The organism is Pricia mediterranea, assembly GCF_032248455.1.
GTDB classification, from domain to species: Bacteria; Bacteroidota; Bacteroidia; order Flavobacteriales; family Flavobacteriaceae; genus Pricia; species Pricia mediterranea.
In genome coordinates this window covers 3,207,984-3,323,326 of record NZ_JAVTTP010000001.1, presented here as the reverse complement: position 1 = coordinate 3,323,326, position 115,343 = coordinate 3,207,984, and the positions used below count along the sequence as shown (strand labels likewise).

Below are 115,343 nucleotides of genomic sequence, written 5' to 3'. Positions count from 1 at the left end.
CGGAAAACACCAAGGTATCGTTCAGTCGGACAGGAATGGTAAAATAGCCGTTGCTATCGGTAATCGTGGCCCTTTGAGAGGTGATATTGAGCACATGGGTGGCGGCCACGTCTCCATCGTCGCTATAGACCCGGCCATCGAGCTTGTCGGAAAATACCTCCTGCCCCTGCGCCGAAGCCATGAAGAACAGAAAACAGATTACAAAAGCGGCAAGAAGTGATACAGGGGATTTCAGTTCGGCAACCTTATCCCCAAAGCAATGGTCCGTACCCTCCATCATACCCTGAATTTCTCAACTTATAAACAGCGCCCCCGACAAACTACCGGACCCATAAATTCACAGCACGTAAACCACCCGCTCATAAACCTATAAACTCATTCCTCCATCTGTTCCCGGTAGGCCTTGCTCTCGTCCACCAAAAAGTCCAAAAGCTGGAATTCGTTATCCTTTAACAAGAGGGAATAATCGGGGTGGGTCTCATCCACGTAATAGAGAAAGTCGTCGATCTTATCCTGCGGCAATTTCAGGTCCACCACGAAGAATTCGTCCTCATACACCTGCCGTAGTACCTCGCTCATTTTAAGTCGGGGACGTCGTTCCGTATCATCCTTCTTGCCGGCTTTGGCCAAGGCCTTGAAAATATTGACGAAGTTGATCCCGTCTTTCATGCCCTTGACCATTTGTCCCTGGGCGATATTTTCTACCTCCGTCGAACGGTCGATCTCGTATTCCACCTCCCCAAAACGTTCATTCTGCACATCGAGGAATTTTTCCCGATTCTCGGGACTGACGACCACCTCGTCGAGCTCCGTCACCTTTTCGTTCACCTCGACCACCAAGCGTTCATTGGCCAGAATGGCGTCGGTAATCTCCACGACTTCCAACTGATAATTGACTGCGGAGAAGGCCAGCTGGTCTCCCACCTTGACCCGAATCGCAAACTCCCCGTTATCGTTCGAGATGACCGCATTTTCGGTATCGATATTGATTACGTTCTGATTGGGTACCGGTACGTTGCGGTAGAGCACGGCACCACGCAATATCTCGCGCCCATCGTCTTGTGCAAATACGGTGGCAACGGCAAAAAGAAGAAAGATAAGGGTAGGGATACGCTTCATCAGGTTGTTTTAAAAGAAAATCATTGAGCTTTTGGATGTCCGTGACAAGGTACCTTAACCCCGTGGAAATACAAAATTGTTAAAAATCGAGCAGATAAAGAAAATACAAGTTTAGGTTTAAAAAAAACGACGACGGATAAACTTTTGTTAATTTGCGGAGGGTCTCATGTAGGGGCGTGTCCGCGTCGACCCCTGCATACTGTCCATTCACCTTGGCAATAGTGCATTTCATCCTGTTAATTAGGTAATAGGGCGAATACTTTTATTTTTGTTGTACTTCTATTTATGTGCCGTATGAGAACACGAACTACATATTGCGGGCTTTTTATCGCCCTACTTATCGGAAATTTTGCCTTGGCCCAGGTAAAGATCGGCGATAACCCCGAGACCATCGATCCGGCTTCGGTGCTGGAGCTCGAAAGTTCGGAACGGGTGCTGGTCATCACGCGGGTGGACTCGGTACAGATGGCCAATATAGTTCCCAACCGCGGGGCCCTGGTCTATAATACCTCGGCGGACTGTATTTTTTACTACGATGGCTCGGCCTGGATCAACCTCTGCGGGGGCGGCGGTACAGGAACGGTGCCCGAGAACAGCATCGGCACCCAACAGATCATCAATGGAAGCATCAATGGGGTGGATATACAAAACGGATCCATCGGAAGGGGCAAGCTCCAGAACAACTCAGTGGACCGGACCAAGTTAGCCCAAAACTCCGTAGGTCCTTTCGCCATCGACAACGACAGCATCGATCTGGCGGATTTCAACAACAACCTTCTCGACCTGTCCGATTTCAACAACACCACCGGCTTTATCCGCAATTCGGATATCGGGGAACTGCGGTTGGCGGTGGAGGCGAATACCACGGCAAATACACAAGATGAAGATTCGAGTCCGACTAACGAAATCCAGACCTTGGGCCTGTCGGGTACCACCATCCAGATCGATCGGGGAAACACGATCGATCTGTCGCCTATTTTAAGTGATGGGGGCACCGATGACCAAACTCTGGACCTTACGGGAAGTGTTCTCGAAATTGAGGATGGTAATTCAGTGAATTTTGGCCCATTGCTTGAAAGTTCCGCGGGTGACCCTACCTCGATTGCATCAACCACTACAGTTACCGTGTCAGGCACCGGAAGCTCCGATGATCCCTACGAACTCACTGCGGTAGGTGGAGGCGGGGGTGGTAACGGAGATCCGACCACCATTGCCTCGACAACCACGGTAACTGTATCCGGTACCGGAACGTCGGACGACCCCTATCAACTTACGGCGGTAGGCGGTAGCGGCGAGGGAGATCCGACCTTGATAGCCTCGACAGCAAGCATTACCGTAACAGGAACAGGAAGTGCAACTGATCCTTATGAGCTAACTGCGGTGGGTGGTGATGGAGAAGATAACCAAACTGCTGCCGAAGTGCCATTCGCTCCTTATTTGACATTAAATAGTAACGATGTACAAGCAGCTGTTCAAGAGCTAAAGGATGAATTGGATAATCTGGGACCTACCGGAGGGGGAAGCAACCAAAATCTGAACCAGGTTTTGACACAAGGCAATAATGGGGGCACGGCATTGATTAAAAATATAGGAAATCCTGTGGAAGACCAGGATGCAGCTACCAAATCCTATGTGGATGGTGCAATCGCTTCCGGCGGAGCAGATCTCAATAACGGTAACATTTTGGTTGGAGATACCTCCAACGCTGCCCAACCGGTAACCATGAGTGGTGATGCGACAATTAACAATTTAGGAGAATTAACAATTGTAGAGGATGCAATAACTCTAGAAAAACTTAACCAAATGGGCGCGACCGATGGCCAGGTTCTCAAATGGAACGGCAGCGCGTGGGCCCCCGCGGCCGATGCCGGGGGGACGACCTACACGGGCGGCGCGGGGATCACACTGGACGGCTCCGTCTTCAACGCGGACGACCTGGCCGGGGAGGTGACGGGCCCCACATCGGCCACGGTCATCGCCGCGAACGCCGTGACCTCCGCCAAGATAGATAACGCGACCATCCTTGCAGAGGACCTTGCCGATATGGGTGCCGAGAACGAGCAGGTCCTCAAGTGGAACGGCAGCGCGTGGGCCCCCGCGGCCGATGCCGGGGGGACGACCTACACGGGCGGCGCGGGGATCACACTGGACGGCTCCGTCTTCAACGCGGACGACCTGGCCGGGGAGGTGACGGGCCCCACATCGGCCACGGTCATCGCCGCGAACGCCGTGACCTCCGCCAAGATAGATAACGCGACCATCCTTGCAGAGGACCTTGCCGATATGGGTGCCGAGAACGAGCAGGTCCTCAAGTGGAACGGAAGCGCGTGGGCCCCCGCGGCCGATGCCGGGGGGACGACCTACACGGGCGGCGCGGGGATCACACTGGACGGCTCCGTCTTCAACGCGGACGACCTGGCCGGGGAGGTGACGGGCCCCACATCGGCCACGGTCATCGCCGCGAACGCCGTGACCTCCGCCAAGATAGATAACGCGACCATCCTTGCAGAGGACCTTGCCGATATGGGTGCCGAGAACGAGCAGGTCCTCAAATGGAACGGCAGCGCGTGGGCCCCCGCGGCCGATGCCGGGGGGACGACCTACACGGGCGGCGCGGGGATCACACTGGACGGCTCCGTCTTCAACGCTGACGACCTGGCCGGGGAGGTGACGGGCCCCACATCGGCCACGGTCATCGCCGCGAACGCCGTGACCTCCGCCAAGATAGATAACGCGACCATCCTTGCAGAGGACCTTGCCGATATGGGTGCCGAGAACGAGCAGGTCCTCAAGTGGAACGGAAGCGCGTGGGCCCCCGCGGCCGATGCCGGGGGGACGACCTACACGGGCGGCGCGGGGATCACACTGGACGGCTCCGTCTTCAACGCGGACGACCTGGCCGGGGAGGTGACGGGCCCCACATCGGCCACGGTCATCGCCGCGAACGCCGTGACCTCCGCCAAGATAGATAACGCGACCATCCTTGCAGAGGACCTTGCCGATATGGGTGCCGAGAACGAGCAGGTCCTCAAGTGGAACGGAAGCGCGTGGGCCCCCGCGGCCGATGCCGGGGGGACGACCTACACGGGCGGCGCGGGGATCACACTGGACGGCTCCGTCTTCAACGCGGACGACCTGGCCGGGGAGGTGACGGGCCCCACATCGGCCACGGTCATCGCCGCGAACGCCGTGACCTCCGCCAAGATAGATAACGCGACCATCCTTGCAGAGGACCTTGCCGATATGGGTGCCGAGAACGAGCAGGTCCTCAAATGGAACGGCAGCGCGTGGGCCCCCGCGGCCGATGCCGGCGGAACAACAACCTTAACCTCGAGTGATGGATCGATTAACATCAGTAATACAGGTACCAATTATAATTTGTCAGTAACTGAAATATCAGGTGGACCGGACGGAATAATTGCTGAAAATTCAATAACTCAAGGGGATATCGATACTGATGCAGTAGGTTCAGGGGAATTAATTAACGACTCTGTAGGCGAATCGGAATTAAAAGACGATGCAGTGACAATCGATAAAATCGCAGATGCAAGCATTCTAGATATTCATATTGTCGGAGGAATAAGCGGAGCCAAAATCACCCCGAATTTTGGTGGACAAGACATAAACACAATTGGTGATATTAATGGCGGAAGTATATCAGCTGATGGTGATATTACCGCCACGGGCAGTCTAAGTGTCACGGGAAATGTTGAGGCTGGAAGTGTGAGTGTTGGCGGTAGTCCAACCCATCCCGACTACGTCTTCCAGAAGTACTTTTTAGGCAACTCCGAAATCAAGACGGACTACGCCTTCAAATCCCTAAAAGACATCGAAGCCTTCGTTAGAAAACACCACCACCTCCCTGGCGTCAAATCCGCCACGGAGGTCAAGGAAGACGGGTTTTGGAACCTGAGCGAATCGAACCTGCAAAATCTCGAAAAAATCGAGGAACTCTTCCTCCATACTATCGAACAGGAGAAGAAAATCGAACAGTTACAATCCGAAAAAGAAACATTGTCGGAGGAAGTCCAAATGCTACGTAGGGATTTGGACGAGATTAAAACTTTGTTAGAAAAAATGGAGTAACTGGAATGATGGCGCACCATACTGCAAGCAAGTAGGTCTCGACTGCTGCCTGTCTCGAGCGAAGTCGAGAGGCTCGACCGGACAATCGCTGTCTCCAGCGTAGTAGAGAGGCTCGACCAGACAGTTAATAGTAATCAATGAAAGAAAAAATTATCATCCTATTCCTTCTTTTCGGCGCGGGCCTCCGGGCCCAGACCGCCCTGCAGAATACCGGCAACCTACGGATTCATGAAAACGGGCAGATGGGCTTCCATACCGACTTGGTCAACGACGGGCTTTTTGATGAAAACATGGGACTGGTCGGATTCTACGGAAATTCGGAGATTACGGTTTCCGGAGCGCTTAATCCATCCTTTTTTGATGCGGAATTCGTGACCCAGAAAGGGGTTACTTTAAACAATACGGTGAACATCCTCAACAATGCCAACTTCGTGACGGGCGATGTTTCCTCCCCAAAATCCAATCCCAATATCAGCCTAAACTTCCCCAAGAATGGGTTTCATTCCGGGGCTAGTGATATCAGTAAGGTGAACGGCTATGCCAGCGTATCCGACAAGCAGAGTTTTACGTTTCCCGTGGGCGATGACACCTATTTTCGTCCCTTAATATTAAAATCCCAAAACGTCAATCCCGTTGCCCGCTGCGCCTATTTCTTCGAAAACCCGAATACCCCCAGCACCTTCGACACCTCGTTCAGCACCAGCGCCCGGCCCGTCGATGTCAGCAGTGTCAGCACCCTCGAATTCTGGGTGTTGGAGGGGTCGGAACCTTCTACTGTGGAGCTCAGCTGGAACGAACGCAGCGCTATCGGCAGCCTGACCGAAGACATTTCCGAAGTTGTATTGGTCGGTTGGAGCAAAGCAAGCAATACATGGGAACACCTCGGTGGCCCCGCTTCTGTGGGAGACCTTTTCCAAGGGGTCGCGGTTTCCGACAGTTTTGTTCCCAATGATTATGCGGCGATCACCTTTGCAGCATCCGCAGAACCACGGGATTACTTGGAGCTTGACGATTACCTTGTCACCCCGAACGGCGACAACGTCAACGATTTTTTGGAAATCCCCCAACTGGACCAGTCCCCCAACAACCACATGAAGATCTACGATCGCAACGGCTCCAAGGTATTCGACCAAGTCAACTACACCAATGAATTCAACGGGTTTTCAAATGTCGATAATTTCGTCATCGCCCGAGACGAAGGCCTCCCCTCCGGGGTCTATTTCTACATCGTCTCCATGGAAGATGTCGGACTTACCTTTCAAGGATTTCTATATTTAGCCAATGACTAGATCCTAATAGCCATCGGTTACAGGTCCGTTAAAATCTTCGTAATTTTGATTCAAATTTAATAGTTGTGAAAACTGTGAGCGTCAATTTGAATGGGCCAAACATACGAACAGCAACTCCCTACCCGTTAATACAATAGACAAACCTGACGATTAAAAATGCTTCTACCATGCAAAGACGATCCTTCCTGCAGAAAACCGGCCTTACCGGGCTGGCCTTGACCGCCCTGCCGCAGCTGGCTATTTCCCAAGCCTACGACTACTCCATCTTGGAATTGATGGGCAAGGCCGATATCGAACTGTTCGGCGACGGGTTTCAGTTGAAAAAAGCGGCCCACGATGCATTCGTCGCCATGAAAAAGGCGGCCTACAGCGACGGAATCGACCTAAAGCCGGTATCGAGCTACCGCAGTTTCGAACGGCAGCGCTCCATATTTGAACGTAAATTCCTTCGCTATACCGACGACCAGGGCATGGAGCCCCTGGCGGCTATAGACAAGATCGTCGAATACTCCACCGTCCCCGGTACGAGCCGGCACCATTGGGGTACCGATATCGATATCGTCGATGGCTACCGCAAGGTCGAAGGCGATGTGTTGGTCCCCTCTAAATTTGCCGAGGGCGAACCCTATGCGGATTTCAAAAAATGGATGGATGAAAACTCCAAGTCCTACGATTTCCATCTGGTCTATACCGACACCCCCGGACGCCGCGGTTTTAAATACGAACCCTGGCACTATACCTACGCCCCCATCTCCATCCCCATGCTGGAGGAATTCCGCAGAAAGAATATTATGCTGCTTCTAGAAAATGAGGAGTTTATCGGGAGCGACCACTTCACCGAAGGTTTTTTGAGAAACTACATCCAAGATAATATTCTGGACATCAACACCGACTTACTATAAATGTCGTGTGCAGCGTTCATCTTTCACTTTTCTCCATTCCAACCCTGCCTTGTGTAGGAAAATGCGTGCTGCACCTAGTGTAATATCAAACAACAAATACAGTCGAGAAAAATTCGTTCTTCAAAATTATTATTTCTCTTTGCCAGACCCGTTGGAATTCTAGGGCTTTTGTATCTTAACTGCCTTTAAACACAAGATGCCATGCGCAGGGGGAACTGGAAAATTCGGATATTGATCGGCCTGGCCATCGTGGCCTTCGCCTACGTACAACGCTGTAGCAACAAAGAGGAAAATCCCTATACCGGACGCTCCCAGACCATCACTATGGATGCCGACCAAGAAATCGCTATCGGCCTTCAAAGTACCCCGGAAATCGCCCAGCAGTACGGGGGCCTTTACCCCGATGAAGAACTACAGGGCTACATCGACAAGATCGGCAACAAACTGGTACAGAACAGTATCGCCAGGGAAACCCCCTATCAATACGACTTCCACCTACTCGCCGACGAGCAGACCGTCAATGCTTTCGCGCTACCGGGCGGTCCGGTCTTCATCACCTACGCCCTGTTCAAGGAGCTGAACGAGGCGCAATTGGCCGGGGTGCTGGGCCATGAAATCGGACATGTCATCGGCAGACACTCCGCCGAACGTATTGCGGACAGCGAGTTTTGGCAGACCGTTTCCACGGGAGCGTCGGTCGGGGCCGATATGGGCGGGGTCGTGGCCGGAATCGGTCAAAATACCCTTTTAAAAAACGGACGCGGTGACGAACTTGAAAGCGACGACCTCGGGGTGCTCTTTATGATGCAATCCGGCTACGACCCCGAAGAAATGATCAAGGTCATGGAAATTCTGGACGCCGCCTCCGGCGGTGGGGACCGGGTACCGGAATTTCAGAGTACCCACCCCGACCCCGGCAACCGCATCGAGCGGATTCGGGAGTCCATAGAGAAATACCGAATCGGGGAAGGGGTGCTAAAAGTGGAACGTTAAAGCGTAATTATATTCGTCGACCGGCCCCGTCGAAGCGCAATGCTTTTTGTACATTTGCACCGACCCCGATCAAATCTTATGTAGCTTCTCCTTATCCTATAGCTATGTCCAAAAAGACAACTATATGGAAACGCTTACCCATTTTCGACATCTTTACAACGCCGCATTCGAGGATTGCAAACCCCAATTTATCGTGGTACTCCTAAAAGTGTACTCGGTATTCTGCGCCCTGATGCTTCTTATGGCGGTCTATGCGTTTATGCATCGCGCCTTGAACGGATTTGAATTCTAAAAAACCCGATCGGCAGCCTGTAGCTACACAATCGGGTTCCTTTTCCACTGAATAAATAGTCGTGCCTCAGATTTCAGCTGCCCAGTGCGGTATCTAAAATGACAAGGGCATCGACGGCGTTGGAAAGTTCGGCATATTTCTTAACCGAAAAACCGTTGTTACTCCTGATGTTGAGATCGGCACCTTTCTCGATCAGCAGTTCGAGAATATCTACCTTGTTGTACCGTGCGGCGAACATGGCAGGGGTCATGCCCAATGACTTGCGGTTGACGTCCTCGCCAAGCTCGATCATGCGCTTAACGGTTACATAGTCTCCTTCTACAATGGCCATACAGAACGAACTGATATCGACATTTGCGATTTCGGTACCGATCGGTTGGTGACCCTCTTTTGAAATTTCCTTGGCACTAAGGCCGGTCACGGCGACCATACAGGCCGCAGCAACGGTTAACATCGTTTTTCTCATGATGAATGATTTAGATTGATGAATACTTGATTTTAATTAGGAATCCTTACGAAATCCTATATAAAATAGACGAAAGCATCCCAAAAATGTTTCACCGTTGTGCGGCTTATAACATTATTTTAACATTTCAAAGGGCAGCAGCCCCCAAAAACTGCCTGAAATACTGGTTATACTAATAGAATCGCTTTATTTTTGGCAATCGATAAACACATGAAAATGAACAAAAAAGTAATACTCATGATTTTGGACGGTTGGGGCAAATCCCCCGATCCCAAAATTTCCGCTATAGCCAACGCCGACACGCCATTTGTCGATTCGCTCTACAAAAAATATCCCAACGCCAATCTGTTGACCGACGGCATGAACGTGGGGCTTCCGGAAGGCCAAATGGGCAATAGTGAAGTTGGCCACATGAACCTCGGTGCGGGACGGATCGTCTATCAGGATCTGGCAAAGATCAATTTGGCCGTCGAGGAAAATACGCTCAAGGATGAAAAGGTCTTAAGGGATGCCTTTGAATACGCCAAAAAAAACAACAAAAACGTACATTTTTTGGGCCTGTTAAGTGACGGCGGCGTTCACAGCCACATCTCGCACGTCAAGGGCCTGATCAAAGCGGGGAACGATTACGGGGTTCAAAATATGTTCGTACATGCCTTTACCGACGGCCGTGACGTAGATCCAAAAAGTGGGAAGGGCTTCTTGGTGGACCTGAACGTCTTCGCTTCGGACAAAAATACCAAACTCGCTACGGTAACCGGACGCTATTACGCAATGGATCGTGATCAACGCTGGGAACGTGTAAAAATGGCCTATGATGCCCTGGTCAATGGCGAAGGTGAAAAAACCTCCAACATTGCGGATGCCGTACAGAAAAGTTACGACGCGGACGTAACCGACGAATTTATCAGACCGATCGTGATGACGGACGCCGAGGGGAAGCCCGTCGCCCAGATCAAGGACGACGATGTTGTGATTTTCTTTAATTTCCGTACGGACCGCGGAAGACAACTGACCCAAGTGCTGACCCAAATGAACATGCACGAAAAGAACATGCATAAACTCGACCTATACTATGTCACCATGACGAACTACGACGAGGCCTTTGAAGGCATTCACGTAGTGTATGACAAAGAAAACATCAAGGAAACCTTGGGTGAGGTGCTCGAAAAAGCCGGAAAAAAACAGATCCGTATTGCCGAGACCGAAAAGTATCCGCATGTTACTTTCTTCTTTAACGGTGGAAGGGAAGTGCCCTTTGAGGGCGAGGAGCGCTTGCTCTGCCCCTCACCGAAAGTGGCGACCTATGACCTGCAACCTGAGATGAGCGCCTATGAAATTAGGGATGCGATTATCCCAGAACTTCAAAAGGGCGAGGTGGATTTCGTATGCCTCAATTTTGCAAACCCCGATATGGTCGGGCACACCGGCGTTATGGAGGCGGCCATCAAAGCCTGTGAAACGGTCGATGCCTGTGCCAAGGCCGTTATCACGGCGGGCAAGGAAAACGGATATTCGACCATAGTGATCGCCGACCACGGCAATTGTGATACCATGGTCAATCCCGATGGGAGTCCGAATACGGCCCACACCACCAATCCCGTACCCCTGATCTTGGTCGATGACGATATCAAGGAAATCAAGGATGGGGTGTTAGGCGATATCGCACCGACCATCCTCAAGATGATGGGTATCGAAAAACCCGAGCTCATGGACCGGGAGGCATTGGTTTAATCCATCGTAGGCCCTAACTATTTTACACCTGAAAACGTATCTGCATGCATAAATTAATGGCTTTTCTCTTCCTGTTCAGTACCTGTTCCGACAGCACCCAAGAACAGGAAGAAATGCTGCTTGGGGAGATTGATCTGTCCGATCTACATGAAGCGCCGTACGCCCGATGGTTCGCAAATGAAAACGAACCATATACCTTAAAAGATAAAAAGGTGGAAGAGCTCGAAGCCCTGCTTTCCGGTGTGAGCATCAAACTGTTCATGGGAACGTGGTGCGCCGACAGCCAACGGGAGGTCCCCCGATTCCATCAAATTATGGAAGCAACGGACTATCCCGTCGAGAGCATCGAGTTAGTGGCCCTGGACCGGGAAAAAACGGCCCCGACCACGCCTGAAAGAGACTTCGACATTCTCCGGGTTCCCACATTTATTTTTTATAGGGACGGGCAAGAGCTCGGTCGTATCGTCGAATACCCGATCCAATCCCTAGAGGATGATATGGTCCGGATACTTTCGGGGGAGCCCTACGAACACGCCTATCATAATTGAGACAACGAACTCGTCTTAAATTGATTTTTTACCTGCGGGATGTAAACTCAAGACGAGCCCAATTCCTATCTTTGTAGCCTATGATCAAAATAAAAACACCTGAAGAAATAGAAGTGATGCGCGAGAGTGCCCTGGTCGTCTCCAAGACCTTGGGCATGCTGGCATCGGAAATCAAACCCGGAGTAAACGCGCTATATTTGGATAAGCTTGCGGAAGAGTTCATTCGCGAACAGGGTGCGGAACCGGGATTCTTGGGCATGTACGATTTCCCGAACACCCTGAACATGAGTCCCAATGCCCAAGTGGTACACGGTATTCCCAACAAGGAACCGCTCAAGGAAGGCGATATTCTCTCGGTGGACTGCGGTGCCCTAAAAAACGGATATTACGGCGATCACGCCTATACTTTTGCTATCGGGGCAATCGACCCCGAAACCGAAAAACTGCTGCGGGTCACCAAAGAATCACTCTATATCGGTATCCGTGAATTCAAAGTGGGCAAACGCGTCGGCGATGTGGCCTACGCCATTCAAAACTATTGTGAAAGCCACGGGTACGGCGTGGTGCGCGAACTAGTGGGCCACGGCCTGGGGAAAGAGCTACACGAATCGCCCGAAATGCCGAATTATGGCCGCCGTGGCCGGGGCAAAAAGTTCAAGGAAGGCATGGTCGTGGCCATAGAACCCATGATCAACCGCGGTACCCGACGCATCAAGCAGCTGAAGGACGGATGGACCATCCTTACCGCCGACGGGCAGCCCAGTGCCCACTTCGAGCACAATGTAGCCATCGTCGATGGCAAACCGGAACTGCTTTCCACGTTCCAGTACATTTATGAGGCCTTGGGTATCAACAGTGACGAGGAGGATGAATTCCGACAATCGAAGTTGGTTATTTGAACGTATCCCATGAAACGGATCTTCAAATTCTTCCTGAATGTCTTTCCCAGACCCATACTGATACAACTTAGCTATCTGGCCCGTCCCCTACTGGCCCTTTGGATGCGCGGGAATCGCTACGAAGATCCTATCGACGGCAAGCGCTTCAAGGCTTTTTTTCCCTATGGCTACGAGCATCCCCGTGAAAACGTGCTCTCCCCCTCTACCCTATCGCTCGAACGGCATCGGTTGCTGTGGCTGTATCTCGACCGGGAGACCGATTTCTTTGACGCCCCCCTAAAGGTACTGCATTTCGCCCCCGAGCAGGCCTTTTATAAACGTTTCCGCAAGCTCGAGAACTTAGATTATACCACTACCGATCTCCATTCTCCTCTAGCGGATATCAAGGCCGATATCTGCGACCTGCCATTCGAGGACAATAGCTTTGACGTTCTCTTGTGCAACCATGTTCTCGAACATATTCCCGATGACACCCAGGCCATGTCCGAAATGTACCGGGTGCTCAAAAAAGGGGGATGGGGTATCTTTCAGGTTCCCCAAGACCTAAAACGGGATAACACCTTTGAAGACGATTCCATTACCGACAAAAAAGAACGCGCCGGGATTTTCGGACAGTACGATCACGTACGCATTTACGGAAGGGACTATTTTGACAAGCTCAGAAGCATCGGTTTCACCGTGGAAGAAGTGGACTATACCACGTCATTGTCGGCCTCGGAAGTGGACCGGTACCGTCTTGCCCTAGGGGAAATCATTCCTCTCGTACGAAAGTAAACAACCGCGTGGCAAGCCCACCTTTCGCAAGTAAACGACTTTGACATATCGAGGCAAGTCCCAACGCATTCAAATCTCGACTATCGGGCAAATGGGTTATTCCACAATCATCGTCTTGAATCCTTCGGTCATGAATTCCTGGGTATCTCCGTTCTTATCTACATAGATGATATAGGCTTCCAGTTCGGGGAGATCCGCCAATAATGCGATGGTCTTGTCCAGATCCATAGCCATAAAGGCGGTGGCATAGGCGTCGGCCTTGGCACAGGTATCTGCGATAGTAGTAGCTCCTAAAATATTGGCATTTTTGGTAAATCCCGTTTTTGGGTCGATAGTATGAACATACGTATTTCCCGTAACCGAATCGGTCCGGAATTTTCTGTAGTTTCCGGATGACGCCAAAGCCCTATCCTTGAGATGGACCAAAATCTTAAGTTCCCGGGTCTCGCCCATCTGGGGATCGTCAATTCCTACGACCCAAGGCTTTTCCTTTATCGTATTCGTGCCCTTCGCGACGAGCTCGCCCCCGACTTCCAACAAATAGTTTTGAATCTTATGCGCGTCCATAAGCTGTGCCAATCGATCGACGGCATAGCCTTTGGCAATCGCATTGAAATCAAAATGGATATCGGGATTCGCCTTTGTTATGGTATTTCTTTCGGTCCGGTTCACCTTATCGAAACCCACGAATTGCAGCAAGCTATCGACTCGGGTACTGTCAAGGTCCATTTGAGGCCCGGGACCGAACCCCCAGGCATCGACCAATGTGCCTACTGTCGGATCGAAGTAGCCGTCCGTTTTCCGATGGATCTCCTTGGAGAGCTCAAACACATCGCGAAACAAGGCATCGATCGTCACGGTAGTGTCGCCACGATTAATTTTGGAGATATCGGAGTCCGGAATATAGGTAGATAGAGATCGGTTGACCGCCTCAAATACCGAATCTATTTCTTGCTTTAGATTCAAAGGTTCATCGGAGAGGTAGATCAAACTGTAGGAAGTACCCAAAGCACTGCCCACATTTTGGTTCTTATGGGTTTTCGAACCTTCCGAACATGAAAAAAGTAGTACGGCAAGGAGGGCTAAATACGTGTATTTCATTTTCAAGGATTAGACTTCGATCAAGCCGTCGTAGTCCACGATATAATCTTCGTTCAGGTACACCGGCAGTTTTTGGTCCTGGGCATTCGAAAGGCCGACGCCCGCATAGTATGATTTGGCCTCGAAATTCTCCGCGTGGTCTTTAATTTTCTGCATGAGCTCCGCGTCATACGTCTTGGGATCATCGGGGTAGGACACCTGCCGTACCACGATAAAATGCAGTTGCTTGTCTTTCAGGCATACAAACTGCGGATTCTTCTTCGGTTTACTGTTCACCCCCATAAATTCGTAACCTTCGGCTTCCAGTTGTTTTCCGACAATGTTCATCGCCAAGTTGTGCAGTTCCTGCTCCGTAAGGGCTTTACCCATGGTCACCCATATTTTTTTATCAAAAAAAAACCGATGTGGGAACATCGGTTTTAGTTATAGTTTCAAATTATTTATCCTCCGAAATCATCGAATCGGATATGCTCATCGGGAATACCGTAATCCTCTCCCATTTTTTGCACCGCTTTGTTCATCAAGGGAGGACCACAGAAGTAAAGCTCGATGTCCTCTGGCGCGTCGTGCTTGCTCAAGTAATTGTCGATAACGCAGTTGTGGATAAATCCGACAAAACCGTCTCCCGGTGCATCGATATCCTCCTTGACCTTCCAATCATCTTCCTCCGCAGGTTCCGACAGGGCCATATAAAACTTAAAGTTCGGAAAATCTTTCTCCAACTGCTTGAAGTGATCGATATAGAACAGTTCCCGCTTCGAACGGCCCCCGTACCAGTACGAGACCTTTCGATTCGTCTTTAAGGTCTTGAACAGGTGGTAGAGATGCGACCGCATGGGCGCCATTCCCGCACCACCTCCGACATAGAGCATTTCAGAATCGGATTCGTTGATAAAGAACTCGCCAAAAGGCCCCGATATGGTCACATCGTCACCTTCTTTCAAGGAAAATATATAGGATGAGGCAATTCCGGGATTCACGTCCATCCAGCCATTCTTGGAGCGGTCCCAGGGCGGGGTCGCAATCCGTACGTTCAACATGATCTCCTTACCTTCTGCAGGATAGGATGCCATGGAATAGGCACGCTCTTCCAACTCGGGATTCTTCATGACCAAGGGCCATAGATTGAACTTGTCCCACTCTTCCTGGAATTTGTCCGGTTTTTCATGCTCTTCGGGGTGGGCGGTAATATCGATATCCTCATATTTGATTTCACAGGGCGGAATTTCGATCTGGATATAGCCCCCGGCCTTATAGCCCATATCTTCTTGGATCTCGACCACGAATTCCTTGATAAAAGAGGCTACATTGTAGTTACGCACCACTTTGGCGGGCCATTTTTTGATTCCGAATACCTCTTCGGGTATCGTAATATCCATGTCCTGTTTCACCTTCACCTGGCAGGCCAACCGGGCCCCTTCGGCAAGTTCCCTCTTGGAAAAGTGCGGGGTCTCCGTGGGCAGGGCTTCACCACCTCCTGAAAGCACGTGGCATTCGCACTGAATACAGGTTCCCCCACCACCACAGGCAGAGGGCAAAAAGACCTTTTTGTTTCCCAGGGTGGTCAACAGGGAACTTCCGGATTCCACTTCCATCTTTTTTTCCCCGTTGATGGTCAAGGTAACGGGGCCGGAAGGCGAAAGCTTTTCTTTGGTGAACAGTAACAAAGCGACCAACAACATGGTCAGTATCAGAAAGGCGACTACGGTGATCAGTATGGTGCCGCCCGTGCTAGTAGCTAGAATCATCTCTTATCGGTTTATTGCTTCTGTATAGGAGATTTCCTTGTCCTTTTTGGAAAGCTCGTTTTCTATTTCCTTCTTCTCGGAATCGGCCCCGGTTACGGCCGTACGTTCCACTGTTTGTTCCGTGTTGGTCCCCTCACTTTTTACAGGTACCTCGACCGTAGTCTCTTCTGCAGGTGGAACTTCGTCACCCCCGGTCAACATTCCTCCGAAACTCTGGAAACCAATACCCATCAGTCCCGTTATAATAAAGGTGATGCCCAGACCGCGCAAAGGGGGCGGGACATTGGAATAGCGTATCTTTTCCCGAATTGCGGCGATGGTCAGAATGGCCAGGAACCAGCCGATGCCCGAACTAATCCCATAATTGACGGCGAGACCGAAGGTCTGTATGTCGCGGGACTGCATAAAGAGCGAGCCTCCTAAAATAGCACAGTTCACGGCAATCAAGGGCAGGAATATCCCCAAGGAGTTGTAGAGTGCCGGAGAAAATTTCTCCACTACGATCTCTACCAGCTGTACCATGGTCGCGATGGTGGCGATAAACAGGATAAAGGATAAAAATCCAAGGTTGTAGTCCGCATATTCCGGCCCCAACCAGGCCAACGCCCCGTCGCGCAATAGGTACTGATCCAACAGCCAGTTCAAGGGTACGGTGACGCCCAATACGAAAATGACGGCCGCTCCCAGACCCACCGCTGTAGCCACCTTTTTGGAGACCGCGAGATAGGAACACATCCCCAAGAACACGGCGAACACCATGTTGTCGATAAAGATGGACCTAAAGAATAATTCGATATGCTCTAACATAATAACTTTTTAGATACTGAACTTGTTTTGTCTTTGATACTATCAACCCTCTTCTACCAATGCCGGGTTCTGTGTACGTTGTACCCAAATAATGATGCCTACCACAATCAGGGCCGCCGGCGGAATAATCATAAAACCATTGTTCTCATAACCCGTGGCGTATAATCCCGTCTTGGCGATCGGATCCCCTAAAACCGGATAACCAAAGAGGGTACCCGACCCCAAAAGTTCCCGTATAAACCCCACGATAACAAGAATGACCCCATACCCCAAGGCATTTCCGATGCCATCGAGAAAAGACCTCCACAACCCGTTGCCTAAGGCGAATGCCTCAAATCGGCCCATAATAATACAATTGGTAATGATAAGGCCTACGAACACCGACAATGTCTTGCTCAATTCATAGGCGAAGGCCTTGAGCACCTGATCGACGACGATGACCAAGGTGGCCACTACGATCAGCTGTACGATAATCTTGATTTTTGCGGGAATGATGTTCCGCATCAACGAAATGACCACGTTGCCCACCCCCATCACGAAAATAACGGCTATCGCCATGACCACCGAAGCCTTGAGCTCGGCGGTGATCGCAAGGGCGGAGCAAATGCCCAACACCTGAATGGTAATGGGGTTGTTGTCCGTCAACGGATCGATGATGAGATTAGCATCTTTTTTTGTCAACAGTGCCATAATTACATTTTTTGTTAGGTCTAGTTTGTTCGACTAGTTTTCTCTTATTCCGTCCAAATAATCCTTGTAAAGGTCGACGCTTTGTTTGATCATAGCCGAAACGCCGTCGCCCGTAATCGTGGCTCCGGCCAGGGCATCGACCTTATTGTCGTCTTTACGTTCGTTCAAGGGATCGTTGTTGCCCTTGGCAACACTGATACCGGCATAGCGGGTATCCTGCATGATGGTCTCGCCGGTAAAATCATCCATAAAATAGCGTTGGTTGATGTTGGCGCCCAGCCCGGGAGTTTCCCCCTTGTGGTCGAAGAATACGCCTTGAACCACCATGTTCTTGTCCAGTGCGATAAAGCCCCAGATGGCATCCCAAAGGCCTTTGCCGTACATAGGGATGATATAGAGTTGTTCACCGTCCTTTTCACCGACAAACAAAGGCAGTCGAGGGGTCTCGCCCTTCGAAATTCGCGCCAGTTGCCGCTTCATGTCGATAAGATAAGCCTCGTTATCCTCTAAAATACTATCGCCTTTAATGACCAATTGATCGACGATATATTTTTCGAATTCGCCCTCCACAATATCGGTGGGAACGAACTCGACCCCACCCTTATCGACATTTTCGTTCACGCCCATGGCGTATAAAATGTTCTGTTGTTTCTCAAAGCGTTCGTTCTCCTTGATGCGGCTTTCCAGACTCGATGCCATAAAGGCCAGCAAAGAGCCGACCACGACCACCATCATGGCCGCAAAGATTACCGTATAGAGATTTTTATCCGTATTGAATGCCATAGCTATGCAGTTTCTACTTGAAGTTCCTTTGCCTCACCTTCGGAATCCTTCGGAAGGATGGTGGCGTTCTTCATTCGTTTCAATCTTCTTTTTACGTTCCCCTTAATGACATAATGATCAATGGTCGGTGCAAACACGTTCATCAATAGGATGGCCAAAAATACACCCTCGGGATATGCGGGGTTAAAGACCCTGATCATGACGGACATAAACCCGATAAAAAAGCCGTACCACCATTTTCCAACATTGGTCTGCGCTCCCGTCACCGGATCGGTCGCCATATAAACGATTCCAAAGGCCAGTCCGCCTACGATCAAATGCTTCCAGAAATCGAAGCTCATCAACCCGTAAAATTTACTGGTCTCGCCGATCCATCCCATTTCCACGACGCCGTTGAACATCAGGCCCATCACCAAAGAACCGATGATGGCACTGAGCATGATCCGCCAACTGGCGATTTTACTGAAAATCAGGAATATTCCGCCGAGCAGTATCAAAAATGTCGGGGTCTCCCCCACCGAACCGGGAATAAATCCCCAGAACATATCGGCTACCGAATAAGAATATTCTTGACCCTGTGCCAGATAGCCCAGTACGGTTTCACCGGAAATGGCATCGGGACCCCCGGCGCGATCAACGGCCTCATAGACCCATACCTTGTCACCGCTCATCCAGGTAGGATAAGCGAAGAATAAAAAGGCACGGATGGTAAGGGCCGGGTTCAATATATTCATTCCCGTACCCCCGAACACCTCTTTTCCGATAATTACACCGAATACTACCGAAACGGCCAACATCCAGAGCGGCGTATCGATGGGAACGATCAAAGGCACCAACATTCCGGTGACCAAATAGCCTTCCTCTACCTCATGGCCCCTGAGCACGGCAAAGATAAACTCCACCAATAAACCGACCCCATACGAAACTATTACTAGCGGCAGCACTTTAATGATGCCGATCCAAAAGTTCTCCCAGGTTAAAAAATTACCGAATACGGAGACCTCCCGGGCCACCCCGTTCGCCGCGTCAATGGCCGCGTAGTGCTGGTAACCGGCGTTGAACATCGAGAACAGCAGCACCGGGACCAGCGCCAGGATTACAGTGTTCATCGTACGCTTTAGGTCGTCGGCAGCACGAATATGGCTTCCGTTGTGCGTGGTCTCGTCTGGCGTATATAAAAACGTATGCAGCGCATTGAAGGCCGGTGCCATTTTCTTGCCCCGAAAATGGTGCTTGATAATGTGCAGCCTCTTCTTAAAAGTCAGTCTTTTATCACTCATAGTTTATCCTATTTCTTTTTGTAGCAGATCCAATCCTTCACGAATGATCTGCTGGTGGGGCTGTTTTGAGATACAAATGAATTCCGTCAGTGAAAAATCTTCTGGAGCCACTTCATAGAGTCCCAATTGTTCCATTTCGTCAAGGTCTTGAACCATGCAAGCCTTGAGCAATTGCAGGGGATAGATATCCATCGGGAAGACCTTTTCGTAAATGCCGGTGACCACGAAGGCCCTGTGCTCCCCATTGGTATTGGTATCCAGATCGTACTTCTTATCGGGCTGCAACCATGAAAAGGTCAAGGCCCTGGTCGTGGAAACCTTATCGAATACGGGCTTGTTCCATCCGAAGAACTCGTAATCGTCGCCCTCGGGAATACAGCTCACGGTATTGTTGTAAAAGCCCAAATGGCCATCTTGCCTGGTTTTGCTGCCCGTAAGCACATCGCCGTTGATGACCCGGAACCGCTCTTCTTTCACTCCGCTGGCGTAGAGAAAGGTAGATATCTCGGTACCGATCTTCGTGGTATAATACTGAGGTTTTTTAACAGAGGAACCGACCAAGGCAACGGTGCGCTGGGGATTGAACTTCCCGGTCAATAGCATTTCCCCTATAATTACAAGATCTTGGGGAGATATAGTCCATACCGTTTCCCCTTTGTTGATGGGGTCTATCTTATTGATTTGGGTACCGACCAAACCAGCCGGATGCGGACCTGAGACCTTATGCAGTTCGATACCGGTCAGTTCCGCTAAAGGGGACTTTGACGATTTTTCGACCGAAACGTGCACCTTGCCGGGCGTCAACTTGCCCAAGGCCGTAATGGCGGCCTGTAATTCCTTTTCCTTCCCCTGCAGCACATAGTCGGGGTCCGCCGCCAGAGGCGCAGTAACAAGACCTGAGACGAAAATCGCTTTCGGGTTGGCATCGGGATCGGCAATGACGGAATAGGGACGTTGTACGATAAAGGGCCAACATCCTGATTTGAGCAAGTAGGCCTTAATATCTTCCTTGGAAGCCTTTTCCACGTCCAGGATTACGTTTGCAATCGTTTCCTGCTCCTTGTCCGCCAAAATTCTCAAGGTCAGAATACGTCTTCTGGCACCCCGCTCTATTTCGATAAGCTCACCGCTTACGGGGGACACAAAGAGCATGTCCTCGTTGTTTTTATTGTAGAACAGCGCTTCGCCCGCTTTGATTTCCTCGCCTTCCTTCAGCAACATTTTCGGCGTTATCCCGTGAAAATCGTCCAAATTAATGGCATATACATTGCTAAGAACGGCTTTTGAGGTGGTTTGCTCCGCGGCACCGACAAGCTTGATGTCCAGGCCTTTGTTTATTTTGATGTCTTTTGACATAGTGTAGTCGACCTTTTAAACTTGTTGAGATTTATTTCGCCCGTCTTAAAAAGAGCTGTTTTCGCAACCGATCCCCGTCTTGATGGCAGGGCCTTAGGTGTTTTTTACTAAGGTAGCCATCTGCTTTGGTAAAAAAAAGCTTCATCCGATCAGGAAAACCAGTCCAACATCCAAGACAAGGTTCCAAACAAAAATCAAACAAATTCTATGTTAAGGAATCCTAAAGTCCGGACTCCATAAAATTCGCGTCAAAAATACTACTTAAAAGAAAGTTTTCATAATAATTGCCCATAAATTTGGGCCGTTCGCCGATCTGAATTTCATGGAAATGCTTTTTGTTTACCTTTACCGAAAATATAGCGGACCCATGCGTCAAAAGCTTCAACAGATCCTAGTTTTCCTTTTTGCGACTTCGTTATTTTCACAGGTACAACATGAGGTCAATCCCCCCCAAAATATCAAGACCATCCTATTCCACGGCCCTTCCGAAAATCAGTTCCCGGTAATCATGCTCGGGGAGACCCTCAAGCTGGAATTCGACGATACTCTGGCCAACGAACAGGATTACTACTATAAGATAGTCCATTGCGATTACGACTGGACGCCCTCGCAGCTTTTGAAATCGCAGTATCTCGACGGGGTGGACAACCAGCGCATCAGCGATTATGAAAACAGTTATAACACCCTGCAACCCTATTCGAACTACCAACTCAGGATACCGAACCAAAACCTAAGCCTGAAGCTAAGCGGCAATTACCTGCTCGAAATCTATAACGACAGCTACGAACTGCAATTTTCGCGGAGGTTCGTGGTCTATTCCGATGCCGTCAGCGTGGCCGCCACGATCAAACGCTCCCGCGACTTCAACTTTTTGAACGAAAAGCAAGTGGTACAGTTCAGCATCATGCAGGGCAATTTTCAACTGGTCAACCCCAAGAAAGAGGTCAAGGTGGCCATTCTCCAGAACCATCAGTGGGAAACGGCACTTTACGACATCCCTCCCCAGTACACCCTGGGCAGCGAACTGGTCTACAAATACGATGCGGAGACCAGTTTTTTCGGAGGTAACGAATATCTCAACTTCGATACTAGCGATCTACGGGCCCCTACCTCCCAAATAGCACGTATCGAGGTGGCCGACCTCTACGAACACTACCTTTTTACCGATAATTATCGCTTCGATCGCGAGTACACCTACTACCCCGATATCAACGGTGATTTTGTCGTACGCACCTTGCAAGGGGAAGATAATTCGCGGGAGGCCGAATACACCAACGTGCACTTTTCGTTGCCCTACGAAGAGCTCCTTGGCCTGGACGATGTTTATATATTTGGCAAGTTCAACAACAATGCCCTGACCGACGAGAACAGAATGACCTATAATAAGGATAGCGGTCTTATGGAAGGCAGTATCAAAGTAAAGCAGGGGTTCTACAATTACAAGTACGTCATCAAACGGGAGGATGGCGTCATCGACATGAACGCGGTCAGTGGCAACTTCCACTTCACCGAGAACAACTACCTGATTTTAGTGTACTATCGCAATTTCGGGGACCTTTACGATAGTATTATCGGGGTGGGGACTGCGAATTCGCGTGATATAAGCAACTAAAACCTATATTCCACCTAAATGGACAATGTACCGGACTCTTGGAAGAAAGGAAGGTACCGTTTCAAATACCGCGGAACGGAATGCCTCAACTGCGGACACCCTTTGGATGTCAGCGATAGATTTTGTCCGAATTGCTCCCAGGCCAACAGCATCAAAAAACTGTCCTTAAAGGATTTTATCATTGAATTTTTCACCAGCCTTATATCCTACGATTCCAAATTGCTCAATACTTTGGGCGCACTGCTCTTGCGACCGGGAGAGATTACGAGGAATTATATCAACGGGAAGCGCGTACGCTATACCAATCCCTTCCGATTTTTGCTAAGTCTGGCCATTATCTATTTTTTAATGGTCAATTTTACCGGTAATTTTTCGGAACTGGATAAATACGGCACCAAAAAAGAGGATGACTTCATCGAAAATCTGGATGGTCGTTTCGGCAACTATACCGACGAGGGAGCGGAAATAACCGGGGACATCGATTCGCTTAAGCAAGAATTTTCCCTCGATGAGTTTCAACAGAAGATCAGAAAACGGGATTCGACCCTACTGTCGGACCCCTCCGGATATTTTAAAAAGATGGATACCGATTCGTCGCAAGGTACGATTTTTGAAAAGCACGATTTTTTTCGCACTCTTTTGCGTAAGGATTCCATCACCGGCTTTGACGATGCCGTAACGAAATACGGGGTGCCAGAAACCTGGAGAAACGAATTGACCTTTACCATTGCCAATGGCCTGCTGGGGCTGCAAAGCCGGCCTGGGAGTTTTATCAGCTCACTGATTTCAAAACTACCCTTCACCATATTTTTCTTTTTGCCCGTTTTCGCACTCTTTATCTCCTTGGCGTATATCGGGAAAAAGCGTGCTTACACCGATCATTTGATTTTTAGCTTTTACAACACGGCACTATTGTTTATCTTGCTAATTCTTAGCTATTTAATCGATATTGTTTTTACCACGGGCAGCAACTGGGTATTTCTGACAATTTTTTCAGTGTACCTGTTTAAGGCCATGCGAAGATTCTATGAAGAAGGGGTTTTCAAAACCATTATCAAATATCTTTTTTTAAACGCTATTTACTTTATATTGGCGATATTGGCCGTACTGATCTTATTTACGGGGAATATCTTTACCTATTAGACTAAAGAAGAACACATGACCACACAAGTAACCAAAGGCATCAAGATTTCCGTAAAGACCAGTTTTGAAGGCACCTTCTTTAAGAACTACAAAATGCATTTCGCCTTCGGTTATACGATAACCATCGAAAACCAAGGCAGGGATTCGGTGCAGCTTACCTCTAGGCACTGGAAAATCTATGACGCGCTGAAAGAGCTTGAAATGCTCGATGGCGAGGGAGTTATCGGCAAAAAACCGGTCATCAAGCCCGGCGAATCGCACACCTACAACTCCGGTTGTCTCTTGGCATCGCCGATCGGCGCGATGCGGGGCCATTACCAGATGGTCAACTTCACAACGACCGAAAAATTCCGGGTCCACATCCCCACCTTTAAATTCTCTGCACCTTTTGCACTGAATTGAATTATTTAATTGTTAATTGATTGATCATTGATCGCTTCATTAGTGCAATTCTTCATTAGTGCATTGCTTCATTTGTGCATTGTTACACTTAATCGATAGTCAGCAATCAATTATACCTTATTAATAATTTAAATTCCGTTTTCCCTTTTATACCTTTGTCCTACAAACAATAACACTTAAAATCATCCTCCATGGGCAAAGGCTTTTTCCACGTACCGATCGCAATCAACGAACCTATTAAAAGTTACGCTCCCGGCTCCGAAGAGCGCGAAGAAGTACTTAAACAGTATCATTCATACTTCAAGGGAAGTGTTGATATTCCTCTCTATATAGGAAGCAAAGAAATCAGGACCGGCAGGACCAGGCCGATTTCCCCACCGCACGACCATAAAAACGAAGTGGGCCGATACCATCTCGCGGAAAAAAAGCATGTGGAACAGGCCATTGAGAACGGTCTGGAGGCCCGCGAGGCTTGGGCGAACATGGCCTGGGAACAACGGACCGCCATTTTCCTGAAAGCTGCAGAATTGATTGCGGGCCCGTACCGTGACAGAATCAATGCCGCGACCATGATCGCGCAATCCAAGACCATCCATCAGGCGGAAATCGATTCGGCTTGCGAAACCATTGATTTTTTAAGGTTCAACGTCGAATATATGGCCCAAATTTATGGGCAGCAGCCCGAATCGTCCGAAGGCGTCTGGAACCGAGTGGAATATCGCCCCTTGGAAGGCTTTGTCTATGCCATTACCCCCTTCAACTTTACGGCCATTTCCGCCAATCTACCTGCAAGCGCGGCGATGATGGGCAATGTGGTGCTCTGGAAGCCTAGTGACCATCAGGTCTTTTCCGCCAAAATCGTGGTAGATGTCTTAAAGGAGGCCGGCCTGCCCGACGGCGTTATCAATGTCGTTTACGGCGACCCTGCCATGATTACGGAAACGGCCTTGGCGAGTCCCGATTTCGCCGGCATTCACTATACGGGATCCACCACCGTCTTTAAAAGCCTGTGGAAACAGATCGGCGACAATATCGACCTCTATAAAAGCTATCCACGGATCGTGGGCGAGACCGGTGGAAAAGATTTTATAGTGGCCCATCCGACGGCCAAACCACAGCAAGTGGCTACCGCCATCTCAAGGGGCGCCTTTGAATTTCAGGGACAGAAATGTAGTGCCGCCTCCCGGGTGTACCTGCCGAAATCCACGTCCGAGAAAATTATAGAATTGGTCAAAAAAGATCTGAATTCATTTAATAAGCCCGGCTCCCCGGAGGACATGTCCAACTTTATCACCGCGGTCATTCACGAGGCTTCTTTCGACAAATTGGCCAAGTATATCGATCAGGCGAAAGAGGACAAAAACGCCGAAATCGTCGCGGGCGGCGAATATGATAAATCAAAAGGCTACTTCGTCGAGCCTACGGTCATCGTAACCTCCGACCCCCATTATTCCACGATGGAAACCGAGCTGTTCGGTCCCGTAGTAACGATTTATGAGTATGCGGACAAGGACTGGTCGAAAACCCTGAAATTGGTCGATGAAACATCGCCCTACGCCCTGACCGGGGCCGTGATGTCGGGAGACCGTTATGCCATTGAGGAAGCGACCCACGCCTTACAAAATTGTGCCGGTAATTTTTATATCAATGACAAACCTACCGGAGCGGTAGTCGGGCAACAGCCCTTTGGCGGCGCCCGGGCATCCGGAACCAACGATAAGGCCGGTTCCATGCAGAACCTTCTGCGTTGGGTTTCTCCAAGATTGATCAAGGAGACCTTTGTAACGCCAGAGGATTATCGGTATCCATTTTTGGGATAGGGTTTGACGTGTATTTCCGAATCGCTAAGGGAACTTCCCTTGGTCCGATTGCTAGAATTGAAAGGCAATGCGACGTTTTTTTGTTCGCGGTGTCGTACGCGTTTTCCAATAGCTTGGTCCGTTCGCTCCAACCGAAAGGTAACGTCATCCGAATCGGAAGGTGCAGGGCCTTGTTTGAAAGCTTTGTTTCACATCCATGTCATTTGGACAAACAAGTTGCCCTGTGCTCCACTTTGAAATTAACCGAATTGGCAATAAAACAAAGTTCGTTCGCCCTATCGTGTAATTGATTCGCCTTTTCGGTCATGGAACTTTCGCTAACCGTTACGGTCGGGTGTAGCACAACGTTCTCAAAGTATCCGCTACCGTTGTCGGTTTCAAACATGGTTCCGGTGGCTTTATCGGTGTAATCGGTAACGATAACGTCAGCTTCCGAACAGAGATGCAAGTACCATAGCATATGGCAGCAAGATAGGGAGGCCACCAGCAATTCTTCTGGGTTGTGCCTGCCCCCGTCTCCCCGAAAAGCCGGGTCTGAAGAACCTAGGATATCGGGTTTGCCTTCGATCGAAATGGCGTGGCTTCTTTTATACGCCCCGGGACGGGCCGTACCGATCCCGCTGTTTCCCGTCCATTTGATTTGGATCGAGTAGTTATGTTGTCTGTTCATTTTTTTTTGAATATGGTGGGCCGTTCTCGGATGAGCCCGTCTTGGACCCATCATTTATATACGATTGGCACAGTTTAATTCCAAAAATAAGCTTAATTCTGAAGTTTGTAGGAAGAAAACCCAATGAACGGGAATCTCCCCAAAACAACTCTCCCAACGGCTAGACCTGATATAGGTGACCGTACGCTTAGTGGTATGTCGGGGATATCAAACGTTAAAAGTGATAATCGAAGGACGGCAAACATACATGGGTCGAACTCGAATATTCTAAGGAGCAACTGGAACAAATAGCCTTGGGAAAATAAAATACTGGTTCCAGCGAGATACGGAGGTATTGGAATGCTGGGATAGCCCTATCCCCCGAGATGCCGGATTTGGCAAGAACAAAGTTCGACTGATTAGGATTTGAGGCTTACCGGTTAAACGAGGGAAATGCATTGGACTTGGATTTTGATAACGATTCGTTCGATCTTTTGGTCAATACCTACATGCTCGATTTAATGCAAATAGCGACCTTTTATAACGTTGGTGACGCGTATTTTAGGGTCCTAAAACCGAATGGAATTATAGTAAGGGCGACCTTTTCATTTGAAACCAAAAAAGCCCATCAATTTTTGGTATCGAGTAGCCATCGGACAAATTCGCAAGTTCATAGATAGAATTTCAAAATTTTGGGAAGATAATTCACTGGTTTTTAATATCTTGTAGGGCAATGCCTTGATAGCGGTCTTGTCTATATCCATTCGATGCCGTCTAAGGCTTATTTTGTGTTTTTTCCGTGCAAAATAATAGGTTGCACAAAAATTGAATAATAACGTTAAAACTTAGCATCATGAAAAAATTGGCTCTTGCCCTGTTTTTGATGGCGACCGTCGTTTGCCAGGCCCAGGACGACCTGACCCAAAGTACGATCAAGGGAATTCTTGAATACAATCAAGACCAAGTAGTTCAACTGGCGGAAGCCTTTTCGGAAGACCAATACGATTGGCGGCCCGCGGAAGGCGTACGCTCCATTGGGGAAGCCTTATTGCACGTTGCCGGGGGCAACTATTATTTCGCTTCCAAAATGGGGTTCGACACGCCGGAGGATGTAGATATGGCAAATTTGGATAAGATTACCGGGAAGGAGAACATCATCTCCACCCTGAAACAGTCCAACGAATTTATACGCGATAAGGTCATGATGGTCGAAAGCGACGAACTCCCCAAGGAAGTGGATTTCGGGTTTGCCAAAATGAGCAAATTAGCGGGCCTGTTGTCCATCGTGGAGCACAACGGCGAGCATAAAGGTCAACTGATTGCCTACGCCCGTTCAAACGGGGTTACGCCTCCATGGAGCCAATAGGGAAAAAGTTCCATACTCCCAGTTTCTCCCGACACCGAAGCTTCGCGAACGAAGTTGACCTAAGTTTAAAAATTATGAGAAGTCCTTGCCGCACATGCGGTCGGGACTTTTTTAGTGAAATACCCTTGTAATTAGCACCGTCTATGCGCTTCTCTCCCAGACGGACGCAATATCAATGTAAATTTAACGTTAAGTTATTGTAAACTTTGGGCAAATTCGATATCTTAGGTCTAAAACATCCCAAAAAAATAAAGCTATGCAAACGAAAAAAACGTCCTCCAAATCCAAGACAATCAAAAGGTCGCTTATCAATACTATCCACTCTTTTCTGAAGCGCTATGCGAACAATTGTCGCTATTCGTTCCACCATATGCTGAACACCTAAAATCGTTGCGCCGCCGGAGCAGGGACCGAGATTTTTCTATCCTGTAAAAAATAGTCCAATCCATTTACTATTGGCCAACAGACTTTTTTTCATCATTGTATAAACCACTAAACTCATAAACTGGTCCATTTTTAGAAAAAGTTCACAATCACGGGCCAACGGTCCGGGTAAGGGACTTGGCTCTTGATTTTTGGCTCTTGGTTCTTGATTTTTACTTCTAGACTCTTGGATCCGCCCCCTACCCCTTAAATTTCAGTGGCAGGTACACCACCTTCTTGGTCTCAAAGAAATCTTCCTCAAAATAATCGGTCAGGTCAAAGATTTCGGCCGTTCTGTATGGTTTCAGTTCTTCCTTTAAATCGCCGCCCTTAAGATAGAGAATACCGTTTCTTCTTTCGTGTACCGACTTTTTCTTGATTTTTCCCTTGGTCCAGTGCACGAACGTCGGCATGGCCGCCACCGCCCTACTGACGACAAAATCGTACTGCCCAGGTATTGACTCGACCCGGGCGTTAACGGTGGAAACGTTGTCAAGGGCCAAGCCCGCCACGACCTCATCGACTACCTTAATTTTCTTTCCGATGGAATCGACCAGGGTAAACTGCACCTCCGGAAATAGCAGGGCCAATGGAATCCCCGGGAATCCGCCACCCGTTCCCACATCGAGTACCGAAGCACCCGCCATGAACTGCTGCACTTTAGCGACACCCAAGGAATGCAATACATGCCGCAGATACAGTTCGTCGATATCCTTTCGGGAAACCACGTTGATTTTCTGGTTCCATTCCCCGTACAAATCCTCCAGTTGCAAAAACTGCTCCCGCTGCTTTTCCGATAAATTATGAAAATATTTGAACACTAAATTTGCTTTCATACGTATATTTGCATAATAGAATACCCCTAACGGGTCCCGCAAAATTAGCATATTCACCGATAAAAAGGTTTCTCCACTTCAGAGGTTTTGTCTTTTTACCGATATTTACCAAAAGATTACACCCATGGATTCAAAGACCATCCGATTTTCACGCAAAGATTCCGCTAAATTTTTTAGGACACTCAACCGGCGTGTCAACGATTACTTCAAGGAGAACAAAATCAAAAAGACAGGGAATTGGCGCCTGTACCTCAAGACCATCATCATGTTCACCTTGTTCTTGACCCCTTATTTTCTAATTCTGACCTTGGGACTTCCCAACTGGGCGAACCTCCTTTTGACCATCGTCATGGGCGTAGGTATGGCCGGGGTGGGCATGAATGTCATGCATGATGGCAACCACGGTGCCTATTCCAACAAAAAATGGGTCAACAAACTCATGGGCAGCAGCATCTATATCCTGGCCGGAAATGTATATAATTGGCAGGTGCAGCACAATGTATTGCACCATACCTATACCAACATCCACGAACATGACGAAGATATGGAGGCCGGACGTATACTCCGATTTTCGGAACACACCGAATGGAAACGCCACCACAGATTCCAACATTTCTATTCCGTTTTCCTGTACGGACTCCTGACCTTCAACTGGGCCATTACGACCGATTTTATGCAGATGTACCGGTATATGAAAAGGAAGCTTTCCTATGGAAAACTACCGAGCCCGGTGACGAATTGGAGCACCCTCGTTATCACTAAAATATTGTATTTGACCATTTGGATCGTTCTCCCGCTCGTCTTTATTGACATCGCTTGGTGGAAAATACTTTTAGGCTTCTTTATCATGCATTATGTGGCTGGCGTTATATTAAGCGTTGTCTTTCAACTGGCACATATCGTAGATGAGGCCGATACGCCCCTGCCCGACGAGAGCGGCACCATGAAAAACACTTGGGCCATTCATCAACTCTTCACTACCGTAAATTTCGGTACCAAAAATCGTATTGTCAACTGGTTTACGGGAGGGTTGAACCATCAGGTCGAGCACCACATTTTTCCGCACATTAGCCACGTACATTACACTAAGATATCCAAAATCGTAAAAGAAACGGCGAAGGAGTTCAATTTGCCCTACCACGAATACAAAACCACTCGTGAAGCGATTATTTCACATTTCAAGCATCTAAGGGACTTGGGAAAAAGGCCGGCATTACAGGCGTAGAAGGGAGACGTTAGTCGGGAGACGTTAGTCGGGAGACGTTAGTCGATAGGGAATTAGTGTTTGGTGATTCGTGAGTCTCGATTGTAGAGCGGTCTGAGGCCAGTGGCGAGCAAAGCTTTTCTTTTGAATACCTGACATTGGATTTTTTTAGGAATTTAAATAGCATAACTACATGAACCAACATCTTTCGGAACGGATAAGCAACATGTCCACTTCCGCCACTTTGGCCATGGCTGCCAAGGCCAGGGAATTACGCAACGAAGGCAAGGATATAATCGGTCTTAGCCTTGGGGAACCCGACTTCAACATTCCCGACTTTATCAAGGAAGCGGCAAAACAGGCCGTGGATGACAACTATAGCAGCTACTCCCCCGTTGACGGTTATGCCGATCTGAAAATAGCGATTTCGAACAAGTTTAAGCGGGACAACAATCTCGAATACGGACCGAACCAGATCGTGGTTTCGACCGGCGCAAAGCAGTCTCTCGCCAATGTGGCCATGTGTCTGTTGAACCAAGGTGACGAGGTCATTCTGCCCGCCCCCTATTGGGTCAGCTACCGCGACATCGTAAAACTGGCGGAAGGGGTGCCCGTAGAGGTGCCGGCCAGTATCGAAACGGACTTCAAGATGACTCCCGAACAGCTCGAGGCGGCCATCACCCCCAAGACGAAAATGATGTGGTTCAGCTCGCCCTGTAATCCCAGCGGTTCGGTGTACAGCCTGGCCGAACTGGAAGGCTTGGCGGAGGTATTGCGGAAGTATCCCGACATTTTTATCGTGTCGGATGAAATCTACGAACATATCAATTTCCGGAGCGGGCATGTCAGCATTGCCGGCATCGAAGGCATGTACGACCGTACCATTACGGTAAATGGCGTTTCGAAAGCCTTTGCCATGACCGGATGGCGTATCGGTTATATCGGTGCCGCCGAGTGGATCGCCAAGGCCTGTACCAAATTTCAGGGCCAGATGACTAGCGGGGCCAATGCCATCGGACAACGTGCCGCTATTACCGCCTTGGAAGCCTCGGTGGACAAAATCCAGTTTATGATCGATAAGTTCCACGAGCGTCGGGACCTGATTCTAAAACTCCTGGGCGAAATCGAAGGCTTTAACCTTAACGTACCGGAAGGCGCCTTTTACGTTTTTCCAGATGTTTCCTATTTTTTCGGGAAGAAATTACAGGGCACGACTATTGACAATGCGTCGGACTTTGCCCTTTATCTCCTGGAAAGAGCCAATGTTGCCACCGTGACCGGCGAAGCTTTTGGTAGTCCCAATTGCATCCGCATTTCGTATGCCGCCTCGGAAGATGAAATTCGGGAAGCCGTGAAGCGGATCAAAGAGGTCGTTTAATCGCTGGCGTTATGCCGTCTGAAAAGAACAAGCCGTCTCAACATCCACGGAGGTGGCTTTTTTGTACTTAGGAGGGCGTCCGTCATAGAAAACGTGCGACGCCATTCACCAATAGGTCGACAAACCACTTAAACCATACAAAATGAAATACTTCCTTACCACCTTGACCTTGGTGTTGACCATGACCACGGCGGTTTACGGTCAATTGCACACCAATCTGGAACTCCTCGATATCTTTAATATGGAGTTTGTATCGGACCCACAGATTTCGCCGGATGGCTCCAAAATCATTTATGTACGTAATTTTAAGGATGTCATGACCGATAAGAACCTTTCCAACCTTTGGATGGTGAATTTTGACGGTTCGAACAATCGCCCCCTGACCACCGGAAACCACAACGACTCATATCCCCGATGGTCTCACGACGGGGAAAAAATCATCTATAAATCTAACAGGGCCGATGGAAAGACGAAACTCTACGTGATGTGGATGGACACCCAAAAATCTATCGCCCTGACGAACTCACCCGAGACCCCGAAGCAAGTAGCCTGGTCTTACGACGATCAAAGCTTGGCCTTTAACATGTTCGTTCCCAAAAAGCACGAGTCTATCGTCAAACTACCCAGCAAGCCCGAAGGTGCCGAATGGAACACTCCCCCGATCTACATCGATGATATGAACTACCGCGGCGACGGACAAGGCTATCTAAAAAGTGGCAATACCCAGTTGTTTACGCTCTCCGTCGAAGGGGGTACGCCTCGGCAGTTGACCTTCAGCGCCTTCGACCACGGTGCACCCGTCTGGTCCAAAGACAATACCCTGCTTTACTTTAGCGCCAACTTCCACGAGCCGGAAGAGATGGAGCCCCTCGATGGCGAAATCCATCAAATAACGGTAGATCAAGGAAAAATCACACCCTTGACGGACCGGTACGGTCCCGATAACGACCCGGTACTCTCGCCCGACGGTCAAAAAATTGCCTATTTGGGTTTCGACGATACCTACCAAGGGTATCAGATTACCAATCTTTACATCATGGACGCCGACGGCAGCAATTCCGAATTGATTTCCGGGGATTTTGATAGGGACGTGCAAAATATTGCCTGGCGCGATAACGGAAAGGGACTCTATTTTCAGTATGACAATCAGGGAGCCACCAAATTGGCCTACATCACCATGACGGGCGAGGTATCGGACATCGCGGAAGGTTTAGGCGGACTCTCCCTGGGAAGACCGTATAATTCGGCCAGCTTTACCGCATCGAACACGAACCAATTCGCCTACACGCTGGGCGGAACGGACCATCCTGCCGATTTGGGCGCGGCGGACTTAAAATCGAGCAAACGTTTGACCTCCCTCAACGACGACCTCTTTTCCTTTAGGAATCTCGGGAAGGTCGAGGAACTGTGGTGGGAATCTTCGTATGACCAAAAAAAGATTCAGGGCTGGGTCGTCACGCCCCCGAATTTTGACCCCGACAAAAAATACCCGATGATCTTGGAAATCCACGGGGGTCCATTTACCAGTTACGGATCCGTTTATTCCGCGGAGATACAGGCCTATGCCGCTGCGGGCTATGTAGTGCTCTATGCCAATCCACGGGGCAGCACCAGCTATGGCGCCGAATTCGGAAATTCGATACACCACGACTATCCCAATCACGATTACGACGACCTTATGTCGGGGGTGGATGCCGTAATCAAAAAAGGATTTGTAGACGAAGAAAACCTATTCGTCACTGGTGGCAGTGGTGGGGGCGTATTGACCGCTTGGATCGTCGGTAAGACCGACCGGTTCAAGGCAGCAGTCGTAGCCAAGCCCGTTATCAACTGGTACAGCTTCGTACTATATGCCGATGGCGTGCAGTTCTTCTCCAAGTACTGGTTCGGGAAAAAACCCTGGGAAGATCCGGAAAGCTACCTGAAGCGCTCTCCCTTGACCTATGTGGCCAATATCACCACCCCTACCATGCTCCTCACCGGGGAAGAGGATTTTAGAACGCCCATAGCGGAATCGGAGCAATTTTATGCCGCCCTAAAGCTCGAAAACGTTGAAACGGCAATGGTCAGAATACCCGGTGCGTCGCATGGCATCGCCAACAGGCCGAGTAACCTGGTCGCCAAAATAGCAAGTGTTTTGGCCTGGTTCGATAAATATAAGGACACCCCCTAAAATGCCAGAAGAAATAAGCGGCAAAAGAATATTCTCCTTGCTCGAGGTGACGAAGAGCATACAAAAAACGATCGGTAACCGGTACCAAAGCGCCTTTTGGGTCAAGGCCGAGATGAACAAGTTGAACCATTACCAACGCTCCGGCCACTGCTATCCCGAAATGGTGGAGAAAAAAGGAGGGAAAATCATCGCTGAAATGCGCGCCATCTTGTGGAAGAGCGATTTCCAAAGAACCAACGCCAACTTTCGGCAGGTCTTGAAAGAACCGCTAAAGGATGGCATTAAAATTTTATTTCTGGCGAGTTTACAGTTCGACCCGAAGTACGGGCTGACCTTACATATCCATGATATCGACCCCAGCTTTACCCTCGGGGACCTTCAAAAGGAAAAGCAGGATACGATCAAAAAGCTCCAGGTCGAGGGTATCTTCGCCAAAAATAAACAAATTGAACTTTCCGTTCTTCCGCAGCGTATCGCCGTGATTTCCGTGGAGACCAGTAAGGGCTATGCGGACTTTATCAATGTTTTCGAATCGGCGGCGAAGACGTGGAACTATACCTTTTTCCACCTCCTCTTCCCCTCACTGTTACAGGGCGACAAAGCGGTCAAAACGATAATCGCCCAGTTGAAAAACATTGAAAAGGTGGTTCATCATTTTGACGTCGTGGCCATTGTTCGCGGCGGCGGCGGGGATATCGGACTATCCTGTTACAACCACTACGACCTTGCCCGTGAAATCGCCGAGTTCCCCATTCCCGTGTTTACCGGGATCGGACATTCTACCAACGAAACGGTCGCGGAGCTGATAGCCCATGAAAATGCCATCACCCCCACGAAACTGGCGGAGTTCTTAATCCAAAAATTCCACGACTTCTCCGTACCCGTCCAAACGGCCGAGAGCAAGATCGGGGAACAAAGCCAAAGACTGATTCGGGACGCGAAAACCCAATTCGTATCCGAGGTAAAACTGTTGCGGTCGGTATGCCGGAATGTTCTCCATCAAAAGAAGAACGTGGTGGTGCAGGAGGCGCAATCCCTATCCCAATTTTCCCGTTTTCTGCTCGGTAATCAAAAATTCCAGTTGAATGCAGCAGCAGCGGCAACTAAAACTGGAACCTATCAATGTTGTTCGACCGGGAAACAGCAGGTTGCGCGATTCGGCACTGCATTGGAAAAAAATGTTCAAAGACGGCTTGAGCGCACCCGGGCCACCCTAGAAAACACGGAAAGGAACCTCAGTATCCTCAATCCCAAAAACGTACTCAAAAGAGGCTACAGCATCACCCGGTTAAACGGGAAATCGATCCGTGTTACACAGCAATTAAAACAAGGGGATGTGTTAGATACCACCCTGTACCAAGGCAGCGTCTCCAGTACAGTAAAAACGATAGATAAAAAATGAGCGAGAAAGAGAAACCAAATTACACCGAAGCCTTCGACGAACTGCAACAGATCGTTACCGAAATAGAGCAGGGCGAAATCTCGGTGGACGAACTTTCCCAAAAAGTAAAACGAGCTGCCCTGTTGATCGGTATCTGCAAGAACAAGCTAGCCACTACCGAGGAAGACGTCAACCAGATTTTACTGGAGCTTGAATCGGGTTCTGAAAAATCCGAAGAATAGAAAGTCTTGGGTTCAAAATCAAGGCTTGCCTCAAAAATTGACCGTACATGACCAATACCACGATTACCGTCATTTTTCTTTCCCTATATGTTATCGGTATTATCGGCGTCGGTATTTGGAACAGGAAGAGCGAAAATAACGAGGACTTCTTTCTGGCCTCACGAAAATTACCGGCCTGGTTGTTGGCCATCACCTTTATCGCCTCATGGTGGGGTGGCGGGTCGGCCATTGATCTGGTCGATCAGGCACACAGAACCGGATTGAATACCTTTTGGATCTACGGGGTGCCCGTACTGATCGCCACCGCCCTGATGTACCTCTTCGCGAAGGGAATTCGAAATGTTGCCACCATTTCTCAGCCACAGCTGATGAAACAGCGCTATAACAGCACGGTTTCGTTGTTGCTCACCCTATTTATCATCATCTTTATGGTCGTGGCCTCAGCAGTACAGGTCATTATAGTGGGACGGTTCTTCCAGGCCATTTTTGATACCAGTTACACGATAGGTGCGGTAGCGGGCACCCTTATCGTACTTATCTACTCCCTTTTCGGAGGCTTCAGGGGCGTCGTTCTCACCGATCTGCTGCAGTTCATCTTTTTTCTCTTTACCGTGCTCTTCCTGTTTTATCTCACCTACGACCTTTCAGGAGGCTGGGAGGCCGTGGAAGCCACCGCGAGGGCAAATGGAAAGGAAGGCTACACTTCTTTCTTCAACAATGTGGCCGACAATTTGGCCTACGTCATTACCTTCGGCACCTCGTGGATGATCCAAGCCAATATCTGGCAACGGATTTCCGCGGCAAAACAGGCTAGCGATGCCAAGAAGATGATGTTGTTCGCCTTTTTTGCCTTTATCCCGCTCTATTTGATGGTCACCTACACCGGTATGTTCGCTTCCACAATTTATGAGACCGTTCCCGCTAGCGGCATCGTTCCCGATATGATCGACGATATTTCAAATCCCGTCGTCAGTGCCCTTTTGTTCGTAGGTCTGTGCTCGGCCATCATGTCCACCATGGATTCCCTGATCAACACCGGTGCCCTATCCTTGACGGTCGACATCTACCAAAAATATATCAATACCGGGGCCGGTGAAAGGCAGGGTGTCTATGTGGCAAGGGGCTCGACTGTGGTCATGGGGTTGTTGGCCTTGTTCATTGCTTTGGAAATCAAGTCCGTCTTGACCATTTCCTGGATCGGATCGGACTTTTTGACCAGTGGGGCGTTCGTTCCCCTTGTTTTAGGATTTCTATGGGCCCGGGGAACCTCGAAGGCCGCAACGGTATCCATGATATTCGGACTGCTTTTTTCCTCCTATAATCTTATGGTGGCCTTGGGTACCGATTTACCGGTCGCCTGGGAAATCGCATCCACCGAACAAGCATTGATCGGCATCACAGGTTCGCTGACGCTATTTGTTGTACTCAGCTTTTTGACCACGGACGATTTTGAGAAAAACAGGGCTTTTATTCGGAAGGCCAACGTATTCCACAAGTCAATCCGTGAACCGCTAAATTCCGAATGATAAGCGTTAAGAATTCCACCAAAATAAGGGAACAATGATGGAAAGGGCACGGAATTTAGACGGATATACTTTCGGGAACATCCAAAAGCCAGGCCAATGCCCAAAATACCCTTGGACATTTCGCTATCCTTAATCCTTCTTCCTTTCGTCTTTTGGTCAGATTCAATAGGGCAGCGCCCTATTAATAGAATGTTTTTTTAATGGGATATTTTAGGTTTAGGGTGTCTCAGGTACGCTTCCAAAAATAGGGTGTCAATAGGATGAGCACCGTAAAGAGCTCCAGTCTTCCGGCGAGCATAAGAAAGCCCAACCACCACTTTCCCGCATCGGGAAGGTCGTTGAAATTGCTTAGGGGATACAGGCTTCCGAAGGCCGGTCCTACGTTGCCCAAAGAGGATGCCGCCCCCCCCAATGCCGTCACGAAGTCAATGCCCATCGTTCCCAACACCAAGGCCCCGATAAGGAAGAGCAACATGTAGAGCACAAAGAATCCTACAATATTATAAACAATGTTTGCCCTGACCGATTTTCCGTTATAACGTACGGGGAGCACCGCGTTCGGATGCAAACTGCGCCGAAATTCCAACAGTCCGTTTTTAATGATCATGATATGGCGCATTATCTTGATGCCTCCGGATGTCGATCCCGCAGACCCGCCCAAAAACATCAATCCGAAGAAAAATACGGTTAAAAAGGGAGTCCATCCCGTAAAGTCGGCAGTTACGAATCCCGTGGTGGTCAATACCGAAACGACCTGAAAAAGACTGTGCCGAAATGAACTTTCCGCAACTCCGAATACCTGGGGATGGTAGTCCGATACAGGCACATCGGCCTTAAAATAGATGACCAGGGCAGCAATTATAGAAAATAAGATGATCAACGATGTGTACATTTTGAATTCCTCGTCCCTGATGATCCGTTGTATTTTTCCCTTGAAGGCAAAATAACTAAGTACGAAGTTCGAGCCTGCCAAGAACATGAACAAAATCGTAATATATTGTATCATGGGCTCGTCGTTCCAGTAGGCCAGACTCAGGTTTTTGGTCGAAAAACCACCGGTCGACAGCGTAGCCAACGAATGGTTAATGGCATCGAAAAAGTTCATCCCCGCCAGCTTGAGCAGTACCGTTTCGGCTATGGTATATCCTAGATAGATCAACCATAATCGCTTGGCGGTATCGGTAATCCTGGGATGCAACTTATCGGGACTCGGTCCCGGGGACTCGGCCGCGAACAACTGCATGCCCCCGATACCCAATAGAGGCAAGATGGCGATAGCAAGCACAATGATTCCCATTCCACCGATCCAGTGGGTCAGGCTTCTCCAAAACAATATGCCTTCGGGCATCACCTCGATATCGTCCAAAATGGATGCGCCTGTGGTCGTATATCCGGAAATCGTCTCGAAAAAAGCATTCGTGATATTGGGAATGGTATCGGAAAACAGATAGGGCAGCATCCCCGAAACGGTAAGCGCCAACCATCCGAAAGTGACGATGATATAGCCCTCTTTCCGCTTTACCTGCTTCTCGTGCCCCCTTGTAAAGAACATGGCGGAAATACCTACGAAAATTGTTACGATGGCCGCTAACGAAATGCTCAAGGTCGCCCCGTCGTCGTAGATGCCGCTGACCAGTGCCGCCAATAGCATAAAACAGCCGTTGCAGAGCATCAGCAGCCCCATGATGTGGATTATTATTCGGGAGTTTAAACGCATGTAATCGGACGTAATTTGAATTTATCGGTTACTCAAAAGTTAGGCATTATCGTAAAGGGTGCCTAAAGAACAATGGGCAATGGGTATCGAGAAATCAGTTTTTTCACGCTATGGGGTTCGTATGCCGTTGACTAATGAATGTACCGTTTTCTCAATAGGATGTTTTTTCGATGGACAGGTTTTCTCCAGATCGACCTTCGATGGACAGACCCTCGACCGACAACGGGGACCTGCTACAAAAACAGCCGTTCGATTTTTGGGATGCCCTCGGGCAGGCAGCAGACCACCACCCTGTCACCGGGACGGATCTCAAACCCACCTAGCGCAACGATACCTTTGCCCTCACGGATAACACCGCCTATCGTGGCCGTTTTTGGAAAGTCAAGCTCCCTGATCTCGTTGCCCGTAACCTTGGAATCGGGTTTGACAACAAATTCTAGAATCTCGGCGTTCAGGTTGTTCAGGCGCATCAGGGCCACGACCTCGCCCTTGCGGATGTGCCTGAAAATATTATTGGCGGCCAATAGCTTTTTGTTGATCAAAGTGTCGATACCGATGGAATGCGAAAGTTGAAAATAATCCATGTTCTCGACCATCGCAATGGTCTTTTTGATGAATTTCGATTTGGCTACCAAACACGACATGATATTCGTCTCCGAATTGCCCGTCACCGCGATAAAGGCATCCATAGATTCAAGGCTTTCCTCCTGCAGCAGCTCCACATTGCGCCCATCACCATTGATAACCAGCGCATGGGGGAGCTCATCGGCCAGGTCGAAAGCCTTTTCCTTATTCTTTTCGATGAGTTTGACGTTGAAGTTCTTCCGACATAGATCGCGGGCCGCCTTATATCCGATCTTACTTCCACCCAGAATCATCACGTTCTTGATATCCTCCTTTTTCTTTCCGGTCAACTTATAGAGCTCATCGACCCCGCGCTTGGTGGTGATGAAATAGACCTGGTCACCATCCTTGAATACCGTGCCGCCCCTCGGAATCACCGTAAACTGGGTACCGCTGCGCTGTAACGCGATGGGCATGAACTGCAATTCGGGGAAAATATTGGCGGCCTCTTCGACCGTCTTGCCCACAAAAGGGGCGGTAGAAGGTAAGGATACCCCTACCATGATCAATTTGCCTTCTTCAAATTCATAGGTGTCGTTGAAAGCGGATTTGTTCAATAGCATCTCGATTTCCTTGGCCGCCAGTTCTTCAGGGGAAATAAGCTCATCGATGCCCAGTTCCGAAAATTTTATGGTGCCCTTGCAATCGATAAATTCCGTATTCGAGATCCGGGCGATGGTGCGACGGCAACCTAACTGTTTGGCCAGCATACAGAGGGTAATATTCGTGGTCTCGGACGAGGTGACTCCGATGACCAACTTCGATTCTGCTACCTGGGCGTCCTTCAAAACCGCTATTGAAGTAGCGTCGCCGCGCAAGACCCTGATATCCAAATGGGTGTCGGCATAGGCCAGACTCTCCTTTTTGGTGTCGATCAAGGTAATATCCTGAGATTCGTACGACAGCAGTTTCGCCAAGTGAAATCCGACTTCACCGGCGCCTGCGATTATAATTTTCATGTGATAGTAGTTACTATTTTTTAATGGTCATGCCGAGGCATTAGCTCGGCACAGGCTCTGTAACATCCAAATTGGCATTAAGCCGGTGTGACAAGGTTTTTAGTCCTGGATGTTTCATCCGTTGACAACTTTGTGTGGTATGCGAACCGTCGGCATCCTATTAAAACAAATGTTTTTGCATTCTATGTTCATCCGTTTCAAAACCTGAACCCGACCTAGAACTGTTAGACTTTAGATATGAGGACTCAAAGATTTTGAAAAAACGGTCTGTTCTGTGGAAAAATCAATAGTCTTACGTTCTAACTCCTCAAATCTTATGTCTTTTTTGACGTCTTGGCAATTATTCGGGACAAGCATATTGCGTTTTAAGCTCATTTCGGATTCGCGCTTCAAAATTACGTATTATTTCGGTGTAATATCCAAATTCCGTCATCTCAATCGCTCGGTTCAAAACTATACCATTCATACAACCTTAGCTTCAAAAACGATACCTTTGCCGTAAATAGTATTCCCTATGGGCAAAAAGGTTACCCCCTATAAAGATTCGAGACTAAGCAAAAAAGAACAGGTCACCCAGATGTTCGATACCATTTCCGAAAAATACGATGGCCTGAACCGGGTCATTTCTTTCGGAATCGATGTCAAATGGCGCAAAAAAGTGGTCGACATCCTATCGGAAAAAAGTCCGAACAGCATACTGGACATTGCTACCGGTACGGGCGATCTGGCCATAAATCTGGTCAAGACCGGGGCCGACAAAATTGTCGGGCTCGATATCTCCCCCGGGATGTTGGAGGTTGGGAAAAGGAAGGTGGCCGCCAAAAAATTACACAAGACCATCGAGATGGTAGAGGGCGACAGCGAAAAGCTGCCCTTTGCCGATAACAGCTTCGACGCCGTCACCGTCGCCTTCGGCGTTCGCAATTTCGAATCGTTGAAGAAGGGGCTGGCCGAAATCTATCGCGTTCTGGCTCCCAAGGGTACGTTCGTGGTGCTGGAAACTTCGGTGCCGACCAAATCCCCTTATAAACAAGGATACTCCTTTTACACCAAAAACATTCTCCCCATTATCGGAAAACTGTTCTCGAAAGACCGTTCGGCCTATGCCTACCTGAGCGAATCGGCATCGGTTTTTCCACACGGGGAGGCCTTCAACAATATTTTACGTGAAATCGGGTTTATAGAAGTAGGGAACAGGCCCCAAACCTTCGGGGTCGCTTCGATTTACGTTGCCACAAAAAAGTGATATGAAATACATTCTAACGGCATTGATCCTCCTGATGCTCTCTTGCAACAGCCTTTACGCCCAGTTCAATTCCGACCCGATCCTAAACATTGAGAACAAGGACAAGAAGCTGTTGAACTACGGCTACTTTCTGGGATTTAATCGCTACGGTTTCAAATTCGATTACAAGGAGGATAGAGGAAACAGGGATACCGACGTACAGGTGCTCGAATCAACGGGATTTAATGTGGGACTGATCGGCGAACTCCGCCTGAACGAATTCTTGGATCTACGTATCGAACCCGGACTCTATTACAATGCCAGAACCTTAGGGTTTCCCGGGTTTCTGAATACCGAAGAAGGGAGAAGAAACGCCTTTCGGGAGGTCAAATCCACATACATCAACTTCCCCTTATTGTTGAAGGTGAGCACAAAACGTTTTGGAAACTGGAAGCCCTTTCTCGTTGCGGGTCCTTCGGCATCCCTAAACCTCGGCAGTAACGAAAAGAGCCTCGAGGACAACAGCAGCGGCACGTTTCGACTTAAAAAGTGGACCTATAACTATGAAATCGGCTTTGGCATCGATTTCTATCTTGAATATTTTAAGTTCACCCCATCTATTCGGGGCGTGTTCGGGATCAATGATGAACTGATACGCGACAACGACCCCAACAGCCCTTGGACCGGTAATATCGATGCGATGCGTACCCGCGGACTCTTTGTCAACTTTACGTTTGAATGATTGCGTTCTGCGCGGTTCTCTCGAATAAGGGAGACGAAGGGCCATCCGCACGCCTAGATTTCAAATTTCTGCACTTACACCGTGAATCCGTTTAAAATAAAGATCATGATCAAAAAATTCTTGTCCCTGGCCATAATTATACCCCTGTTATCCTGCGCAGAGCTGCAGCAGGTCGTAGATCAAATGCCTCAAGGCCAGACATCGGGCATCGGAAATGCACAGATTGCCGAGGGACTGCGACAGGCCCTCGATAAGGGCATCGATAAACAGGTTAGTCAACTTACTCAAGAAAATGGATTTTTCCAGAACGAACTGGTGAGGATAGCCTTGCCCCCTGAACTCCAAAAAGTTGATAAAACCTTACGTGACATCGGGTTGGGGAGCTTGGCCGACGAAGGCCTTAAAGTAATGAACCGGGCGGCCGAAGATGCCGTTGGGGAGGCCACCCCCATTTTTGTCAACGCGGTAAAAGGCATTACTTTCGATGATGCCAAGAACATTCTATTGGGCAGCGACAATGCGGCCACCCTATATTTGACCAAACGAACTGAAGAAGACCTTTACGCCAAATTCAATCCGATAATTAAGCGTTCTTTTGAAAAAGTAGGAGCCGATAGGGTGTGGAGCAACCTGATTACCAAATACAACAGCATTCCGTTGACCAACAATGTGAATCCCGATCTAACGGACTACGTGACAAAAGAGGCGCTGAAAGGGGTTTACACCATGATCGCCGTTGAAGAAAAGGAAATTCGCACCAAGGTCTCATCGCGAACCACCACGCTCTTGAAAAGGGTGTTTGAACTACAGGATTAAGAGACCGACGGTTCTACCCTTGTTTCCGTAAGATGAATAGAGAGCATATTTAATCTGACAAAAAGGCCAAAGGAAACAGCAGCAAAGATTGCTGAAAACAAATCACAAACTCCAATTAAGAAAATGTGATGCAGCGCATCCGATAAATAGCAATTTTTGGATTAAAACAAGCGTAGGGTTTGATCTAAAAACGAACGCCTAAAACAATATTTTAAGGATTAATCCGTTCAATATATGAGTGAGCAAGTTATTTGAGTTAGTATTTTTTGAGTCAGTTAGTTATAAAAACCGGTGGGAGCACCGGTTTTTTTTATGCCCTAAACTCAAAGAAGCAAAGGGCAAAATCCGCTCCATTTCTTGAATTAACTTTTGAAAGCCAGACCTGTCGAAGGTTAGGTCGAGTAAACTCTTATCGGGACTTACTTTTTTTGTGAAACTTTTAAGACCTCCGATTTTGATTATTTCTTAATTTAAACAGAGTTAATTCATCAATCAAATCATCAAATGGGACGGTCTTTTACCACATTAGCCCTGCTATTGCTGTGGACGATACCAGCATACCCTTCCCCGACCATAGAGAGCGCAGAGGCCGTTTCGACTACCGCACTAAAAGGCCAAGAGACCCGCCTACTACTGGAAAAAGCCGATAACCTATATCTAGAGCGCCAATTTTCCGAAGCTATCAAAACTTACGGTCTGGTTTTAGAGAACGATAGGGCGATCAAGGCTCCCGTTCTAAAAAAAATAGCCCTGAGCCATGCGGCACTAAACCATGTACAGGAATGTGTGGCTTATTTGGAACGCGCTTTGGTCTCTGAATTCAACCCCGCTATTTTAGTAGACGGTAGGTTCGATTCCATAAGAGATACCGAGGCCTTCAATGAATTGGCGGATAAATATACGCCCACTGTCAATCTATGGTCGTTTCTGTATCTGTACGCGGCCCTTATCGGGTTTTATATCTCGATAATGCTCAATTTCAATAATAAAATCGATCCGGTTGCCAGAACCCTCATCAGCTTGTTTGTCTTTATCCATTCCGTTTTTATACTCCACATCTGTATTTCCATTACACACTATGAATACCAATTTCCGCATTCATACCTGATGTCCACCGCCTTTTCCTTCTTATACGGCCCACTGTTGTATTTTTATTTTAAAAGAATTACCCGGCAGTATCGCTTTAGGATTATCGATCTATTGCATCTGGTCCCGACGGTGCTGTTCCTCATTTACCTTATACCCATCTACGCCTTGCCCGCCTCGGAAAAACTGCAGCTTTTGGTACAGGATGCCAACGACGGCTTTTCCGTGGCCAACTTGACTGTTACGACCATAAAACTGACCTCACTGATCGTGTATGGCTATTTTATCAGGAAAATATATCTCAGGGGAAAACAAAGAAAGGGGCTGGATAAATCTTCGGAGATTTGGAAAAAAAACCTATACCGGATACATTTTCTATATATAATTTCCTACACCCTATACTGCGTTTTTATAACCAACGACCTGCCCTTATTTCATTCTCAAGTGATCTGTATGGCCCTGATGGTACTTTATGTAGGATATTCGGCGAGCGTACAGCCCAATGTTTTCAGTGGAAATTACGCCTATGCCAACCAATTCTTTCCGAAATATAAAAAATCGGGGCTCACCGATAGTCTTTCCCGGGAGTTGATGCAAAGCCTGGTTCACCTATTTAGTATGGATAAAATATATAAGGAAAACGATATTTGCCTAGAAATGGTCGCACATAGGCTGAATACCACGAGGCACAATGCCTCACAGGTAATCAACGAACATTTTGACATGAATTTTCATGAACTGGTCAACAAATATCGGATACAGGAAGCCAAATCGATTCTGGATGGCGACCGTCAAAAAAATCTCAATATTATCGATGTCGCCTACGAGGTCGGTTATAACAATAAAGTAACCTTTAACAAGGCTTTTAAAAAGGACACCAAACTTACCCCGAGCGAATATCAGAAAATTGCGATCGATCGATTATGACAGGATTTGCTCACAGGATGAGTACGGATTCGCTTTTTGGCCTAACCTCCAAAATTCAAGTAAACCTTTGTCGGAAACGGAAAAGTTTATAGGCGTTTACCAAGATACTGGGTGTCATACCCTAATTTAAACGTCCATACATCGATCAATACTGTAACGGCAGTCCCAGCACCGATACTTCTAGGAGGCATCTTCTGTTTCACTTTTTGAAGTTTATTTGAATTGGTCATCAATACTCCGGTTCGGGGCTGCCATTTACATCCGCAAAGACGGGTTATCGTTGCGTAGCCTGTTCCCCAATACACCTCCGCTCGATTCCTTTTCAATAACAACTCATGCTATGGTGATGGGTAACGCATCCTGCATTCCGGTCCATCTCTATGTTGGTCCCGAAACTGGCAACTTTTCCGCACCGTGACCCCCAACATATGATACCGGCGACGAAGGCCATCAAGATGTTAAAATTACATTTGACAAAGGCAAGATGTGACAAGCCACTCTCCGATTCCGTAAATCAGGGGTAAGTGGAAGTCGGGTGGGTAAACGTTGATAGGGCTTTCCCAATAAAAAGTTAAGCCAGTGTTTCTTTGTACAGGCTAGCTAATTCGAAAAGTACCATCCTCAAGCACGGAACCCAGTCCTACTTTTCCGTTGGCGGAAACCTGATCCATTATCGGATAATCAATTTAAAATCCACACCTATGAAAAGTAAACGCAAATGGATGTCCATACTATTTCTCATTGGGGTTTCCATGGTATTCGCTCAAGAAAAATCAATTTCGGGAACGGTAACGGATCAAGACGGACTGGCGCTCCCCGGAGTGAACATACTGGTCAAGGGCACCACTTCGGGAACACAGACCGATTTTGACGGTAACTATACCATCCAGGCCGATGAGGGGCAGACGCTGGTATTTTCGTATATCGGATTTAAAACGACGGAACAGGCCGTAGGTCCTTCGGACACCATAAATATTAAAATGGGCGAAGATACCCAGGCCTTGGAAGAGGTGGTCGTAACGGCCTTTGGCATCCAAAGAAACCCGAAACAATTGGGCTACGCCGTGAACAAGGTAGAAACCGATGAAATCGTTGAAAATTCGGAACCGGACCTGCTCCGTTCCCTCACCGGCAAGGTGCCCGGGGTTAATGTCAACCTCTCCACGGGGGTCGCAGGTGCTTCGAACCAGATCAATATTCGGGGGGCGACTTCGATAGGCAGTGCAAGCCAACCGCTGTTCATTGTCGACGGCATCGCCTACGATAACTCCCAGGCGACGACCGCCGACCTGGCGGCTTCTAGCAGTCAGTCGACCGGAGGTGGCGGGTATGAATCCGGCATCTCGACCCTGGACCCCAACAATATCGCCTCGGTCAACGTATTGAAAAGTACCGCTGCCGCTGCTTTATATGGTTCGAGGGCCACAAATGGGGTGATTGTCATCACGACCAAATCCGGTTCGCCCAAAGGCTTTTCGGGCAGCAACAAACTAAGTGTATCGTACAATTCAGGGGTCTATTTTGAAAAGATAGCGAACTTACCGGAGTATCAGAACACCTACGGCAACGGGGTGAATTTCAGCTATCAAAACGCCAATGGGTCATGGGGACCCAGATTCGATGCCTTGGAAACCATTCCGACCTGGCCCAACCTTCTGGCCGCCTTCCCCGAACTTGGGCCGACGCAACCCTACGTGGCACAGCCGGGGAATGTCGAAAGTCTCTTTCGCACCGGTTCCGTACTCGACAATTCCGTCAATTTTTCCTATGGCAACGAAGACGGGAATTATAGTGTAACCATTTCCGATCTTGATCAAAACGGCTATATTCCCTTTAATACCTTCGATCGTACCTCGATTTCCGCCGGTGGCAATTTTAGGCTGGCCAACCAGCTTACTGTCGGAGGCTCGTTCACCTATTCGGATACCAAACAAATTGGTGGTTTTTTCGGTGAAAACCAGTTTTCGGGATCGGCCTCATCGTTTGCGAGAACACTATGGCTTGGCAGAACCTGGAATATGGACCTACCCTTCGAGCATCCCGTAACGGGAGCATCCCTTACGCCCAATAACGGATGGGACCACCCCGTTTGGTCTTGGAAACACGACCAAATTATTACCGAATCGAACCGGACCGTAGCCAACGTAAATTTCAATTATACCTTCAACGACCATATTTCGGCTTCGTATCGGGTCGGATTCAACAAATATGATCTGGACAGAAAAGAGATCAGGGACCTCGGATCTAGGGCGAACAACGGACTAGGCGCTGTAACTACCGATAATTTGACGAACGACGCCTTGGAATCGACCCTATTATTAAATTTTGATTACGACCTGACCAATGACCTGGGCCTCGCCCTAATCGTCGGCAACAACGTTCTGCAAAACACCCAACAACGGAACGCGATCATTGCGAACACGTTTATCTCCCCCGGTATATTTACGGTCGAGAACAATTTGAACGTCGCCTTGGTACAACCAACGCCCACCAACGGTATCGGCTATACCCGAAACCGTAACGTAGGCGTTTTTGGTGACCTTGGCCTTTCTTTTAAGGAATATCTCTTTTTAAACCTGACGGGCAGAAACGATTGGAGCTCTACCTTGCCCAAGGACAATAACTCCTATTTCTATCCCTCGGCGAGTATCTCCTTTATTCCGACCGATGCCTTCAATATCGATAGCAAGGTTTTGGGCTTCGCGAAAATAAGGGCGGGCTACGCATCGGTGGGCCGGGATGCCCCCGCCGAATTTCTGAACCGGACGTTTGCGGTAGGAAACGCCTTTAACGGAAATCCCGTCATTGGAAACCGGAGCGCGCTGGGCGACCAAAATATTACCCCGGAGTTTACCGATGAAATCGAAATCGGGGCCGATCTGGAATTTTTTGACCGACGGGCCGTACTTGATATCAGCTGGTACAAGAAAACGACCACCGACCTGATTTCTCCGGTTAGTGTACCCAGTACTAGTGGGTTTTTAACCTTGAACACCAATATTGGCGAAATTCAGAATACCGGGATCGAAATCGGACTCAACCTTGTTCCGATCCAACTTCAGGATTTTAAATGGAACAGCTATGCCACCTTCACGAAGAACGAGAACGAAGTGACCGAATTGGTAGAGGGCCTCGAGCGCATCCAATTCAACGCCAATGAAGTTTCCCATGCCATTGTCGGCGAGCCCTTCGGTGTTTTTTACGGCACCCGATTCGCACGTGATGCGGAGGGCAACTATCTCATAAACCAAGCTGGGGGAGGTATCGTGCAAGATTTGGAAAATGGCGTTATCGGTGACCCCAACCCCGATTTTAAGATAGGTTTTATCAATACGTTTACCTACAAGACCCTAAGCCTACGCGCACAATTCGATTGGCGGGAAGGAGGCGACATACATTCGTCGAGCTTGGATGCGCTTTTGGGAAGGGGCGTTACCAAGGACACCGAAGCTAGGGAACGCGCTTTTATTATCCCCGGATTCTACGGCGACAATGCCGGAAACCCAATATTGGACGTCAATGGCAACCAAATTCCGAACACGACCCAAATCGATATGAACGAGCTTTATTTTTCGCCTGCGGGGGGCAATACCTTCGGAATCAACACAGTCGACGAAGCCTCGGTCTATGACGGCACCGTATACCGTCTCAGGGAAGTAAGCCTGACCTACGACTTTCCTTCAAAGTGGTTGGAACCGACACCTTTCGGGAAGATCAGTTTCAGCATCATGGGCAACAACCTGTGGTACCACGCGCCCAACTTTCCCCAGTACACCAACTTTGATCCCGAGGTTACCAGTTTTGGCAATACGCGCCTACAAGGTGTAGAAATATCCGCCGCCCCTACATCAAAGCGGTACGGGTTCAAACTCAATCTAACTTTTTAACAAAAAGGCAATGAAGAATAAAAACATAGGACATAGCAAAATCCCTAGGTATGCCCTCACGTTACTCCTGACAGCTTTTGCGGTCTTAGGATGTGAAAAATACCTGGATGTGGATGAGGACACCGATGCCCCGATCACCGCGCCACTTAACCAGCTTCTCCCGAACATTCAGTTAGGCGTGGGGCAGATGGCGGATTTTAGATTGTGGTCGGGAGATATCCTACAAGTATATACCCACCAATTCACGGCTAGGGAAGAACAGGACCAATACGGAACTAAGGCAGACAACATCAACATGAACAATGATTGGAACGGCATATATCTTACCCTTACCGATATCGAGACCCTAATTTCACAGGCCACCGAAAGCGGTGATAGGGTCTACATCGGAATTGCCCAGCTGCTCAAGGCCTATATGATGTCCACAGCGGTAGACCTCTGGGGCGACGTGCCCTTTAGCGAGGCCACCGAACTGGAAGAAGGCGTGGTGAGTCCGACTTTCGACGACCAGCAGTCCATTTACGAAATCGTTTTCGATCTGATCGATGAAGGCAAGATCAATGTGGCCAGCGGGGCGGGAACCTCGTTACCGGGTTCCGATGATCTTTTTTATGGTGGCGCAGCAGACCAATGGGTAAGGTTCGCCAATACCTTAAAGCTAAAATTGTACAATCAGATACGCCTATCGCCATTGTTCGACCAGGCCGCACTCGATGCCCTGATTACGGAGGATAATTTCTTCTCCTCGAATGCCGATGATTTCCAGTTCGCCCATACCGCGAACCAATCCCCGACGGACGAGCGCAACGAGCTTTTTATCGATGCCTACGGCGGAGCGCAGGTAACCAAATACATAAGCCCATGGTTCTACGAAATTTTGATGGGGGTAAACCCGAATATCCACACGGGTATTCAAGACCCCAGAATTCCATACTATTGGGCGAACCAGCTGGTTCCGGGTCAATTCCCCAGAGACCAAGGAGATACCGCGACAGGAGATCCGAATGCGGATTATTGGGATGCCTCCACCGGGTTTTTCAGCATCCGATTCGGAAGCGTTGGGCCAGATCGGGACCACGCCGTTCAATCCGATGCCACCTTTCCGGGGATTTTTCCCTGTGGCGGACGTTATGACGATGGACAGGGCTTTGTCAGAACCATCGCAAGCGGTACCGGGGTAGCTCCGAAACGCATCCTTACCTACGATGAATTTCTCTACATACAGGCCGAGCTGATGCAAGCGGGATTTGTAAATGGCAATGCTGCGGAAAAATTAAGGAACGCCATGACGGCAAGTTTTGCCAAAGTAGATCAAGTGGTCGCGGGAACCGGAACTACCCAGACCGTACCGATTTTGAGCGGTTCTGACGAGGTAATCGCATTCATGGACAGTATCGATGCCGAATTTGCAGCTGCCGACGAAGAAAAAAAGTTAGAAATTATAATGACCCAAAAATGGGTGGCGACCTTTGCAGATCCCATGGACCAGTACACGGATTACAGAAGAACAGGGTACCCCGTCTTGGCCGATCCGACCGGATCGCAGAGTCCTGAATACCAGCTGGACAACGGCGATGGCTGGCCCCTTAACGATAACCTGACCGTATTGAACAATCCTTTTCAGCTATCGTTTTTTTGGCCCCAAACCGAGCTGAACCTGAATCAGAACGCCCCGGCCCAAAAAGACCCGGCAACCTATAAAATCTTTTGGGACGACTAATCCAAATCGGTTCAACAACCCTAAATAAGTAATGATGGAAAAGATAAGATTTATTCTAATTGCGGTAACGGCCCTGACACTGTTCGTCTCCTGTGAAGATGACGGTGGATCATCAAAAATTTCCCTGATAGAAGGGGCGGTACCGAACATGGTGAAATCCGCCTCAGAAGAAACGATCATCGATTTGATAAAACTCAATGATAATGAACCCGTAACCTTAACATTTAGCGCGGAGATCGCTCAAGGTAATCCCGAATCGGCGGATATCGTAGGAATCTATACGACGGTTGATGGCGATGTCTACAATACCTTACTGTTGAGTAACGTTAGTTTGCCACAAGAATTTTCGTTGACAGTCGATGAAGTTATCGCCGCCTTCAACGAACTGAACAGCATCGCCGATGTAAAACTTGGTGACGTTTTGGGCGTGACCACGAGGTTTACCCTTGACGATGGAACAGTACTTGATATCGTGAGCACCGATGGGGTAACCGGGGGCACTGGAACGAATCTCGCCACTACCGTCTTGTTTACGACCGTCATCACCTATCCGGTTTCCTGCCCGACAAGTTTGGAAGGCGATTACACCGGCACCGTGATAGCGACCAATCAAACGGCCGGCACCTTCATCAGTCCACAACAGATTACGATTATACAGCCCTCGGCAGGCACCTATGTACTCTCTGACGGTACCGCCGGACTATTTGGGGCGGCCACCCCAGTGGGACTCCAGTTTACCGATGTTTGCGGTACGTTGACCGTTGCGAGCCCCTCTACCAACTTTCCCGGGCAAGTCGATTATGTACCAGGTTCCGCCAGCCTAAATGCCGATACGGGCGTAATCACCTTAAATCTCGGGTTTACGGCAACTTCTTGCTGCGGCCTGCCCGGCATCGAATATACTTTAGAACTGGTCCCGAATTAAAAAACAATGTTGAAACACACATCAAAATTTTCAGATTTTATAATATAATGCGCATTGTGATTGCCGAACGCTGTTAAAACAATAAACCGTATGTAGATCAATATCGGAAACCATATCCAACTTAATGTAAAAGCAGCCCTGAAGTTTAACCTCTAAAAAACGAACATTGGTCTCATTTTAGGGAGTTATTTGAATTAGCTATCAATATGTTCAGGGCTGCACTTTACAGCTGTTTCCATGCGAATTTGAAGTACGCACCAATTATTTTTGAGCTCAGTTCTGAATATTTGACATCTCGATGTTAATTAATCATTAATACATCGAATTTTTAAGAAATTATAACGAATATGAACATCCAAAGTCATTGATAGGCCGTATATTAGGACATTAAATGAATATGACCATGGACAATCAGAACTGTAGAGTAGGAAGTGTCACCCCATTGACCGCAAAAGGAAATATAATCACGCTTTTGGAATACCAGTATCAGAATTTTATAGAAAAAGCAAGCAACTTGGAATATACCGATGCCAAATTGGTGGAGTTTTTCGAGCAGAAGGCCCATAAAATTCAAAGGACATTGGAGAATTTGATGAAGTAGGATCCTTCTGAGGTTCCGCGTGTGCCGTAAGAGCAATTTTTCAACGCACCTTATTCAGTTCGATCGCCATCCGATTTTGTAGTTCCGCCGCTTTCAAAGCCGCGGCTTCGGCAAAATCCTTTTCTGTGGATGCATACAAGATTCCCCTTGATGAATTGATAAGCAGTCCTACATCTTTGTTCATCCCATATCGGCATACTGCTTCCAGACTGCCCCCCTGGGCACCGACGCCCGGCACCAATAAAAAACTTTCAGGAACGATTTTCCGGATGTCCTTAAGATACTCCGCCTTGGTCGCCCCCACTACATACATGAGATTCTCCGCATTTTTATAGGTCTTGGAAGTTTCCAAAACCTGCTTGTACAGCGCTCGACCCTCCACCAATTTTGTCTGATAGTCAAAAGCCCCCTCATTCGAGGTCAAGGCCAATAAAATTGTCTGCTTATCACTAAAGGCAAGAAAAGGTTCTACGGAATCTTTCCCCATATAGGGCGCCACGGTTATCGCATCGAATTGCAGCTCTTCAAAAAATGCCCTGGCATAGCGGCCGGAAGTATTGCCGATATCCCCCCGCTTCGCGTCGGCTATGGTAAATAAATCGGGATGGTTTTTATTGAGATACGCGATGGTCTTTTCCAAAGCCTTCCATCCGGCAATGCCATAGGCCTCATAGAAGGCGATATTGGGCTTATAGGCCACGCAAAGATGATGGGTCGCATCGATAATGGACTTGTTAAAAGCGAAAATCGGGTCATCTTCGGCAAGTAGATGCGAAGGTATTTTTTCCAGGTCCGTATCCAGACCGATGCAAAGAAAAGATTCCTTCTTGCGGATTTGCGTTACAAGGCTTGTCAGCTTCAAGTTAAAGTTTTGGTTTTTAGTTCGACAAAGGCTTAGTTTTCGATTCGTACCCCACACACAGTACTCAATACTTAATACTCAGTATTTAATACTTAATACTTCCAAACCAACCTCAAAACACCTCGGACGCTTCCCTTAGTTTCTCCGTGTTCTCCACCAGGCTCAATTCGTCGATAATCTTTTGGATATCGCCATCGATGATATTCGGCAGATCGTAGAGCGTCAGTCCGATGCGGTGATCGGTCACCCGGCCCTGTGGGTAATTATAGGTGCGGATTTTTGCGGACCGGTCGCCGCTACTGACCTGGGAATTCCGTTTGGCGGCATCCTCTTCCTGTTTTTTGGCCAGCTCCATATCGTACAATCGAGATCGCAACACCCTGAACGCCTTTTCCTTGTTCTTATGTTGTGATTTCTGGTCCTGGCATTGGGCCACCAAGCCGGTAGGCTCGTGCGTCAGCCGTACGGCGGAATAGGTGGTGTTCACCGACTGCCCTCCCGGTCCCGATGAACAGAAATAATCGATACGAACGTCCTTGGGGTCGATTTGCACGTCGAAGTCCTCCGCCTCCGGAAGTACCATCACCGTGGCGGCACTGGTGTGCACCCGCCCTTGGGTCTCGGTCTGCGGCACGCGTTGAACACGGTGTACGCCAGCCTCGAACTTCAAGGTGCCGTAAACGTCCTTACCGCTCACCTCGAACTGAATTTCCTTATATCCGCCGCTCGTGCCTTCGCTCAGGTCGATTACATTGGTCTTCCATCCCCTGTTTTCGCAATATTTGGTGTACATCCGATATAGGTCACCGGCGAAGATACTGGCTTCGTCCCCGCCCGTTCCAGCGCGGATCTCGACAACGACATCCTTCGCATCCTCGGGATCTTTGGGAATCAACATCACTTTGATTTCCTCCTCCAGTTTTGGAAGCTCGGCCTTGGCCTCCTCTAGCTGCATTTTGGCCATTTCAAGCATCTCGGCATCGCTGCCGTCGGCAATAATTTCTTCGGCCTCCTTAATATTATCGGTCAGTTCGATGTACTGGTCGCGCTTTTCCACAAGATCCTTGAGATCGGAATACTCCTTGGTCAGCTCGACGTAGCGCTTTTGGTCCGAAATGATATCCGGTTGGATGATCAGGTCCGAAACCTCATCGAAACGCTGCTTTACAATGTTCAGTTTGTCTATCATGTGCTATACTCACGGTGTTCGCGAATTTACGATAAAATTGTGCATTTATAGGTACATCCAAGATTTGATACCTTCGCTATCGCATTTTGTTGGGAGGGATGTTTCATCCGAATTTTGTCTTCTAACTTCCCACAAAGGTAGTCCCTAGTGTAAGGATAAAGGCATCAAGGCCATCGCTGCGGCTATAGTTGCTGATGCGTAAATCCACCGCCTTCAATCCGAAAACGGAAATTTTGGTCTTGGTCAGGATGTCCTTATATCGGATGCCCAAACCGTACTGATGGGCATTAAATTTGGAAAGGTCGTAGTCGGAAGTGTACCACTTGTAACTGGATTGGGCCACATCCTTTTTATAAAAATAATCTGCGGCGGATTGGGTATGGAAGCGATAGTTGGGGTAGAGCGTAAAAGCGTCACTTAATTTTACGGGCACTTCCAGGTTGGCCGTATGGGCGGCAACGCCCCAGTCGTCGCGATAGAAGCGGTAGTAGCTTCGCAGCACAAAAACGTCGTTCAGGTAATAGTTCACCCTTCCGCCAACGGGCAGTTTGAACCGGCGCTCGGGCAGGCGTTCCACATCGTCCGCCAATTGAAAGCCCTCGACAAAGAAATTCTCGGTATCCTCAAAATACACCCGTTGAAAAGGAGTGCTTAGCAAGCCTTCCTGCAGCACGGCATCGATAAAAACGGAACCTTGCACTTTTGCGCCCAAAATCTGGGACAGTCCGAGGGACAGGGCGTAGCTGTTCCGCCTTGTATCTTTGAATCCCTTGAAATCAGGCGTATAAGTGCCGTTTCCCCTTATTCTGGAATCGAAAAATCCATCCCTTAATTCTATGGGATATTGGGGATTACATTGGTCGAAGTACACGGTACCGCTAAAGGATATTTCCGTGTTTTGTTCGTTGAATTTATGGGAATAGCCCCCGCCCGATCCGATCGAAAAATAATCGTATTCAGAGGAGATAGATCCCTTTGCCGTAATCACTGAATTCCGGTCGTCGGAACTATGGGTGTAGGTGGGCCTAAAATGTACAAGCTCATCTTTTCGGGAAGCCCCGGAGGAAGCGCTGAACGGACTGGCCCTGCGGTCCGCATCCCCGTCAAAGGGATTAACATTGCTAGAGGAGGCCGAGGTATAGGCCGAAATACCTACCTCGGCGGTCAAAACATCATCGGCATTCAAAGGTATGCTGACGATTAGGGCCGAAGAGGCATCGGTCAATTTCTGGGATCCCACACCCCCGGTCACTGCGGCATGCTGTCCCTCTTGTCCGTAGTAGCTGAAAAACAGTTCGATTTCGGCTGCTTCCAGCACCCGTTTTTTATACGAGGTATCTACTTGGGAAAAAACCAGAGTCGCTGAAAGAAGGGAAACAAAAGCAAGGAAAAATCTCACTATGGTCAGTTTTTGGTCATAAGAAATCAATTGCACCCGCAACCGCCCCCTCCCGTTCCACCGTTCGCTCCCGCGGCGGCCTCGCGGTACACTTGAAAATTGACTTCGAACCGTTCCGCCTCCTTGGCCGAAAGCCGCATTTCATCGTCGTTGAGATAAGCCTTCTCATAGGGTTTAACCGCTACGCAAGAGGTGAAGAGCACACCAAAAATCAAAAGGAACCCCGTCTTTTTCATCCTATGATCTAATAATTTACAACTAATGGATTATCGATCCTCCCGCTTTTTTCAAACCTATAAGACAATAAACTCATACATTGGTCCATTATTAATAATGTGACAACGGCCTTGAGGGAAGACTTGGCAATAGAAATACATACAGTTAATAGAAGAACCCTAGGGTTGACTTTCAAGAATTATCCCACTGCTTTTGTGCACTTTGTTATCGCTGTCCACCAAGATGACATCGGTCCCCGGCAGCTGGTCGATCAATGACAGTCCGGCTTCCTTCCCCATAATGAATACCGCAGTGGCAAGGGCATCGCAGTCCTCGGCCCTTTTTGAGAATACCGAAACGCTGCTCACCCCGTTAGCAGGGATTCCGGTGCGGGGGTCTATGATATGGGAATATTTTACATCGTCAATAATCGCATATTGTTCATAATTTCCGGAGGTCGCGACGGAGGATTCTACGACAGGAAGCCATGAAAATATTTTATCCTTGCTCAAAGGGTTCGCTATCCCGATCAGCCATTTATCGCCATCGGGCTTGGCGCCCCAGGTAGTAAGATCGCCCGCTGCGTTAATGATTCCGCCGACGACCTGTTTTGACACTAAGAGTTCCTTGGCCTTGTCGGCGGCATAGCCTTTTCCGATGGCACCGAGAGAGATTTTCATTCCCTTTTCGCTGAGAAAAACCGTTTGGTCATCCGCGTTTAAAATAATCTTTCGATATCCGACCTTGCCAATAGATTTTTTTAGTTCTTCCTTGGTGGGTTTGTTCTTCATGCTGCCGTCGAACTTCCAGAGCTTATCAATGGAGGCAATGGATATGTCGAAAGCTCCATCGGTAAGTTCCGAAATCTGTTTGGCCCGATCGATCAGCTGAAAGACTTCTTCACTGACTTTTACCGGCCGAATACCTGCATTGCGATTGATCATTGAGGTCTCCGAATCCGGGACCCAGGATGAAATCAAGGCTTCTATTCTTCGGATTTCCGCGGTAGCCTCGTCGATATTGATCTGTCCGATATCATGGTTGCTGGCAACCACGGTGATATCAAACCGGGTGCCCATCAATTTCAAGGTTTTGCTCGAAGTGACATACTCCTTTTCCTGGGCAAAAATGCCCACGGTCACAAAGCAAAAGAGTACGTATATCAACAACCTCATTTTATGAAAGATTTCAAATGGTTCAGGTACGCTTTCGGAGTACCTCTACGATATCCGGTCTGGCCTAAAATTTTTTCATTGCCGCCCAAGAGTACTACATGCGGAAAATGCCCTTTGGGATTGTATTTTGCAGCAAGTTCCCTATTCTGTTCGGCAACCGCCAATGGCAATCGATTTGCATTTTTTTTGGGAAAATCCGCCTTATAAAGCACATAATTATTTCTGGCGTAAGATCGGAAAGCTTCTGATCTCCAGATTCTCTTATCCATTTTTATGCACGGGGCACACCAATCGGAACCCGAAAAAACCAGAAGCATGGGCTTTTGCAGGGCTTTGGCATTGGCGACCGCATCCACATAACTCGATTGCCATTGCTGGGAAAAACCGGCGAAAGTAGTCACCAACATGAAAATAAAGATAATTTTTTTCATAGCCCGGTAAATGGACTCTCTCCATGCAGGCATGGCGGGAATCAAATTACAAAAAACAAAAACTCAAATTCCAATGCAAAAAACGATACAATTACCGATAAAATTATACTCTATAGCAATTAAAACGCAGTTAAAAAAACAACTTTAATCATTCGAATACCCGAAGCACCCCGCCCGATACCTCTGTCTTAAATACTTTAAGGAACTTCGCCGGGGATGCGTCCACCTTGTTCATAGGCTTTCCACTTTGTTCAAACCGTGACCCGTGCACCCCGCAGTAAAAGATACCCCCCTCCTTATCTAAAAAGCGGACCTCCTCATAGCCCTGATGGCTGCAGACCTGACTCGCCGCCACAAAATTTCCTTCAAGGTTATTGACGACGACCACCGAATTTTTTGTGATAAAACCTCCTTTTTTGGCTAGGACTGCAGCTTCTGGAGCATCCAGGTCCAGCGCAAAATCGACCCCGGAAGGTACCGGGGCATTTCCGCCCTCCACCTCGTCCTCTTGCGAACATGCGCCTAAACAGGGAAAGGCAATGGCAAAGGCGGCTCCCGCACCTAGGCTTCTTAGAAATTGTTTTCTTTCCATACAAAAGAGGTATGGCTATTCTAACGCGTGACTTACGCTAAAAGTATAATTAAATTCAGAATAATTTCAAGCTTAAGCAATACATTGGTAATCAATTCGTTCGAAACGCATCCAACAATCCTAAAGCCTGCCCCCCTTGTACTTTTATTGTACCTTGTGCCCAACAACCAAAAAGCACAATCATGAGACGCGCTATTTTTCCGGGATCTTTTGATCCCTTGACTTTAGGACACTACGATATTATACAACGGGGGGTAACCCTCTTCGACGAACTGATCATCGCCATCGGCAGCAATGCCGAAAAAAAATACATGTTCCCCATCGAGCAACGGGCGCAATTTATAAGGTCCGCCTTTGAAGCCGAGCCGAAAATCAAGGTGGAAATCTATGAGGGGTTGACCGTCGATTTCTGCAAAAAAATAGATGCGGACTTTATTTTAAGGGGATTGCGCAACCCAGGGGACTTTGAGTTCGAAAAGGCAATCGCCCACACCAACCGCAAGCTTTCGGAAATCGAGACTGTTTTTCTTCTTACCTCATCCGGCAAGTCGTACATCAGTTCTTCCATTGTCCGCGATGTAATTCGAAATGGCGGGGATTATACCGGACTTGTACCCGATTCGGTCCGAATTCCCTAGAGCTATTACGCTGTAAGTAATAACTTATCGAAAGTTCGGAATCTTTACAGACAACAGCTATGGAAAAGCACACAACGTGTTCCGCGGCATTCACAACAAAGCTATGATCAAATCCATTAAGACGTTTTACTTTAGTCGAAAATTGTGGTTATATGTTGAAGAGCCTACCCATAAGCACCCAAAACTTCTTAATCAAGCAATTGCCGAAAGCTACTGTTTTTGTCAATGAAAGATTGGAAGTGGTCTATGCTTCCGACAAATGGATAGCGGATTTCAAATTGGAGCCATCCGATATTTTCGGGAAGTACATCGGAGATCTCTTCACCAGAACCGGCCGTGATTGGGAAAACGCCTTGCGCGATTGTCTCTCTGGCAGCGCAGATGAAACCACCGTACACCTTTCACCCGCTGCAACCCCTAACGACACTTGGTTTGAATGGACCTGTGTTCCTTGGAAGAATCAAGAGGGGCAAATCATCGGACTGATCATTGAAACAGAAGATATTACCCAACGTAAACGCGAGGAAGTCCAAAATAACAAATTAAGGACGCTCTTAAAAGCTACCTGCGAAATCGGCAAGATCGGTTGTTGGGAATATTCATTTGACAAAGATGAACTTTCCTGGTGTTGTATGACCCGTGAAATTCACGGGGTTTCCGATGATTACGTTCCTACTGTTGACAGTGCGGTACAGTTTTACAAAGATGGCCATAGTCGGAATACGATTGCCATGCTTATCCACAGAGCTACCGAATATGGGGAACGCTGGAATGAAAAGTTACAGATTGTCGATGCCCATGGCAACGAAATATGGGTGTTATCCGCTGGTATGCCCAATTTTAAGGATGGCGAACTTATCGGTTTCATGGGCACCTTTCAAAATATTGACGAGCAGGTCAAATCGGAGACAAAAACAAAGGAGAGCGAACATCTGCTGCGTACCCTTGTCGATAATCTGCCGTTGCATGTCTATATCAAGGATACCGAATCGCGTAAAATTCTGGTGAACAAAGCGGAATGCACGTATCTCGGAGCCAGCGACCCCAAAGAACTCCTAGGAAAGTCAGATTTTGAGCTATACGACCCTGAATCGGCCCAGAGATACAGAAACGACGATCTTAGGGTCATGGAAACCTCGAATCCCATATTAGCACAAGAATCCATAATTACCAAAAAAGACGGCGAGAAAACCACTTTTCTTATCTCTAAAATTCCACTTGCAGATGACGACGGCAAGGTCACCGGCCTGGTCGGTATCAGTATGGACATCTCCGAACTAAAACAAAAGGAGGAGGAATTGCGGGACCTTGTCAATGTGGTTTCATCCCAAAACAAAAAATTAATCCAGTTTGCCCATATCGTGTCCCATAACCTTAGGTCCCATACCGCTAATTTTTCGATGCTACTAGAATTTTTAGCGGAGGAAACCAATGAATCAGAGAAAACCAAAATAGTGGACATGCTTAGCAGTTCTTCTGACAGACTTATGGAAACCTTGGAAAACTTAAATGAGATCATCGTCATCAACACCAACTCCAATCTCGACAAAAAGCCCGTCTCCCTAAAAACTGAGATTAAAAAGATACAGGGGCGTTTGTCTTCATTCTTAGAAGAAAACAGGGTGGAACTAGCCGTACGCGTCTCTCACAAGGACACCATTCATGGCATTCCCGAATATATAGAAAGTATTTTGACCAATCTGATCACTAATGCGGTACGCTTTAAGCATCCCGACAGGGACCCGTTCATTAAAATCACCACGAAGAGAGAAAACGATTACATGATTCTTTCGATTACCGATAACGGCCTGGGAATCGATCTCGAAAAATATGGGAACAAAGTTTTCGGCATGTATAAAACCTTTCACGACCGTAGCGATGCAAAGGGATTGGGACTTTTCATCAGTAAAAATCAGATAGAGGCCATGAACGGCAAAATAGAGGTCGAGAGCAATCTGGGCACCGGGTCAACATTCATGTTATATTTCGATGCAAAAAATCAATAGTATCTGTATCATAGATGATGATGTAATTACCATCTATGGTATTCGCAAATTATTGGGAAGCCTGGTAACCTGCGATGACATAACCTCTTATGAAAACGGAAGGTTGGCTCTCGAAGGGATACAAAATGAAATCGCGAAAAAAGGAAAAGCGCCCGAGATCATATTTTTGGACATTAATATGCCCATCATGGACGGATGGCAATTTCTTGAGGCCTTCATTGCCATGCCCCTAAAACAGCAAGTACGTATCGAAATCCTCACGTCTTCGATTGACCCCATTGACAAGCAGAACTACGAACGCTTTAAAAAACTTACCCACCACAAGCTTACCTACAACTTCAAACCCCTTCGAAAAGCGAAGATGGAAGCGCTTCTCACTATGGCATCCGAATGAACAACTACGATGCAGGCATACGAGGTATCAAATTCCAAAAATCAAATCCCCAATTCCAAATTTCAAAAAAGAAAAAATTCGACGCAAGCATCGGGGAATTTCAACAATTGAATCCCAGAACGGGCAATCGAGCGGGATGGAAGAACAAGTAGGCAATCGAACCGCGTTCGACTTACGGCGAAAAGTAGCCTTTTACCCTTCAAAAAGAATTTTGATATTGGTATAGGAATTCTTCAGGGCTTTCCGAATTTTTTTTGGTCCTTTCCACTTGACCTTTACGATACCCTCCTTCTTTTCCGGTTTCAGTTTGCCACTATATTCCGTTCTCATCGCGTACCAATGCACTTCTTTGAGGGTGTAGGTACCGTTATTTTTGTAAATATGGTAAGTGGTCTTTAGAAAATTTTCAATGCGCAGGCCCTTCACCCCGGTTTCTTCCATCACCTCCCGAACCGCACAATCTTCTATCGATTCGCCTTTATCGAGTTTGCCCTTGGGCAAGTCCCACTTATCATTGCGATAAATGAACAGCACCTTTCCTTTGACGTTTGTGACCACCCCCCCGGCTGCTACGGTAAGGGGAATGTGTTTGGTGAATTTTTTTAGGATTTCCTCGTGATTGGGGTGGTAAATATAGGCTCCGGGAAGCTTCTTCTTTTTTAGGGCCTTTATGGCCGCTTTAACGGAATCTTCATTAAGCGGAAAATATTCTCCGTTTGCGGTGTCCGATAGTTTATTTGTCAGGATCAGCGGCAGTTCGTTCACGAAAACTTTATACATTTGTGAAATGGTATTAGATAAAGACACTGCCAAGAAAACAGCCGAGCTCTTGCTGCAAATTAATGCAATTAAGTTGAGTCCTGAAAATCCGTTTTCCTGGGCTTCCGGCTGGAAAGCCCCGATTTATTGTGATAATCGGGTGTTGCTTTCCTATCCGACCATCCGCAATTATATTCGTGAAGAAATGGCAAAGCAAGCAGAACAGCTCTACGGAAAACCCGATATTATTGCTGGCGTAGCCACAGGAGCCATCGGTATTGGGGCATTGGTCGCCGATTTTTTAGGACTACCTTTTATTTACGTACGGCCAGAGGCCAAATCGCACGGTAGGCGAAACCAGATCGAAGGCAAACTGGAGGCGAATCAGACCGTGGTGGTCATCGAAGACCTGATCAGTACGGGAAAGAGCAGTCTAAACGCCGTCGATGCCCTAGAGGCCGAAGGGGCCAATGTCAAAGGCATGTTGGCCGTATTTACTTACGGTTTTCAAGTTGCAGATCAAAATTTTAAGGACAAAGAGGTGACGCTGCATACGTTGAGCGATTATGAGTATTTGATGGAACAGGCCCTAGAAACCCGATATATCAATGAACAACAAATGAATACGCTTTTGGACTGGCGAAAACGGCCCGCCGAATGGAAACAATGAGGCACAATACCCAAAATTTCAAAAGAGGTCTTCAGAACGCCGGCCCGTTCGGGCAGTTCGTTAACCCACACTCACTAACAACCTAAAAATGCAGATAGAAACTCCCCGTAAAACAGTACCCAAAAGCGAGAAAGAGGTCTTTGATTTTTTGACCGACCTCGGCAACTTCGAAAAACTGATGCCCGAGAATATCGACAAATTCGAGCTGATCAACCAAGACCGCTTCTTGTTTTCGTTGAAGGGAATGCCGGAAATCGTACTGGAACGCAAACGACAAACGCCCCACAACCAAATCGTATTGGGAGCCGCGAGCGAAAAACTGCCCTTTACACTGACCGCGGATATTGCCAAGATCAACGAAAGTGAAAGCGAGGTCGCCCTGAGCTTCGAAGGACAGTTCAATGCGATGATGGGCATGATGATCAAAAAGCCGCTTACCAACTTTATGACCACCCTTTCCGAGAATTTGACTAAGATTTAACGGTTCTTCTCCTAATCTTGTGTCGTATCTTATGACCTTGCCGGTCATTAGGGCCTGGGAACACAAAGAACTCACTTAGACTTTTTGTTTGGAACCGATCCCGAAAGCTTTCGTGAGGCTTTTGTGCCCTAACAAAGGCTTTTTTGAGCGGTATAGCCATAGCAACGCTGCGTTAAAGAGACAAAATTAGGGTGCAAAATGTAAAAGTTTTTTGCCCACGTAGCTCGCTATGGTGTGCCTGTGGCTGGCCTTATTTCTTCTTCCTTTCGTCCTTTGATCAAAATTCGGGTCTCAGGAATACAGCAACTTGACTTCCTTCATACCAAATTCCTCCAAAGAACCATCCTCTCGGCCAATAATCAACTGACCATCCTTGTTAACTCCCTTGATTAAACCTTTAAATGCCATACCGTTTTTGTCCTCGAAAGTAAAGCACTCTCCTATTCCGAACAATACGTTTTCGTAGGCATCCCACAATTGCTCTTGTCCCTTTTCTTCGAATTCCGAGAACATACTTTGCAGTTCGTCCACAACATCCCTTAAAAGCACATCCAAATCCAAGGTTTCACCCAGCAACAGCTTTAAGGAAGACACGTTCGGCAAACCTTCAAAAATCGTTTGGTTTACGTTTAGGCCTATCCCGATTATTGAAGTGTGTATTTTGCTTCCCAAAAGACTGTTTTCAATTAGTATTCCGCAAATTTTGGAGGTGCCTGACAAAATGTCGTTGGGCCATTTAATCCGTAGCTTGGGTACGGAATACCGTTTCAGTGCGTTATATAGAGAAAGGGAAACGCAAAGGTTCAAAACGAAGCCCTTGCGGACCGGCAGGTCCAGATTCTTTCTAAACACACTAAAAGTAAGGTTTTTGCCCGCCTCCGACAGCCACTTGGTACCCATCTGCCCCCTGCCCCGCTCTTGTCGTCTTGCCGCTACCACCGTGTAATCGGCCAGGCCCTTTGACAAGAGCGACCGACGGATAAAGGCATTGGTCGAATCCGTGGCATCAAGTTTGATAATATGCATGCTCGGTCGTGTTTGAATCTATTATGCAAAACAACGGCTAAAGAACAAAAAAACAATAACTTTGCAGAAATTGAACCCGAGCGGGTCATTAAAACTATTGAATGCAGAAAAGTAACGCCGGTGCAGATGAATTGATAGCATTAATTCTGGAGGGAATCGAGGAAGTAAAAGGACACCAGGTCAAACTACTCGATCTCAGGGATATTGAAAATACCGTTTGCGACTACTTCATTATATGTAACGGTACTTCGAATACACATGTGAACGCCATCGTAAGCTCTATTCGAAAGATCGTCGGCAACACCATTGGTGACAAGCCCTGGCACGTTGAAGGGGAGGATAATGCCGAATGGATCTTAATGGACTATGTGAACGTCGTGGTCCATGTTTTCCAAAAACAGATTAGGGAATATTACGACATCGAGGGGCTTTGGGGAGATGCCAAAGTGACCGAGGTGGAACGTAGTTTGAACCAGTAAAAAAAAATAATGGCTAAGAAAGATACAAATACAACTAACCCGAAGAAACCAAAATTCAGTTCGTGGTGGATTTATGGACTGATCGCGGTACTTTTGATCGGGTTTCAATTTTTAGGAAGTGGTAATCTAAGCACCACGAAAAAAACGACCACCTCGGAAGTCCAGGAATATTTGAGAAATGGTGACATTGCCAAAATTCTCATCATTACCAATACCCGGCAGGCAAAGGTTTTTTTGACCGATGAGGCCCTCGCCAAAGATGTTCACAGCGATGTCAACGACAAACCTTTCCTACCATCGACGGGAGCCGTACCACAGTATGTTCTGGATTATGGGGACTTGCAGATATTCCAGAACGAGATTACTGAACTAAAGAAGGAGAATAACCTCGACACCATCGTAGAATTCGATACCGACAATAATTATTTTATGGATTTGTTGTTGGGTATCCTGCCCTTCGTGCTGATCATCGGAATCTGGATCTATTTGATGCGCAGGATGTCCGGCGGTGGCGGTGGCGGAGCCGGAGGACAAATTTTCAATATCGGCAAATCAAAGGCCAAACTCTTTGACGAAAAAACGGATACCCGTACGTCGTTCAAGGATGTAGCGGGACTTGAAGGGGCCAAGGAGGAAGTCGAGGAAATTGTAGAATTCCTGAAAAATCCGGACAAATACACCTCCCTCGGGGGTAAAATCCCAAAAGGAGCCTTATTGGTGGGTCCTCCGGGAACGGGTAAGACCTTGCTGGCGAAAGCAGTGGCTGGGGAGGCAAAAGTGCCTTTCTTCTCTCTCTCCGGATCTGATTTTGTAGAAATGTTCGTCGGGGTGGGAGCCTCGAGGGTCCGTGATCTTTTTAAACAGGCCAAGGACAAGGCGCCTGCGATTATCTTTATCGACGAAATCGATGCTATCGGTCGCGCCCGTGGCAAGAACAACATGACCGGTTCGAACGACGAACGTGAAAACACGTTGAACCAACTCTTGACCGAGATGGACGGGTTTGGGACGAATACCAATGTTATCGTATTGGCAGCCACCAACCGCGCCGACGTGCTGGACAAGGCATTGATGCGGGCCGGACGTTTTGATCGACAGATATACGTTGACCTACCCGACGTCAGGGAGCGCAAAGAAATCTTTGAGGTGCATCTCAGGCCCATAAAGACCGCGGAGACTTTGGATATGGAGTTCTTGGCGAGACAGACCCCCGGATTTTCCGGTGCCGACATTGCCAACGTTTGTAATGAAGCCGCACTCATCGCCGCTCGAAAGGAACGCAAAGCGGTAACTAAACAGGATTTCTTGGATGCGGTGGATCGGATTGTTGGCGGACTCGAGAAAAAGAACAAAATTATTACTCCCGGCGAGAAAGAGACCATTGCCTTTCACGAGGCCGGTCACGCTACGGTCAGTTGGATGCTGGAGCATGCGGCGCCACTCGTCAAGGTAACCATTGTACCCCGCGGTCAATCCCTAGGTGCGGCATGGTACCTGCCGGAAGAACGGCTAATCGTTCGGCCAGAACAGATGCTGGACGAAATGTGCGCTACCATGGGAGGTAGGGCCGCGGAAAAAGTTGTCTTTGATAAAATCTCGACAGGCGCCCTGAGCGATCTGGAAAAAGTGACCAAACAGGCGCGAGCCATGGTGACCATATACGGGCTCAATGAAGAAATTGGCAACTTGACCTATTACGACTCCTCGGGACAGGATTCCTACGGCTTCTCAAAACCCTACAGTGAGGACACCGCGCGTAAAATCGATGAAGAAATATCGAAAATCATTGAGGAGCAGTACAAAAGAGCTATCGACGTGCTCACTGAACACAAGGACAAACTCACTATTCTTGCCGAAAGATTGCTTGATAAGGAAGTCATATTTAAAGAAGACCTGGAGAAGATATTCGGAAAACGTTCTTTTGAGAAAGATTTTGACAAGCTGGGACAAGAAAGTGTCGATAAAAAAAAGGAAAATGATTCCGAAACGCCAAAAAGAAATGATGGGACACCATCGGCGGAGAGGGACGGGGATGCAGATGTTCTGAACGAACAAGACGACTCGGAAGCGGTGGAGAATAAAAAAGACACCAAAAGCGTAAATGGGAAAAATGCCGCGGAGACAGCCAAAGAAACTATAAGAAAAGCGGCAAAGGAAAATAAAACTTAAAATAAAACGTTGTCCTGACAAGGGCATCCCTAATTGCCCTACTACTCAGGGAACGTTAAAAATCTCGGCGAAAAACAATGAATTGTGTTATAGAATCAGGGAATGGGGCTATTTGATAAATTATTCGGTGGCGGCAGACCAAAAAAGGTTTCCAAGGAGACTGTGGAAACCCGGGGCGCCCATATGCCGGACCTCAACATCCCCGTGGATGAGAAATTCACTATTCACTTTAAGAAAAATGGAGGTAAATTTCTTTATTGTGATTCCTACTCGGAAATCAAGCAAGCCCTTCGAAATATCATCGGCGAAAACGATTGGCAAAACCATCCCTTTTTCGCCCTTGACCCCAAGTTACAGTCAAAATTCTCCGAGGAAAAAATCAGTTTCACCGATAAGAGTAAGCAAAGTGAGGTCTTCTTTACCCCTTGCGAACATTTGATTGCCCAGAACGGTTCGATTCTGGTCTGCTCTAACCAACTGATGGACAAGAAATTGAACGAACTCCCTTATAACGTTATCGTCTTTGCTACCACCAGTCAACTCGTAGAATCTATCGGAGAGGGACTCAAGACGATAAAAAAGAAATACGGACACAACATTCCCGCCAACATCACCACCTTAAAGCATTTTCAGGCAAACAATGGCAATTCCGATGACTTTTTGACCTACGGTAGTAGTTCAAAAAACATGTATCTCCTGCTTTTAGAAGACCTGTAGTAAACAAGCTCGGAACAAGCCCGTGAAACATTTGTAAAAAGACGACTTAATATGTCGCCGAAAGCCTCGGAGCATTTAAATCTCGATTATCGATCAAAATCTGCTGATGCCGAACTGAAACCAGGCAACCCTCCGTACAGGGGCGCCCATTTTATGTTTGATCGCTTCCAACGGACGAATTTGGTAGCTACAGAAAATCAAATTGGTATATTTGTACCATGAGGGAAATCTTACGGCGTTCACTTACCGGGGCGGTTTACATTATACTTTTATTGTCCGCCGTTTTTTTAAGTTCCGACGCCTTTGATTTTCTATTCATGGTATTCGGACTGGCATGTCTGAACGAATACAAAAAACTGGTAGGCTTGGGAGGGCGTTACATCTATATGGCGTACTTGGCACTGTGGTGGGCCTTTATTTATTTCGTAACCGATATTTGGTTGGTGTATGCCCTTTTGGGATGTACCCTAACCATAAACATACTCCTCTTATACTATCTTTTTTCCAAAAAGGAAAAGTTGTTCAATACCTTTCAGAAATTTGTTATCGGATTGTTCTACATCGGTGGAGGCTGTATATTTTTGACCATGATTCCTTATACGAATGACGATTTCGTGAAATTTTTGATTATCGGGATTTTCCTTCTTATCTGGGTCAGCGATTCGTTTGCCTACATTGTGGGAAGCTTGTTCGGCCGAACAAAATTATTTTCTAGGGTCTCCCCTAAAAAAACCGTCGAAGGCGCACTCGGTGGTCTCGTTTTCGCTTTGGCCACCGCATATCTATTGGCTAAATACGAGCCGATAATAAATTCTTGGCAATGGCTGATCGTAGCCACTGTCACGGTAGTGGCGGGCGGCCTTGGAGATCTTGTTGAATCGAAGCTGAAGAGGGCTGCCGGGGTGAAGGACAGTGGAGCGATTTTACCGGGCCATGGAGGTATGCTGGATCGTTTGGACAGTTTGGTTTTCGCCGCCCCGTTCGCTTATTTAACCTTAAATATCTTTGCTAATGTTTCATAGAGAGGGTCAGAAAATAATATTGTTTACTTTTTTAATCGTAGCCGGGATCATTTTGGCATCACAATTCTATGTGAACATCGCATGGCTACGATGGGGACTGCAGATCGCTGCGATAATCCTACTGATTTTAATCCTACAGTTCTTCCGTAATCCGACTAGGAAGACCATCAAAAATTTCGATGAAATCCTGGCGCCCGTCGATGGTAAGGTCGTTGTTATAGAAGAGGTCGAAGAGACCGAATTTTTTCACGAGAAACGCAGGCAGGTTTCCATTTTTATGTCACCGATCAACGTACACGTGACCCGGTACCCGGCCAGTGGAACGATACAGTATTCAAAATATCATCCCGGAAAATATTTGGTGGCATGGCATCCCAAGTCAAGTACGGAGAACGAACGTACCACGGTGGTCATTCGAACCCCTAAATTTGGTGACATCCTATATCGTCAGATTGCGGGGGCCATGGCGCGTCGTATAGTAAACTACGCCGAAGAAGGTGAAAACGTACAACAAGGCGACGATGCCGGATTTATAAAGTTTGGATCTCGTGTCGATTTACTACTACCCTTGGATTGCGCCGTTACCGTGAAACTCAACCAAAAAGTAACAGGCGCCAAAACCTGTATTGCCGCCATTGCCGTCAAAAAAGATGAAGAACAAGAAGCTACAGACTGAATTTACCAAAGCGGTGGAATATATGAATACCTACACCGACCTTTTGCCCGCAGACCTGCTTCTGAAGCTTTACGCATACTATAAAATCGCCAATAAAAATTACGACAACCCCGGGAGTAGTACCCCGTTGATCAATGCCTTTAAAGCAAATGCCCTGATACAGGCCAGAAAAATGAGCCGTGCAGATGCGATGAAGTCCTATATCAAATTAGTGAAGACCGAGGTGATGAAGTGACCGACCGGTTTGGAAAATCATCCCAAGTGCTAAACTCCACATTTCTTTCTATGCGACGGATGGCGCTCTGCATTCCGGATGACAATCAGATGAATTCGGTATTTCAAATTCCCGCGTCCAAATCCAAAATTTAGGCATAGCCCATACGCACTTTACACGTAGAGGTCTCCTACATCGGCCTGGCAGAGCTCATACATAAAGTCTCCCATTTTCTGGGTGACATCCGAAAAGAAGCGTTCTCCTTTTTCTTTGGTGGATTTATGGGGATTGCCAACCCCGGTATCCGCGCTGATCGATGACCACTGGCGCTCGGCCCAGGCCCATCCTTCGGAATAGGACTTTATTTTGTATGCTTTGGATGCTCCATCGCCCCAAGTTTCTTTCGGCAATACTAAATCGGGATGCAGATGCAACATCAGACTGGTTTCCATTTCATCGGCGTGATCGCCCTTTTCCTCAAAATACTTGCTTTTGTCCAACGCCTGCGCCCAAAAACAAAAACTGATGAACATCTTCGGATATTTTAAGCCGAGCTTCCGAACCAGGGGCTTGAAATTATTCCCGCCGTGACTATTAAAAATAAGGAGTTTATAGATTCCCTGACGGTTCAAAACTTCAATAATATCACTTAAGATGGCAAATTGTGTACTCGGATTCAGGTTGATATCCAGATAAATATCAGACTGCCCGGTGTTCACCCCGAAAGGTAGGGTCGGCAGTACTATTGCCTTTCCGCCCTGCTCCCAGGCGATTCTGGCGGATTCCGCCGCAAGGGCATCCGCTTCGTAATTGTCCGTGGCATAAGGCAGATGATAATTGTGCGCTTCCGTAGCGCCCCAGGGCAATACGGCTAAATCGAATTGAGTATCCTTTAGGGCGTTCCAATTGGTCTCGGCAAGAATGTATGGTCGTATGTTCATCAAAGTACATTTTGGCATAAGTGATATGTCCGAAGCTGGCTCGGTCGCGATGGTCAAAAAAAGAAAGACTTGCTTTGCGCGTTGGTAAATCGAGGGGTTCGGTCCCTTATTCAAAAGGTCCGACCATGATATGTGCCTTGAACGTACCCGGATCCATCAACCAGGGCATGCCCTTTTCATGGGGCTTGGCGGGTAGGCCGGTCGATTCGGTAGTGGCAAAAGGCGTATAGATGACATAGCGATACTTGCCATCGCCCAGTTCTCCCGTACTTTTATTGTAGGCTCCGTCGCTGCCCGTGTATACGTATAACATGCTGGGCTCCTCGGGCATTTTTAACTCCCCGGACTCCACTTCCGCCGCGCGTATTTTTTCCCTTTCCTCGCCTTGCTTCCCTTCAGCGTTCAGCTCACGCCCACGCTTCATAAAAGGCTCCAGCTTTTTGGAATAACAGGCAACACTGATACCCTCTTTACCTGGATCATCGGCCAGACAGACAAGGTTATTGGTTCCTTCGCGCAATACGGTCATTTCTCCGTCTTCATCATAACCATAGACCATGGCCCCGGCCTTGTCAGCCTCCGGAGCAGGAAGCGTAGCCGTTTTGATCTGGATTTCAGCGGGAAGGATTTCAGGGCTTTTACCGTCCTGACATGCCACGGGGACAAAAGCCAAAAGCGATATTAAGGATAATAATTTCTTCATGGTGTTCTGTTTTATTATTGGAATGAACTAAAGGTTCTAAGGTTTAGCTAAACTTAATCATTTTTTTTGCCATCGAGAAACCCTATAGCGAGAAGCTATCCCAAACTCCGCAAACTTTTCTCCAGGGTCTCGATTTTCGCCTCGGCATCGACCTGTTTTTTACGCTCCCGATCGATAACCTGTTTGGGGGCGTTGTTTACGAAGCGTTCATTGGCCAGCTTATTTTGAACGGATTTTAAAAAGCCTCTGGTGTACTTCAACTCCTCTTCTAACTTTTCGATCTCGACCTCAATATCGATGGCCTCGCTGACCGGTATAAAATATTCATTGCTCTTTACCCGAAATGTCAACGCCCCATCAACAGAAGCTTCTACATAGGAAATCTGGGATAGGTTCGTCAGTTTTTTAACGATCACATCCCAGTTTTTAGAGGTGTTCTCTTCATTTTTGACGAAAAGCTCCAACTCCTCCTTCATGGGAATATTCTTTTCCTTTCGGATATTCCGCACCCCGGAGACCACCTCGGCGGCGAAATTGAACCTACGTATCAATTCTGAGTCGGTACTTCCCGGTGCTATACTATCGTCCTCTTGTCCGCTTGGGATGTCCCCGTCTCGGATTGAGGGCCATTTCGCAACGACCAAGGCCTCTTCGGGGGTGCGCTCGGTGATATGTTGCCAAACTTCCTCGGTCAAAAATGGCATAAACGGATGCAGCAGTTTCAAGTTCTTCTCGAACAGTCCGATCACGGCATTGTAGGTCGTTCTATCGATGGGCTTTTGATACTCCGGCTTGATGATTTCGAGCAGCCACGAACTGTAATCGTCCCATACGAGTTTATAGATTGCCATTAGGGCATCCGAAATACGGTATTTATCGAAATGGTCCTCGATTTCGGCCAGGGTACGATCGAATTTAGCCGAATACCAGGCGATGCCCAACTTGGAGGCTTCGGGCTGGGGCAGGTCGCTTACCTCCCATCCCATGAGCAATCGAAAGCCGTTCCAGATCTTATTGGCGAAATTCTTGCCTTGTTGGCAAAGGTCTTCGTCGAACATCAGGTCGTTCCCGGCGGCCGAGCTCAATAGCAGTCCCACGCGGACCCCGTCGGCACCATAGGTTTCCATCAGCTTGAGGGCATCGGGAGAGTTGCCTAGGGATTTGGACATCTTGCGGCGCTGTTTGTCCCGGACCAATCCCGTAAAATAAACATTTTTAAAGGGACGCTCATCGCGAAACTCGTAACCCGCAACGATCATGCGTGCTACCCAGAAAAAGATGATATCGGGGCCGGTAACCAAGTCGCTGGTCGGATAGTAATAGTTGATTTCTTTGTTGTCAGGTTCCAGGATGCCGTTGAAAACGCTAATGGGCCACAGCCAGGAAGAGAACCAGGTGTCCAACACATCCTCATCTTGGCGCAGGTCGGCGAGGGTCAGGGTTTCGGCCTTCGTTTCTTTCTTCCCTAGTTTTGTTTTCGCTTTTTCCAGGGCTTCCTCAGGGGATTCGGCCACCACAAAATCATCCTGCCCGTCGCCATAGTAGTAGGCGGGAATACGCTGCCCCCACCACAGCTGGCGCGAGATGTTCCAATCACGGATGTTCTCCATCCAATGCCGGTAGGTGTTCTCGAATTTTTTAGGAAAGAACCTGATTTCCTCCGTTTCCAAGACCGCCTTCAATGCGGGCTGGGCCAACTCTTCCATTTTTAGGAACCATTGGTCGCTCAAACGCGGTTCTATGACCGCCCGGGTCCGTTCGGATGTTCCGACCTTGTTGACGTAATTTTCGGTTTTGACCAAAAAGCCCTTTTCCTCCAATTCCTTGGTGATTTCCTTACGCACCGTGAACCGGTCTTTTCCCTCGTATTGCAATCCGAACGAATTCAGGGTGGCATCCGCATTAAAGATATCGACAGTCTCCAAATCGTGTTTGTCTCCCAGCGCCTTATCGTTGATATCGTGTGCCGGGGTAATTTTTAAACACCCGGTACCGAATTCCATGTCCACATACTCGTCCTCAATAATCGGTACGACCCGACCACAGATCGGCACGATGGCCTTTTTGCCCTTCAAGTGCCGAAAACGTTCGTCATTGGGGTTGATACAGATGGCGGTATCGCCCAAGATGGTTTCCGGTCTTGTAGTCGCGATCGTCACTGTTTCGTCGGAACCCTCGATGGGATAGGACAAGTAGTACAACAGGCCCTGCTTTTCTTCATAGATGACCTCTTCGTCGGAGAGGGTCGTCTGCGCCTCGGGATCCCAGTTGACCATACGATGCCCACGGTACACCAGTCCCTTTTCAAAAAGGTCCACGAACGCTTTGATCACCGATCGGTACATCTCATCATCCATGGTAAACCGGGTGCGATGCCAGTCGCAGGAACAGCCGAGCTTTTTGAGCTGCTCTAAAATAACTCCTCCGTACTCGTCGGTCCATTCCCAGGCATGCTTTAGAAATTCCTCGCGGCTCAAATCGGATTTGTTAACGCCTTGGGACTTCAATTTGGCGACCACTTTTGCCTCGGTAGCGATGGAGGCATGGTCCATCCCCGGCACCCAACACGCATTTTTCCCCATCAACCGTGCCCGGCGTATCAACACATCTTGTAGGGTATTGTTCAGCATATGTCCCATATGGAGCACTCCGGTTACGTTCGGCGGAGGAATAACAATGGTATAAGGTTCCCGCCGATCGGGCATGGAATCGAAGAACTTATGCTCCGTCCAGTAATCGTACCAGTGATTTTCAGCCTTTTGAGCGTCGTATTTCGAGGGAATATCCATAGTTTGGAACGGTTTTTGGGTTATAAGCTTTGGCTTGATCGGATAGGGACGCGGCTATTTTACTGTTGATAAGTTGTGGGAATTCCGTCCTATCCAAAATACGAAACAAAAATAAGCAACGTTAAAAGATTATGAACTCGTCGCAGGGTTTTCTTTCGTCTGAAAATTCCCGTCTTTAGCAGGGGGACAGGACGGGTTCTAATTAATAAAGAATTTTGGAGGTTCATACTAATAATCTAATTTTGGACCTTCCTAAAAACCATAATCATGAAGAAAATAGCGCTTGTATTGTTTGTTGGCCTCATAGGATTTACCCTTACCGCTCAGGAAAAGGCCGCCAAAATCGAGTTTAAGACCGAAACCGTGGACTACGGCGAAGTGGCCCAGGGTTCCGATGGGGTCCGGGTATTCGAGTTCACCAACACCGGGGAAGCCCCTTTGATCATTAGCAGGGTCAGCTCGAGCTGCGGATGTACCATCCCGAAAAAACCCGAAGAACCCATCATGCCGGGCAAAACGGGAGAAATTCAAGTGAAGTACGATACGAACAGGACTGGCCCGATCAGAAAGGCCATCACGGTGATTTCCAATGCGAAAACGCCGACTAAAGTCCTGAAAATCAAGGGTGAGGTCAAGGGCGCGGACGGAAAATAATTGGGTAGCGTTCAGTAACACTCTACGGACCGAGCTTTATATTTTAAATCGAATTCTATAATAAAACCAGGCCCCGATAAGACATCGGGGCTTTTTTTATGGCTTCAACAATCGTTCTCCGCACATTCATTGCTGCGATGGAATGTCAAGGTTTCTTTTTGAACATTTCTTTTAATACGAAACTAAATCTCAGATCTTGATTATAGCGTTCAATCAGAACATCGATTTGTTTTCCTTCCTGTTCATTGAGCATATTGAGTACTTCCTGAAGTTTATAGCGATGAATGCGCTTTCCGTTGACGGCCAAGATAACATCTCCTTCCAAGAGTCCCGCTTCATGGGCGGGACTTCCGGCCCGGATGCCAGACACGATGATTTCGGACACCAAGCTCATCCGCAGCCGGTCTTGAAAAAGAATCTGTACATCCCCGAAGGTATTTTCCTCACTATGTACTACGCCCCGTGAATCAGCGATACTTTCCGAAATGTACCGCACCCCGTCGTGCTGCAGGCTCAATCCACTTAAATTATAGCGGAAGGGCGCGCTGAAATTCCTGTTTTTGCGCAATGTCATGGTGTTGCGGCCATAATCAAAAACGATGTTGAAACGTTTCAGTATCTCGCCGCCCACACTGCCGTTACGGTTGCCCAGATTTTTAATGGCATCGAAAGAGTCACTGTTGGGAAATGCTGCCTTGGCGTTCTCCAACTTGAAACGTCCCAATCGTATTTCATCGACCCTCGTGCGTTTCCCGAAGATATGTCCATTAAGTCCCTCTCCTAGAAATTCGTCATAATGCGCATCGGGAACTTGCAACGTCTCGTTTTCAAAAAGCCAAATGGCATCGCTACTTCCCGTGTCGACCAACAACTTGACCTGCTGCTCTTTTGCTAACAAGAGGCTGCCATCGACGTAGGCTTTTTTTCGGATGATGGAAAGGGGAAGGGACTGGTCACGCCTCGAATTGGAACGGGTATAGGTCTCGGGATCGTGGAATTTGAGGAACCTTCGTCCATAATTTAGTTCCACCACAAAGTCCTTGAACAGATCATATCCGATGATACCGTGGATGGGAATGCCCAGAGAGGGGGAGAAATTCATGTTTCTGTCCACTATCACGTACAACTGCTGGTCGCTGTTTGTAATAAACTTTGAACTAAAGATATTCCCATGTGACCGCAATGCCCTTATAGGTTCGCCGTCACCCAACCCCTTAATCATAATTTCGGAAACATTGTTGATCTGCACCGAATCCTGGTCGGACAGGTTAAAGAGGATGGGCTTGTCCACTCCCGAATCCAATATAAAGGAGAGTTCGGTGCCATTGACCTGTAACGGAATGACAATTAGATTGTTGACAAGGCGGAATTTCAACCTTTCGAATTTCTTACCGTCCGGCAAAGCGAAGGTCTGTGCCCATCCCGAGATCGGAAAAAGCAGTAGAAAAAAGACGATATGGCGCAAAAACCGGGTCAACGTTCTAATCTTTAACAAATTACCCGTGTTTAAGATACAACATTTTCGCTTTGCCCGCCCGCTTTTAACATTCTACACAAATAAACTAATAAACTTTTTTCCCCCACTAGCTTTTCCGATTTTTGCATAAACACAAATCGCTATGCCAGCAGTATCACAAAAAGGGCGCTCCATGCCCCAATCCCCTATCCGTAAATTGGTGCCCTACGCCGAAAAGGCAAAAAAGGAGGGGGTCCGCGTCATCCATCTGAACATCGGCCAACCGGATATCAAAACGCCAAAGGTCGCCTTGGACGCGGTGAGGAACCACACCCTGGAAGTACTTGAATACAGCCGTTCTGAAGGTTCCGAAGAATACCGTGAAAAATTGGCGGGGTACTATGCCGATAACGATATTCACGTCAAAGCGGAAGATATCATTATAACCACCGGAGGCTCCGAGGCACTGGCCTTTACCATGGGCAGTATTATGGATGCCGACGAAGAGATCATAATTCCCGAACCTTTTTACGCCAATTACAACGGTTTTGCAACGGCGGCAGGGGTCAATGTAGTGCCCGTCACCTCCCATATAGACGACAATTTTGCCCTTCCCCCCATCGAGCAGTTCGAAAAATTGATCACGCCCAAGACCAGGGCCGTGTTGATCTGTAACCCCGGCAATCCCACGGGATATTTGTATACGAAGGAGGAAATCAAAAAACTGGCCGCCATCGTGAAAAAACACGACCTATTTTTAGTGGCCGACGAGGTGTACCGCGAATTTGCCTACGACGGCCGCCAGCACTACTCCATTTTACAGGAAGAGGGTCTTGATGATAATGCGATCATGGTCGATTCCGTTTCCAAAAGATATAGTATGTGTGGGGCGCGCATCGGCTGTATGGTGACCCGGAACAAGCAGATCATCAAGACTGCCCTGAAATTCGCACAGGCCCGATTGTCTCCCCCCACCTTTGCCCAAATGGCGAGTGAAGCGGCCCTGGACACCCCGCAGCGTTATTTCGACGACGTAAAGGAAGAATACACCGAACGCAGGAACCTGCTTGTCGAAGAACTCCAGAAAATAGATGGGGTCAAAATAGGAAATCCCCAAGGGGCATTCTATTGTATTGCCGAGCTGCCCATTGACGATGCCGACCACTTCGCAAAGTGGCTGCTCGAAGAATACAGGTTGGATGGCGAAACCGTGATGGTTGCCCCCGCTGCGGGCTTCTATAGTTCTTCCGGATACGGCCACAGCCAAGTGCGAATCGCGTATGTTCTGGATAAGGAAAGCCTAAAGAGGGCCGTGTACATACTAAAGGAAGCCTTAAACAGTTATACTCATAACGGATAGACCCAGACTTGGTTCATCCGTTCGGTAGACAATGGCCCGATGAACATCCAAAAGAACATATCCCTCAAACCGTACAACACCTTCGGCATTGCCGCAAAGGCCAGGTATTTCTTGGAAGTTAATACGGTCGAAGAGCTGAGACAGGCCCTTCGGCTTGGGGAATATCCAGAGAAATTCATCCTCAGCGGGGGCAGCAATATGCTCATAACCGATGACCTCGACGCACTGGTCTTGCATATCAACATCAAGGGCATCGAGATCGTCGATGAAGTTGACGGACACGTCACCATAAGGGCCATGGCCGGCGAAAATTGGCACGACTTGGTGCTATGGACCTTGGAAAAAGGATATGGGGGACTTGAAAATATGTCCCTCATCCCCGGAAACACGGGAACGGCGCCCATTCAGAATATCGGGGCCTACGGGGTAGAACTGCAGGATACCTTTGTGAGCTGTGAGGCCATGAACATAGCCGATCAATCGACCAGGACCTTTACAAAAGAAGACTGTCAGTTCGGCTACCGCGATTCCTATTTTAAGCGTGAAGGAAAAGGGATGTATATCATCACCTCGATCAGGCTTCAATTGACAAAACACGATCACCGCCGTAATACATCCTATGGGGCAATAGAGGAAGAACTAAAAAAGAAAGGGATTTCCGACCCGAATATTAAGGATATTTCCAATGCCGTAATCGCCATCCGACAAAGCAAACTTCCCGACCCCAAAGTCTTGGGCAACAGCGGCAGTTTTTTTAAAAACCCCGTCATATCCGCCCGTGAATTCCATACATTTACAAAAGACTATCCCGAAGCACCGTTTTATAAAATTACGGAGAACGCTTATAAGATACCCGCTGGTTGGCTGATCGAACAGGCTGGTTTTAAGGGAAAGCGGTTTGGCGATGCGGGCGTTCATAAAAATCAAGCCTTGGTCTTGGTCAACCACGGTCAGGCCACGGGAGATGATATCTTGAATTTGGCGTTCAAAATTATGGATAAGGTCGAGAAACATTTCGGCATCCGTATCGAGCCCGAGGTCAATATCATCCGACCTTCCCTACTTAAGGGCCGAAAAAAAATAACCCCCGCGGCCGATAGCAACGAGGGTTATACCAAACCAAACTAACCAAAAACTAAATGTACAGTTACCAGTTGCACATTTATACTATACTATTTTAGAAGTAACGCCATCAATTATTCAATTTAAACCGTTGGCGTTTTTACATATACGAAGTAAAAGATCATTTCGGATGCCCCCGATGCCTATTTTTTTAAAAACCCGTTCTGAGACCTACCTCCATCATGAGCACGTTACTTGAAAAACAGATTGTTGAACTACTTCAAGAACGCGATGAAAAAGCGATTTCCTTGCTATACGAGTACTACGGCGGTACACTGTTGGGCGTGGCCCATAAAGTGCTTCGCGATGAAGAGCTGGCACAGGATGTACTGCAGGAGAGCTTTGTTAAAATCTGGAAAAAATCGGATACCTATGACGCCTCGAAGGCGAAATTGTTTACCTGGCTTTTCCGCATAACCCGAAATACTGCCATCGACAAACTGAGAAGCGTTAAAACAAAAAGCGATAAAGAGATCCAAATAGACGTTTCAGACGTATATAATCTAGGTATCAATAGTACAAGGCCCGAGTTTATGGACCTTCGTGAGAATTTGGACAAGATAGAGTCGAAGTACCAAATCGTGCTGGACGCCCTTTTTTTTCAAGGCATGACACAACAGGAAGCAAGTGATGAACTCGACATTCCCTTGGGCACTATCAAATCAAGATTGAAAATCGGACTGAGGGAACTCAGAAAAATTTACGGCCCGACCTTATTATTGATCCTGACCCTGAACCTAGCACACCTCATACCGTCTTAGCGGTCTTCGTCAATCCCGTTCACCAACCGGGATCTTAGTGGACCTTCAGTTTTCGATGGTAAACGGATGGATTTTACATCAAAATCAAAATAAAGCACGATGAAAGAGAACGTACGAACGATCCTGGATTCCGATTTGTTGGAGAAATACCTGATGGGTACTGCGACCCATGAGGAAACCCTGCAGGTGGAAAGATACATTTCAACGTATCCGGAGATCAAAAAGGCCTACGACGACCTACAGGAAAACCTGGAGGCTTTTGCCAGATTGCACGCCGTTGACGTGCCCGACGGTCTCGAGAGCCGAATCATGGATAGTATCCGGAACGAGAAAAAAGGCACGGGCAGGTTCGCGAAATTTGCAATTGCCGCTAGTTTTGCCCTTATGGTTTCCGCCGGGGCCTCCTATTTCATCTGGAGCCAAGACGAGGAGGCCTTACTGGAGAAACACACCATAGTCAACACGAATACCGATGCCCGACAGGATGAAATGCGCGAACAGCTGGAGGATGTTAGAAATCAGTTTATCGTACTGCAGAATCCAGAGACGAAAAAATACGAGGTCACCGGCAACAAAAAAGCAAAAGAACTCAAGGCAGTGGCCTATGTAAACCCAGTCAAAAAGCTATCTTACCTCAACGTAAGCAGCTTGCCATATTTGCCCGAAGACCAGTGTTATCAAATGTGGGCCGAGGTCAACGGAGAAATGCTAAACTTGGGCATCATTCGAGAGGCGGAACAAAAATTGCTGGCGCTGCCCTACTCCGACAACGCCGTCGGTTACATCACTATTGAACCGGAAGGAGGCAACGATCGCCCGACCGTTGAGAATATCGTGGCTAACATCTCGTACTAGACCTCCTATCCTTAGGTATTTTTTAAGCCCCGCAGCTTCGCTTGCGGGGCATTATTTTGTATCTTTGTGTAAAATCGCAGCATGAAACTGATACTATTGACCATCGCGCTGTTAGCGCTAGCTTTTGCAGGTATCGCCATTAAGATCTGGTCAAAAAAAGACGGCAAGTTCGCCGGCACCTGTGCCAGTCAGAGTCCCTTTCTTAACCAAGATGGGGAGGCATGTGGCATGTGCGGGAAACTTCCCGATGAACAGGACTGTAGAAAAGAGCCCGAAGGGGAATTGCCCTCTTACAACTAGCGGAATCCCTGTACCTAGATCTAGTGCTATAACTTAGTCCTCAACACCGATAAATCCGCCTTTGTCCCGTCCGCACTTTGGCACAGCTGTATTTACAAATATTATTATCCTTTGGGAGAAACCGACGACACCCAAGATACCATACAAAAGGCACTTGCGGGAAACCAAAGGGCCTTCAATACGTTGTTGGATACATTTTGGAGCGGGGTTTACGGGTTTCAGCTCAAACGTACCGAGAATGAAAACGATGCCGAGGACATTACCATCCAAACCTTCGCGAAAGCTTTTGACAAGCTACATACTTACAATAGTTCACACGAGTTCATGACTTGGCTCATTACCATTTCAAGGAACATCCACATCGACCTTATCCGGAAACGAAAAAGAAATTTGGAAACTGGCGAAAACCAAGAAGCGGTCGTTAAAGTTCTTGACGATGCGCCCTCCGCGGAAGATCGACTCATCAACGAACAAAACTTGGCCCAGCTCTTGCAGCACATCAAAAAACTAAAACCCCGGTACCAAGAAATGATAAATTTACGCTATTTTAAGGAGCTGAGCTATGCCGAAATTGCAAACGAACTTCACGAGCCCATCAACAATGTCAAGGTCAAACTGCTCCGGGCCAGAAAATTATTGGCAGAAATTATTAAAGATGGGAAATGAGCAGTAGGTGCTGAACAATGTCCAGGGGCACTGTCATGCAGTTTTAGGTTGGCCGTTTTTGCAAACTGCGCCCAACGGGGCGTTCAATATTTCGCCTTGGCCTCTTATTTCAAAGTCCGGACCAGCATCATCATAAACCCTACCAATTAAAACACAGAGACGCAACAAGGCATAATTGCATGCATTGCGCCTCATCGTCGCAAAAGTTGCCACAACTATAGCTTCGTCGTTTTCCCAACTTTTTGAAATCCGTATATTTGTAGTAAAACTGTACTATCGTATGAGCACGGAAACCCTCGAAAGAACTACCCCCGCTAAAGGAAAGCCCAAATGGTTACGCGTCAAACTTCCGACCGGTAAGAAATATACCCAACTTCGAAGTTTGGTCGATAAATACGACCTGCATACCATTTGCACCTCCGGCAGCTGCCCCAATATGGGCGAGTGCTGGGGCGAGGGCACGGCCACATTTATGATTTTGGGCAATGTTTGTACCCGTTCCTGCGGATTCTGCGGGGTCCAGACCGGACGACCGTCGAGCGTAGACTGGGCAGAGCCCGAAAAAGTGGCCCGGTCCATTAAGATCATGGATATCAAGCATGCCGTGGTGACCTCCGTTGATCGCGACGATTTAAAGGATATGGGGTCGATTATTTGGGCCGAGACCGTCAAGGCCATCCGAAGAATGAATCCGAAAACTACCTTGGAAACTTTGATTCCCGACTTTCAGGGCATCGAAAGACATCTAGATCGAATTATCGAAGTCGCCCCCGAAGTGGTTTCCCACAACATGGAAACGGTTAAAAGACTGACCCGGGAAGTACGCATACAGGCCAAATACGAGCGTAGCCTGAACGTATTGCGCTATTTGCACGACAAGGGTGCCAATCGCACAAAATCGGGTATCATGCTGGGACTTGGGGAACGTGAGGAAGAAGTATTGCAGACCATGAGGGACCTTCGCGCCGCAAATGTTGATGTCATTACCATAGGCCAGTACCTACAACCCTCGAAAAAACACTTGCCGGTCAAGGAGTTCATCGTACCGGAACAGTTTAAGAAATATGAAGCTATTGGACTCGACATGGGGTTCCGGCACGTCGAAAGTGGCGCCTTGGTCCGATCATCCTACAAGGCGCATAAGCATATTGACTAGTCTCTAAACAATAGAAAGTATTCTAGGACGTTTATCATAGATGACCCATACATATAGGTGAAACATCCCGTACACATCCGATTCTATCGCCTCTGGCTTCTTACGATGTTACTTTTCACATCATTAGGGGTCCTGGGGCAGGACAGCATTCCTCCCAAAGAGGCACAGACCTACATTGAAGCCGCACGAATCTTCGCCAATAAGGACAAGACCGATCTTGCCCTTAAATCCCTCGAAAAAGCGGTGCAGGTCGCCGAGGCCACGGACGACGTAAAGTCGCTGATCGACAGCTATCAAAAAACAGCCTTGGTCTATCTCAAATTAAACAGGGAAGAGTCCACCCTATTGTTCTCGGATAGGGCGAAAAACTTGTTGAAAACTACCGAATATCCGTACGGAAACGCCGTCGATAAATATATAGAAGCGCTTTTGGCATTTCGGAGTGGCAGAAACTTCCAGGCCATCTCGAGGATTAATGAAGCCCGGCAACTCAATAACGACCGTAACTTTTTCAATAACATCCTACTTGTCGAAGGCTTGATCTACCTCGAGCTGGAGAAATATGATGACGCTTCCAAAAACTTCAATTCCCTCATTATCAATACCGATCTTTACGAGAGCGAATATCTGGCCACCAAAGCCTACTTGGGGATGGCGCATTTAGAATTGGAGAAAAAGAACTATAAGGAGAGTGCATTGAACGGGGAGAGCGCCCTCAAATTAGCCACGGAAAACGAATTTTTTAGGGAAATCATTGAGGCGAATACCTTGTTGACCGATGTATATACCATCACGGAGCAATATCAGCAAGCCTTGGCGAACAATAAGAACCTGCTTCGCATACAGGACTCGATTTTCAACATCGCCAAACTACAGACCGAGACCAAGACCGCCGAAAAGATTCAATTTGCTTTCATGGGCGATGAAATCAAGCGGCAGGAACAAAAAATCGAGGAACTGAACGCCTCGAAGAACCAATCCGATATCGCGGCAATACTGACTGCGGCCATGTTGACCATTATCACCCTGCTGGCAATTTCGCTGTTTCGAAACAACCAAATAAAATTAAAGACCAATGCGTTGCTGCAAACCAAAAACAATGAACTAAAAGCCGCTAGGGATTCCGCCGTCAGCGCGATGCAGGCCAAAACCAACTTCCTTTCCACCGTAAGCCATGAGCTCCGTACCCCTCTCTATGCCGTTACGGGGCTTACCCACCTTTTACTCGAAGAAAATCCGAACGAGAGCCAAAAGAAACATCTCAAATCCTTAAAGTTTTCGGGAGACTATCTTTTGAACTTTATCAATGACATTCTACAGATCAATAAAATAGATGCGGACAAGCTCGAGACGCTTAACATTGAATTTAACCTGAAAAAAATACTCGAGGAAACCCTTGACTCGCTACAATCCACCGCAGAGAGAAACCATACGGAAATCGTATTGGAATACGACGACCACATTCCAAGCCATTTGATGAGCGATCCCATCAAACTGTCCCAAATATTCATGAACCTGGTCGGCAACGCCTTAAAGTTTACCAAAAACGGTAAGGTTACGGTCATCGCCAAGTTGATGAAAAAAGTGGAGGAAGACGTCATTCTTTATTTTGAGGTACGCGATACGGGTATCGGCATTTCAAAGGAGCAACAAGAAAACATTTTCGATGGATTCGAACAGGGTTCCATTGAAATCAACCGCGAATACGGCGGATCCGGTCTGGGACTGACCATTGTTAGAAGCCTTCTAGGCCTCTTTGACAGTAAGATCCAGTTAGAAAGTGAGCTCGGCGAGGGCAGCTCGTTCTTCTTTGAGCTGAAAGTCAAGAGCAAGGACAGTATCATCGACGATGTACCTTTCGAGATGGCCGATAAGGAATACAACTTCGAAGCCCTCCACCTGCTTATCGTTGAAGATAACAAGATCAATCAGGTCATCACCAAAAAGATGTTGACAAAAAAAGGAATCACCAGCGATATCGCCAACCATGGTGGGGAGGCTATCGAAATGGCACGTGAGAACGCATACGACGCTATTTTAATGGACATACATATGCCCGGTATCGGCGGAGTGGAAGCCACCATCGAGATCAGAAAATTCGACAGTTTTACCCCTATTATCGCCTTAACGGCAATCTCTTTAGACGACAGCCTGGAAAGTTTCTACGCCGCAGGCTGCAACGATGTGGTCACCAAGCCCTTTAAGCCCGAAGTATTCTACCAAAAGATCGGAGAGAACATCTTTGACAGGAAGCCGATCAAAACTGCGACATAAAAACAGCTAATACGGTGCTCAGTGTATTTTTGTCATCGCCTAAAAATTCATGCGCGACAGGCAGATAATACAGGTTATCTACCTTCCCGTTCAACCGCACATAGTCCTTTTCAGTGGTAATCAAGTACTCCTTTCTCCGCAATTGATCCAAATCATTCTCCGTAAAGTCATGGTGGTCCCTAAAACGCAGGTGTTCAAATCTGAGCCCCGACCCTTTTAAATGGGCAACCAAGGGTTCGGGATTTGCGATTCCCGTGACCAAGGTCGGGTTTTTGCCCCGGAAATAATCCAAGGAAACATTGTGGGAATTACCCTTCAATTCCTCACCATAGGCCAAATAGCTGAACAGAACGTGTTGGTGGACTTCCGGATTGAGTTCACGAACGATTCGTTGCCGCTGCGAATCGCTTGACTGCTCGGGACATTTGGTCACAATGATCAGATCAGCCCTCTTCGCCTCCCGTTTACTGTCCCGCAAGGAACCGGTCGGCAGGTACCGATCGTTCACGTAGAGATTGCCGTACGCGGTCAACAATATCGAAAACCCACACTTGACCTTTCGGTGCTGAAAAGCATCGTCGAGCAAAATCAGATCGGGAGAAACTTTTTTCTCCAGCGCTCGGATGCCGCGACGCCTATCCGCATCGACGGCGACCGCTATTTCGGGATGTTTGGAATAAATCTGATAGGGTTCATCGCCCAGGTCCCCGACCGTACTGGTAGTATCTGCCAACACGAAGCCTTTGGACTTCCGTCTGTACCCCCGACTGAGTAAGGCCAGCCGCATATCATCCTTTAAAAGGGAAATCAGAAATTCCGCCATGGGCGTCTTTCCCGTACCGCCCACGCTAAGATTCCCGATACAGAGCGTAGGGGTGGCGAACCTCTCCGATTTGAACACACCCACGTCAAAAAGGCAATTGCGGATGCGTACCACGAGGGCATAGATCAACGAAACGGGGTATAAAAGTTTTCTCAGTACTTCCACAGCGGCGAAATTAGAATATTTTATCTTTGATTACCTTAAAAACCTATAAATGAAAATCAAACACGTTACGGAAATACTTGAAGAATTGGCGCCTTTGGACTATGCGGAGGATTTCGACAATGTCGGATTATTGGTAGGCGACGCACAGGAGGAAGTAAAGGGCATCCTAGTAACCTTGGATACGTTGGAAAACGTGGTCGATGAGGCCCTGGCCACCGATTGCAACCTCATTGTCAGCTTTCATCCCATAATTTTCGGGGGATTGAAAAAGCTGACAGGACGCACCTACGTCGAGCGTACCGTTATCAAGGCGATTCGCAACGGTATTGCCATCTACAGCATGCATACGGCCTTGGACAATGTTCGAGGCGGGGTCAATGAAAAAATTTGCGAAACCCTGGGGATAATCCATCCGAAAATCCTCATACCAAAAAAGGGGACGCTGGAAAAACTGGTCACCTATGTTCCACGGAAGGATGCAGAACCCCTACGCAGGTCACTGTTCGAGGCCGGCGCCGGAAATATTGGCAACTACAGCGATTGCAGCTTTAATCTGGAAGGCACGGGCAGCTTTAGGTCCGGGGACGAAGCCGACCCGGTCAAGGGCGAAATCGGGAAAATACATTATGAGAAAGAAACCCAGATCAATGTCATCTACGCCAAACGCCTCCGAAACGGGATTTTAGCTTCCCTATTCAAAAACCACCCCTACGAAGAAGTGGCCTATGAGGTGTTCGCCGTACAAAACACCGATCAAAACCTTGGGATGGGCATGATCGGCGAACTACCGGAACCGATTGCGGAACGCGAGTTCTTACAAAGGGTCAAGGAGAAAATGAACGTATCGGTCGTCCGACATTCGGCATTTTTGGACCAAAAAGTGCGGACAGTCGCCGTTTTGGGGGGCAGCGGCGCCTTTGCCATCGATGCCGCCAAAGCCTCCGGAGCCGATGTACTGATAACTTCCGATATCAAATACCACGAATTTTATAAAGCGGAAAGCAAACTGGTCATTGCGGATATCGGACACTATGAAACCGAGCAGTTTACAAAAAACCTTCTGGTTGATTATCTTACGAAAAAAATGCCTAATTTTGCAGTCCGTTTATCGGAAAGTAAAACCAATCCCATCAAGTATTTATAAGAAATATGGCTAAAAAGAAAGAATCGACGGTAGAGGAAAAATTAAGGGCGTTGTACGATCTGCAACTGATCGACTCACGGGTCGACGAGATACGCAACGTGCGCGGTGAACTTCCTTTGGAAGTGGAGGATCTGGAAGATGATGTAGCGGGACTCAAAACTCGGATGGACAAGCTGAAGACCGATGTGGAGACCATCAATTTTGAAATTGGAGCCAAGAAAAACTTGATCGAGGAAGCCAAGGCCCTGATAAAAAAATACGCCGAACAGCAAAAGAACGTTCGCAATAGTAGGGAATTCAATTCCATCAGTAAGGAGTTGGAATTCCAGGAACTCGAAATACAATTGGCCGAGAAGAACATTAGGGAATTCAAGGCACAGATCGAGCAGAAAAAAGAGGTCATCGCCGAAACCAAAGAGCGTTTGACCGAGCGCCAGTCGCATCTCAAGCATAAAAAGGATGAGCTTGATGCCATTCTAAAAGAAACCGAGAAAGAGGAAAAAGCCCTTTTGGACGAATCCAAAAAATTTCAGGAAGAAATCGAAGAGCGATTGGTAAAGGCCTACACCCGAATCCGTACCAACGTCAAGAACGGATTGGCCGTAGTGCCCATTGAAAGGGGCGCCTCAGGGGGGTCTTTTTTCACCATCCCTCCCCAAGTACAGGTCGAAATTGCTTCACGCAAAAAAATTATCACCGACGAACACAGCGGCAGAATTCTGGTCGACCCCGTCTTGGCCGAAGAGGAGCAGGAAAAAATGGACAAGATGTTCGGCAAGTTGTAGCGCCACTCGCAATCTTCCATAAACTTATCTAAATGCCATCCGGTACAAGTGGGTGGCATTTTTTTGTTATCTTCTAGCTTAAAAAGCTATGAAATCTTCCTTTGTAATCCTAATACTACTTTCCGTGACCCTTTCGCAGCATTTAAATGCCCAAAGTCTGGAAGACTACCAATGGAAAAATCGAATCCTCCTTTTGTTCGATGCTACTCCAAATTCCGATGCGCTTACATCACAGCTGACAGAATTGACCCATGACAAAAAAGCCTTGAAAAACAGGGATTTAATCATTTTTCGGGTGACACCGGACGCAGTATACGCCGCCGACGGCAGCCCGGTACGACTGACGGCAAATGAAATATTCAACAAATTCAATATGGATTCCAATTTCAGTGGGGTTGTCCTTATCGGAAAAGATGGCGGCTCGAAACTAAAGAAGACCTTCGAGGTACCCCCACGGAGCATTTTTGACCTGATTGACGGAATGCCCATGCGGAGGGCCGAGATGCGGAAAAAAGGGAAGCATTAAGTCTCGGGTCGCGCCACGTCCTGAATCCGGCCTTTTTTGTTCAGTCCATGTTCACTGTTTCTTCCCGTAGGCCATCGAGCATCATCATCTCCACCTCGGGGCTATCCCATTGTGTTCCGATTTCGGGCAGCTGCATCACCCGGCGCATAATTTCCTCCTGTGCATCGCCCACGGCCAAGGCCTCGGCGTAGGGACGATCGGAAAAGGTGACCCTGCTGTAGACGGGAATCCATTTATCGGGATGTTTGGCGGCGAACCGTTTTTCGATTTTCTTTTGTAGCAGAAATTCCGAATCCGCCGTTTTGCTGCTCATTTCCAAAAAGTTGCGATAGCTGAGTTCGGCGATGGCGTCGGCGTTGGGTTTTCTCACCTCTTGGTATTCCTGAAAAATATGCTCCCAATCATCTCCGTGTTTGTCGATGATCTGGTTTAAGACGAAAATATCCTCAAAACCAGCATTCATTCCCTGCCCATAAAAAGGAACAATGGCGTGGGCCGAATCGCCTACGAGTGCCACTTTGTCCCAGTACGTCCACGGGTAACACTTCATGGTGACCATGGCGCTGGTCGGGTTTTTGAAAAAATCTTCGGTCAAATTATCGATTTCTTTTTGCACCGTTGGAAAGTAGGTCGTAAAAAAGGTTTTGGCTTCCGCCTTTGTCGTTATACTCTCAAAAGAAATGGCTCCCTCGAAGGGCATAAACAGAGTGCAGGTAAAGCTGCCATCGAGATTGGGCATGGCGATGAACATAAAATCGCCCCGCGGCCAGATATGGAAGGAGTTTTTGTCCAACTTATGCGTTCCGTCGGGATTGGCCGGTATCGATAGCTCCTTATACCCCACATCGATAAAATGTTGGGAATAATCAAAGCGACTGCGCCGCTGCATTTTATGACGAACTCTTGAAAATGCCCCGTCGCAGCCAAAAATGATATCAAAGCGATATTCGGTCCACTCCCCTTTCTCGGTCTCCCCGGTGTACAGGTTTGCCTCTGGCAGGTTAACGTCCCAGACCTTTTCCTCGAACTTGAAGTGGACGCCGGATCGCTCTGCGATTTCAATCATCCGCCGGTTTAGAACCCCACGGGAAATCGACCATATGGCCTCCCCGTCTTTTCCATATTCCTGAAAATAAAGGGGAGTGTCGATGACGTGCATCGCCCTTTTGTCAAGGGGAATGGCAATTTCTTTGATGTTGTCCTCAATTTCGACCTCCCGGAGCGCTTTCCAACCCCGATCGCTCATTGCAAGATTTATGGAACGGCCCGAAAATTCGGTCTTGCGGATGTCGGGTCTCCTGTCAAAAACCGTAACCTCATGGCCCCGCTTCTTCATGTATATCGCCAAGAGCGACCCCACCAATCCTGATCCTATGATGGCAATGCTTTTTGGGGTTTGTGTCATTTTATCGGTTTGTTTTAAAACAATCTGGAGCGCATGAGCCGTTGGCAATTCCACATAAAAGCCCTAAATGTACCAAAATTAATTGTTCCTCTCCCCCTTATACCACCCCTGTTCTCCATAACTTCACTCTCGATGCAGAACTTGTTTAGCTTTTTATTATTTTTATCAAACAAAACTGAACATGGCACATAAAAAGCGGCACTTGCCCTCAAAAATCTGTGCTACCTGTGGCCGGCCCTTCACCTGGCGCAAAAAATGGCAAAAAGATTGGGGTCAGGTCAAATATTGTAGTGAGCGGTGCCGGCGAAATAAACCTTAGGGCAAAGCCGTCGAGGGCCTAGTTTCCGAATCCCTCTTTTTAAAACAAATGATGTCACCAAAGTATCGCCAATACCGGCAATCAACCCCTTACTTGCTTAAATTTAACCTTTATATGAAAAATTGTATCTGGTTTCGGAACGATCTCAGAATAGCCGATAACGCGTCGCTCATAAAAGCCTGTCAGGGCGAATCGGTAATCGCGGTATATTTTTTTGACCCACGTCACTATGCCATGGGGGACTTCGGATTCAAAAAGACCGAAAAATACCGTGGCCGCTTTTTGATAGAAACAATGACCGAGCTGAAAGACAATCTGGAAAATTTAAATATTCCCCTGTATGTTTTTATGGATACTCCAGAAAATGTATTTCCTGATTTGGTCCAGAAATACGATATCAAGACCATTTATTTGCAGAAAGAATGGACCCGGGAGGAAACCCATATATTGGATGCGCTCGTCGCTAATCTTCCTGCCGCAACCAAATTCGTGGAAACCTACGACCAGTTCTTGTTTCATCCCGAGGATATCCCCTTTGAGCAGTTTAGCGATATCCCCAAGGTATATACCCACTTTCGAAAGATATGTGAAAAAAATGCGGAAGTCAGGGCGGTAATCGATTCGCCCAAACCGATGCCGACGCAAAATCTTAAAGACAATACGACCGAAATTCCGAATCTGAACGCACTGGGACTCGACAATTTTGAAACGGACTCACGAACAGCCTTTCCGTTCAAAGGAGGAGAACAACAAGCATTGCAACGGGTTCAGGGTTACTTTTGGAATACCGAAAAACTCGCTTCCTACAAAAAAACAAGAAACGGGTTGATCGGAACCGATTACAGCTCAAAGCTTTCCGCATGGTTGGCAAATGGCAGCATCTCCCCACGAACCGTTTATCGAGAAGTCAAGGATTTCGAAAAGCAAGTGAACAAGAACGATAGCACCTATTGGCTGATCTTCGAATTGATTTGGCGTGATTATTTTAAGTACGTGTCCCTCAAACATGGAAGCAAAATATTTCAGATCGGGGGAATTTTGGAAAAGGAATATTCTTGGGACAATTCCGACAAGGCCAAAGACAATTAGACGACCGGAAACACTAAAGAGCCTTTTGTCAACGCGAATATGAGAGAAATCGCGGAAACGGGTTGGATGAGCAACCGTGGCCGACAAAATGTCGCGAGCTTTTGGGCCAAGGAACGGAAACAGGACTGGCGCATCGGCGCCGCCTATTTTGAAAGCTTGCTGATCGATTACGACGTACACAGCAACTGGGGCAACTGGATGTACAACAGCGGGGTCGGTAACGATCCAAGAGACAGAAAATTCAACATTACAAGTCAGGCCCAGCGGTACGATAGGCAAGGTAAGTTTCAACAGCTTTGGCTGCAGGAGCGGCTGTTTTAGAATAATACCCACAAACTTTTTTATATGAAATGAGCATGAACAAAATTTTTAAAATTTTTTCGCCAAAGGCGATGTTTAATATTTTTCATGCGAGAGCGCAGCGTTATCCCGATAGCTATCGTGATTCTCAATTTTTTAATTAGCTTATTTCTAAATAATTAAAAACATTTTAACGCATGAAAAAATTAAGGCTGGTCTTAGGAGACCAATTGAATCAAAAGCACTCTTGGTTCGACGCTACCGACGACAAAGTTACCTATCTCATGGCCGAGATGCGACAGGAAACCGACTATGTCATGCACCATATCCAAAAAGTGGTCGGCTTCTTTACGGCCATGCGCAATTTTAAGGAAGAACTGTCGGAGAAAGGTCATCTTTTCGTCTATCTCAAAATTGACGATGAGCAAAATCCACAAGACCTAGAGCAAATCATCGAGAAGTATGTGCAGGAAACAGCAGCAGAAAAATTCGAATACCAGTGGCCGGACGAGTACCGACTTGACGATCAGCTGAAGTCCATTTGCAAAGCACTTTCAATCGAAACGGAGGCCGTCGATTCCGAACACTTTTACACGGAACGCTACGAGCTGAAAAACTTCTTTTCGAACAAGAAACAGTATCTCATGGAGAGCTTTTACCGGATGATGCGTAAAAAGCACGATGTAATGATGATCAACGGCCAACCCGAAGGCGGAAAATGGAATTTTGACCACAGCAACCGGAAAAAATGGACGGGCAAACACGATATACCCCACGAGCGCGGCTTTCGCAAAGATGTTTCGGAGGTATTGAAGGCCCTCGAAAATGCCGGAATCGCAACCTTTGGAAGCATCGATGCCGAGAATTTTAGCTGGCCCACCTCTCGGGCGGACTCCCTTTCGGTGCTGAACTATTTCTGTAAAAATCTACTAATTCACTTCGGGGACTATCAAGACGCCCTGCATACCGATCAAAAATTCCTGTTCCACTCCCGCTTGTCGTTTGCGATGAACAGCAAAATGATTTCCCCCAAAGAGGTCGTCGATAAGGTACTTGATTACTTTTACGACCATACGGAAAACATTCACATATCACAGGTCGAAGGCTTTGTACGCCAAATTTTAGGATGGCGTGAATACATGCGCGGAATGTATTGGGCCCTAATGCCCGATTATCGCGAATACAATGAACTGGAAAACCACAACAAGCTGCCCGATTTTTATTGGACCGGAGACACCAAGATGAACTGTTTGCGCCATGCCATAACCCAAAGTCTCGACGAAGCCTATGCCCACCATATTCAACCCTTGATGATCACCGGCAATTACGCTTTGCTGACCCTGGTTCACCCCGATGAAGTCGATGCGTGGTATCTCGGCATCTATATCGACGCCATCGAATGGGTCGAGATTACGAACACCCGCGGCATGAGCCAGTTTGCCGACGGCGGGCTTATCGCCACCAAGCCCTACGTCAGCAGCGCGAACTACATCAATAAAATGAGCAACTATTGCAGCGATTGCCGATACAGCCACACTAAAAAACTAGGAGAAAATGCCTGTCCCTTCAATGCGCTATATTGGAATTTTCTGGATGAGAAAAGAGAACATTTTGCAAAAAACCATCGGATGAACATGATGATGAGCCTCTTGGAAAAAAAGGATAAAAATGAGCTAAAGCATCTAAAGGAAAGAGCCAAAGAAGTAATAGAGCATCCAGAACGGTTTTGAGAACCGGTATCCGGGCAACATTTAAGATATCAATCCAAACGACGGAGATTTTTTAAGATTTACTTAACCCGATCTCCAAATCCAAATTGCTAAGTTTTCCCGTATATATTGTACTATCCGCTTCGGCGTCTATATATATCCAAAAAGTCCTTCGCAATCGAAATTGCGAAGGACTTTTTCAATTTTAGGTTATTTCTTAATAGCTGCCCCGGGCAACAAAGGGGATTGTTATTCCAAAATCCCATCGACAATACCGTATTCCACCGATTCTTCGGCCCCCATCCAATAGTCACGATCAAAATCCTTCATTACCTTATCAAAGGACTGACCGCAGTTTTCAGCTAGTATTTTGGCGCCTAATTCTTTGGTCTTGATAATTTCCTTGGCTTGTATTTCGATATTAGAGGCTTGTCCGCGTGCACCGCCACTAGGTTGATGAATCATTACCCGGGCGTGCGGCTGTATAAAACGGCGTCCCTTCTCGCCAACGGACAAAAGAATAGAGCCCATTGAGGCTGCGAGACCTGAGCAAATTGTAGAAACTGGACTCTTGATCTGTTTGATCGTATCATAAATGGCGAAGCCGGAGGTAACATATCCGCCGGGGCTGTTGATAATCAATTGTATCTCCTTATCATTTTGAAAATCCAGGTACATCAGGCGATCGATGACGTGCTTGGCCGAATCGTCGTCAACCATGCCCCATAGAAATATCTTTCTTTCATCGAGCAATTTTTCCTGTACGGCTTCGTAAACTTTTCCTTTTTTTGAACTCATTCCTTCTATTTTATAAAGGGCAAAAATACTCAATTTATCCGAAAATTCAGTTCCCTTAAAGTCATCCATCCGGAAACTTCTGCTCCGGGACATCCAAAAACGCTTATCTTTGAAAAAAACCACAAAAATGAAATATCTCGCTACCATAGGCCTTTCGGCCCTAGTACTTCTCGCAAGCTGCAAATCCGAGCCGAAAAACCAAGCAAACGATGCCGGACCAAGCAGTACCGCCGAAACGGTGGAGAGCGAAAATCAGAAGAAAGAGCAAAGCATCCTCGAAAAGATCGCTAGTGCCAATGGCATTGAAAACTGGCCAAGGGTCGAAGAACTCAAGTTCACCTTCAATGTCGATCGGGAAGGAAATCCACATTTCGAACGCTCTTGGATATGGAAACCCAAAACCAACGAGATAAGCGCGATGACGGCCGAAGACACCTTGATCTATAATCGCAATGAGATGGACAGTACCGTTCAAAAAACCAATGCCAATTTTATCAACGATAAATTCTGGCTGCTGGCCCCCATAAATTTTAAATGGGATGAACAAAGCATCGTTACCGAGCATACCATGGAAACGGAAGCGCCGATCAGCAGCGAAACCATGCAAAAATTGACAGTAACCTATGACGATCAAGGGGGATACACTCCCGGTGATGCGTATGACGTTTACTTCGGGGATGATTACATTGTTCGGGAATGGGTGTACCGAAAGGGAAATCAGGCGGAACCCTCACTAATTACTACTTGGGAGGATTACACCGAAAAAGGCGGACTCAAAATTGCCGAAATGCACCAGAACGAAGAGGGTGATTTTAAATTGTATTTTACAGACGTCGAAGTCACTACGGAATAAACCATCTCGATAGATGTCAACTTCCAAAAAACAAATTCCAAATTCCAAATTCCAAAGAAGGAAAAATAGAGGCAAGATATGGGCGTTCAACCCCAAGGGAATGAACTGCCTTGGATAGAGCCTAGGGGATATCGGATACAAATGCCAAGAAGCTCGCCCGATTACGATCAGGTGGCTAAGATATCACGGACCAACGGCCCGTGTAAGTTACGTGGCTTTTGGCTCTTGGCGCTGTTTTTTTAAGCTAAAAAGAAGCTGATCAGATAAAGCGTGTTAGCATCGCGAACGTCATATTAAGGTAAAACTTTTATTCTTCGCTTGCCTTATGACCTTCTGCGCTGTAAGACCACGGTCGATCCCAAGATCAAAAAGGAGCATCCGAAGAGGACAATAAAACAGGCAACCAAGGAAAAACGATCAGCGATCAGGCCTAAGATGGGAGGGGCCAGCAGAAATCCCGTATATCCCGTGCCCGCTATAAACGAGACCCCTTGTGAAGAGTCAATTCCCTTGACATTGCCCCCGATCCGGAAGATTTCGGGTACCATCACCGAAAATCCGAGTCCGCTTAACCCAAATCCTAAAATTGCCAGATACGTCTGTGTTGAGAGTACGAGACCGTACCCGATCATCACCAATAGCACGCCAAATCCCACCATTTTTATCGAACCGATCCTAGAACTGATACCATCCCCAAAAAAGCGACCGAGGGTCATCGTGACCTGAAAGCCCAAAAACCCTGCGCCCCATAGGGTTTCCGGTGCCAAACTGATCTCTTTGAGATAGAGTCCGCTCCAATCGACGATAGCCCCCTCGCTTCCCATAGCGACAAAAGAAATCAGTCCCAACAACAACAGCGGCCTAAACAGCCCCAGGCTAAACGATTCCTTTTCGACCCGGGCCGCCACTATGGCGACATACCTTCGGTGATATATCAAATTAACGATAAATACAAGGGCCACGGCTATCCCCATATGCAAGACGGGATTGTCTAAAGGGCCGATCAAAAAACTGCCGAGACCAGCCAAGACCCCACCAAGGCTGAAAAATCCATGTGATGCGGACATAAATTTCCTATCGTCTTCCTTTTCCAGTTCCGTGACCAGGGTATTCATCGAAATATCGGTAAAACCATTCGCCGCCCCGAACAGGAATAGGGCCGCCATAAGCATAGAGTAGCTTGGGGCCAAGATCGGCAAAAGGGCAGTAATACAGCTTAAGACCACCCCGTACCATGTCGATCTCCCTACCCCCAGCCTATTGATGATCTTCGCGGCTATGGGAAAAACAACGAACACCCCCAATGACAGGAAAAAAAGGGCGATGCCCAGTTGCGATTTATCAATTTGCAGATTCTCCTTCACCGTGGGAATGTAGATTGCCCAGGTACCAAAAAGGATATTAATGCTCGCAAAGACCCATGCGGGACCGAAATAACGGGCATTGGTGAGAATCAGGCGAAGGGATTTCATGGAGTTCGAAATTTATTCGGAGGCACTTGGTAAAGCAGTTGCAAGTATAACTTAAAAATTGAACATAAATCGGTTCCTCGCCTATCGTATTACACGGACGCTATCCCTGAGACAGCATTAAGGGAAATTTTACCGAACGAACTACGTGGGGGGGGTCCGGACAGGGCCTCGGGAAATACTATTGGTCAAAAGGGTTAACCCAGGCTGTCAAAGCCTGGAAACTCCTTGTTTTAACAGTTGTCCGAAGCGATACATATCTTCAAAAGAGCAGTAAAAAGGAGCCGGGGCAAGTCGGATGACGTTGGGTTCCCGCCAATCGGTGACCACGCCATTTTCCATCAGGAAGTCGAACAGCGATCTGCCCTGCCCGTGAAGAAAAACGGAAAGCTGGCAACCTCTGGCCTCCGGGGTAATGATTTCAAAAGAACCCTTGGTTTCCCTATCCATTTCACGAAGGATAAACTCCAGATACGCTACAATCTTTTTACGTTTTTTGATAAGGGGTGCCATTCCCGTTTCCTCGAACATATCAAGGGATGCCAAATAGGGGGCTAGCGATAGTATCGGGGGATTGCTCAACTGCCAGGCATCGGCGTTCGGCATGGGCTCAAACTCCGGTTTCATCAAAAACCGATTTTCCTTTTTTGTGCCCCACCAACCTTCGAACCGGGGGATATCCGTTTTGGCATGGTATTTCTCGTTGATAAACACCCCCGAAGCGTTACCTGGACCACTGTTCATATATTTATAGCTGCACCAGGCGGCAAAATCGACGTTCCAATCATGCAACTGCACTTCCACGTTGCCCGCGGCATGGGCCAGGTCCCACCCTACCCGGGCGCCGACCGCGGTACCGGCCGCAGTAATCGTCTCCATATCGAATACCTGTCCGTTGTAGTAATTCACCCCCCCGATCAAGACGAGGGCCAATTCGTCTCCGACCTCCTTTATTTTGGCGATTACGTCTTCAGTGCGCCAAAAGTGCTCCCCCTCCCGTTTTTTGACCTCAACAATGGCGGACTCCGGCGCACGGCCATGAAAACGCACTTGGCTCTGTAACATATACTGGTCGGAGGGAAAGGCTTTTTCCTCACAAAGAATTTTAAAACGCTTTGCCGTAGGCCGATAGAAGCTGACCATCAATAAATGTAGGTTTACCGTTAAGGTGTTCATCACGGAAACCTCGTTAGGTTTCGCCCCAACGACCTTGGCCAGAGGGGCGGCCAGGAGCTCGTGGTAATCCCACCAGGACCTATCCGCATGAAAATGCCCCTCAACGCCCAATTCAGACCAATCGGACAGTATCTCATCAATATATTTTTGAGTCCGCTTAGGTTGCAGCCCTAGGGAATTGCCCGTAAAATAAATAACAGGCTCCCCATTTACTTTGGGAAAGTGGAATTCCCCACGATACTTTCGAAGCGGGTCATGGGCATCCATTTTTTTGGCAAAGGCCAGGGTGTTCTCAAACATCATAACGGTGTTTTTGTCAAAAATACGATTTCGCTATCTAAGTTTGCACCTGTCAGGTCGCGCGATGTTCACTATTTTTGCCCGAAAACAAGCGCGATTATTTTACCGCTCCGGCAAGTCGATATCCCTTTAAAAACAGGTCCATGCATTTTTTATCTACAGAAATCGAAAACTATATCACATCCCATTCCCAAGATGAGCCTGAACTGCTGCAGGAACTGACCCGGGAAACGCACCTGAAAGTCGTAAGGCCCAGAATGCTGACCGGCCATTTTCAGGGGCGGGTGCTAAGCATGCTCTCGAAAATCATCCATCCGAAAAACATCTTGGAAATAGGTACCTATACGGGTTACTCGGCACTCTGTCTGGCAGAAGGACTCCAGAAAGAGGGACAGCTGCATACTATAGATCTCAACGAAGAACTTCACGAAATGCAACGTAACTATTTTGACAAAAGTGGCTACGGAGAACAGATCGTACAGCACACAGGCGATGCCAAATCCATTATCCCCACCTTAAATGTAGTTTTCGACCTCGTCTTTATCGACGCGGAGAAAAAGGAATATCCGGACTATTTTAAACTCATCCTGGAAAAGACAAAGTCGGGAAGCATCGTTTTGTCGGACAATGTACTTTGGTCGGGAAAAGTGGTCGAACCCGTAGATAGTAAGGATAAAGCTACCCAGACGCTGCTTACTTACAACGAAATGCTAAAGAACGACCCTCGGGTAGAAACTGTGTTATTGCCGATCAGGGATGGCCTAAGCCTAACCAGGGTGCTATAAGCCGTACGTAAAGCATGTAAAAGAACATGGCGGAAAGAACGCCCACGCCAGAACCTACGATAATGTCCAGGGGAAAATGGACGCCAACAAAAATTCTACTGGCCACGAACAGCAAAGGCCAAAGAAAAAACAGCCAGCTCCATTTGAAACGGTGCCGTAAAAACAGCACCACCGCCGTTGTTATCGAAAAGGAACTGGAAGAATGCCCCGAAAAGAAACTGTAGCTCGTAGGGGTCTTCAAGATGCGGATCAGGGTGTTGATTTCTTCTGTATTGTTAGGACGAAGCCTTGCAACAGCATGCTTGGTCAGGTCGGTAATGGTATCGACAAACCACAACATCGCCAATATGGTAAGAATGACGAAGATAGCGTCCCGCTTGGGATATTTCCAGACAATAAGGATAAAAAACAATAGGAAGAGGGGTGTCCAAGTCTTAAAATCGGTAACGGTGATCCAAAACTGGTCGTACTGTTCAATACCGAGATTGTTCAGATAAACGAAGGTATCCCGATCCCACTCCAAAATCCGTTCGAGCAAAGCCTACTTTCTTTTGATGGTTCCGGTAACGTCGTTCACGTTTTTTCTGACCTCGTCGACTTCCTTTTTAATATCGGTGCCGATGCCCTCGGTAACGTTCTTTTTCACATCATCGATATCCCTTTTTATATCATTGACAAAACTGGTATCGACCCCCTGCTTATCGGCACTTTTTTGGATTTCTTGCTTGATATCCTCCGTAGCATCCTTAAGCTGTCGCATACCTTTGCCCAAACCTTTGGCAATGTCGGGAATCTTATCGGCACCAAAAACCATGACCACGATAAACATGATAAAGAATATCTCGGCCCCGCTGATAAAAAGAAAATACATTGCGAACATGCTACAAATATAATGAAGTTTAAGAATGCTTACGAAAAAATATAGCCGAAGGTTTTTACATTCCGAACGGGAGGAACCGAAAAGACACCCTCTAAGAGGGAGAAGTGCCCTTTGGGATGAACGGTTCGGGCCGAAATCTTGACTTGCATAGTTTTAAAACATCTAGCCCCCCAATTCGCGCGGTAAATAGGCAGGTCACAGCCCTACACCTAAGCAAAGTCCCCCCTATTGCCCTTTTATACTCTCTTCCTTCATTCTGTCGAAATCGGATTTTTGCGCATTTTTCGGCCAGGTATTATTGGTGGTGTCGATATCGGCAGTTTCGGCCTTGGGATCAACCTCCACCCCTGTGAGTTCTTTTTCCGAGGCGACCACCGTGCTGACCTCATTATCGTTCTTCCGCCAAATTTCTGCCGGATAGGTCATATTCTCGGTCGTTCCGTCGGCATAGGTGTATTCGACGATTAAGGGCATGGGCAGCCCCCCAGGTTTATCGTAGGTGATCTGATAGAAATACTTCGGATTTCTTACCTTGGCGCGTTCCTCTATCGTCATATTGTCCATCATAAATTCTTTGAGGGACTGCGAACTTTCGGCGGGTGCTTTCCGCTCCAGTTCGGCGTGGGACCGCTGCCCGTCTTCCACGGCCAAATAGACCATGGCCGGCATATCGGCCTCCGAGATGTTCCGGGCCGCCATATACTCTTGCATCCGTTTATCGGGCACGTCGGACACATAGAATTTATCTACTCTCTTTACCCCGATATCCACATAATCGGTGGTATAGAACCAGCCTCTCCAGTACCAATCGAGGTCAAAGGCGGAGGCGTCTTCCATAGTACGGAAAAAGTCTTCAGGGGTGGGATGCTTGAATTTCCAGCGGTGGGAATAGATCTTGAAGGCATAGTCGAAAAGTTCCCGGCCCATCACGGTTTCCCTGAGAATGTTGAGGGCCGTGGCTGGCTTTCCATAGGCATTGGGGCCCAACTGGTGCACATTTTCGGGATTGGACATGATTGGTGATAGGGTGAGCTGGTCACCCGCCATATAGGGTACGATTTTCGAAGGGTCGCCCCTACGCGAGGGGTATTTGTCCTTCGGGGCGATAGCCTCGGGATATTTCTCCCCGAACTCCTGCTCCGCCATATATTGTAGAAAGGTATTGAGCCCCTCGTCCATCCACCCCCACTGGCGCTCATCGGAGTTGACGATCATAGGGAAGAAATTGTGTCCGATTTCATGGATGATTACGCTTATCATCCCGAATTTTACCCGGTCGGAATACGAACCGTCCTCGGCAGGCCGGCCGTAGTTCCAGCAGATCATAGGGTACTCCATGCCTTGGTTCTTGGCGTGTACCGAAATGGCCTTATGGTATGGGTATTCAAAAGTATGGTCCGAATACGAATTTAAGGTATGCGCGACGGTTTTGGTCGAATACTCTTCCCAGAGCGGATTCCCCTCTTTTGGATAGAGTGACACCGCCATCACATCGCAGTCGCCCATTTTCACGGCCTGCATGTCCCATATCCATTTTCGGGACGTGGCAAAAGCGTAATCCCTCACATTTTCTGCCCTGAATTGCCATGTTTTTTTCTTGTTCGAGAAGCTTTTTTCGGCCTTTTCTGCTTCCTCGGGGGTGACGATAAGCACCGGGCTGTCGTAAGAAGTCTTGGCTTCTTCGTAGCGAGTCATCATTTCTTTTGAGAAAACCTCCTCCCTATTTTGAAGCTTTCCGGTGGCGTCGAGCACATGATCGGCCGGCACGGTGATATTTACCTCGTAATTCCCAAAGGGCAGCGCAAACTCTCCACTTCCCCAAAACTGGTGGTTCTGCCAGCCCTCTACGTCGTTGTACACCGCCATTCTGGGAAAGAACTGGGCGATTACATAGGCCCGGTTTCCGTCTTCCGGAAAGTACTCGTAACCCGAACGCGCCCTGTCTACAGTATGATCCGGAACGTTAAAATCCCATTTGATCGAGAAAGAAACCTGTTCCCCACTCCCCAAAATTTCAGGAAGGTCGATACGCATCATGGTCATATTGATGGTGTAGGGCAACGGCTTGCCGTTCGCATCTTTCACGTAATCGATATTGAAACCGCCATCAAAGGGCGCTTTTAGGTATTTGTTCGCAAACTCGTTGGGCGTCTCGGCCAGAGCTATCTCCTTTCCGTCGCGCAAGGGAGATTTCGAGGTCTTCGCACGCACGTTTTGGTCTAGCTGTACCCATAGGTATTCCAGGGCGTCGGGAGAGTTATTGGTATACGTGATGGTTTCCTCGCCGTAGATCTTGGCGTTCTTATCGTCCAGTTCAATATCCATCTGATAGTCCGCCTGCTGCTGGTAGTAATCGGGACCTGGCGCGCCCGAGGCCGATCGATACGTGTTCGGGGTGGCGAACTCCTCATACAGCTGTTTGAATTTGCTCTGATTGTAATGGCCGCCCTCAGAGTTTTGTCGTTCTTGTGCGGCAACTAGGCTCGCGGACAAAAACAGAAGCGTAACCAATCCTTTTCCAAGTATATTCATATTTATCATGGGGTTTGATGTAAGTCTATGGGATCTACCACGCTAAGGCTTAAAAACTGACTTCAGCTGTTCTTTTCGCAGAAATAATTGCAGCGCCCATCACCGAAATGTAAAGTTTTCTCAGGAGCTATAACTGCCATGCTACAAGTTTAACATTCCTTTGGCATCGGATTTCAGAAGGACAAAACTTTTGCTTTTGCCGTCGATTTTAAAATGTACGATATTCTTTTGGTCATCGAACAGGTCGGTCAGTATTTCGTTTGTTATTTGGATGGATGTAGTGCGGGCCAAATCGACGTCCGGCACCTCAATGTAGCAAATCATCATATCGGCATCGTATTTTTTTCCGATAAAGGTATAGGATGCATTCTTCCCATTGATTTCGACCGTGAATTTAGCCCTGACATACTTTTCTATGAAGGCATCCGCTTGCTTTGATTCATTTTTCGTGGCTAATTTTGCCGCAAAATCATACCTTGTCCGCAATACATTATCAAAATCATCGATAAAGACCCGGGTCGTAATCCGAAGTGCGTTATCATCTTCGGAATATCCCACATTGGTGACGCTCACATAGAATTTATGGGCGGTCGCAAAGGCCAACAACGGGAGGATAAAGACTACTAAAGATTTTTTCAGGATGTTCATACCCTTGATTTCAACGGCGCTATCCACAAAAATAAAAATTTTAGAGGTAGTATGCCGACGCTATCCGTCCCTAATCAATCTTTACTTACAAAGATGGGCGACTGCCCTTCATGGATCGATAATTCAAGGTGGCATAGGTTTTGTAACCCTTTTGTTCCGTAACTTTAATGCTCTATGCCGGCAATGACCCCTTCGAAACTCACATTCATTCTTCCCGTATTAATGCTAACGCTGTTAACGGGCAATGCGCAAAATCAGGACGACTTTTATAGTGCCCTGTGGAAAAAAGTCGAGCAATTTGAAAAAGACGATTTGACGAAATCCGCCTTAAACCAAGTGCGGATCATTTCGGAGAAGGCAAAAAGCGATAACAATGCCGCACAGATCATCAAGACCTTGCTCTACACATCAAAATACGTCCTGACCCTGGAAGAAGATGCCCAACTGAAGATCATCGAAGATTTTCGCTCGGAAATCCGGAAAGCGGACTTCCCCGCCAAAAACGTGCTGGAAAGCTATTTGGCGCATTTGTATTGGCAGTATTTTCAACAAAATCGCCATCGATTTTACAATCGGACGGAAACCGCTACCAAGGTCGATACCACCGATTTTAGGACTTGGGACCTGACTACATTGTTCCATGAAATCGACCGGCATTTCAAGGCCTCCTTGGAAAACAAAGAAGGTCTTCAAAAAACGGGATTGAAAGACTTCAAGGACATCCTGATCGATCGCCCCGAATCCGATACCTATCGCCCTACCCTTTTCGACCTGCTGGCCCATTCCGCGCTTCAATTTTATAAAACGGACGAAACCGGTATCACCCGCCCGGCGGACCAATTCGAGATCGCCGATTCCGAACTACTATGCGGAGCCTATGCATTCACTCAAAAAAAAATTCCCACCAAAGACCAAACTTCCCTACAGGCCAAAGCATTATTGTTATATCAAGAGCTCTTACAATTCCATTTTCCCCATCCCCGACTGGATGCACTGGTCGAGGTAGATATAGAGCGCCTGAACTACATCCACGAAAATGCGGTATTGGAGAACAAAGATCAGATCTATCTTGACGTACTTCAGAACTCCGCCGAAAACCTCAAACAGCACGAAGTGTCGGCCCTATACAGCTATGAAATGGCCCGTTTGTACCATCGGCAGGGCAATAGCTACACCCCAAAAAAAGATGATGATCGGCGGTGGAAGCTAAAGGAGGCCCTGGCACTTTGCGATGCTGTTATCGCTAGATTTCCGGACAGCCGGGGCGCGGAGAAATGCAGGGCCCTAAAATTCCAAATCCTGGCCCCCGACGTGCAACTGACCACCGAACGGCACATCCCCAATCGGACCGATGCGCTGCTATTGGTCCGCTACAAAAACATCGGAAAGCTGCAACTAAGGGCCTTTGAGATATCCCAGGAGGAGCTGGATTTGCTGAACGAAACGTATCCGCAAACCAAACAGCTTGCATTCCTGCAAAAACTCAAGGTAGCAAAAACCTGGGATACTTCCCTTAAGGATGAGGGGGACTACCAACAGCACGGCATCGAGGTCTTGCTGCCGGGATTGGAAAACGGACAGTATATCATCATGGCTATCCCTGCCAAAAATGATGGAAAGGAGAACAATAATGATGGAGAGGTCTCCGATAGCCATTCCCCCGAAACCAAAACCTTCTCCTTTAGTCCCGTTCAGGTGACCGACTTGGCCTTGATCACCCTCGAAACGTCGGATTCCTATAGTTTTCAGGTTATACATAGAACCGACGGGCATCCCATTTCAGGGGCGGAAGTCCAACTCACGTATCGCAAAAATCACAACAAACCCGATTTGTACAAAACCATGTTCACCGATAAGGACGGTACAATCCGTATCCCCCTATCCGAAGAGCGTTGGAGCGATATTCGGATTCAGGTAGCCCAAGGGGACGATACGGCTAGATTCGGACCCTATTATGTCGGTGCCAGGCGTGATTCGAATCCCGCGAATTCCGAAAATTCATGTTTCCTATTTACCGACCGCAGCATCTATAGGCCCGGGCAGCCCCTATATTTCAAAGGTATAGCCATCCAAAAAAAACAGAACAAATCAAGCATTCTTAAAGATGCCGAGGTACAGGTCGATTTAAGGGATGTCAACGGTCAATCCGTCAAAACACAGCGGTTTGAGAGCAACGATTACGGCTCCTTTTCGGGGGAATTCATCCTGCCCGATACGGGGCTGACCGGCAATTATACCTTGCAGGCGAGTTCTACGGAAATAGCCTTGAGCGGATATGCACATTTCTCGGTAGAGGAGTATAAGCGCCCCAAATTCGAGACTTCGTTCTCCCCAGTTACAAAAACCTTTCGGGTGAACGACCGAATTAGCGTCGTAGGGAATGCCGCGGCCTATGCCGGAAGCCAGGTCACCGATGCTAAAGTCAGTTATCGGGTAAAAAGGGTGGTCCGTTTTCCGGGATGGTACTATTGGCGCCGCCCCTATTTCAACCAACCCCCGCAGGAAATCGCCCGGGGAGAGACCGTGACCGATGCTTCCGGTAATTATGAGATCGATTTCAAGGCAATACCGGATCATAGTATTCCCAAAGAAAACCAACCGATATTCCGGTACGAGGTAACCGCCGATGTAACCGATATCAACGGGGAGACCCATACCGCGACCACAACCGTCGCCGTGGGCTACCATGCCCTTACCGCAAGCATCGATATTCCCGACCGCTTGAACAAAGACAGCGAAACCGATACGCTGGGCATTGCAACACAAAACCTCAACGGGCTGGCCGTGGATGCACGCGGAACCCTTAAAATGTACAAGTTGCAGGCCCCCGACCGCGTGCTGCGCCAAAGACCCTGGGCGGCACCGGATTACAGAAACTGGGAGAAAACGGAATTTAAAAGGCACTTTCCCCACGAGGCCTTTGCCGATGAACATGACCCGACAAATTGGGAAAGAGGAAAATTGGTCTGGGAATCGGATTTCGATACCGGAAAATCCACTGAAATACCGCTGGAAATTCCCAAAAAATGGGACCCGGGAAAATATGTTGTCGAACTGGAAACTACGGATAGATTCGGGCAGGAAGTAAGGGCCCTTGCCCAAACGACCTTGTACGGGGGTGCCGATAAAAAAGTAGCGGACAACCAGCTGTTCCGGATTTCAACGGACAAAAAATCCTATGCCGTCGGGGAGGATGTCGAGGTCACATTGGCCTCGGCTTCCGAAAACCTGAGCGTTTCCATTTTTGTGGAAAAGGATAAAAAAATTGTCGATACATGGATTATCCAATTGAAAGATAATGCGACCTCCCTCACCGTTCCCGTAGTCGCCGATGATTTAGGAGGCTTTGCCATCAACTACAGCTTGTCGGCCTACAACGCGTTCGAATCGGGTTCGCTTTCCATTTCCGTGCCCTATCCCAATTCGGACCTGGAAATCGAGACCTTGACCTTCCGGGACAAGCTATCCCCCGGTACTGACGAAACCTGGTCCTTCAAGATAAAAGGTCCCAAGGGCGAAAAGGTATCCGCCGAACTTTTGGCCGGGATGTACGATGCCTCGCTGGATGCATTTCGCGAACATTCTTGGAGCTTTGATCCGCTGATGCGGTCTGCGTACAATTCAAATCTATACGTCAATGCCCGTGAAAGTTATGGGATTACTTCGTTCAGAACGTATTTGAACAGGGATAGCTACAATTTTACCCCGCAACGCTATGATACGTTCGAGTGGTTCGGATTGTACTTTGGAAATGGATATCATTTTACAAATGCGCTTCACAGGACCCAAAAAAACAGTATGCCGGAGGCAGCGTCAGATGTGGAATTTGAGGAGATAGGCGCTACCGAGGCTGCCTTAAACGAAAACGTAATCACGGAGGAAGCTGAAAACAAAGAAACGGGTAGCGACCCATCGGGCGACATCTCCCCCGACCAAGTACCGATCCGCAAAAACCTACAGGAAACCGCCTTTTTCTTTCCGCAACTACGGACGGACGGGAATGGAAACGTTTCCTTCGACTTTACGACCCCGGAGGCCCTGACCCGCTGGAAACTGCAGTTGTTGGCCCATACGGAGTCCCTTAAAAGTACCATGACCCGGATGGAAACCGTGACCCAAAAAGAGCTGATGGTCATCCCGAACGCCCCTCGCTTTCTTCGAGAAGGCGACGAAGTCAGCATCAGTACCAAAATCTCCAATCTGACGGAGCAAATGCTTTCCGGACAGGCCCAGCTGGTATTGACCGATGCCCTGACCCATGAGGACATTACGGAAAAACTACTGATTGCTTCATTTGATGTGGCTCGTTCGGGGCAAGCGGGCCACAATTACAAAAAAGACCGGACGGCGACCGGCAATGGTGCCGCCGGTAAAAATCCCAAGGCAAAAAAAGAAATCCAGGACATCTCTTTTAAGGTGGACTCGATGGGCAATACCCAAGTTTCATGGCGACTCAAAATTCCCAAGAATGTTCAAGCGGTACAGTACAAGGTGGTGGCCAAAGCCGGGAATTTTAGCGACGGGGAGCAAAACCTGCTTCCCGTGCTGACCAACCGGAAACTGGTTACGGAAACCCTTCCGATGTGGGTCCGCAGCGACCAAACCAAGACGTTTCAACTGGACAAACTAAAGAATACCAAGTCCCCCACCCTAAAAAACCACAAACTGACCTTGGAAATCACCTCCAACCCTGCTTGGTATGCGGTGCAAGCCCTTCCCTACTTGATGGAATATCCCTACGATTGCAGCGAGCAGATTTTTGCGCGGTATTATGCCAACAGCTTGGCAGAGCATATCGCCAATTCAAATCCTCGGATTAGAGAAGTGTTCGAGCAATGGGCAGGTTCCGATGCCCTGCTCAGTAATTTGGAAAAAAACGAAGAACTGAAATCCCTCTTAATTCAAGAGACTCCTTGGGTACGTGCTGCCCAATCCGAATCCGAGCAGAAAAAGCGGATCGCCCTTCTGTTCGATATGAACAGGATGAAAAACGAGCGGACCAACGAACTTGACAAGCTGAAAAGCAACCAGAAACCCTCGGGGGCCTGGGCGTGGTTCAGCGGCGGGCCGGACAATCGGGTCGTTACCCAGTATATCGTAGCGGGAATGGGCCACCTAAAAAGACTGAACGCCATCTCAAGCCCTTCGATTGCCCTCAGGACAGGCTCCGACGAGAGGTCGGGCCCTTCGATCGCGCTCGGGAAAGGCGCTTCGGAAATGCTCCAAAACGCCATCGCCTATCTCGACTCGGAGTTCGTAAAAGAGTACGAGCGTATGAAAAAGCATAGCCAAAATATCGAGGACGACCATTTGAGTCCCACTCAGATCCATTATCTCTATATGCGAAGTTTCTTCCCCAATATCAAAACATCCAAAAAGGTAGATGAAATTACCGCGTACTATAAAGGCCAAGCCCAAAAATATTGGACCAACAAAGACCTCTACCCCAAAGGAATGCTGGCCTTGGCCCTATCCCGCATGAACGACGGCGACACCGCCAATAAGATACTACGTGGGCTAAGAGAAAACAGTATCACCTCCGAAGAACTTGGCATGTACTGGAAAGAAAATACGCCGTCCTGGCACTGGTATCAAGCGCCGATCGAGGCACAGGCCCTTATAATAGAGGCTTTTGGGGAAATTCAAAACGATACGAAAACCATTGACGAGCTCAAGGTATGGTTGCTCAAACACAAACAGACCAACCAATGGCGAACCACCAAAGCCACCGCCGAAGCGACGTACGCCCTCTTGCTGCATGGAAGCGATTGGCTGTCCATTACCGATGCCGTCGAGGTGCTTGTCGGGGGCGACAACATCGATGCTTCCCATGCCGCTGGCCTGCAAGGGGAGAAAGTGCCGATCGAAGCAGGCACCGGTTACTATAAGACTATTTGGAACGCCAACGAAATTGAACCCGAGCTGGCCGAGGTACAGCTGCACAAAAAAGGAAAAGGCATCGCATGGGGCGCGCTCTATTGGCAGTATTTTGAGGAATTGGATAAGATAACATCCGCCGAGACCCCTTTGCACCTCAAGAAAAAACTATTTCTGAAAAAAAACACCGAAACCGGGGAAGCAATCTCCGAAATCACGCCCACAACGAAGGTAGAGGTGGGTGATTTGGTCCGGGTGCGTATCGAGCTCCGGGCCGACCGGGCGATGGAATTTCTGCACATGAAAGACATGCGGGCCGCCGGTTTTGTGCCTGTCAACGTCCTGTCCCGATATAAATGGCAGGACGGCCTTGGCTACTACGAAAGCACCAAGGATGCCAGTACCGACTTCTTTTTCGACTATCTGCCCAAGGGGGTGTATGTGTTCGAATACGACCTAAGGGTCAATAACGCTGGGGAATTCAGCAATGGTATTACCACGATACAGAGCATGTACGCTCCGGAGTTCAGTAGTCATTCGGAGGGGGTACGGGTTGCAGTAGACGGTAGATAATGGGCAGTGGCGGTTAGTGTAGCGGTGGCAATGGCAGTGAAAAGTGAAAAGTGAAAAACCAATTCTATTTTGCAGGAGTCAAGACCTGAGGTTATGAATTGGTTAAAATTGGGCGAACCATCCCTAAAGAAACCTGGTTTTTTCGCAGAATGTGTGGCTATGCTTCATCCCAACTATTCAGGCGGGTATTTTTCGAGCACCTTCTTCGCGACGGCCTTTAGCATTTCCTCACGTTCCTGCGGGGTACTGTTTTCCTTAAAAGTGCTTTGGCTTTCGGCCTGCCAGAACAGCTCGTCTTTTTCGTTATCGACGAAATCGAATCGGATCTGCCGTTGCACATCCGGCCTACCTACCGGAATCCCTACGGAAACCCCGCCTCCGACTTGCCGTCCGGTTCCTCCGAGACCGACCCCGACGGAACTGTTTTTCGGCTGTTGGTAGGAATTGCTCTCAATATTTATGAAGAAGTCCGGTTCCTCGGTCAGTTTAATGCCCTTAGCCTGCATTTCGGCATCCACCGCGTCGAGCAGGCGCTTGGTATCCAGCTCACTCAATCCGGTGTGCAGGTCCGGATAATAGTTATAGGTAGTATAATTGGAAAAATCGACCGCCCTATCGTAATCGTAATTGACCTTTACCGCGTTGCAGGAGCACAATAAGCCAACAGCGAACAAGAATAGTTTCCCTTTCATGATATCGTTTTTATCAAAATTACGGAAAAAAGGGTGTGTGAGGGCCCGCAAAAGTCACTTCGCCGCTCCCCGCCGTACCTGTCAGTTATTTAACATCGCCCAAAGTCGATCTTTCAGCTCCACAATGCCCTGTTGCGCCACGGAAGAGATAAACATAAAGGGTACATCTTGCAAATCTTTCTCCAATTCCGTACGCATTTCGCCCATCAGCTCCTCGTCGAGCATATCGCTTTTCGAAATGGCTACCAAGCGGTCTTTATCGATCAGTTCGGGATTGTATCTACGCAGTTCGTCCAACAAGATTTGATATTCCCTGGCGATGTCATCACTATCGGCGGGAATCAGGAACAAAAGGGTGGCATTGCGCTCGATATGGCGCAGAAAATAGTGCCCCAAGCCCTTTCCTTCGGCCGCTCCCTCGATTATCCCGGGGATATCGGCCATGACGAAGCTTTGGAAATCCCGATACTTTACAATGCCCAGATTGGGCTTTAAGGTCGTAAACTCGTAATCCGCTATTTTCGGTTTTGCAGAAGTAATTACGGAGAGTAGGGTGGACTTTCCTGCGTTCGGGAAGCCTACCAGTCCCACATCGGCAAGCACCTTCAGTTCCAGGATTACATCGATTTCCTGACCTTTGATTCCCGGTTGGGCATATCGGGGGGTCTGGTTCGTACTACTCTTGAAGTGCCAGTTGCCGCGCCCGCCCATACCACCTTCCACCAGTATTTTTTCTTCGTCGTGCTCCGTTATCTCAAAAAGGGATTTGCCACTATCGGGGTCCTTGACGACCGTGCCAAGAGGCACTTCCAAATAAACATCCTTACCATCTGCACCTGTACTGCGTTGTTTGCTGCCGTGCTCCCCGTGGCCCGCCTTAAAGTGTTTCTTAAATTTGAAACCGACCAAGGTCCACAAATTTTCGTTGCCACGAACGATGACATGGCCCCCGCGTCCGCCATCACCGCCATCGGGCCCTCCCTTGACAATATATTTTTCCCGGTGCAAATGCGCGGAACCCTTGCCCCCGTTGCCCGATTCGGCGTGTATTTTAACGTAGTCTACAAAATTACCTTCGGTCATTCGGGCTAGTTTATAATTCTTCGATAACCTTTCTCAACCGGTGCGTGACTGCATCGATTTCTCCGATACCGTTCACGCTGTGGAATTTTCCCTGAGCTTCGTAATACTCCCTGAGCGGGGCCGTTTTCTCATTGTATTCGGCGAACCGGTTCCGGATTTTGGCCTCGTCTTGATCGTCGGTACGACCGCTCACCTTTCCGCGTTCCAGCAGCCTTTCCGTCAAAGCTTTGTCATGGGCTTCCAAAGCGATCGTGGCATCGATTTTCATTCCCTTTGACACTAAAAATTCATCCAGGGCAGCTGCCTGTGCCGTTGTTCGGGGAAATCCATCGAAAATAAATCCACTGGCATCGGGATTGCTATTCACAGCCTCCTCCAACATTCTAATGGTCACCTCATCGGGCACCAGATTGCCATCGTCCATATAGGATTTGGCCAGCTTACCGAGTTCGGTGTCGTTTTTAATGTTGTAACGGAACAGGTCGCCCGTAGAAATATGTTTGAGATTGTATTCTTCCTTCAAAAATTCGGCTTGCGTACCTTTACCGGCACCGGGTTTCCCGAATAGCACGAGATTGATCATATGTTTTTGATTTAATTGGTATACTTCCTTTAAGTTGCGGCCCAGTTCCTTGTAATCCAACCCATAGCCTACAATGAACTTATCGGGTATCTCTATGCCCCAATAATCGATGGCATATTCCCCGTTGTAGATTTCCGATTTGTAGAAAAGACTGGCAATCTTAAATTCCTTTACGTTGGATTTCGAAAAAAGGTGGACCAGCTTTTTCAAGGTGCGGCCGGTGTCGATAATATCCTCTAAAATAATCACGCTTCTCCCCTCTATATTTTCGGAAACGTCAAGTAACGTCTCGACAATGCCTGTAGATGTCAGACCGTGATAGGAGCTCAGTTTTACGAACGACACTTCGCACGGATGCGGGTAGGCCTTTAGAAAATCGGAAACGAACATAAACGATCCGTTGAGCACTCCGACAAAAATCGGGGTCTGTTCTCCATAATCGGCGGCAACTTTACGCGAGACCTCCTTCACCGCGGCCTGTATTTGTCCCTCGCTCAAAAAAGGCTTAAAATATTTATCGTGGAGCTGAATCACTTGGCGTGTTTAGGTAAAGAGCCAAATATAGTATTTTGATTCCGCTTTTCGGATAAGGCAGGTCAGGTTTTGGGAATTCGCCGTATTTTTACGCTCATTAAAGAAGCTATGGCCATGGCAAATCCAAAAAATTATTTTTCCTCGAATTTCAAGCTGGGGATTTTAGGAGGTGGACAATTGGGCAAGATGCTGCTCTACGAAACCCGAAAATTCGACATCCATACCATTGTTATGGATGCCTCGGAGGATGCCCCCTGCAAGATTGCCTGTAACGAGTTCGTCTTGGGGGACCTGATGGATTTCGATGCTGTTTACAACTTGGGACAAAAGGTCGATGTGCTCACTATTGAAATCGAGAACGTCAACGTCGATGCCTTGGAAAAACTGGAAAGGGAAGGCATGAAAATCTATCCGCCGACAAAAGCCCTTCGCATCATTCAGAACAAGGCAAAACAAAAATTGTTCTACGTAGATAAGGGAATACCAACGGCCGACTTCCAGCGTTTTGCCTATAAAAGCGAAATTGAGGATAGCATTAGCAATGGGGGGATGAAATTTCCCTTTGTGTGGAAAGCTGCTCGATTTGGCTATGACGGACAGGGCGTGAACGTGGTGCGGAAACTGGAGGACCTAAACGGACTGCCCGAGGGGGAATGTATCACGGAAGAGCTTGTTGATTTTAAGAACGAACTCTCCGTTATCGTAGCGAGAAGCGTCAGCGGCGAGGTAAAGTGCTATCCTGTGGTCGAAATGGAGTTCCATCCCGAAGCCAATCAGGTAGAATATGTCATCTGCCCCGCCCGTATCGACACTAAAGTGGCCCAAAAGGCACAGGAAACCGCTTTAAGGGCATCCGACGCCTTGCAACATGTAGGTTTGCTCGCCGTAGAGCTGTTCCAGACCCAAGACGATAGGATTCTGGTCAACGAGGTGGCACCACGCCCTCATAACAGCGGCCATTATAGTATCGAGGCCAGCTATACCAACCAGTTCGAACAGCATATCCGGGCCATTCTCGACCTCCCCTTGGGCGATACGCGGAGCAAGGTCGCCGGCATTATGGTCAACCTCGTCGGCGCAGAGGGCCATACCGGAGACGTGGTCTACGAGAACATGGAGGAAATTCTACGACTTGGAGGCGTTACCCCCCATATCTACGGCAAAAAACAGACCCGCCCCTTCCGGAAAATGGGACACGTGACGATAGTTAACGAGGCGATTACCGAAGCCCGGAGGATAGCGCAGCAAGTGAAAGAGACGATCAAAGTAATAAGCAAATAGTTATGACCAAAATAGCCATAGTAATGGGCAGTACCAGTGACATGCCCGTCATGCAGGATGCCATTGACATCTTAAAGGAATTCGGTATTGAAACCGAGGTCGATATCGTCTCCGCCCACCGGACGCCCGAAAAACTGTTCGAGTTCGGTAAGAACGCACACAAGAACGGGTATGCGGCCATCATTGCCGGGGCCGGCGGCGCGGCGCATCTACCGGGCATGGTCGCCTCGTTGACCCCATTGCCCGTCATCGGCGTGCCGGTAAAAAGCAGCAACTCCATCGACGGATGGGATTCCGTATTGTCCATTTTGCAAATGCCTGGGGGCGTCCCCGTGGCCACCGTAGCCTTGAACGGCGCCAAAAATGCCGGTATCCTGGCCGCACAGATCATCGGGGCTGCAGATACCACCGTCCGGGATAGGATTATGACCTACAAGGAACGTTTGAAAGAAAAAGTTGTTGAGGGAGCGAAAATCGTGGGCAGTGGCAGTACAATGAACAGTAAATAGTTGTTGGTCGTCGGTTGTCGGTTGTCGGTTGTCGGTTGTCGGTCGTGAATAACAAGGTCAATATTCTTGAAATATCGCCAGCCTAGTTTTGCCCAAAACCAATAAACTCAAAACGTACCACGCTTTACTCTTATTCTTTATTTCTTTAGTCCTTGCTCCTTTCGTCCTTATTCATTATTCTTTACGTCTTTTGTCCTAAACTCGATAACCTAAACGTTTGCCCATGAATCCCTTATTAGAACCTTTCGACACCGCCCCATTTTCAAAAATAAAAGACGAGCACTTCAAGCCTGCTTTTCTTCGGGCCATTGACGAGGCCCGGGCGGAAATCGACGCCATTACCGAGAATCCCGAGAACCCGACCTTCGAAAATACCATCGAGGCCTTGGAGTTTTCGGGCCGACAGCTCGACCGCATCTCCAGCGTGTTCTTTAACCTGAATTCCGCCGAAACGAACGAACACATCCAAAAAATCGCGCAGGAAGTATCTCCCCTTCTTTCCGAATTCGGTAACGACATTACACTGAACACGGAACTCTTCAAAAAGGTAAAATCCGTTTACGACGAAAAAGATGAGTTGGACCTGTCCCCCGAGCAAATCATGCTGCTTGATAAAAAATACAAGAGTTTTAGCCGTAACGGTGCCAACCTGCCCGAGGACAAGAAAAAACGCCTACGGGAAATCGATGCGGAACTTTCCAAACTTAAATTGACCTTCGGGGAAAACGTTCTGGCGGAAACCAATAAATACGAACTGCATCTGACGGACGAGTCCGATGTAGAGGGTCTGCCCGAAGGCGAAAAGGAAGCGGCCGCCCAGTTGGCCGAAGCAAGGGAAAAAGAAGGATGGCTAGTAACCTTGAATTACCCTAGCTACATCCCCTTTATGAAATATGCGGAGAACCGCGAACTACGGAAAGAGCTTTCCCTGGCTTTCGGCAGCAAAGGATTTCACGGCGACGAACTCGATAATCAAAAGAACGTCCTCAAAATCGCGAAGCTGCGCTACGAAAGAGCTAACCTCTTGGGCTATAAGACCCATGCCGATTTTGTATTGGAGGAACGGATGGCCGAAACCCCCGAAAAGGTCCGGGAGTTTCTCCAAGAACTGTTGGAAAAGGCCAAGCCTGCCGCGGAACGGGAGTTCAAACAGCTCGAAGAGTTCGCTAACGAGCTCGATGGGATCGACCGGTTGGAAAAATGGGACGGCAGTTACTATTCCGAGAAACTGAAACAAAAACTGTTCGACCTCGATGACGAAAAATTGAAACCCTATTTTAAGCTTGAAAATGTCATCGCCGGGGTCTTTAAAGTGTCCGAATTATTATTCGGACTCCGTTTCGAGGAGGTGTTCGACATCGACAAATATCACGAAGAGGTCAAGACCTATCGGGTTTATGACCAAGCGAATAATTTTATTTGCCTGTTTTATGCGGATTTCCACCCCCGAGAGGGCAAACGCGGCGGGGCCTGGATGACCACTTATAGACCTCAGTATATACGAAACGGCGAGAACGTACGGCCCCACGTATCCAACGTCTGTAACTTTACCCGTAGTACCTCGACAAAACCTTCGCTCTTGACCTTTAACGAGGTGACCACGCTCTTTCACGAATTCGGACACGGACTACATGGAATGCTGGCCAACACGGTGTATCCTAGCTTATCGGGGACCTCGGTCTATTGGGACTTTGTGGAACTGCCCAGTCAGGTGATGGAAAACTGGTGTTATGAGAAAGAGGCCCTGGAGCTCTTCGCCACCCATTACGAGACGGGCGACCCCATCCCCATGGAACTGATCGAAAAGATTAAGGATTCGGCCACTTTTCAGGAAGGCATGCAGACCCTGCGCCAATTGAGTTTCGGGCTTCTGGATATGGCTTGGCACGGTATCGACCCCACGGACATCTCCGATGTAAAGACTCACGAAGTACAGGCCTTTAAAGGCACCAGACTATACCCCGAAACGCCCGAGACCTGTATGAGTACCGCTTTTGCCCATATTTTCCAGGGTGGATATTCCTCCGGATACTACAGTTACAAGTGGGCGGAAGTACTCGATGCCGATGCCTTCGCCTATTTTAAGGAAGAAGGAATTTTCA

General features: G+C 48.0%; 100 protein-coding genes and 2 pseudogenes (2 of these 102 cut by a window edge). 62 read left to right on the top strand and 40 right to left on the bottom strand.

Annotated features, from left to right (window positions below):
• Positions 1-280: the 5' end (the start) of a carboxypeptidase-like regulatory domain-containing protein gene (locus RQM65_RS13650; protein ID WP_314015838.1), read on the bottom strand. The gene continues 551 nt to the left of window position 1, outside the view; 280 of the gene's 831 nt are visible here — the first part of the coding sequence; it begins with the start codon at positions 278-280; the stop codon falls past the left edge of the window.
• Positions 281-375: 95 nt separating this feature from the next.
• A complete protein-coding gene (locus RQM65_RS13645) occupies positions 376-1,119 on the bottom strand; it encodes a carboxypeptidase-like regulatory domain-containing protein (protein ID WP_314015837.1) in 744 nt (247 codons plus the stop codon).
• Positions 1,120-1,413: 294 nt separating this feature from the next.
• On the opposite strand from RQM65_RS13645, the gene RQM65_RS13640 reads away from it, so the two are divergent.
• The 5 genes from RQM65_RS13640 to RQM65_RS13620 all read left to right on the top strand — a co-directional run bounded on the left by RQM65_RS13640 (position 1,414) and on the right by RQM65_RS13620 (position 8,681).
• The gene (locus tag RQM65_RS13640; protein ID WP_314015836.1) at positions 1,414-5,205 is read left to right on the top strand and encodes a bZIP transcription factor; all 3,792 of its coding nucleotides are present in this window, start codon (positions 1,414-1,416) and stop codon (positions 5,203-5,205) included.
• A gap of 137 nt (positions 5,206-5,342) precedes the next feature.
• Positions 5,343-6,494, top strand: coding sequence for a T9SS type B sorting domain-containing protein (locus RQM65_RS13635; protein ID WP_314015835.1), 1,152 nt, complete (start codon positions 5,343-5,345; stop codon positions 6,492-6,494).
• 167 nt (positions 6,495-6,661) lie between these two features.
• Positions 6,662-7,396 carry a M15 family metallopeptidase gene (locus tag RQM65_RS13630; protein WP_314015833.1) on the top strand — a complete coding sequence of 245 codons (735 nt, stop codon included), beginning with the start codon at positions 6,662-6,664 and terminating at the stop codon, positions 7,394-7,396.
• Between the two features lie 201 nt (positions 7,397-7,597).
• The gene (locus RQM65_RS13625; RefSeq protein WP_314015831.1) at positions 7,598-8,389 is read left to right on the top strand and encodes a M48 family metalloprotease; all 792 of its coding nucleotides are present in this window, start codon (positions 7,598-7,600) and stop codon (positions 8,387-8,389) included.
• Positions 8,390-8,513: 124 nt separating this feature from the next.
• Entirely contained in the window at positions 8,514-8,681 is a 168-nt protein-coding gene (locus RQM65_RS13620; RefSeq protein WP_314015829.1) for a DUF6747 family protein, read from the top strand.
• A 73-nt stretch (positions 8,682-8,754) separates the two neighbouring features.
• On the opposite strand, the gene RQM65_RS13615 is transcribed toward RQM65_RS13620, so the two are convergent.
• Positions 8,755-9,147, bottom strand: coding sequence for an ankyrin repeat domain-containing protein (locus RQM65_RS13615; RefSeq protein ID WP_314015828.1), 393 nt, complete (start codon positions 9,145-9,147; stop codon positions 8,755-8,757).
• Positions 9,148-9,363: 216 nt separating this feature from the next.
• Here RQM65_RS13615 and gpmI point away from each other — a divergent pair, with 216 nt between their 5' ends.
• The 4 genes from gpmI (at position 9,364) to RQM65_RS13595 (ending at position 13,102) form a co-directional block, all read left to right on the top strand.
• On the top strand, positions 9,364-10,881 hold the full coding sequence (gene gpmI / locus RQM65_RS13610; protein ID WP_314015826.1) for a 2,3-bisphosphoglycerate-independent phosphoglycerate mutase: 1,518 nt from the start codon (positions 9,364-9,366) through the stop codon (positions 10,879-10,881).
• A gap of 44 nt (positions 10,882-10,925) precedes the next feature.
• Positions 10,926-11,429: a thioredoxin family protein gene (locus RQM65_RS13605; protein ID WP_314015824.1), complete on the top strand. Its 504-nt coding sequence runs from the start codon at positions 10,926-10,928 to the stop codon at positions 11,427-11,429.
• Between the two features lie 80 nt (positions 11,430-11,509).
• A complete protein-coding gene (gene map / locus RQM65_RS13600) occupies positions 11,510-12,328 on the top strand; it encodes a type I methionyl aminopeptidase (protein ID WP_314015822.1) in 819 nt (272 codons plus the stop codon).
• A gap of 9 nt (positions 12,329-12,337) precedes the next feature.
• Positions 12,338-13,102 (top strand): class I SAM-dependent methyltransferase, encoded by a 765-nt coding sequence (locus RQM65_RS13595; protein ID WP_314015820.1) that lies wholly within the window; start codon positions 12,338-12,340, stop codon positions 13,100-13,102.
• Positions 13,103-13,198: 96 nt separating this feature from the next.
• Here RQM65_RS13595 and RQM65_RS13590 read toward each other — a convergent pair whose 3' ends face one another.
• The 8 genes from RQM65_RS13590 to RQM65_RS13555 form a co-directional block, all read right to left on the bottom strand.
• Positions 13,199-14,203: an FAD:protein FMN transferase gene (locus RQM65_RS13590; protein WP_314015818.1), complete on the bottom strand. Its 1,005-nt coding sequence runs from the start codon at positions 14,201-14,203 to the stop codon at positions 13,199-13,201.
• 9 nt (positions 14,204-14,212) lie between these two features.
• Positions 14,213-14,572 carry a DUF8840 domain-containing protein gene (locus tag RQM65_RS13585; protein ID WP_314015816.1) on the bottom strand — a complete coding sequence of 120 codons (360 nt, stop codon included), beginning with the start codon at positions 14,570-14,572 and terminating at the stop codon, positions 14,213-14,215.
• A gap of 71 nt (positions 14,573-14,643) precedes the next feature.
• Positions 14,644-15,951 (bottom strand): NADH:ubiquinone reductase (Na(+)-transporting) subunit F, encoded by a 1,308-nt coding sequence (nqrF, locus tag RQM65_RS13580; RefSeq protein WP_314015814.1) that lies wholly within the window; start codon positions 15,949-15,951, stop codon positions 14,644-14,646.
• A 3-nt stretch (positions 15,952-15,954) separates the two neighbouring features.
• Complete coding sequence (gene nqrE, locus RQM65_RS13575) at positions 15,955-16,758, bottom strand: NADH:ubiquinone reductase (Na(+)-transporting) subunit E (RefSeq protein WP_314015812.1); 804 nt, start codon at positions 16,756-16,758, stop codon at positions 15,955-15,957.
• Positions 16,759-16,800: 42 nt separating this feature from the next.
• A complete protein-coding gene (locus RQM65_RS13570; protein ID WP_314015810.1) occupies positions 16,801-17,448 on the bottom strand; it encodes an NADH:ubiquinone reductase (Na(+)-transporting) subunit D in 648 nt (215 codons plus the stop codon).
• 33 nt (positions 17,449-17,481) lie between these two features.
• A complete protein-coding gene (locus RQM65_RS13565) occupies positions 17,482-18,231 on the bottom strand; it encodes a Na(+)-translocating NADH-quinone reductase subunit C (protein ID WP_314015808.1) in 750 nt (249 codons plus the stop codon).
• A 2-nt stretch (positions 18,232-18,233) separates the two neighbouring features.
• Positions 18,234-19,511, bottom strand: coding sequence for an NADH:ubiquinone reductase (Na(+)-transporting) subunit B (locus RQM65_RS13560; protein WP_314015807.1), 1,278 nt, complete (start codon positions 19,509-19,511; stop codon positions 18,234-18,236).
• Between the two features lie 3 nt (positions 19,512-19,514).
• Positions 19,515-20,867: a Na(+)-translocating NADH-quinone reductase subunit A gene (locus tag RQM65_RS13555; protein WP_314015806.1), complete on the bottom strand. Its 1,353-nt coding sequence runs from the start codon at positions 20,865-20,867 to the stop codon at positions 19,515-19,517.
• A 367-nt stretch (positions 20,868-21,234) separates the two neighbouring features.
• Between RQM65_RS13555 and RQM65_RS13550 the strand changes: the two genes are divergently transcribed.
• The 4 genes from RQM65_RS13550 to pruA all read left to right on the top strand — a co-directional run bounded on the left by RQM65_RS13550 (position 21,235) and on the right by pruA (position 25,844).
• Positions 21,235-22,479 (top strand): type IX secretion system plug protein, encoded by a 1,245-nt coding sequence (locus RQM65_RS13550; protein ID WP_314015805.1) that lies wholly within the window; start codon positions 21,235-21,237, stop codon positions 22,477-22,479.
• A gap of 18 nt (positions 22,480-22,497) precedes the next feature.
• On the top strand, positions 22,498-23,622 hold the full coding sequence (locus RQM65_RS13545; RefSeq protein WP_314015803.1) for a DUF3667 domain-containing protein: 1,125 nt from the start codon (positions 22,498-22,500) through the stop codon (positions 23,620-23,622).
• Between the two features lie 15 nt (positions 23,623-23,637).
• Complete coding sequence (apaG, locus tag RQM65_RS13540) at positions 23,638-24,024, top strand: Co2+/Mg2+ efflux protein ApaG (protein ID WP_314015801.1); 387 nt, start codon at positions 23,638-23,640, stop codon at positions 24,022-24,024.
• Positions 24,025-24,215: 191 nt separating this feature from the next.
• Positions 24,216-25,844: an L-glutamate gamma-semialdehyde dehydrogenase gene (pruA, locus tag RQM65_RS13535; RefSeq protein ID WP_314015799.1), complete on the top strand. Its 1,629-nt coding sequence runs from the start codon at positions 24,216-24,218 to the stop codon at positions 25,842-25,844.
• 199 nt (positions 25,845-26,043) lie between these two features.
• Here the strand turns inward: pruA and RQM65_RS13530 are convergent, their stop codons facing one another.
• Positions 26,044-26,514 (bottom strand): OsmC family protein, encoded by a 471-nt coding sequence (locus RQM65_RS13530; protein WP_314015797.1) that lies wholly within the window; start codon positions 26,512-26,514, stop codon positions 26,044-26,046.
• Between the two features lie 431 nt (positions 26,515-26,945).
• Between RQM65_RS13530 and RQM65_RS18950 the strand changes: the two are divergent.
• Positions 26,946-27,173 (top strand): annotated as a pseudogene (locus RQM65_RS18950) (class I SAM-dependent methyltransferase); the annotation flags it as partial.
• Positions 27,174-27,346: 173 nt separating this feature from the next.
• A complete protein-coding gene (locus RQM65_RS13525; protein WP_314015795.1) occupies positions 27,347-27,859 on the top strand; it encodes a DinB family protein in 513 nt (170 codons plus the stop codon).
• 623 nt (positions 27,860-28,482) lie between these two features.
• On the opposite strand, the gene rsmG is transcribed toward RQM65_RS13525, so the two are convergent.
• Positions 28,483-29,118: a 16S rRNA (guanine(527)-N(7))-methyltransferase RsmG gene (rsmG, locus tag RQM65_RS13520; protein WP_314015794.1), complete on the bottom strand. Its 636-nt coding sequence runs from the start codon at positions 29,116-29,118 to the stop codon at positions 28,483-28,485.
• A gap of 124 nt (positions 29,119-29,242) precedes the next feature.
• Between rsmG and RQM65_RS13515 the strand changes: the two genes are divergently transcribed.
• The 6 genes from RQM65_RS13515 (at position 29,243) to RQM65_RS13490 (ending at position 37,022) form a co-directional block, all read left to right on the top strand.
• Positions 29,243-30,343, top strand: coding sequence for a fatty acid desaturase family protein (locus tag RQM65_RS13515; RefSeq protein ID WP_314015792.1), 1,101 nt, complete (start codon positions 29,243-29,245; stop codon positions 30,341-30,343).
• A gap of 172 nt (positions 30,344-30,515) precedes the next feature.
• On the top strand, positions 30,516-31,700 hold the full coding sequence (locus RQM65_RS13510; protein WP_314015790.1) for a pyridoxal phosphate-dependent aminotransferase: 1,185 nt from the start codon (positions 30,516-30,518) through the stop codon (positions 31,698-31,700).
• 142 nt (positions 31,701-31,842) lie between these two features.
• Positions 31,843-33,873 (top strand): S9 family peptidase, encoded by a 2,031-nt coding sequence (locus tag RQM65_RS13505; protein WP_314015789.1) that lies wholly within the window; start codon positions 31,843-31,845, stop codon positions 33,871-33,873.
• Position 33,874: 1 nt separating this feature from the next.
• Positions 33,875-35,275: an exodeoxyribonuclease VII large subunit gene (gene xseA, locus RQM65_RS13500; RefSeq protein ID WP_314015788.1), complete on the top strand. Its 1,401-nt coding sequence runs from the start codon at positions 33,875-33,877 to the stop codon at positions 35,273-35,275.
• A complete protein-coding gene (gene xseB / locus RQM65_RS13495) occupies positions 35,272-35,496 on the top strand; it encodes an exodeoxyribonuclease VII small subunit (protein ID WP_314015786.1) in 225 nt (74 codons plus the stop codon). Before xseA ends, xseB begins: the two co-directional genes overlap by 4 nt.
• A gap of 47 nt (positions 35,497-35,543) precedes the next feature.
• Positions 35,544-37,022 (top strand): sodium:solute symporter family protein, encoded by a 1,479-nt coding sequence (locus RQM65_RS13490; RefSeq protein ID WP_314015785.1) that lies wholly within the window; start codon positions 35,544-35,546, stop codon positions 37,020-37,022.
• A gap of 226 nt (positions 37,023-37,248) precedes the next feature.
• On the opposite strand, the gene RQM65_RS13485 is transcribed toward RQM65_RS13490, so the two are convergent.
• Entirely contained in the window at positions 37,249-38,739 is a 1,491-nt protein-coding gene (locus RQM65_RS13485) for a TrkH family potassium uptake protein (protein WP_314015784.1), read from the bottom strand.
• 233 nt (positions 38,740-38,972) lie between these two features.
• Entirely contained in the window at positions 38,973-40,322 is a 1,350-nt protein-coding gene (gene trkA, locus RQM65_RS13480) for a Trk system potassium transporter TrkA (protein ID WP_314015782.1), read from the bottom strand.
• Between the two features lie 514 nt (positions 40,323-40,836).
• On the opposite strand from trkA, the gene ubiE reads away from it, so the two are divergent.
• The 8 genes from ubiE to RQM65_RS13440 all read left to right on the top strand — a co-directional run bounded on the left by ubiE (position 40,837) and on the right by RQM65_RS13440 (position 52,251).
• Complete coding sequence (gene ubiE, locus RQM65_RS13475) at positions 40,837-41,568, top strand: bifunctional demethylmenaquinone methyltransferase/2-methoxy-6-polyprenyl-1,4-benzoquinol methylase UbiE (RefSeq protein WP_314015780.1); 732 nt, start codon at positions 40,837-40,839, stop codon at positions 41,566-41,568.
• A gap of 1 nt (position 41,569) precedes the next feature.
• Complete coding sequence (gene porT / locus RQM65_RS13470) at positions 41,570-42,289, top strand: type IX secretion/gliding motility protein PorT/SprT (RefSeq protein ID WP_314015778.1); 720 nt, start codon at positions 41,570-41,572, stop codon at positions 42,287-42,289.
• Positions 42,290-42,394: 105 nt separating this feature from the next.
• The gene (locus tag RQM65_RS13465) at positions 42,395-43,105 is read left to right on the top strand and encodes a DUF4197 domain-containing protein (protein ID WP_314015776.1); all 711 of its coding nucleotides are present in this window, start codon (positions 42,395-42,397) and stop codon (positions 43,103-43,105) included.
• A 504-nt stretch (positions 43,106-43,609) separates the two neighbouring features.
• The gene (locus RQM65_RS13460) at positions 43,610-45,118 is read left to right on the top strand and encodes a helix-turn-helix domain-containing protein (protein WP_314015774.1); all 1,509 of its coding nucleotides are present in this window, start codon (positions 43,610-43,612) and stop codon (positions 45,116-45,118) included.
• A gap of 701 nt (positions 45,119-45,819) precedes the next feature.
• Positions 45,820-49,005 (top strand): SusC/RagA family TonB-linked outer membrane protein, encoded by a 3,186-nt coding sequence (locus RQM65_RS13455; RefSeq protein WP_314015772.1) that lies wholly within the window; start codon positions 45,820-45,822, stop codon positions 49,003-49,005.
• Between the two features lie 10 nt (positions 49,006-49,015).
• Complete coding sequence (locus tag RQM65_RS13450; protein ID WP_314015770.1) at positions 49,016-50,725, top strand: SusD/RagB family nutrient-binding outer membrane lipoprotein; 1,710 nt, start codon at positions 49,016-49,018, stop codon at positions 50,723-50,725.
• A 34-nt stretch (positions 50,726-50,759) separates the two neighbouring features.
• Positions 50,760-51,650: a hypothetical protein gene (locus tag RQM65_RS13445; RefSeq protein ID WP_314015768.1), complete on the top strand. Its 891-nt coding sequence runs from the start codon at positions 50,760-50,762 to the stop codon at positions 51,648-51,650.
• 403 nt (positions 51,651-52,053) lie between these two features.
• Positions 52,054-52,251: a hypothetical protein gene (locus RQM65_RS13440; protein WP_314015766.1), complete on the top strand. Its 198-nt coding sequence runs from the start codon at positions 52,054-52,056 to the stop codon at positions 52,249-52,251.
• 40 nt (positions 52,252-52,291) lie between these two features.
• Here RQM65_RS13440 and pyrF read toward each other — a convergent pair whose 3' ends face one another.
• The 7 genes from pyrF to RQM65_RS13405 form a co-directional block, all read right to left on the bottom strand.
• A complete protein-coding gene (gene pyrF / locus RQM65_RS13435; protein ID WP_314015764.1) occupies positions 52,292-53,113 on the bottom strand; it encodes an orotidine-5'-phosphate decarboxylase in 822 nt (273 codons plus the stop codon).
• A gap of 112 nt (positions 53,114-53,225) precedes the next feature.
• A complete protein-coding gene (gene prfA / locus RQM65_RS13430) occupies positions 53,226-54,302 on the bottom strand; it encodes a peptide chain release factor 1 (protein WP_314015762.1) in 1,077 nt (358 codons plus the stop codon).
• A gap of 121 nt (positions 54,303-54,423) precedes the next feature.
• Positions 54,424-55,701 (bottom strand): DUF3570 domain-containing protein, encoded by a 1,278-nt coding sequence (locus tag RQM65_RS13425; RefSeq protein ID WP_314015761.1) that lies wholly within the window; start codon positions 55,699-55,701, stop codon positions 54,424-54,426.
• A gap of 26 nt (positions 55,702-55,727) precedes the next feature.
• Positions 55,728-55,937: a DUF4266 domain-containing protein gene (locus RQM65_RS13420; protein WP_314015759.1), complete on the bottom strand. Its 210-nt coding sequence runs from the start codon at positions 55,935-55,937 to the stop codon at positions 55,728-55,730.
• Positions 55,938-56,096: 159 nt separating this feature from the next.
• The gene (locus tag RQM65_RS13415) at positions 56,097-57,092 is read right to left on the bottom strand and encodes an FAD:protein FMN transferase (RefSeq protein WP_314015756.1); all 996 of its coding nucleotides are present in this window, start codon (positions 57,090-57,092) and stop codon (positions 56,097-56,099) included.
• Positions 57,089-57,523 carry a thioredoxin family protein gene (locus RQM65_RS13410; RefSeq protein WP_314015754.1) on the bottom strand — a complete coding sequence of 145 codons (435 nt, stop codon included), beginning with the start codon at positions 57,521-57,523 and terminating at the stop codon, positions 57,089-57,091. Before RQM65_RS13410 ends, RQM65_RS13415 begins: the two co-directional genes overlap by 4 nt.
• A gap of 148 nt (positions 57,524-57,671) precedes the next feature.
• Positions 57,672-58,115 carry a QcrA and Rieske domain-containing protein gene (locus RQM65_RS13405; protein ID WP_314015752.1) on the bottom strand — a complete coding sequence of 148 codons (444 nt, stop codon included), beginning with the start codon at positions 58,113-58,115 and terminating at the stop codon, positions 57,672-57,674.
• Between the two features lie 182 nt (positions 58,116-58,297).
• On the opposite strand from RQM65_RS13405, the gene coaD reads away from it, so the two are divergent.
• The 3 genes from coaD (at position 58,298) to RQM65_RS13390 (ending at position 61,153) form a co-directional block, all read left to right on the top strand.
• Positions 58,298-58,753 carry a pantetheine-phosphate adenylyltransferase gene (gene coaD, locus RQM65_RS13400; protein ID WP_314015750.1) on the top strand — a complete coding sequence of 152 codons (456 nt, stop codon included), beginning with the start codon at positions 58,298-58,300 and terminating at the stop codon, positions 58,751-58,753.
• A 152-nt stretch (positions 58,754-58,905) separates the two neighbouring features.
• Positions 58,906-60,759 carry a PAS domain-containing protein gene (locus RQM65_RS13395; protein WP_314015748.1) on the top strand — a complete coding sequence of 618 codons (1,854 nt, stop codon included), beginning with the start codon at positions 58,906-58,908 and terminating at the stop codon, positions 60,757-60,759.
• Complete coding sequence (locus RQM65_RS13390) at positions 60,743-61,153, top strand: response regulator (RefSeq protein WP_314015746.1); 411 nt, start codon at positions 60,743-60,745, stop codon at positions 61,151-61,153. The genes RQM65_RS13395 and RQM65_RS13390 overlap by 17 nt, the downstream gene beginning before the upstream one ends.
• A 192-nt stretch (positions 61,154-61,345) precedes the next feature.
• Here the strand turns inward: RQM65_RS13390 and RQM65_RS13385 are convergent, their stop codons facing one another.
• Complete coding sequence (locus RQM65_RS13385) at positions 61,346-61,933, bottom strand: NUDIX hydrolase (RefSeq protein ID WP_314015744.1); 588 nt, start codon at positions 61,931-61,933, stop codon at positions 61,346-61,348.
• Positions 61,934-61,940: 7 nt separating this feature from the next.
• On the opposite strand from RQM65_RS13385, the gene pyrE reads away from it, so the two are divergent.
• Positions 61,941-62,582, top strand: coding sequence for an orotate phosphoribosyltransferase (gene pyrE / locus RQM65_RS13380; RefSeq protein WP_314015742.1), 642 nt, complete (start codon positions 61,941-61,943; stop codon positions 62,580-62,582).
• 88 nt (positions 62,583-62,670) lie between these two features.
• Positions 62,671-63,063 (top strand): SRPBCC family protein, encoded by a 393-nt coding sequence (locus RQM65_RS13375; RefSeq protein ID WP_314015741.1) that lies wholly within the window; start codon positions 62,671-62,673, stop codon positions 63,061-63,063.
• A 291-nt stretch (positions 63,064-63,354) separates the two neighbouring features.
• Here RQM65_RS13375 and RQM65_RS13370 read toward each other — a convergent pair whose 3' ends face one another.
• Positions 63,355-64,089: a biotin--[acetyl-CoA-carboxylase] ligase gene (locus RQM65_RS13370; protein ID WP_314015740.1), complete on the bottom strand. Its 735-nt coding sequence runs from the start codon at positions 64,087-64,089 to the stop codon at positions 63,355-63,357.
• A gap of 101 nt (positions 64,090-64,190) precedes the next feature.
• Here RQM65_RS13370 and rsfS point away from each other — a divergent pair, with 101 nt between their 5' ends.
• From rsfS to RQM65_RS13340, 6 genes are all read left to right on the top strand, one after another.
• Complete coding sequence (rsfS, locus tag RQM65_RS13365; protein ID WP_314015739.1) at positions 64,191-64,568, top strand: ribosome silencing factor; 378 nt, start codon at positions 64,191-64,193, stop codon at positions 64,566-64,568.
• A 9-nt stretch (positions 64,569-64,577) separates the two neighbouring features.
• Positions 64,578-66,737 carry an ATP-dependent zinc metalloprotease FtsH gene (ftsH, locus tag RQM65_RS13360; RefSeq protein ID WP_314015737.1) on the top strand — a complete coding sequence of 720 codons (2,160 nt, stop codon included), beginning with the start codon at positions 64,578-64,580 and terminating at the stop codon, positions 66,735-66,737.
• 102 nt (positions 66,738-66,839) lie between these two features.
• Entirely contained in the window at positions 66,840-67,454 is a 615-nt protein-coding gene (locus RQM65_RS13355; RefSeq protein WP_314015736.1) for an LUD domain-containing protein, read from the top strand.
• Between the two features lie 218 nt (positions 67,455-67,672).
• Positions 67,673-68,476, top strand: coding sequence for a phosphatidate cytidylyltransferase (locus tag RQM65_RS13350; protein WP_314015735.1), 804 nt, complete (start codon positions 67,673-67,675; stop codon positions 68,474-68,476).
• Positions 68,466-69,152, top strand: a complete 687-nt coding sequence (locus RQM65_RS13345) for a phosphatidylserine decarboxylase family protein (protein ID WP_314015733.1) — start codon at positions 68,466-68,468, stop codon at positions 69,150-69,152. Before RQM65_RS13350 ends, RQM65_RS13345 begins: the two co-directional genes overlap by 11 nt.
• Positions 69,127-69,387, top strand: coding sequence for an acyl-CoA-binding protein (locus RQM65_RS13340; protein WP_314015731.1), 261 nt, complete (start codon positions 69,127-69,129; stop codon positions 69,385-69,387). The genes RQM65_RS13345 and RQM65_RS13340 overlap by 26 nt, the downstream gene beginning before the upstream one ends.
• 152 nt (positions 69,388-69,539) lie before the next feature.
• Here the strand turns inward: RQM65_RS13340 and RQM65_RS13335 are convergent, their stop codons facing one another.
• The 3 genes from RQM65_RS13335 to RQM65_RS13325 form a co-directional block, all read right to left on the bottom strand.
• On the bottom strand, positions 69,540-70,307 hold the full coding sequence (locus tag RQM65_RS13335) for a creatininase family protein (protein WP_314015729.1): 768 nt from the start codon (positions 70,305-70,307) through the stop codon (positions 69,540-69,542).
• 106 nt (positions 70,308-70,413) lie between these two features.
• Positions 70,414-71,010, bottom strand: a complete 597-nt coding sequence (locus RQM65_RS13330) for a hypothetical protein (RefSeq protein ID WP_314015727.1) — start codon at positions 71,008-71,010, stop codon at positions 70,414-70,416.
• 95 nt (positions 71,011-71,105) lie between these two features.
• On the bottom strand, positions 71,106-73,799 hold the full coding sequence (locus RQM65_RS13325) for a valine--tRNA ligase (RefSeq protein ID WP_314015725.1): 2,694 nt from the start codon (positions 73,797-73,799) through the stop codon (positions 71,106-71,108).
• Positions 73,800-74,066: 267 nt separating this feature from the next.
• On the opposite strand from RQM65_RS13325, the gene RQM65_RS13320 reads away from it, so the two are divergent.
• On the top strand, positions 74,067-74,453 hold the full coding sequence (locus tag RQM65_RS13320; RefSeq protein WP_314015723.1) for a DUF1573 domain-containing protein: 387 nt from the start codon (positions 74,067-74,069) through the stop codon (positions 74,451-74,453).
• A gap of 145 nt (positions 74,454-74,598) precedes the next feature.
• Here RQM65_RS13320 and RQM65_RS13315 read toward each other — a convergent pair whose 3' ends face one another.
• Complete coding sequence (locus RQM65_RS13315; protein ID WP_314015722.1) at positions 74,599-75,948, bottom strand: PDZ domain-containing protein; 1,350 nt, start codon at positions 75,946-75,948, stop codon at positions 74,599-74,601.
• A 124-nt stretch (positions 75,949-76,072) separates the two neighbouring features.
• Between RQM65_RS13315 and RQM65_RS13310 the strand changes: the two genes are divergently transcribed.
• The 8 genes from RQM65_RS13310 to RQM65_RS13275 all read left to right on the top strand — a co-directional run bounded on the left by RQM65_RS13310 (position 76,073) and on the right by RQM65_RS13275 (position 84,403).
• Positions 76,073-77,269: a pyridoxal phosphate-dependent aminotransferase gene (locus RQM65_RS13310; protein WP_314015720.1), complete on the top strand. Its 1,197-nt coding sequence runs from the start codon at positions 76,073-76,075 to the stop codon at positions 77,267-77,269.
• Between the two features lie 39 nt (positions 77,270-77,308).
• The gene (murB, locus tag RQM65_RS13305; protein ID WP_314015718.1) at positions 77,309-78,397 is read left to right on the top strand and encodes a UDP-N-acetylmuramate dehydrogenase; all 1,089 of its coding nucleotides are present in this window, start codon (positions 77,309-77,311) and stop codon (positions 78,395-78,397) included.
• Positions 78,398-78,573: 176 nt separating this feature from the next.
• The gene (locus tag RQM65_RS13300) at positions 78,574-79,152 is read left to right on the top strand and encodes an RNA polymerase sigma factor (protein WP_314015716.1); all 579 of its coding nucleotides are present in this window, start codon (positions 78,574-78,576) and stop codon (positions 79,150-79,152) included.
• Positions 79,153-79,251: 99 nt separating this feature from the next.
• Entirely contained in the window at positions 79,252-80,007 is a 756-nt protein-coding gene (locus RQM65_RS13295) for an anti-sigma factor domain-containing protein (protein ID WP_314015715.1), read from the top strand.
• A gap of 81 nt (positions 80,008-80,088) precedes the next feature.
• Complete coding sequence (locus RQM65_RS13290) at positions 80,089-80,307, top strand: membrane or secreted protein (RefSeq protein WP_314015714.1); 219 nt, start codon at positions 80,089-80,091, stop codon at positions 80,305-80,307.
• 111 nt (positions 80,308-80,418) lie between these two features.
• Positions 80,419-80,973, top strand: coding sequence for an RNA polymerase sigma factor (locus RQM65_RS13285; protein WP_314015712.1), 555 nt, complete (start codon positions 80,419-80,421; stop codon positions 80,971-80,973).
• Positions 80,974-81,253: 280 nt separating this feature from the next.
• Positions 81,254-82,129, top strand: a complete 876-nt coding sequence (lipA, locus tag RQM65_RS13280; RefSeq protein ID WP_314015710.1) for a lipoyl synthase — start codon at positions 81,254-81,256, stop codon at positions 82,127-82,129.
• A gap of 105 nt (positions 82,130-82,234) precedes the next feature.
• Positions 82,235-84,403 (top strand): ATP-binding protein, encoded by a 2,169-nt coding sequence (locus tag RQM65_RS13275; protein WP_314015708.1) that lies wholly within the window; start codon positions 82,235-82,237, stop codon positions 84,401-84,403.
• On the opposite strand, the gene lpxK is transcribed toward RQM65_RS13275, so the two are convergent.
• Positions 84,387-85,391: a tetraacyldisaccharide 4'-kinase gene (gene lpxK, locus RQM65_RS13270; protein WP_314015706.1), complete on the bottom strand. Its 1,005-nt coding sequence runs from the start codon at positions 85,389-85,391 to the stop codon at positions 84,387-84,389. The two genes, RQM65_RS13275 and lpxK, sit on opposite strands and share 17 nt — an antisense overlap.
• A 49-nt stretch (positions 85,392-85,440) precedes the next feature.
• Here lpxK and RQM65_RS13265 point away from each other — a divergent pair, with 49 nt between their 5' ends.
• The 3 genes from RQM65_RS13265 to RQM65_RS13255 all read left to right on the top strand — a co-directional run bounded on the left by RQM65_RS13265 (position 85,441) and on the right by RQM65_RS13255 (position 87,846).
• The gene (locus tag RQM65_RS13265) at positions 85,441-86,535 is read left to right on the top strand and encodes a Nif3-like dinuclear metal center hexameric protein (RefSeq protein ID WP_314015704.1); all 1,095 of its coding nucleotides are present in this window, start codon (positions 85,441-85,443) and stop codon (positions 86,533-86,535) included.
• 5 nt (positions 86,536-86,540) lie between these two features.
• Positions 86,541-87,320 carry a zinc ribbon domain-containing protein gene (locus RQM65_RS13260; protein WP_314015702.1) on the top strand — a complete coding sequence of 260 codons (780 nt, stop codon included), beginning with the start codon at positions 86,541-86,543 and terminating at the stop codon, positions 87,318-87,320.
• A gap of 88 nt (positions 87,321-87,408) precedes the next feature.
• A complete protein-coding gene (locus RQM65_RS13255; RefSeq protein WP_314015701.1) occupies positions 87,409-87,846 on the top strand; it encodes a DUF4174 domain-containing protein in 438 nt (145 codons plus the stop codon).
• A 40-nt stretch (positions 87,847-87,886) separates the two neighbouring features.
• On the opposite strand, the gene RQM65_RS13250 is transcribed toward RQM65_RS13255, so the two are convergent.
• Positions 87,887-89,251: an FAD-dependent oxidoreductase gene (locus tag RQM65_RS13250; RefSeq protein WP_314015699.1), complete on the bottom strand. Its 1,365-nt coding sequence runs from the start codon at positions 89,249-89,251 to the stop codon at positions 87,887-87,889.
• 181 nt (positions 89,252-89,432) lie between these two features.
• Between RQM65_RS13250 and RQM65_RS13245 the strand changes: the two genes are divergently transcribed.
• The 4 genes and pseudogenes from RQM65_RS13245 (at position 89,433) to RQM65_RS13230 (ending at position 92,689) form a co-directional block, all read left to right on the top strand.
• Positions 89,433-89,570: a DUF2256 domain-containing protein gene (locus RQM65_RS13245; RefSeq protein WP_314015697.1), complete on the top strand. Its 138-nt coding sequence runs from the start codon at positions 89,433-89,435 to the stop codon at positions 89,568-89,570.
• Between the two features lie 114 nt (positions 89,571-89,684).
• A complete protein-coding gene (locus RQM65_RS13240) occupies positions 89,685-90,659 on the top strand; it encodes a deoxyribodipyrimidine photo-lyase (RefSeq protein WP_314015695.1) in 975 nt (324 codons plus the stop codon).
• Between the two features lie 15 nt (positions 90,660-90,674).
• Positions 90,675-90,980, top strand: a pseudogene (locus RQM65_RS13235) (FAD-binding domain-containing protein); the annotation flags it as partial.
• A gap of 176 nt (positions 90,981-91,156) precedes the next feature.
• Complete coding sequence (locus RQM65_RS13230; RefSeq protein WP_314015693.1) at positions 91,157-92,689, top strand: cryptochrome/photolyase family protein; 1,533 nt, start codon at positions 91,157-91,159, stop codon at positions 92,687-92,689.
• A gap of 228 nt (positions 92,690-92,917) precedes the next feature.
• Here RQM65_RS13230 and RQM65_RS13225 read toward each other — a convergent pair whose 3' ends face one another.
• Positions 92,918-93,466, bottom strand: coding sequence for a ClpP family protease (locus RQM65_RS13225; RefSeq protein ID WP_314015691.1), 549 nt, complete (start codon positions 93,464-93,466; stop codon positions 92,918-92,920).
• A 109-nt stretch (positions 93,467-93,575) separates the two neighbouring features.
• Between RQM65_RS13225 and RQM65_RS13220 the strand changes: the two genes are divergently transcribed.
• Positions 93,576-94,319, top strand: coding sequence for a hypothetical protein (locus RQM65_RS13220; protein WP_314015689.1), 744 nt, complete (start codon positions 93,576-93,578; stop codon positions 94,317-94,319).
• 323 nt (positions 94,320-94,642) lie between these two features.
• Here the strand turns inward: RQM65_RS13220 and RQM65_RS13215 are convergent, their stop codons facing one another.
• Both RQM65_RS13215 and kynU read right to left on the bottom strand, forming a co-directional pair.
• The gene (locus RQM65_RS13215; protein ID WP_314015688.1) at positions 94,643-95,791 is read right to left on the bottom strand and encodes an MFS transporter; all 1,149 of its coding nucleotides are present in this window, start codon (positions 95,789-95,791) and stop codon (positions 94,643-94,645) included.
• Between the two features lie 207 nt (positions 95,792-95,998).
• Positions 95,999-97,267, bottom strand: a complete 1,269-nt coding sequence (gene kynU, locus RQM65_RS13210; protein WP_314015687.1) for a kynureninase — start codon at positions 97,265-97,267, stop codon at positions 95,999-96,001.
• A 140-nt stretch (positions 97,268-97,407) separates the two neighbouring features.
• On the opposite strand from kynU, the gene RQM65_RS13205 reads away from it, so the two are divergent.
• Positions 97,408-98,049, top strand: a complete 642-nt coding sequence (locus tag RQM65_RS13205; RefSeq protein WP_314015686.1) for an O-methyltransferase — start codon at positions 97,408-97,410, stop codon at positions 98,047-98,049.
• Here the strand turns inward: RQM65_RS13205 and RQM65_RS13200 are convergent.
• The 4 genes from RQM65_RS13200 to RQM65_RS13185 form a co-directional block, all read right to left on the bottom strand.
• Positions 98,015-98,587 carry a phosphatase PAP2 family protein gene (locus RQM65_RS13200; protein WP_314015684.1) on the bottom strand — a complete coding sequence of 191 codons (573 nt, stop codon included), beginning with the start codon at positions 98,585-98,587 and terminating at the stop codon, positions 98,015-98,017. The genes RQM65_RS13205 and RQM65_RS13200 overlap by 35 nt on opposite strands.
• 3 nt (positions 98,588-98,590) lie before the next feature.
• Complete coding sequence (locus tag RQM65_RS13195) at positions 98,591-98,929, bottom strand: Sec-independent protein translocase subunit TatA/TatB (RefSeq protein ID WP_314015683.1); 339 nt, start codon at positions 98,927-98,929, stop codon at positions 98,591-98,593.
• Positions 98,930-99,154: 225 nt separating this feature from the next.
• Positions 99,155-101,461: a M1 family metallopeptidase gene (locus tag RQM65_RS13190; RefSeq protein ID WP_314015681.1), complete on the bottom strand. Its 2,307-nt coding sequence runs from the start codon at positions 101,459-101,461 to the stop codon at positions 99,155-99,157.
• A 141-nt stretch (positions 101,462-101,602) separates the two neighbouring features.
• Positions 101,603-102,136, bottom strand: coding sequence for a DUF6702 family protein (locus tag RQM65_RS13185; protein WP_314015679.1), 534 nt, complete (start codon positions 102,134-102,136; stop codon positions 101,603-101,605).
• Positions 102,137-102,331: 195 nt separating this feature from the next.
• Here RQM65_RS13185 and RQM65_RS13180 point away from each other — a divergent pair, with 195 nt between their 5' ends.
• Positions 102,332-108,559: an alpha-2-macroglobulin family protein gene (locus RQM65_RS13180; protein ID WP_314015677.1), complete on the top strand. Its 6,228-nt coding sequence runs from the start codon at positions 102,332-102,334 to the stop codon at positions 108,557-108,559.
• A 173-nt stretch (positions 108,560-108,732) separates the two neighbouring features.
• Here the strand turns inward: RQM65_RS13180 and RQM65_RS13175 are convergent, their stop codons facing one another.
• From RQM65_RS13175 to RQM65_RS13165, 3 genes are all read right to left on the bottom strand, one after another.
• Positions 108,733-109,251 (bottom strand): DUF4136 domain-containing protein, encoded by a 519-nt coding sequence (locus tag RQM65_RS13175; protein WP_314015675.1) that lies wholly within the window; start codon positions 109,249-109,251, stop codon positions 108,733-108,735.
• An 81-nt stretch (positions 109,252-109,332) separates the two neighbouring features.
• On the bottom strand, positions 109,333-110,334 hold the full coding sequence (gene obgE / locus RQM65_RS13170; RefSeq protein ID WP_314015673.1) for a GTPase ObgE: 1,002 nt from the start codon (positions 110,332-110,334) through the stop codon (positions 109,333-109,335).
• 10 nt (positions 110,335-110,344) lie between these two features.
• Positions 110,345-111,451, bottom strand: coding sequence for an adenylate kinase (locus tag RQM65_RS13165; protein ID WP_314015671.1), 1,107 nt, complete (start codon positions 111,449-111,451; stop codon positions 110,345-110,347).
• A 114-nt stretch (positions 111,452-111,565) separates the two neighbouring features.
• Here RQM65_RS13165 and RQM65_RS13160 point away from each other — a divergent pair, with 114 nt between their 5' ends.
• The 3 genes from RQM65_RS13160 to RQM65_RS13150 form a co-directional block, all read left to right on the top strand.
• Entirely contained in the window at positions 111,566-112,732 is a 1,167-nt protein-coding gene (locus RQM65_RS13160; protein WP_432279849.1) for a 5-(carboxyamino)imidazole ribonucleotide synthase, read from the top strand.
• A gap of 2 nt (positions 112,733-112,734) precedes the next feature.
• Positions 112,735-113,241, top strand: a complete 507-nt coding sequence (gene purE, locus RQM65_RS13155) for a 5-(carboxyamino)imidazole ribonucleotide mutase (RefSeq protein ID WP_314015667.1) — start codon at positions 112,735-112,737, stop codon at positions 113,239-113,241.
• Positions 113,242-113,464: 223 nt separating this feature from the next.
• On the top strand, positions 113,465-115,343 hold the 5' portion of the coding sequence (locus tag RQM65_RS13150; protein ID WP_314015665.1) for a M3 family metallopeptidase. It continues 164 nt past the right edge of the window; only the first 1,879 of its 2,043 coding nucleotides appear in the window; its start codon is at positions 113,465-113,467; its stop codon lies off the right edge, out of view.

Excerpts from the sequence above, each read along its gene's own strand:
- RQM65_RS13645 (WP_314015837.1), bottom strand. The coding sequence starts at position 1,119 with ATGAAGCGTATCCCTACCCTTATCTTTCTTCTTTTTGCCGTTGCCACC.
- RQM65_RS13640 (WP_314015836.1), top strand. The coding sequence starts at position 1,414 with ATGAGAACACGAACTACATATTGCGGGCTTTTTATCGCCCTACTTATC.
- RQM65_RS13635 (WP_314015835.1), top strand. The coding sequence starts at position 5,343 with ATGAAAGAAAAAATTATCATCCTATTCCTTCTTTTCGGCGCGGGCCTC.
- RQM65_RS13630 (WP_314015833.1), top strand. The coding sequence starts at position 6,662 with ATGCAAAGACGATCCTTCCTGCAGAAAACCGGCCTTACCGGGCTGGCC.
- RQM65_RS13625 (WP_314015831.1), top strand. The coding sequence starts at position 7,598 with ATGCGCAGGGGGAACTGGAAAATTCGGATATTGATCGGCCTGGCCATC.
- RQM65_RS13620 (WP_314015829.1), top strand. The coding sequence starts at position 8,514 with ATGGAAACGCTTACCCATTTTCGACATCTTTACAACGCCGCATTCGAG.
- RQM65_RS13615 (WP_314015828.1), bottom strand. The coding sequence starts at position 9,147 with ATGAGAAAAACGATGTTAACCGTTGCTGCGGCCTGTATGGTCGCCGTG.
- gpmI (WP_314015826.1), top strand. The coding sequence starts at position 9,364 with ATGAACAAAAAAGTAATACTCATGATTTTGGACGGTTGGGGCAAATCC.
- RQM65_RS13605 (WP_314015824.1), top strand. The coding sequence starts at position 10,926 with ATGCATAAATTAATGGCTTTTCTCTTCCTGTTCAGTACCTGTTCCGAC.
- map (WP_314015822.1), top strand. The coding sequence starts at position 11,510 with ATGATCAAAATAAAAACACCTGAAGAAATAGAAGTGATGCGCGAGAGT.
- RQM65_RS13595 (WP_314015820.1), top strand. The coding sequence starts at position 12,338 with ATGAAACGGATCTTCAAATTCTTCCTGAATGTCTTTCCCAGACCCATA.
- RQM65_RS13590 (WP_314015818.1), bottom strand. The coding sequence starts at position 14,203 with ATGAAATACACGTATTTAGCCCTCCTTGCCGTACTACTTTTTTCATGT.
- RQM65_RS13585 (WP_314015816.1), bottom strand. The coding sequence starts at position 14,572 with ATGGGTAAAGCCCTTACGGAGCAGGAACTGCACAACTTGGCGATGAAC.
- nqrF (WP_314015814.1), bottom strand. The coding sequence starts at position 15,951 with ATGATTCTAGCTACTAGCACGGGCGGCACCATACTGATCACCGTAGTC.
- nqrE (WP_314015812.1), bottom strand. The coding sequence starts at position 16,758 with ATGTTAGAGCATATCGAATTATTCTTTAGGTCCATCTTTATCGACAAC.
- RQM65_RS13570 (WP_314015810.1), bottom strand. The coding sequence starts at position 17,448 with ATGGCACTGTTGACAAAAAAAGATGCTAATCTCATCATCGATCCGTTG.
- RQM65_RS13565 (WP_314015808.1), bottom strand. The coding sequence starts at position 18,231 with ATGGCATTCAATACGGATAAAAATCTCTATACGGTAATCTTTGCGGCC.
- RQM65_RS13560 (WP_314015807.1), bottom strand. The coding sequence starts at position 19,511 with ATGAGTGATAAAAGACTGACTTTTAAGAAGAGGCTGCACATTATCAAG.
- RQM65_RS13555 (WP_314015806.1), bottom strand. The coding sequence starts at position 20,867 with ATGTCAAAAGACATCAAAATAAACAAAGGCCTGGACATCAAGCTTGTC.
- RQM65_RS13550 (WP_314015805.1), top strand. The coding sequence starts at position 21,235 with ATGCGTCAAAAGCTTCAACAGATCCTAGTTTTCCTTTTTGCGACTTCG.
- RQM65_RS13545 (WP_314015803.1), top strand. The coding sequence starts at position 22,498 with ATGGACAATGTACCGGACTCTTGGAAGAAAGGAAGGTACCGTTTCAAA.
- apaG (WP_314015801.1), top strand. The coding sequence starts at position 23,638 with ATGACCACACAAGTAACCAAAGGCATCAAGATTTCCGTAAAGACCAGT.
- pruA (WP_314015799.1), top strand. The coding sequence starts at position 24,216 with ATGGGCAAAGGCTTTTTCCACGTACCGATCGCAATCAACGAACCTATT.
- RQM65_RS13530 (WP_314015797.1), bottom strand. The coding sequence starts at position 26,514 with ATGAACAGACAACATAACTACTCGATCCAAATCAAATGGACGGGAAAC.
- RQM65_RS13525 (WP_314015795.1), top strand. The coding sequence starts at position 27,347 with ATGAAAAAATTGGCTCTTGCCCTGTTTTTGATGGCGACCGTCGTTTGC.
- rsmG (WP_314015794.1), bottom strand. The coding sequence starts at position 29,118 with ATGAAAGCAAATTTAGTGTTCAAATATTTTCATAATTTATCGGAAAAG.
- RQM65_RS13515 (WP_314015792.1), top strand. The coding sequence starts at position 29,243 with ATGGATTCAAAGACCATCCGATTTTCACGCAAAGATTCCGCTAAATTT.
- RQM65_RS13510 (WP_314015790.1), top strand. The coding sequence starts at position 30,516 with ATGAACCAACATCTTTCGGAACGGATAAGCAACATGTCCACTTCCGCC.
- RQM65_RS13505 (WP_314015789.1), top strand. The coding sequence starts at position 31,843 with ATGAAATACTTCCTTACCACCTTGACCTTGGTGTTGACCATGACCACG.
- xseA (WP_314015788.1), top strand. The coding sequence starts at position 33,875 with ATGCCAGAAGAAATAAGCGGCAAAAGAATATTCTCCTTGCTCGAGGTG.
- xseB (WP_314015786.1), top strand. The coding sequence starts at position 35,272 with ATGAGCGAGAAAGAGAAACCAAATTACACCGAAGCCTTCGACGAACTG.
- RQM65_RS13490 (WP_314015785.1), top strand. The coding sequence starts at position 35,544 with ATGACCAATACCACGATTACCGTCATTTTTCTTTCCCTATATGTTATC.
- RQM65_RS13485 (WP_314015784.1), bottom strand. The coding sequence starts at position 38,739 with ATGCGTTTAAACTCCCGAATAATAATCCACATCATGGGGCTGCTGATG.
- trkA (WP_314015782.1), bottom strand. The coding sequence starts at position 40,322 with ATGAAAATTATAATCGCAGGCGCCGGTGAAGTCGGATTTCACTTGGCG.
- ubiE (WP_314015780.1), top strand. The coding sequence starts at position 40,837 with ATGGGCAAAAAGGTTACCCCCTATAAAGATTCGAGACTAAGCAAAAAA.
- porT (WP_314015778.1), top strand. The coding sequence starts at position 41,570 with ATGAAATACATTCTAACGGCATTGATCCTCCTGATGCTCTCTTGCAAC.
- RQM65_RS13465 (WP_314015776.1), top strand. The coding sequence starts at position 42,395 with ATGATCAAAAAATTCTTGTCCCTGGCCATAATTATACCCCTGTTATCC.
- RQM65_RS13460 (WP_314015774.1), top strand. The coding sequence starts at position 43,610 with ATGGGACGGTCTTTTACCACATTAGCCCTGCTATTGCTGTGGACGATA.
- RQM65_RS13455 (WP_314015772.1), top strand. The coding sequence starts at position 45,820 with ATGAAAAGTAAACGCAAATGGATGTCCATACTATTTCTCATTGGGGTT.
- RQM65_RS13450 (WP_314015770.1), top strand. The coding sequence starts at position 49,016 with ATGAAGAATAAAAACATAGGACATAGCAAAATCCCTAGGTATGCCCTC.
- RQM65_RS13445 (WP_314015768.1), top strand. The coding sequence starts at position 50,760 with ATGGAAAAGATAAGATTTATTCTAATTGCGGTAACGGCCCTGACACTG.
- RQM65_RS13440 (WP_314015766.1), top strand. The coding sequence starts at position 52,054 with ATGGACAATCAGAACTGTAGAGTAGGAAGTGTCACCCCATTGACCGCA.
- prfA (WP_314015762.1), bottom strand. The coding sequence starts at position 54,302 with ATGATAGACAAACTGAACATTGTAAAGCAGCGTTTCGATGAGGTTTCG.
- RQM65_RS13420 (WP_314015759.1), bottom strand. The coding sequence starts at position 55,937 with ATGAAAAAGACGGGGTTCCTTTTGATTTTTGGTGTGCTCTTCACCTCT.
- RQM65_RS13415 (WP_314015756.1), bottom strand. The coding sequence starts at position 57,092 with ATGAGGTTGTTGATATACGTACTCTTTTGCTTTGTGACCGTGGGCATT.
- RQM65_RS13410 (WP_314015754.1), bottom strand. The coding sequence starts at position 57,523 with ATGAAAAAAATTATCTTTATTTTCATGTTGGTGACTACTTTCGCCGGT.
- RQM65_RS13405 (WP_314015752.1), bottom strand. The coding sequence starts at position 58,115 with ATGGAAAGAAAACAATTTCTAAGAAGCCTAGGTGCGGGAGCCGCCTTT.
- coaD (WP_314015750.1), top strand. The coding sequence starts at position 58,298 with ATGAGACGCGCTATTTTTCCGGGATCTTTTGATCCCTTGACTTTAGGA.
- RQM65_RS13395 (WP_314015748.1), top strand. The coding sequence starts at position 58,906 with ATGTTGAAGAGCCTACCCATAAGCACCCAAAACTTCTTAATCAAGCAA.
- RQM65_RS13390 (WP_314015746.1), top strand. The coding sequence starts at position 60,743 with ATGCAAAAAATCAATAGTATCTGTATCATAGATGATGATGTAATTACC.
- RQM65_RS13385 (WP_314015744.1), bottom strand. The coding sequence starts at position 61,933 with ATGTATAAAGTTTTCGTGAACGAACTGCCGCTGATCCTGACAAATAAA.
- pyrE (WP_314015742.1), top strand. The coding sequence starts at position 61,941 with ATGGTATTAGATAAAGACACTGCCAAGAAAACAGCCGAGCTCTTGCTG.
- RQM65_RS13375 (WP_314015741.1), top strand. The coding sequence starts at position 62,671 with ATGCAGATAGAAACTCCCCGTAAAACAGTACCCAAAAGCGAGAAAGAG.
- RQM65_RS13370 (WP_314015740.1), bottom strand. The coding sequence starts at position 64,089 with ATGCATATTATCAAACTTGATGCCACGGATTCGACCAATGCCTTTATC.
- rsfS (WP_314015739.1), top strand. The coding sequence starts at position 64,191 with ATGCAGAAAAGTAACGCCGGTGCAGATGAATTGATAGCATTAATTCTG.
- ftsH (WP_314015737.1), top strand. The coding sequence starts at position 64,578 with ATGGCTAAGAAAGATACAAATACAACTAACCCGAAGAAACCAAAATTC.
- RQM65_RS13355 (WP_314015736.1), top strand. The coding sequence starts at position 66,840 with ATGGGGCTATTTGATAAATTATTCGGTGGCGGCAGACCAAAAAAGGTT.
- RQM65_RS13350 (WP_314015735.1), top strand. The coding sequence starts at position 67,673 with ATGAGGGAAATCTTACGGCGTTCACTTACCGGGGCGGTTTACATTATA.
- RQM65_RS13345 (WP_314015733.1), top strand. The coding sequence starts at position 68,466 with ATGTTTCATAGAGAGGGTCAGAAAATAATATTGTTTACTTTTTTAATC.
- RQM65_RS13340 (WP_314015731.1), top strand. The coding sequence starts at position 69,127 with ATGAAGAACAAGAAGCTACAGACTGAATTTACCAAAGCGGTGGAATAT.
- RQM65_RS13335 (WP_314015729.1), bottom strand. The coding sequence starts at position 70,307 with ATGAACATACGACCATACATTCTTGCCGAGACCAATTGGAACGCCCTA.
- RQM65_RS13330 (WP_314015727.1), bottom strand. The coding sequence starts at position 71,010 with ATGAAGAAATTATTATCCTTAATATCGCTTTTGGCTTTTGTCCCCGTG.
- RQM65_RS13325 (WP_314015725.1), bottom strand. The coding sequence starts at position 73,799 with ATGGATATTCCCTCGAAATACGACGCTCAAAAGGCTGAAAATCACTGG.
- RQM65_RS13320 (WP_314015723.1), top strand. The coding sequence starts at position 74,067 with ATGAAGAAAATAGCGCTTGTATTGTTTGTTGGCCTCATAGGATTTACC.
- RQM65_RS13310 (WP_314015720.1), top strand. The coding sequence starts at position 76,073 with ATGCCAGCAGTATCACAAAAAGGGCGCTCCATGCCCCAATCCCCTATC.
- murB (WP_314015718.1), top strand. The coding sequence starts at position 77,309 with ATGAACATCCAAAAGAACATATCCCTCAAACCGTACAACACCTTCGGC.
- RQM65_RS13300 (WP_314015716.1), top strand. The coding sequence starts at position 78,574 with ATGAGCACGTTACTTGAAAAACAGATTGTTGAACTACTTCAAGAACGC.
- RQM65_RS13295 (WP_314015715.1), top strand. The coding sequence starts at position 79,252 with ATGAAAGAGAACGTACGAACGATCCTGGATTCCGATTTGTTGGAGAAA.
- RQM65_RS13290 (WP_314015714.1), top strand. The coding sequence starts at position 80,089 with ATGAAACTGATACTATTGACCATCGCGCTGTTAGCGCTAGCTTTTGCA.
- lipA (WP_314015710.1), top strand. The coding sequence starts at position 81,254 with ATGAGCACGGAAACCCTCGAAAGAACTACCCCCGCTAAAGGAAAGCCC.
- RQM65_RS13275 (WP_314015708.1), top strand. The coding sequence starts at position 82,235 with ATGTTACTTTTCACATCATTAGGGGTCCTGGGGCAGGACAGCATTCCT.
- RQM65_RS13265 (WP_314015704.1), top strand. The coding sequence starts at position 85,441 with ATGAAAATCAAACACGTTACGGAAATACTTGAAGAATTGGCGCCTTTG.
- RQM65_RS13260 (WP_314015702.1), top strand. The coding sequence starts at position 86,541 with ATGGCTAAAAAGAAAGAATCGACGGTAGAGGAAAAATTAAGGGCGTTG.
- RQM65_RS13255 (WP_314015701.1), top strand. The coding sequence starts at position 87,409 with ATGAAATCTTCCTTTGTAATCCTAATACTACTTTCCGTGACCCTTTCG.
- RQM65_RS13250 (WP_314015699.1), bottom strand. The coding sequence starts at position 89,251 with ATGACACAAACCCCAAAAAGCATTGCCATCATAGGATCAGGATTGGTG.
- RQM65_RS13245 (WP_314015697.1), top strand. The coding sequence starts at position 89,433 with ATGGCACATAAAAAGCGGCACTTGCCCTCAAAAATCTGTGCTACCTGT.
- RQM65_RS13240 (WP_314015695.1), top strand. The coding sequence starts at position 89,685 with ATGAAAAATTGTATCTGGTTTCGGAACGATCTCAGAATAGCCGATAAC.
- RQM65_RS13230 (WP_314015693.1), top strand. The coding sequence starts at position 91,157 with ATGAAAAAATTAAGGCTGGTCTTAGGAGACCAATTGAATCAAAAGCAC.
- RQM65_RS13225 (WP_314015691.1), bottom strand. The coding sequence starts at position 93,466 with ATGAGTTCAAAAAAAGGAAAAGTTTACGAAGCCGTACAGGAAAAATTG.
- RQM65_RS13215 (WP_314015688.1), bottom strand. The coding sequence starts at position 95,791 with ATGAAATCCCTTCGCCTGATTCTCACCAATGCCCGTTATTTCGGTCCC.
- kynU (WP_314015687.1), bottom strand. The coding sequence starts at position 97,267 with ATGATGTTTGAGAACACCCTGGCCTTTGCCAAAAAAATGGATGCCCAT.
- RQM65_RS13205 (WP_314015686.1), top strand. The coding sequence starts at position 97,408 with ATGCATTTTTTATCTACAGAAATCGAAAACTATATCACATCCCATTCC.
- RQM65_RS13195 (WP_314015683.1), bottom strand. The coding sequence starts at position 98,929 with ATGTTCGCAATGTATTTTCTTTTTATCAGCGGGGCCGAGATATTCTTT.
- RQM65_RS13190 (WP_314015681.1), bottom strand. The coding sequence starts at position 101,461 with ATGAATATACTTGGAAAAGGATTGGTTACGCTTCTGTTTTTGTCCGCG.
- RQM65_RS13180 (WP_314015677.1), top strand. The coding sequence starts at position 102,332 with ATGCTAACGCTGTTAACGGGCAATGCGCAAAATCAGGACGACTTTTAT.
- RQM65_RS13175 (WP_314015675.1), bottom strand. The coding sequence starts at position 109,251 with ATGAAAGGGAAACTATTCTTGTTCGCTGTTGGCTTATTGTGCTCCTGC.
- obgE (WP_314015673.1), bottom strand. The coding sequence starts at position 110,334 with ATGACCGAAGGTAATTTTGTAGACTACGTTAAAATACACGCCGAATCG.
- RQM65_RS13160 (WP_432279849.1), top strand. The coding sequence starts at position 111,566 with ATGGCAAATCCAAAAAATTATTTTTCCTCGAATTTCAAGCTGGGGATT.
- purE (WP_314015667.1), top strand. The coding sequence starts at position 112,735 with ATGACCAAAATAGCCATAGTAATGGGCAGTACCAGTGACATGCCCGTC.